This is a genomic window from Aquicoccus sp. SU-CL01552 (genome assembly GCF_040365005.1).
In the GTDB taxonomy this organism is placed as follows: Bacteria; Pseudomonadota; Alphaproteobacteria; order Rhodobacterales; family Rhodobacteraceae; genus Antarcticimicrobium.
The window spans coordinates 54,569-165,055 of sequence record NZ_BAABWV010000003.1 but is presented as its reverse complement, the minus strand read 5'-3'; the positions used below and the strand labels follow the sequence as shown (position 1 = coordinate 165,055).

Annotated in this window: 111 protein-coding genes (1 of these 111 running past the window's edge); 41 read left to right on the top strand and 70 right to left on the bottom strand. The window is 66.8% G+C overall.

Going from position 1 to position 110,487, the window contains the following annotated elements; all coding sequences use genetic code 11:
• The 10 genes from tssB to ABWV23_RS05010 form a co-directional block, all read left to right on the top strand.
• Positions 1–2,898, top strand: the 3' portion of a protein-coding gene (tssB, locus tag ABWV23_RS22390; protein ID WP_502901594.1) for a type VI secretion system contractile sheath small subunit. The gene continues 513 nt to the left of window position 1, outside the view; the window shows 2,898 of its 3,411 coding nt (coding positions 514–3,411); its start codon lies off the left edge, out of view; the stop codon is at positions 2,896–2,898.
• Positions 2,899–2,961: 63 nt separating this feature from the next.
• Positions 2,962–5,028 (top strand): type VI secretion system Vgr family protein, encoded by a 2,067-nt coding sequence (locus ABWV23_RS05050; RefSeq protein ID WP_353345592.1) that lies wholly within the window; start codon positions 2,962–2,964, stop codon positions 5,026–5,028.
• A gap of 11 nt (positions 5,029–5,039) precedes the next feature.
• Positions 5,040–5,633 (top strand): DUF6931 family protein, encoded by a 594-nt coding sequence (locus ABWV23_RS05045; protein WP_353345590.1) that lies wholly within the window; start codon positions 5,040–5,042, stop codon positions 5,631–5,633.
• 18 nt (positions 5,634–5,651) lie between these two features.
• The gene (locus tag ABWV23_RS05040) at positions 5,652–5,951 is read left to right on the top strand and encodes a PAAR domain-containing protein (RefSeq protein ID WP_353345588.1); all 300 of its coding nucleotides are present in this window, start codon (positions 5,652–5,654) and stop codon (positions 5,949–5,951) included.
• 7 nt (positions 5,952–5,958) lie between these two features.
• Positions 5,959–7,467 carry a type VI secretion system-associated FHA domain protein TagH gene (tagH, locus tag ABWV23_RS05035; protein WP_353345586.1) on the top strand — a complete coding sequence of 503 codons (1,509 nt, stop codon included), beginning with the start codon at positions 5,959–5,961 and terminating at the stop codon, positions 7,465–7,467.
• 64 nt (positions 7,468–7,531) lie between these two features.
• Entirely contained in the window at positions 7,532–8,872 is a 1,341-nt protein-coding gene (gene tssK, locus ABWV23_RS05030) for a type VI secretion system baseplate subunit TssK (protein WP_353345584.1), read from the top strand.
• A gap of 16 nt (positions 8,873–8,888) precedes the next feature.
• Positions 8,889–10,325 (top strand): type VI secretion system protein TssL, long form, encoded by a 1,437-nt coding sequence (gene tssL, locus ABWV23_RS05025; protein ID WP_353345581.1) that lies wholly within the window; start codon positions 8,889–8,891, stop codon positions 10,323–10,325.
• The gene (gene tssM, locus ABWV23_RS05020; RefSeq protein WP_353345579.1) at positions 10,322–13,900 is read left to right on the top strand and encodes a type VI secretion system membrane subunit TssM; all 3,579 of its coding nucleotides are present in this window, start codon (positions 10,322–10,324) and stop codon (positions 13,898–13,900) included. The genes tssL and tssM overlap by 4 nt, the downstream gene beginning before the upstream one ends.
• The gene (gene tagF, locus ABWV23_RS05015; protein ID WP_353345577.1) at positions 13,900–14,577 is read left to right on the top strand and encodes a type VI secretion system-associated protein TagF; all 678 of its coding nucleotides are present in this window, start codon (positions 13,900–13,902) and stop codon (positions 14,575–14,577) included. The genes tssM and tagF overlap by 1 nt, the downstream gene beginning before the upstream one ends.
• Entirely contained in the window at positions 14,574–15,296 is a 723-nt protein-coding gene (locus tag ABWV23_RS05010; protein ID WP_353345575.1) for a PP2C family protein-serine/threonine phosphatase, read from the top strand. Before tagF ends, ABWV23_RS05010 begins: the two co-directional genes overlap by 4 nt.
• A 42-nt stretch (positions 15,297–15,338) precedes the next feature.
• On the opposite strand, the gene ABWV23_RS05005 is transcribed toward ABWV23_RS05010, so the two are convergent.
• Together ABWV23_RS05005 and ABWV23_RS05000 are read right to left on the bottom strand one after the other, a co-directional pair.
• Entirely contained in the window at positions 15,339–17,492 is a 2,154-nt protein-coding gene (locus ABWV23_RS05005) for a serine/threonine-protein kinase (RefSeq protein ID WP_353345573.1), read from the bottom strand.
• Between the two features lie 30 nt (positions 17,493–17,522).
• Entirely contained in the window at positions 17,523–18,092 is a 570-nt protein-coding gene (locus ABWV23_RS05000) for an OmpA family protein (RefSeq protein ID WP_353345571.1), read from the bottom strand.
• A gap of 200 nt (positions 18,093–18,292) precedes the next feature.
• Here ABWV23_RS05000 and ABWV23_RS04995 point away from each other — a divergent pair, with 200 nt between their 5' ends.
• A complete protein-coding gene (locus ABWV23_RS04995; protein WP_353345569.1) occupies positions 18,293–19,129 on the top strand; it encodes a M15 family metallopeptidase in 837 nt (278 codons plus the stop codon).
• Between the two features lie 6 nt (positions 19,130–19,135).
• Here ABWV23_RS04995 and ABWV23_RS04990 read toward each other — a convergent pair whose 3' ends face one another.
• From ABWV23_RS04990 to ABWV23_RS04980, 3 genes are read right to left on the bottom strand one after another with little or no spacing between them, the layout of a single operon-like run.
• The gene (locus ABWV23_RS04990; RefSeq protein ID WP_353345567.1) at positions 19,136–19,792 is read right to left on the bottom strand and encodes a hypothetical protein; all 657 of its coding nucleotides are present in this window, start codon (positions 19,790–19,792) and stop codon (positions 19,136–19,138) included.
• Between the two features lie 4 nt (positions 19,793–19,796).
• Positions 19,797–20,573: a hypothetical protein gene (locus ABWV23_RS04985; protein WP_353345565.1), complete on the bottom strand. Its 777-nt coding sequence runs from the start codon at positions 20,571–20,573 to the stop codon at positions 19,797–19,799.
• A complete protein-coding gene (locus tag ABWV23_RS04980; RefSeq protein WP_353345563.1) occupies positions 20,570–22,072 on the bottom strand; it encodes a caspase family protein in 1,503 nt (500 codons plus the stop codon). Before ABWV23_RS04980 ends, ABWV23_RS04985 begins: the two co-directional genes overlap by 4 nt.
• A gap of 154 nt (positions 22,073–22,226) precedes the next feature.
• On the opposite strand from ABWV23_RS04980, the gene ABWV23_RS04975 reads away from it, so the two are divergent.
• Positions 22,227–23,006, top strand: coding sequence for a hydroxypyruvate isomerase family protein (locus ABWV23_RS04975; protein ID WP_353345561.1), 780 nt, complete (start codon positions 22,227–22,229; stop codon positions 23,004–23,006).
• On the opposite strand, the gene ABWV23_RS04970 is transcribed toward ABWV23_RS04975, so the two are convergent.
• From ABWV23_RS04970 to ABWV23_RS04960, 3 genes are all read right to left on the bottom strand, one after another.
• Positions 22,976–23,545, bottom strand: coding sequence for an NADPH-dependent FMN reductase (locus tag ABWV23_RS04970; RefSeq protein ID WP_353345559.1), 570 nt, complete (start codon positions 23,543–23,545; stop codon positions 22,976–22,978). The genes ABWV23_RS04975 and ABWV23_RS04970 overlap by 31 nt on opposite strands.
• Positions 23,545–26,355 carry a DNA polymerase I gene (gene polA / locus ABWV23_RS04965; protein ID WP_353345557.1) on the bottom strand — a complete coding sequence of 937 codons (2,811 nt, stop codon included), beginning with the start codon at positions 26,353–26,355 and terminating at the stop codon, positions 23,545–23,547. The genes ABWV23_RS04970 and polA overlap by 1 nt, the downstream gene beginning before the upstream one ends.
• 128 nt (positions 26,356–26,483) lie before the next feature.
• Complete coding sequence (locus tag ABWV23_RS04960) at positions 26,484–26,891, bottom strand: MerR family transcriptional regulator (protein ID WP_353345555.1); 408 nt, start codon at positions 26,889–26,891, stop codon at positions 26,484–26,486.
• 65 nt (positions 26,892–26,956) lie between these two features.
• On the opposite strand from ABWV23_RS04960, the gene ABWV23_RS04955 reads away from it, so the two are divergent.
• Positions 26,957–27,601, top strand: coding sequence for a cation efflux transmembrane domain-containing protein (locus tag ABWV23_RS04955; RefSeq protein WP_353345553.1), 645 nt, complete (start codon positions 26,957–26,959; stop codon positions 27,599–27,601).
• Positions 27,602–27,617: 16 nt separating this feature from the next.
• Here ABWV23_RS04955 and ABWV23_RS04950 read toward each other — a convergent pair whose 3' ends face one another.
• Positions 27,618–28,493 carry a LysR substrate-binding domain-containing protein gene (locus tag ABWV23_RS04950; protein WP_353345551.1) on the bottom strand — a complete coding sequence of 292 codons (876 nt, stop codon included), beginning with the start codon at positions 28,491–28,493 and terminating at the stop codon, positions 27,618–27,620.
• 99 nt (positions 28,494–28,592) lie between these two features.
• On the opposite strand from ABWV23_RS04950, the gene ABWV23_RS04945 reads away from it, so the two are divergent.
• Together ABWV23_RS04945 and ABWV23_RS04940 are read left to right on the top strand one after the other, a co-directional pair.
• Entirely contained in the window at positions 28,593–29,297 is a 705-nt protein-coding gene (locus tag ABWV23_RS04945) for an SDR family oxidoreductase (RefSeq protein ID WP_353345549.1), read from the top strand.
• The gene (locus ABWV23_RS04940; RefSeq protein ID WP_353345547.1) at positions 29,287–29,568 is read left to right on the top strand and encodes a DUF6552 family protein; all 282 of its coding nucleotides are present in this window, start codon (positions 29,287–29,289) and stop codon (positions 29,566–29,568) included. Before ABWV23_RS04945 ends, ABWV23_RS04940 begins: the two co-directional genes overlap by 11 nt.
• 88 nt (positions 29,569–29,656) lie before the next feature.
• Here ABWV23_RS04940 and ABWV23_RS04935 read toward each other — a convergent pair whose 3' ends face one another.
• On the bottom strand, positions 29,657–29,836 hold the full coding sequence (locus ABWV23_RS04935) for a zinc-finger domain-containing protein (protein ID WP_353345545.1): 180 nt from the start codon (positions 29,834–29,836) through the stop codon (positions 29,657–29,659).
• A gap of 325 nt (positions 29,837–30,161) precedes the next feature.
• Here ABWV23_RS04935 and ABWV23_RS04930 point away from each other — a divergent pair, with 325 nt between their 5' ends.
• The 4 genes from ABWV23_RS04930 to ABWV23_RS04915 all read left to right on the top strand — a co-directional run bounded on the left by ABWV23_RS04930 (position 30,162) and on the right by ABWV23_RS04915 (position 37,215).
• Complete coding sequence (locus ABWV23_RS04930) at positions 30,162–33,116, top strand: error-prone DNA polymerase (protein WP_353345543.1); 2,955 nt, start codon at positions 30,162–30,164, stop codon at positions 33,114–33,116.
• 95 nt (positions 33,117–33,211) lie between these two features.
• On the top strand, positions 33,212–34,729 hold the full coding sequence (gpmI, locus tag ABWV23_RS04925) for a 2,3-bisphosphoglycerate-independent phosphoglycerate mutase (RefSeq protein ID WP_353345541.1): 1,518 nt from the start codon (positions 33,212–33,214) through the stop codon (positions 34,727–34,729).
• Positions 34,726–35,871 (top strand): murein hydrolase activator EnvC family protein, encoded by a 1,146-nt coding sequence (locus ABWV23_RS04920; protein ID WP_502901593.1) that lies wholly within the window; start codon positions 34,726–34,728, stop codon positions 35,869–35,871. The genes gpmI and ABWV23_RS04920 overlap by 4 nt, the downstream gene beginning before the upstream one ends.
• A gap of 6 nt (positions 35,872–35,877) precedes the next feature.
• Positions 35,878–37,215, top strand: a complete 1,338-nt coding sequence (locus tag ABWV23_RS04915; RefSeq protein WP_353345539.1) for a S41 family peptidase — start codon at positions 35,878–35,880, stop codon at positions 37,213–37,215.
• Between the two features lie 78 nt (positions 37,216–37,293).
• Here the strand turns inward: ABWV23_RS04915 and ABWV23_RS04910 are convergent, their stop codons facing one another.
• The 4 genes from ABWV23_RS04910 to ilvD all read right to left on the bottom strand — a co-directional run bounded on the left by ABWV23_RS04910 (position 37,294) and on the right by ilvD (position 40,950).
• Entirely contained in the window at positions 37,294–37,671 is a 378-nt protein-coding gene (locus ABWV23_RS04910) for a hypothetical protein (protein ID WP_353345537.1), read from the bottom strand.
• A gap of 11 nt (positions 37,672–37,682) precedes the next feature.
• On the bottom strand, positions 37,683–38,444 hold the full coding sequence (locus ABWV23_RS04905; protein WP_353345535.1) for a DUF6478 family protein: 762 nt from the start codon (positions 38,442–38,444) through the stop codon (positions 37,683–37,685).
• A gap of 147 nt (positions 38,445–38,591) precedes the next feature.
• A complete protein-coding gene (locus tag ABWV23_RS04900) occupies positions 38,592–39,206 on the bottom strand; it encodes a hypothetical protein (RefSeq protein ID WP_353345533.1) in 615 nt (204 codons plus the stop codon).
• A complete protein-coding gene (ilvD, locus tag ABWV23_RS04895) occupies positions 39,187–40,950 on the bottom strand; it encodes a dihydroxy-acid dehydratase (RefSeq protein ID WP_353345531.1) in 1,764 nt (587 codons plus the stop codon). Before ilvD ends, ABWV23_RS04900 begins: the two co-directional genes overlap by 20 nt.
• A 197-nt stretch (positions 40,951–41,147) precedes the next feature.
• Here ilvD and ABWV23_RS04890 point away from each other — a divergent pair, with 197 nt between their 5' ends.
• The 4 genes from ABWV23_RS04890 (at position 41,148) to ABWV23_RS04875 (ending at position 47,494) form a co-directional block, all read left to right on the top strand.
• Entirely contained in the window at positions 41,148–44,261 is a 3,114-nt protein-coding gene (locus tag ABWV23_RS04890; protein WP_353345529.1) for an ABC transporter transmembrane domain-containing protein, read from the top strand.
• Complete coding sequence (locus tag ABWV23_RS04885) at positions 44,254–45,141, top strand: CPBP family intramembrane glutamic endopeptidase (RefSeq protein WP_353345527.1); 888 nt, start codon at positions 44,254–44,256, stop codon at positions 45,139–45,141. The genes ABWV23_RS04890 and ABWV23_RS04885 overlap by 8 nt, the downstream gene beginning before the upstream one ends.
• 63 nt (positions 45,142–45,204) lie before the next feature.
• The gene (gene accD, locus ABWV23_RS04880; protein WP_353345525.1) at positions 45,205–46,167 is read left to right on the top strand and encodes an acetyl-CoA carboxylase, carboxyltransferase subunit beta; all 963 of its coding nucleotides are present in this window, start codon (positions 45,205–45,207) and stop codon (positions 46,165–46,167) included.
• 43 nt (positions 46,168–46,210) lie between these two features.
• Positions 46,211–47,494: a bifunctional folylpolyglutamate synthase/dihydrofolate synthase gene (locus ABWV23_RS04875; protein ID WP_353345523.1), complete on the top strand. Its 1,284-nt coding sequence runs from the start codon at positions 46,211–46,213 to the stop codon at positions 47,492–47,494.
• Between the two features lie 5 nt (positions 47,495–47,499).
• On the opposite strand, the gene ABWV23_RS04870 is transcribed toward ABWV23_RS04875, so the two are convergent.
• Both ABWV23_RS04870 and zapE read right to left on the bottom strand, forming a co-directional pair.
• The gene (locus tag ABWV23_RS04870) at positions 47,500–48,405 is read right to left on the bottom strand and encodes a bestrophin family protein (RefSeq protein ID WP_353345521.1); all 906 of its coding nucleotides are present in this window, start codon (positions 48,403–48,405) and stop codon (positions 47,500–47,502) included.
• Positions 48,402–49,463, bottom strand: a complete 1,062-nt coding sequence (gene zapE, locus ABWV23_RS04865) for a cell division protein ZapE (RefSeq protein WP_353345519.1) — start codon at positions 49,461–49,463, stop codon at positions 48,402–48,404. The genes ABWV23_RS04870 and zapE overlap by 4 nt, the downstream gene beginning before the upstream one ends.
• A gap of 158 nt (positions 49,464–49,621) precedes the next feature.
• Here zapE and ABWV23_RS04860 point away from each other — a divergent pair, with 158 nt between their 5' ends.
• Entirely contained in the window at positions 49,622–50,860 is a 1,239-nt protein-coding gene (locus ABWV23_RS04860; RefSeq protein ID WP_353345517.1) for an MFS transporter, read from the top strand.
• A 20-nt stretch (positions 50,861–50,880) separates the two neighbouring features.
• On the opposite strand, the gene ABWV23_RS04855 is transcribed toward ABWV23_RS04860, so the two are convergent.
• From ABWV23_RS04855 to mbfA, 6 genes are all read right to left on the bottom strand, one after another.
• Positions 50,881–51,804, bottom strand: coding sequence for an ornithine cyclodeaminase family protein (locus ABWV23_RS04855; protein ID WP_353345515.1), 924 nt, complete (start codon positions 51,802–51,804; stop codon positions 50,881–50,883).
• Positions 51,801–52,424: an HAD family hydrolase gene (locus ABWV23_RS04850; RefSeq protein ID WP_353345513.1), complete on the bottom strand. Its 624-nt coding sequence runs from the start codon at positions 52,422–52,424 to the stop codon at positions 51,801–51,803. The genes ABWV23_RS04855 and ABWV23_RS04850 overlap by 4 nt, the downstream gene beginning before the upstream one ends.
• Before the next feature lie 67 nt (positions 52,425–52,491).
• Positions 52,492–52,950: a YaiI/YqxD family protein gene (locus tag ABWV23_RS04845; RefSeq protein WP_353345511.1), complete on the bottom strand. Its 459-nt coding sequence runs from the start codon at positions 52,948–52,950 to the stop codon at positions 52,492–52,494.
• A 4-nt stretch (positions 52,951–52,954) separates the two neighbouring features.
• Positions 52,955–53,785 carry an S-formylglutathione hydrolase gene (fghA, locus tag ABWV23_RS04840; RefSeq protein ID WP_353345509.1) on the bottom strand — a complete coding sequence of 277 codons (831 nt, stop codon included), beginning with the start codon at positions 53,783–53,785 and terminating at the stop codon, positions 52,955–52,957.
• A gap of 106 nt (positions 53,786–53,891) precedes the next feature.
• On the bottom strand, positions 53,892–54,821 hold the full coding sequence (locus tag ABWV23_RS04835; protein WP_353345507.1) for an AEC family transporter: 930 nt from the start codon (positions 54,819–54,821) through the stop codon (positions 53,892–53,894).
• Between the two features lie 40 nt (positions 54,822–54,861).
• Entirely contained in the window at positions 54,862–55,833 is a 972-nt protein-coding gene (gene mbfA, locus ABWV23_RS04830) for an iron exporter MbfA (RefSeq protein ID WP_353345505.1), read from the bottom strand.
• A gap of 133 nt (positions 55,834–55,966) precedes the next feature.
• On the opposite strand from mbfA, the gene ABWV23_RS04825 reads away from it, so the two are divergent.
• Positions 55,967–56,584 carry a TetR/AcrR family transcriptional regulator gene (locus tag ABWV23_RS04825; RefSeq protein ID WP_353345503.1) on the top strand — a complete coding sequence of 206 codons (618 nt, stop codon included), beginning with the start codon at positions 55,967–55,969 and terminating at the stop codon, positions 56,582–56,584.
• Positions 56,585–56,602: 18 nt separating this feature from the next.
• Here ABWV23_RS04825 and ABWV23_RS04820 read toward each other — a convergent pair whose 3' ends face one another.
• Genes ABWV23_RS04820 through ABWV23_RS04810 form a run of 3 tightly spaced genes read right to left on the bottom strand, consistent with a single transcriptional unit; the run spans position 56,603 to position 59,059 of the window.
• Positions 56,603–57,340 (bottom strand): NYN domain-containing protein, encoded by a 738-nt coding sequence (locus ABWV23_RS04820; RefSeq protein ID WP_353345501.1) that lies wholly within the window; start codon positions 57,338–57,340, stop codon positions 56,603–56,605.
• Positions 57,341–57,399: 59 nt separating this feature from the next.
• Positions 57,400–57,891 (bottom strand): GNAT family N-acetyltransferase, encoded by a 492-nt coding sequence (locus ABWV23_RS04815; RefSeq protein WP_353345499.1) that lies wholly within the window; start codon positions 57,889–57,891, stop codon positions 57,400–57,402.
• 37 nt (positions 57,892–57,928) lie between these two features.
• Positions 57,929–59,059, bottom strand: a complete 1,131-nt coding sequence (locus tag ABWV23_RS04810; protein ID WP_353345497.1) for an S-(hydroxymethyl)glutathione dehydrogenase/class III alcohol dehydrogenase — start codon at positions 59,057–59,059, stop codon at positions 57,929–57,931.
• 205 nt (positions 59,060–59,264) lie between these two features.
• On the opposite strand from ABWV23_RS04810, the gene ABWV23_RS04805 reads away from it, so the two are divergent.
• A complete protein-coding gene (locus ABWV23_RS04805; protein ID WP_353345822.1) occupies positions 59,265–60,920 on the top strand; it encodes a Y-family DNA polymerase in 1,656 nt (551 codons plus the stop codon).
• A 64-nt stretch (positions 60,921–60,984) separates the two neighbouring features.
• Positions 60,985–61,329, top strand: a complete 345-nt coding sequence (locus tag ABWV23_RS04800) for a DUF2794 domain-containing protein (RefSeq protein ID WP_353345495.1) — start codon at positions 60,985–60,987, stop codon at positions 61,327–61,329.
• A 19-nt stretch (positions 61,330–61,348) separates the two neighbouring features.
• Here ABWV23_RS04800 and ABWV23_RS04795 read toward each other — a convergent pair whose 3' ends face one another.
• From ABWV23_RS04795 to ABWV23_RS04785, 3 genes are all read right to left on the bottom strand, one after another.
• A complete protein-coding gene (locus ABWV23_RS04795; protein ID WP_353345493.1) occupies positions 61,349–62,206 on the bottom strand; it encodes a C40 family peptidase in 858 nt (285 codons plus the stop codon).
• The gene (locus tag ABWV23_RS04790) at positions 62,203–63,585 is read right to left on the bottom strand and encodes a leucyl aminopeptidase family protein (RefSeq protein ID WP_353345491.1); all 1,383 of its coding nucleotides are present in this window, start codon (positions 63,583–63,585) and stop codon (positions 62,203–62,205) included. The genes ABWV23_RS04795 and ABWV23_RS04790 overlap by 4 nt, the downstream gene beginning before the upstream one ends.
• A gap of 66 nt (positions 63,586–63,651) precedes the next feature.
• Positions 63,652–64,032, bottom strand: coding sequence for a hypothetical protein (locus tag ABWV23_RS04785; RefSeq protein WP_353345489.1), 381 nt, complete (start codon positions 64,030–64,032; stop codon positions 63,652–63,654).
• A gap of 153 nt (positions 64,033–64,185) precedes the next feature.
• Between ABWV23_RS04785 and ABWV23_RS04780 the strand changes: the two genes are divergently transcribed.
• Entirely contained in the window at positions 64,186–64,836 is a 651-nt protein-coding gene (locus ABWV23_RS04780; protein ID WP_353345487.1) for a carbonic anhydrase, read from the top strand.
• 15 nt (positions 64,837–64,851) lie between these two features.
• Here ABWV23_RS04780 and ABWV23_RS04775 read toward each other — a convergent pair whose 3' ends face one another.
• The 3 genes from ABWV23_RS04775 to ABWV23_RS04765 form a co-directional block, all read right to left on the bottom strand.
• A complete protein-coding gene (locus tag ABWV23_RS04775) occupies positions 64,852–66,477 on the bottom strand; it encodes a DUF4139 domain-containing protein (RefSeq protein WP_353345485.1) in 1,626 nt (541 codons plus the stop codon).
• 102 nt (positions 66,478–66,579) lie between these two features.
• Positions 66,580–67,602, bottom strand: coding sequence for an aspartate-semialdehyde dehydrogenase (locus tag ABWV23_RS04770; RefSeq protein WP_353345483.1), 1,023 nt, complete (start codon positions 67,600–67,602; stop codon positions 66,580–66,582).
• 79 nt (positions 67,603–67,681) lie between these two features.
• Entirely contained in the window at positions 67,682–68,851 is a 1,170-nt protein-coding gene (locus ABWV23_RS04765) for an MFS transporter (RefSeq protein WP_353345481.1), read from the bottom strand.
• 166 nt (positions 68,852–69,017) lie between these two features.
• Between ABWV23_RS04765 and ABWV23_RS04760 the strand changes: the two genes are divergently transcribed.
• Complete coding sequence (locus ABWV23_RS04760; RefSeq protein WP_353345479.1) at positions 69,018–70,163, top strand: DUF3095 domain-containing protein; 1,146 nt, start codon at positions 69,018–69,020, stop codon at positions 70,161–70,163.
• A 6-nt stretch (positions 70,164–70,169) separates the two neighbouring features.
• Here ABWV23_RS04760 and ABWV23_RS04755 read toward each other — a convergent pair whose 3' ends face one another.
• The 13 genes from ABWV23_RS04755 to ABWV23_RS04695 all read right to left on the bottom strand — a co-directional run bounded on the left by ABWV23_RS04755 (position 70,170) and on the right by ABWV23_RS04695 (position 82,554).
• Positions 70,170–71,240, bottom strand: a complete 1,071-nt coding sequence (locus ABWV23_RS04755) for a branched-chain amino acid ABC transporter permease (protein WP_353345477.1) — start codon at positions 71,238–71,240, stop codon at positions 70,170–70,172.
• 2 nt (positions 71,241–71,242) lie between these two features.
• On the bottom strand, positions 71,243–72,274 hold the full coding sequence (locus ABWV23_RS04750) for a branched-chain amino acid ABC transporter permease (protein WP_353345475.1): 1,032 nt from the start codon (positions 72,272–72,274) through the stop codon (positions 71,243–71,245).
• Positions 72,271–72,822 (bottom strand): hypothetical protein, encoded by a 552-nt coding sequence (locus ABWV23_RS04745; protein WP_353345473.1) that lies wholly within the window; start codon positions 72,820–72,822, stop codon positions 72,271–72,273. The genes ABWV23_RS04750 and ABWV23_RS04745 overlap by 4 nt, the downstream gene beginning before the upstream one ends.
• Before the next feature lie 59 nt (positions 72,823–72,881).
• On the bottom strand, positions 72,882–73,604 hold the full coding sequence (locus tag ABWV23_RS04740; protein ID WP_353345471.1) for an ABC transporter ATP-binding protein: 723 nt from the start codon (positions 73,602–73,604) through the stop codon (positions 72,882–72,884).
• Positions 73,597–74,361: an ABC transporter ATP-binding protein gene (locus ABWV23_RS04735; RefSeq protein ID WP_353345469.1), complete on the bottom strand. Its 765-nt coding sequence runs from the start codon at positions 74,359–74,361 to the stop codon at positions 73,597–73,599. Before ABWV23_RS04735 ends, ABWV23_RS04740 begins: the two co-directional genes overlap by 8 nt.
• Before the next feature lie 109 nt (positions 74,362–74,470).
• The gene (locus tag ABWV23_RS04730) at positions 74,471–75,622 is read right to left on the bottom strand and encodes a substrate-binding domain-containing protein (protein ID WP_502901600.1); all 1,152 of its coding nucleotides are present in this window, start codon (positions 75,620–75,622) and stop codon (positions 74,471–74,473) included.
• A 136-nt stretch (positions 75,623–75,758) separates the two neighbouring features.
• Positions 75,759–76,529: an HpcH/HpaI aldolase family protein gene (locus ABWV23_RS04725; protein ID WP_353345465.1), complete on the bottom strand. Its 771-nt coding sequence runs from the start codon at positions 76,527–76,529 to the stop codon at positions 75,759–75,761.
• Positions 76,530–76,538: 9 nt separating this feature from the next.
• Entirely contained in the window at positions 76,539–77,339 is an 801-nt protein-coding gene (hpaH, locus tag ABWV23_RS04720; RefSeq protein ID WP_353345463.1) for a 2-oxo-hept-4-ene-1,7-dioate hydratase, read from the bottom strand.
• Positions 77,336–78,196, bottom strand: a complete 861-nt coding sequence (locus ABWV23_RS04715; RefSeq protein WP_353345461.1) for a fumarylacetoacetate hydrolase family protein — start codon at positions 78,194–78,196, stop codon at positions 77,336–77,338. Before ABWV23_RS04715 ends, hpaH begins: the two co-directional genes overlap by 4 nt.
• The gene (locus ABWV23_RS04710) at positions 78,193–79,608 is read right to left on the bottom strand and encodes a pyridoxal phosphate-dependent decarboxylase family protein (RefSeq protein WP_353345459.1); all 1,416 of its coding nucleotides are present in this window, start codon (positions 79,606–79,608) and stop codon (positions 78,193–78,195) included. Before ABWV23_RS04710 ends, ABWV23_RS04715 begins: the two co-directional genes overlap by 4 nt.
• 145 nt (positions 79,609–79,753) lie before the next feature.
• Positions 79,754–80,608, bottom strand: a complete 855-nt coding sequence (gene hpaD / locus ABWV23_RS04705; RefSeq protein ID WP_353345457.1) for a 3,4-dihydroxyphenylacetate 2,3-dioxygenase — start codon at positions 80,606–80,608, stop codon at positions 79,754–79,756.
• Positions 80,609–80,651: 43 nt separating this feature from the next.
• Positions 80,652–82,163 carry a 5-carboxymethyl-2-hydroxymuconate semialdehyde dehydrogenase gene (hpaE, locus tag ABWV23_RS04700; protein ID WP_353345455.1) on the bottom strand — a complete coding sequence of 504 codons (1,512 nt, stop codon included), beginning with the start codon at positions 82,161–82,163 and terminating at the stop codon, positions 80,652–80,654.
• Between the two features lies 1 nt (position 82,164).
• A complete protein-coding gene (locus tag ABWV23_RS04695) occupies positions 82,165–82,554 on the bottom strand; it encodes a 5-carboxymethyl-2-hydroxymuconate isomerase (RefSeq protein WP_353345453.1) in 390 nt (129 codons plus the stop codon).
• A 114-nt stretch (positions 82,555–82,668) separates the two neighbouring features.
• Here ABWV23_RS04695 and hpaR point away from each other — a divergent pair, with 114 nt between their 5' ends.
• On the top strand, positions 82,669–83,118 hold the full coding sequence (hpaR, locus tag ABWV23_RS04690) for a homoprotocatechuate degradation operon regulator HpaR (RefSeq protein WP_353345451.1): 450 nt from the start codon (positions 82,669–82,671) through the stop codon (positions 83,116–83,118).
• A 15-nt stretch (positions 83,119–83,133) separates the two neighbouring features.
• On the opposite strand, the gene maiA is transcribed toward hpaR, so the two are convergent.
• The 5 genes from maiA to ABWV23_RS04665 form a co-directional block, all read right to left on the bottom strand.
• Complete coding sequence (gene maiA, locus ABWV23_RS04685; RefSeq protein WP_353345449.1) at positions 83,134–83,772, bottom strand: maleylacetoacetate isomerase; 639 nt, start codon at positions 83,770–83,772, stop codon at positions 83,134–83,136.
• 62 nt (positions 83,773–83,834) lie between these two features.
• Positions 83,835–84,377 carry a VOC family protein gene (locus tag ABWV23_RS04680; RefSeq protein ID WP_353345447.1) on the bottom strand — a complete coding sequence of 181 codons (543 nt, stop codon included), beginning with the start codon at positions 84,375–84,377 and terminating at the stop codon, positions 83,835–83,837.
• Positions 84,378–84,380: 3 nt separating this feature from the next.
• Positions 84,381–84,581, bottom strand: coding sequence for a DUF2783 domain-containing protein (locus tag ABWV23_RS04675; protein WP_353345445.1), 201 nt, complete (start codon positions 84,579–84,581; stop codon positions 84,381–84,383).
• 5 nt (positions 84,582–84,586) lie between these two features.
• Positions 84,587–86,197, bottom strand: coding sequence for an FAD-dependent oxidoreductase (locus ABWV23_RS04670; protein WP_353345443.1), 1,611 nt, complete (start codon positions 86,195–86,197; stop codon positions 84,587–84,589).
• A gap of 208 nt (positions 86,198–86,405) precedes the next feature.
• Positions 86,406–87,356: an MBL fold metallo-hydrolase gene (locus ABWV23_RS04665; RefSeq protein ID WP_353345441.1), complete on the bottom strand. Its 951-nt coding sequence runs from the start codon at positions 87,354–87,356 to the stop codon at positions 86,406–86,408.
• Positions 87,357–87,412: 56 nt separating this feature from the next.
• Between ABWV23_RS04665 and ABWV23_RS04660 the strand changes: the two genes are divergently transcribed.
• A complete protein-coding gene (locus ABWV23_RS04660; RefSeq protein ID WP_353345439.1) occupies positions 87,413–87,979 on the top strand; it encodes a DUF2585 family protein in 567 nt (188 codons plus the stop codon).
• 98 nt (positions 87,980–88,077) lie between these two features.
• On the opposite strand, the gene ABWV23_RS04655 is transcribed toward ABWV23_RS04660, so the two are convergent.
• The 3 genes from ABWV23_RS04655 to hmgA form a co-directional block, all read right to left on the bottom strand.
• Positions 88,078–88,428: a VOC family protein gene (locus ABWV23_RS04655; RefSeq protein ID WP_353345437.1), complete on the bottom strand. Its 351-nt coding sequence runs from the start codon at positions 88,426–88,428 to the stop codon at positions 88,078–88,080.
• Entirely contained in the window at positions 88,425–89,681 is a 1,257-nt protein-coding gene (gene fahA, locus ABWV23_RS04650) for a fumarylacetoacetase (protein ID WP_353345435.1), read from the bottom strand. Before fahA ends, ABWV23_RS04655 begins: the two co-directional genes overlap by 4 nt.
• A gap of 79 nt (positions 89,682–89,760) precedes the next feature.
• A complete protein-coding gene (gene hmgA, locus ABWV23_RS04645) occupies positions 89,761–91,116 on the bottom strand; it encodes a homogentisate 1,2-dioxygenase (protein ID WP_353345433.1) in 1,356 nt (451 codons plus the stop codon).
• Between the two features lie 59 nt (positions 91,117–91,175).
• Between hmgA and ABWV23_RS04640 the strand changes: the two genes are divergently transcribed.
• Positions 91,176–91,640 (top strand): MarR family winged helix-turn-helix transcriptional regulator, encoded by a 465-nt coding sequence (locus ABWV23_RS04640; RefSeq protein ID WP_502901592.1) that lies wholly within the window; start codon positions 91,176–91,178, stop codon positions 91,638–91,640.
• 57 nt (positions 91,641–91,697) lie between these two features.
• Positions 91,698–92,930, top strand: a complete 1,233-nt coding sequence (locus ABWV23_RS04635; RefSeq protein ID WP_353345431.1) for an adenylate/guanylate cyclase domain-containing protein — start codon at positions 91,698–91,700, stop codon at positions 92,928–92,930.
• 6 nt (positions 92,931–92,936) lie between these two features.
• Here the strand turns inward: ABWV23_RS04635 and ABWV23_RS04630 are convergent, their stop codons facing one another.
• The 16 genes from ABWV23_RS04630 to ABWV23_RS04555 all read right to left on the bottom strand — a co-directional run bounded on the left by ABWV23_RS04630 (position 92,937) and on the right by ABWV23_RS04555 (position 103,852).
• Positions 92,937–93,746: a division plane positioning ATPase MipZ gene (locus ABWV23_RS04630; RefSeq protein ID WP_353345429.1), complete on the bottom strand. Its 810-nt coding sequence runs from the start codon at positions 93,744–93,746 to the stop codon at positions 92,937–92,939.
• Between the two features lie 198 nt (positions 93,747–93,944).
• Positions 93,945–94,166, bottom strand: coding sequence for a 50S ribosomal protein L31 (gene rpmE / locus ABWV23_RS04625; RefSeq protein WP_353345427.1), 222 nt, complete (start codon positions 94,164–94,166; stop codon positions 93,945–93,947).
• 11 nt (positions 94,167–94,177) lie between these two features.
• A complete protein-coding gene (gene rplS, locus ABWV23_RS04620; protein ID WP_353345425.1) occupies positions 94,178–94,564 on the bottom strand; it encodes a 50S ribosomal protein L19 in 387 nt (128 codons plus the stop codon).
• Positions 94,565–94,827: 263 nt separating this feature from the next.
• Positions 94,828–95,646: a tRNA (guanosine(37)-N1)-methyltransferase TrmD gene (gene trmD / locus ABWV23_RS04615; RefSeq protein ID WP_353345423.1), complete on the bottom strand. Its 819-nt coding sequence runs from the start codon at positions 95,644–95,646 to the stop codon at positions 94,828–94,830.
• Positions 95,639–96,436 carry a hypothetical protein gene (locus ABWV23_RS04610; protein WP_353345421.1) on the bottom strand — a complete coding sequence of 266 codons (798 nt, stop codon included), beginning with the start codon at positions 96,434–96,436 and terminating at the stop codon, positions 95,639–95,641. The genes trmD and ABWV23_RS04610 overlap by 8 nt, the downstream gene beginning before the upstream one ends.
• Positions 96,436–97,215, bottom strand: a complete 780-nt coding sequence (locus ABWV23_RS04605; RefSeq protein WP_353345419.1) for a hypothetical protein — start codon at positions 97,213–97,215, stop codon at positions 96,436–96,438. Before ABWV23_RS04605 ends, ABWV23_RS04610 begins: the two co-directional genes overlap by 1 nt.
• A 43-nt stretch (positions 97,216–97,258) precedes the next feature.
• On the bottom strand, positions 97,259–97,777 hold the full coding sequence (gene rimM, locus ABWV23_RS04600; RefSeq protein WP_353345417.1) for a ribosome maturation factor RimM: 519 nt from the start codon (positions 97,775–97,777) through the stop codon (positions 97,259–97,261).
• Between the two features lie 6 nt (positions 97,778–97,783).
• The gene (gene bluB / locus ABWV23_RS04595; RefSeq protein WP_502901599.1) at positions 97,784–98,419 is read right to left on the bottom strand and encodes a 5,6-dimethylbenzimidazole synthase; all 636 of its coding nucleotides are present in this window, start codon (positions 98,417–98,419) and stop codon (positions 97,784–97,786) included.
• Between the two features lie 10 nt (positions 98,420–98,429).
• Complete coding sequence (rpsP, locus tag ABWV23_RS04590) at positions 98,430–98,804, bottom strand: 30S ribosomal protein S16 (RefSeq protein ID WP_353345413.1); 375 nt, start codon at positions 98,802–98,804, stop codon at positions 98,430–98,432.
• A gap of 71 nt (positions 98,805–98,875) precedes the next feature.
• Complete coding sequence (locus ABWV23_RS04585) at positions 98,876–99,172, bottom strand: chorismate mutase (RefSeq protein ID WP_353345411.1); 297 nt, start codon at positions 99,170–99,172, stop codon at positions 98,876–98,878.
• Positions 99,173–99,203: 31 nt separating this feature from the next.
• A complete protein-coding gene (locus ABWV23_RS04580; protein ID WP_353345409.1) occupies positions 99,204–99,806 on the bottom strand; it encodes a GNAT family N-acetyltransferase in 603 nt (200 codons plus the stop codon).
• On the bottom strand, positions 99,806–100,330 hold the full coding sequence (locus tag ABWV23_RS04575) for a GNAT family N-acetyltransferase (protein ID WP_353345407.1): 525 nt from the start codon (positions 100,328–100,330) through the stop codon (positions 99,806–99,808). The genes ABWV23_RS04580 and ABWV23_RS04575 overlap by 1 nt, the downstream gene beginning before the upstream one ends.
• Entirely contained in the window at positions 100,327–100,887 is a 561-nt protein-coding gene (locus ABWV23_RS04570) for a GNAT family N-acetyltransferase (protein ID WP_353345405.1), read from the bottom strand. Before ABWV23_RS04570 ends, ABWV23_RS04575 begins: the two co-directional genes overlap by 4 nt.
• Positions 100,884–101,432 carry a GNAT family N-acetyltransferase gene (locus tag ABWV23_RS04565; RefSeq protein ID WP_353345403.1) on the bottom strand — a complete coding sequence of 183 codons (549 nt, stop codon included), beginning with the start codon at positions 101,430–101,432 and terminating at the stop codon, positions 100,884–100,886. The genes ABWV23_RS04570 and ABWV23_RS04565 overlap by 4 nt, the downstream gene beginning before the upstream one ends.
• Complete coding sequence (gene ffh / locus ABWV23_RS04560) at positions 101,432–102,943, bottom strand: signal recognition particle protein (RefSeq protein ID WP_353345401.1); 1,512 nt, start codon at positions 102,941–102,943, stop codon at positions 101,432–101,434. Before ffh ends, ABWV23_RS04565 begins: the two co-directional genes overlap by 1 nt.
• A 318-nt stretch (positions 102,944–103,261) precedes the next feature.
• Positions 103,262–103,852 carry an FMN-dependent NADH-azoreductase gene (locus tag ABWV23_RS04555; RefSeq protein WP_353345399.1) on the bottom strand — a complete coding sequence of 197 codons (591 nt, stop codon included), beginning with the start codon at positions 103,850–103,852 and terminating at the stop codon, positions 103,262–103,264.
• A gap of 122 nt (positions 103,853–103,974) precedes the next feature.
• On the opposite strand from ABWV23_RS04555, the gene ABWV23_RS04550 reads away from it, so the two are divergent.
• Entirely contained in the window at positions 103,975–104,850 is an 876-nt protein-coding gene (locus ABWV23_RS04550) for a LysR family transcriptional regulator (protein ID WP_353345397.1), read from the top strand.
• Positions 104,847–105,761, top strand: coding sequence for a DMT family transporter (locus ABWV23_RS04545; protein WP_353345395.1), 915 nt, complete (start codon positions 104,847–104,849; stop codon positions 105,759–105,761). Before ABWV23_RS04550 ends, ABWV23_RS04545 begins: the two co-directional genes overlap by 4 nt.
• Before the next feature lie 44 nt (positions 105,762–105,805).
• Here the strand turns inward: ABWV23_RS04545 and ABWV23_RS04540 are convergent, their stop codons facing one another.
• On the bottom strand, positions 105,806–106,174 hold the full coding sequence (locus ABWV23_RS04540; protein ID WP_353345393.1) for an ArsR/SmtB family transcription factor: 369 nt from the start codon (positions 106,172–106,174) through the stop codon (positions 105,806–105,808).
• A gap of 232 nt (positions 106,175–106,406) precedes the next feature.
• On the opposite strand from ABWV23_RS04540, the gene ABWV23_RS04535 reads away from it, so the two are divergent.
• The 5 genes from ABWV23_RS04535 to ABWV23_RS04515 all read left to right on the top strand — a co-directional run bounded on the left by ABWV23_RS04535 (position 106,407) and on the right by ABWV23_RS04515 (position 109,003).
• Complete coding sequence (locus ABWV23_RS04535) at positions 106,407–106,739, top strand: AtpZ/AtpI family protein (protein WP_353345391.1); 333 nt, start codon at positions 106,407–106,409, stop codon at positions 106,737–106,739.
• Positions 106,740–106,741: 2 nt separating this feature from the next.
• Positions 106,742–107,512, top strand: a complete 771-nt coding sequence (locus ABWV23_RS04530; protein ID WP_353345389.1) for a F0F1 ATP synthase subunit A — start codon at positions 106,742–106,744, stop codon at positions 107,510–107,512.
• A gap of 52 nt (positions 107,513–107,564) precedes the next feature.
• Positions 107,565–107,789: a F0F1 ATP synthase subunit C gene (locus tag ABWV23_RS04525; protein ID WP_084351458.1), complete on the top strand. Its 225-nt coding sequence runs from the start codon at positions 107,565–107,567 to the stop codon at positions 107,787–107,789.
• A gap of 90 nt (positions 107,790–107,879) precedes the next feature.
• Complete coding sequence (locus ABWV23_RS04520; RefSeq protein ID WP_353345386.1) at positions 107,880–108,437, top strand: F0F1 ATP synthase subunit B'; 558 nt, start codon at positions 107,880–107,882, stop codon at positions 108,435–108,437.
• 5 nt (positions 108,438–108,442) lie between these two features.
• Positions 108,443–109,003 carry a F0F1 ATP synthase subunit B gene (locus tag ABWV23_RS04515; RefSeq protein ID WP_353345384.1) on the top strand — a complete coding sequence of 187 codons (561 nt, stop codon included), beginning with the start codon at positions 108,443–108,445 and terminating at the stop codon, positions 109,001–109,003.
• 89 nt (positions 109,004–109,092) lie between these two features.
• On the opposite strand, the gene ABWV23_RS04510 is transcribed toward ABWV23_RS04515, so the two are convergent.
• On the bottom strand, positions 109,093–109,878 hold the full coding sequence (locus tag ABWV23_RS04510; RefSeq protein WP_353345382.1) for a FadR/GntR family transcriptional regulator: 786 nt from the start codon (positions 109,876–109,878) through the stop codon (positions 109,093–109,095).
• Between the two features lie 169 nt (positions 109,879–110,047).
• Here ABWV23_RS04510 and ABWV23_RS04505 point away from each other — a divergent pair, with 169 nt between their 5' ends.
• Positions 110,048–110,482: a hypothetical protein gene (locus ABWV23_RS04505; RefSeq protein WP_353345380.1), complete on the top strand. Its 435-nt coding sequence runs from the start codon at positions 110,048–110,050 to the stop codon at positions 110,480–110,482.
• Positions 110,483–110,487: the final 5 nt, after the last annotated feature.

Here is a 110,487-nt window from a genome sequence, read left to right as displayed (position 1 = left end):
GATCACCTGCGCGGGCTTGCCCCGATCGAGGACGCTGCAAAGGACGAGGGGGCCTCGGTGCTCGACGCCCTGCGCGACGCCGCCCCGGAAGAGACCCCGCAAGAGGACACCGCCGGCGCCGTGCTCGACAGCTTGAAAGCCGAGGCGCCAGAAGCGCCGCCCCGCGCGGAGGACTCCTCCGATGTGCTCGACGCCCTGCGCGCGGCGCCCCCAGAGGATGCGGCCGAGGACGATGCCGCCACCGATGCGCTCGACAGCCTCAAGGCGGTGCAGCCCGATCCCGAACCGTCCGAGGACCAGAGCGGCGGCGTGCTGGACACCCTGCGCGACGCCACTCCCGAGGACACGGAGGAGAATGACGACAGCGCCGAGGTGCTGGCCAGCCTTCAGGCCGCGCCCGACGAGGGGACGAAAGACGAGGATCCCTCGGGCGCGGTCCTTGGCGCCTTGCGCGACGCGGCCCCGCAAGAGAGCGACGAAGAGGACAGCTCCACCGCCGCCCTCGACAGCCTCGCCGCGGTCAGGGCCCCGCAGGACGCGCCCGACACCACCGACGATCTGTTGGCCGACCTCGCTACCGCCGCGCCCGAGGAAGCGGCGGAGGCGGAGGATACCGACGACTTGCTCGCCGATCTCGCCGCCGCTGCGCCGGAGGAGGTGGCGGCGCTGGACGATACCGACGACCTGCTGGCCGACCTCGCTACCGCCGCGCCCGAGGAAGAGGCGGAGCTGGACGATACCGACGACCTGTTGGCCGACCTCGCTACCGCCGCGCCCGAGGAAGCGGCGGAGGCGGAGGATACCGACGACCTGCTCGCCGACCTCGCCAGCGCCGTGCCGGAGGAAGCGGCGGAGGTGGACGATACCGACGACCTGTTGGCCGACCTCGCTACCGCCGCGCCCGAGGAAGCGGCGGAGGCGGAAGATACCGACGATCTGCTCGCCGACCTCGCCAGCGCCGCACCGGAGGAAGCGGCGGAGGCGGATGACCTTGACGACATTCTGGGCGACCTGGGGCAAGAGGCGGGCGCCGCCCCTGACGAACCGGCCGCCGCCGCTGACACCGATCTTGACGATCTCCTCGGCGATCTGGGCGAAGACGCGGAGGAGGACAGCGAAACCGACGACCTCGACGACCTGCTGAGCGATCTCGGCGGTGACGATGCGACGGGCATCGCACCCGAAGCTGCGGCCACCCTGACCGGCGAACCCGAGTTCGCCTATGGCACGCTCGGGGCCGACCGCCCGTCGCCGGAGCGGCTCAACCGCAAACGGTTCCGCATCGCGATCCTGGGCGATTTCTCGGGGCGCGCCGCGCGCGGCTTGGTCGAGACCGGCGATGCGCTGGCCGCGCGCCGCGCCACCCTGCTCGACCCCGACACCGTCGAGGAGGTCATCGAGAGCTTTGCCACCGACCTGGTGCTGCCCATCGGCAAGGAGGGGGCCGGCGTCGCCCTCTCGCTCAAGGGGCTCGACAGCCTGCATCCGGACGAATTGTACGAAAACACCGATCTTTTCTCCGAACTGGTCGGATTGCGCCAGCAATTGCAAAATGGTGCCACTGCGGAAAACGCCGCCACCACCCTCAGGGCCTGGGCGGAAAAGCACGGCCAGAGGGTGCGACCGCCGAAAACCCGCTCGGGCGGCAGTGCCGTGCGGGCCGACCTGAAACTCAGCGCGTTCCAGACCCTCATCGGCGACACCCGCCCCAAACCGCCCGAGGCGAGCCCGGCGGGGGAATTGATCGCGCGGATCGTCGGCCCGCATATCCGCGCGCTGCCCGACCCGGACGCGGCGGCGATGACGGCGGCGGTGGACGCGGCGCTGTCGGATGCCATGCGGATGGTGCTGCACCACCCGGAGTTCCAGTCGCTCGAGGCGCAGTGGCGCACGCTCGACCTGATCGCGCGGACGGTTGAGGATGACGACACGCTCGACGTGGTGCTCTACGACATCTCGGCGGAAGAGATCGCCGCCGATCTGGCCACCCATGACGAGTTGTCGCAAAGCGGCCTTGCCCGCCTGCTCACCGAGGACCCGCTCGACGCGGAAAGCGGGCGCGGCGGCTATTCCGCGCTGATCGGGCTCTACACCTTCGAAGAGACCCCGCCGCATGCCGAGCTTCTGGGCCGGATCGGACGGGTCGCGGCGCATGTGGACGCGCCCTTTCTCGCCGCCATCGCACCCGGGTTCCTCGAGGTCGAGAAAAAGGACCGCCACCCGCTGGTGGCCAAGGCCTGGGACACCCTGCGCGCCATGCCCGAGGCCGGGCATCTGGGCCTGTTGACGCCGCGCTTCATGCTGCGCCGCCCCTATGGCGCCCGGACCGAGCCGATCTATGCGTTCGAGTTCGAGGAATTCACCATGGCCGAGGGGCTGTCGGGGCTGCTCTGGGCCAATCCGGCGGTGCTGGCGGCGATCCTGCTGGCGCAATCCTTTCGCAAGAACGGGCCGTCGATGGGGCTGGGCTCGGTGATGTCGCTGGGCGAGGTGCCCTATCACTATGTCACCGACCGATATGGCGACCAGGTGGTGCTGCCCTGCACCGAACGCAACCTGACCCAGTCGCGGGTGGAATTCGTGATGGCACGCGGGTTCATGCCGGTGGTCTCGATAAAAAGCCGCGATGAGGTTAGACTGGCCTCGTTCCAGTCGCTGGCCGGGGGCGACATCCTCGGGCCGTGGTCGGGCGTCGCCCCGCCGCAGCCCTCGCCGCCGAACCCCGCCCCGCCGCCCACCGCCGGGGGCGAGGCGGACAGCGATAGCGACGGAGACGGTGACGTCGATCTCGACGATCTGCTCTCGGGCTTCGGCGACGACACGGACGGCGACGGTGACGACGATGACGGCGGCGGCGATATCGAGGCCGATCTGGCCGCGCTGCTGGACGATTTATGATGAAGACTTTTGACCTGAAGGCAATTTCAACGCGCATCGCGCCCGGTCACGAAAGGACAGGCCATGGCGGAGAGTAAACCACATGAGGCGGCGGTCGTCTGGATGTCGGGGGGCTACAGCGCCACCGACATCCTGCTCAAGCGTGCCATCGTGCGCGAGCGTCTCAGCACGCTGACCGAAACCACGATCGAGTTCCAGTCAAAGAACAAGTCGCTGGATCTCAAGGGGTTCATCGGCAAGCCGATGCGGCTTCACCTGATCGACGAGGCGCAGGAGGAGCGGGAGTTCCAGGGGCTGTGCATCTCGGTCGAGAACCTCGGGTTCCGCGACGGCTATGGCCAGTACGTGGCCGAGGTCCGCCCCTGGGCCTGGCTGCTGACCCGCACCCGGAACTGCCGCATCTTCCAGGACATGACCGCGGTGGAGATCATCGAAGAGGTGTTCGGCGACCACGGGTTTTCCGATTTCCAGAAGCGGCTCAGCGACAGCTATGAAAAACGCGACTACTGCGTGCAGTACCGCGAGAGCGATCTCGACTTCATCAGCCGGCTGATGGAGGAGGAGGGGATCTATTACTACTTCGACAGCAACAAGGCGCCGTCGAGTTCGGAAAAGATGGTGCTGTGCGACGGGGTCAACGGCCATTCCCCGGTGCCGGGCGAGGCGACGCTGCGCTATCACGCCCGCGACAACACCGACCGCCGGCGCGGGGATCACATCGCCGAATGGGCCGAACAGGAAAGCCTGACGACCGGAAAGGTCACCCTGACCGATTACGATTTCCTGTCGCCGACCGCCGATCTCAAGGTGACCAACGCCATCAAGAAGGGCACCCACAGCCACGCGAATTACGAGATCTACGATTATCCCGGCCACTATCGCAAGGATACCGGGCTGGGCAACAAGCAGGCCCGCGTGCGGATGGAGGCCGAGGCGATCCGCCACAAGCTCTGGCGCGGCGCCGGCAGCGTGCGCACGCTGGCCACCGGATTCACCTTCAAGCTCAAGGACCACCCGGACAGCAAGGCCAACACGGATTACATCATCGCAGACGCGGTGCATTACCTGCAGGTCGATACCGATTTCAAGGAGGGGGACCTGCGCCACGATCTCAAGCCGCGCAACATGGATTTCCCCGAGGAGGTCTCGGGTGATGTCTATGCCTGCGTCTTCGGCGCGATCCCCAAGGCCGAACAGTTCCGCGCGCCGCTGACAACGCCCTGGCCCGGCATCCCCGGGATGCACACCGCCACCGTCGTCGGCAAGTCGGGAGAAGAGATCTGGACCGACGAACACGGTCGCATCAAGGTCCAGTTCCACTGGGACCGCGACGGCGAGAATGACGAAAAGGCAAGCTGCTGGGTCCGCGTCATGACGCCCTGGTCGGGCAAGGGCTGGGGCATGGTTGCGGTGCCGCGGATCGGACAGGAGGTGGTGATCCAGTTCGAAGAGGGCGACCCGGATCGCCCGATCTGCACCGGCATGCTCTACAACAAGGACACGATGCCCCCCTATGACTTCCCCGGCGACCAGACGCAGATGGGCATCAAGACCAACTCGTCCAAGGGCGGCGGCGGCTACAACGAGCTGATGTTCGAGGACAAGAAGGACAGCGAGCTGATGCGGGTCCAGGCGCAGAAGGACCACCAGATGCTGATCAAGAACAAGTCGGTGACAACCATCGGTCTGGACGAGATCGACGCCGGCGCGCATGACGGGGACGGCAGCGAAAGCAAGGTGGTCCGGAACAACATCACCGAGACCGTGAAAGAGGGCGATCACTTCTTCACGATCGAGACCGGCAGCCAGGAAATCCAGATCAAGACCGACAAAACCCAGACCATCGAGGGCAAGCACACCAAGACGATCACCGGGAATGACGCCACCACCGTCAAGTCGGGCGACATGACCACCGATGTGAAAGCGGGCAAGATCACCATGACCGCCGCGGTGGAGATCCTGCTCAAGGTCGGCGGCAGCTCGATCAAGATCACGCCCGCCGAAGTGACCATCAAATCGCCGATGATCAAGGTCCAGGCCGATGGCATGGCCGAGGTCAAAAGTCCGATGACAACCGTCAAGGGCGAGGGAATGCTCGTCCTCAAGGGCGGCCTGACAATGATCAACTAGGATCGACCGAAATGAGTGACAATTTCCAAGGGTTGGTCAAGGTACCGCGCGATCCGGTGGCAAAGCTGCTGTCGCGCTGCAACGTGATCCTCAAGACCCGGCTCGACGCGCCGGCCAGCGCCCCCGCCGAGGTGGTGCTGGCCGAGTTGCACGAGAAACGTGCGCTGGTCGACCTGCTGCGCCTGCTGGCGATCCTGCTGCCGCCGCGCGAACGGGTCTGGTGGGCCTGCATGGCGGCCCGCGACTACATCGGCCCACGGTCGGAGAACGACCCGCCCTCGCTGATCGCCGCCGAGGCCTGGGTCTACAACCCGTCCGAGGACAACCGCGAGGCCGCGCGCAGGTCCCTCGACCACGCCTATGTGGACGATGACACCGTGCATTGCGCCACCGCCGTGCTCTATGCCGACGGGACGCTGGGGCCGGGCGACCTGGCGCAATACCCCGCCCCCGCCGGCGCCTCCGAGGCCGCCGCCTTTGCCATGAATATGGTAGCACTGGGGGAATTGTCTGATAGGTTCGAAGAACATGGGTGGCTGCTGGTCGACCGCGCGCTCGACATCGGGCGGGGCGGTAACGGCCAGGTCCAGTTGGAAGAAGCATAGGCAGGGGGGACGCGCGACATGGGGACGCCACAAGCCAGACTGACCGACCTGCACCTGTGCAACGTGCCGGTGGTCTCGGTACCGCCGGCCCCGCCGGCGCCGATGCCGATCATGCCGCCCTGCCTGCCCACCGTGCTGGTCGGCAAGCTGCCCGCCGCGCGGGTGTCCGACATGCATGCCTCGGCCCCGCCGCACCCGATCGTCAAGGGCTCGATGACCGTGCTGATCGGCAAATTGCCGGCGGCGCGGCTGGGCGATCTGGGCGCCTGCGGCGGCGCCATCATGAAGGGCGAATTCACCGTGCTCACCGGAGGCTGACCGCGCCATGGCCGTCACGCTCACATTCCAGTCCTCGGGCACCGTTCCGGGCAACGCCCGCCCCATCCGGATGCAGGGCGGCAGCCTGACCGTGGGGCGCGGCCCGGCCAATGACCTGGTGCTGCCCGACCCCGACCGCATCCTGTCCAAGAACCATTTCGTGATCGAGGATCACAACGGCAACGTGATGGTGGTCGACCTGTCCACCAACGGCACCTTCCTGAACTATGCCAAGATCCCGCTGGGGCGCACGCCGACGCCACTCAACGACGGCGACGTGCTGTGCCTCGGCCCCTATGAGCTGGTGGTCCGGCTGGCCGCCGATCTGCCCGCCGACGATCCCATCGCCGCCCCCGCCGCGCAGGGGGTGGCCTCGCCCGGCGTGGCCGAGAACGCGCCTGATCCGCTGGGCCTGCTGGACGATGCCGGGCCGGGCGGCGATTTCCTCGATGATCTGCTGGGTGACAACACCGCCCCCACCGGCCCGTCGCAACTCAACCCGGTGGACCCCATCGACGAGCTGATGCCGCCGCTGGAGGACGACGATCCGTTCTTTGCCAAGCCGGACGACGGGCGCGGCGGCGCGGGTGCCAGCCTGCCCGCGCACAACCCCTCGGCGCAGGACAGCTTCACGCCGCAGGCGGCGGGTGGCGGCGCCGTGATCCCCGAGGATTGGGATGATGACCTGGTTGGCGGCGGTGGCGATGCCCCGGCCGCCCCCGCGCCCGATCAACTGCCCCCCGCGCCCGACCCCGCGCCGCATGTGCCGCCGATCCCGACACCGCAGGCCCCGCCCGAGGTGTCGCACCGGACCCCGCCCAACACCGCGCCCGATGTCGATACGCCCCCCGGTCCGGCGCCCGACCAGATCGCCGGTCAGGCCCCCGAACCGGCCCGCCGCGCCACCCCCGGCGCGGAGCAGGAAATCCTCGGCACCGACGCCGCGCGTGCCTTTCTCGAAGGGGTCGGCGCCGAAGACCTCGATCTCGACGATGCGCAGTTGGTCACCACCATGGGTCGCATGGGCCGGGTGATGAAGACCCTGGTCACCGGCCTGCGCGAGATCCTGATGACGCGCACCTCGATCAAGTCCGAGTTCCGGATCGAACAGACGATGATCAGCGCCGGCGGCAACAACCCGCTGAAATTCTCGATCAGCCCCGAACAGGCGATCGAGGCGATGGTTCGCCCGGCAAGCAAGGGCTACCTCGGCGCCGAGACCGCCGCCGAGCAGGCGCTCGACGACATCAAGGCGCATGAGATCGCCATGGTTACCGGCATGGAGGCCGCGCTCAAGGGCGTGCTGGCCCGGCTCGACCCCAAGGTCGTCGCCGACCGGATCGAGACCTCCGGCGCCATCGGCAGCCTGCTCAAGGGTCGCAAGGCCCGCTATTGGGAAGTTTACGAAAAGATCTACGCCGAGCTTTCGGACGAGGCGGAAAACGATTTTCACGACCTGTTCAGCCGCGAATTCGCGCGCGCCTACAAGACGCAGCTGGACAAGCTCAAGGATTAACGCCGGCCCGCCCGGCGACCAATGACAAGACGCCCCGCGAGGGTGGCAACAAGGAGGATGCCTTTTGTCCTGGGACAGCAAGGTACTTTGGACCGAAGGGTTGTTTCTGCAACCCCACCATTTCCAGCAGGCCGACCGCTATACCGAGGCGCTGGTCGCGGGTCTCGCCCGTCGGCTGCGCCCCTATGGCTGGGGGTTCAACACGCTCGAGATCGACCACGAGGCGCTGAAGATCGGGCAGTTCGCGCTCAAGTCCTGCGCCGGGCTCACCCAGGACGGCACCGTGTTCCGGGTGCCGATGGCCGACGATCATCCGCCCGCGCTCGAGGTGCCCGACACCATCAAGGACTGCATCGTTCACCTGACCGTGCCGCAACGCCGCCAGGGCGCCGCCGAGGTCGACCTGTCCGGCGCCGAGATGTCGGCCAGCCGGCTGCGCCCGGCCGAGCAGGAGGTGATCGACACCATGAGCACCGAGAAAAAGCCGGTGGTTCTGGGGGTCGGCAAGATGCGGCTGCAATTCGCGCTGGCGGTCGACGACCTGGCCGACCGGCTGGCGATCCCGGTGGCCCGCATCATCGAGGTGCGCCCGGACAAGGAAATCGTGCTCGACCAATCCTTCATCCCCGCCTGCACGGACATCCGCGCGGCGCTGCCGCTCGAAGGGTTCCTGCGCGAGTTGGAGGGGCTCTTGTCGCACCGGATGCAGGCGCTGGCGGGGCGCCTGTCCGAGGGCGGCGCCGCCCGTGGCGTGGCCGAGGTCTCGGATTTCCTGCTGCTGACCATCATCAACCGGATGTTGCCGCAGGTGCGCCACATGGGCACCATCGAGAACCTGCACCCCGAGGAGCTGTTCCGCACCTGCGCTGGGCTGGCGGGCGAACTGTCGGTGTTCATGACTTCCGAGAAACAGCCGCCCGCGTTTCCGCCCTATACCCACGACAACCTGACCACCTGTTTCACCCCGGTGATCCGCACCCTGCGGCAGTACCTGTCGTCGGTGCTGGAGCAGACCGCGATCCCGATCAAGCTCGAGGCGCGCAAATACGGCATCAGCGTCGGCGTCATCGCCGACCGCAAGCTGATCGGAAACGCCGGCTTCGTTCTGGCCGTCGATGCCGACATCCCCTCCGAGGACGTGCGCCGCCATTTCGCTGGACAGGCCAAGATCGGCCCGGTCGAGGAGATCCGGCAGCTGGTCAACTCGGCCCTGCCGGGGATCACCCTGCGGCCGCTGCCGGTAGCACCGCGCCAGATCCCCTATCATTCCGGCGTGGTCTATTTCGAACTCGATGCCGACAGCCCCTATTGGGGCAAGATGACCACCTCCGGCGGCATCGCCGTGCATGTCTCGGGCCAGTACCCGGGGCTCAAGATGGAGCTTTGGGCGATCCGCAACAGCTGAGCGATTGGGAAACACGATGGCCGACCATGACGATCCCTTTGCCGAACCGGACGACACCGACAAGACGGTGATCAAACCCAATCCCGGTGGCCGCCTGTCACAGCCGGCGCCCGCCGCACCTGTCGCGCCCGATCCGCTTGCGCCGCAACCCGCCGGTGGCGGGCAGGGCGGTGGACAGGCGGGCGGCGATGCCTTCGGCGTGCCGCAATCCTCCGGCCCCGCCGCCCCGGCGTCGGCCCCCCCGCGCGAGACCCGGCCGGTGCTGACCGGGATGAACCAGCTGATCGCCTGCGCCTCGACCCTGTTCGCGCTGATCAGCCGCATCCGCAACCGCGCCCAGCACATGGACCCGGACAAGCTGCGCCAGAGCGTGGTCGCCGAGGTGCGCGAATTCGAGAACCGCGCGCTGCAGGCCGGCATCGCCGCGCAAACCGTCAAGGTGGCGCGCTACGCGCTCTGTGCCACGCTGGACGACGTGGTGCTCAACACCCCCTGGGGCGGCCAGTCGAGCTGGGGCCTGCAATCCATGGTCGGCACCTTCCATCGCGAAACCGTCGGCGGCGACCGGTTCTATGACCTGCTGGCGCGGCTGGAAAAGGAACCCTCGGCCAATATCGACATGCTGGAGTTTCTCTACATGTGCCTGTCGCTGGGCTTCGAGGGGCGGCTGCGGGTGGAACAGGGCGGCTCGGACAAGCACCTGCGCATCCGTGGCGCGCTGGCCCGGATCATCCGCGCCCAGCGTGGCCCGTTCGAACGCGATGTCTCGCCCCATTGGGAGGGGGTCGAGAAACCGTTCAAACCGCTGTCGGCCTGGCGCGTGGTCTGGATCGCCGTTGCCGTGGTCGCGGCGCTGCTGACACTGCAATTCGCCGGGCTCAGCTGGGCGCTCTCGACCTCGACGGAACGGGTGCTGGGCCAGCTTTCGACCATCGAATCCGGCCCGGTCGCCACGCTGGAACGTCGCGCGCCGCCGCCACCTCCGGCGCCCTCGCCGCCCGCCTCCGAAGTGCAGCTGCAAAAGGTCACCGGGTTCCTGCAGGCCGAGATCGACGACGGCATCGTCGAGGTGTTCCGCAAGGGCAATACGCTGATCATCCGGATCAAGGGCTCTGGCATGTTCTCCTCGGGCTCGGACGTGCTGCAGGATCGCTTCGTGTCCCCGGTGAACCGGGTCGCCGAGGCGCTCAACGACGAACCCGGCCCGGTGATCGTGGCCGGCCATTCCGACAACGTGCCGATCCGTTCGTCGCGCTTTCCCTCGAACATGCATTTGTCGCTGGCACGCGCCAAATCGGTGATGGCCGGGATGGCCCGTGTGCTCAAGGATCCCGACCGGCTCAGTGCCGAGGGGCGCGCCGACAAGGAACCGATCGGGGATAACGCGACCAGGGAAGGCCGCGCGAAAAACCGGCGCATCGAGGTTCTTCTGGTCCAGGAGGAGGGGCAATGATCCTTCGCCGTTTCATCCTTCCGCTGTTCCGCTCGATCTATACCGTGCTGATCATCACCGCCGCCGTGCTCTCGGTCTGCATCTGGTATTTCGCGCCGCTGATTGGAACCGAGGGCTGGCGCCCGTTCGACAGCATCCTCGCCCGCGTGGTGACGCTGGCCTGTCTCTGGCTGTTCTTCCTGCTGATCATCGGCCTGGTCTTCTGGCGCCGCAGCCGCCGCGACAAGGAGATGACCGAAGAGATGGCCGAGGCCGTCGACACCTCCGACGACGCCGATATCACCTCCGAGGAGCTGGGCGAGCTGCGCGGCAAGTTCAAGACCGCGCTGGCCGAGCTGCGCAAGTCCAAGAACGGCCGCCGCCACCTGAACGAACTGCCGTGGTACGTGATGATCGGGCCCCCCGGCGCCGGCAAGACCACGGCGATCGTCAACTCCGGCCTGCAATTCCCGCTGGCCGAGAAGCTGGGAAAATCCGCCATCGGCGGCGTCGGCGGCACCCGCAACTGCGACTGGTGGTTCACCAACCAGGCGGTGCTGATCGACACCGCCGGGCGCTATACCACGCAGGAAAGCGACGCCGAGGCCGACAATGCCGCATGGCTGGGCTTTCTCGGCCTGCTGAAAAAGTACCGCAAGCGGCAGCCGGTCAACGGCGCCATGATCGCCATCAGCCTCAGCGACCTGTCGCTGCAGGACGAGATGACCCAGAAGAACCACGCCCGCGCCGTGCGTATGCGCCTGAACGAGCTGCGCGAGCGTCTGGGCGTGCGTTTCCCGGTCTACGTGCTGTTCACCAAGGCCGACCTGATCGCCGGCTTCTCCGAGTATTTCGACAACCTCGGCAAGGAGGACCGCGAACAGGTCTGGGGCTTCACCCTGCCGCTGGAAAAGGGAAAGGGCGAGGCCTCGCCCATCGCCGGCTTCGACGAGGAATTCGGCGCGCTGCTGGGCCGGCTCAACGGGCAACTGCTGGAACGGCTGCAAACCGAGACCGATCACCAGCGCCGCGCGCTGGTCGCCGGGTTCCCGGCGCAGGTCGCCTCCATGCGCCGGGTTGCACGCGAATTTCTCAACGAGGTGTTCCAGGACAATCGGTACGAGAAGCGCCACATGCTGCGCGGGATCTATTTTACCTCGGGCACGCAGGAGGGCACACCGATCGACCGGCTGATGCTGGGCATGGCCCAGACCTTCGGCATCGGCCGCCAGGCCATCGGCAGCGGCAGCGGCAGCGGGCGGTCGTTCTTCCTGACCCGGCTGTTCGAGGGGGTGATCTTTCCCGAGGCCGGGCTGGTCTCGGCCGATGACAAGGTCGAGCGCCGCTATCGCTGGACCCGCCGCGCCGCCATCGCCGCCACCGTGCTGATCGCGCTGGCCACCGGCGGACTCTGGCTGCGCTCGTATCTCGGCAATACCGATCTGATCGCGCAGGCCGCCGAACAGGTCGACGCCTATCAGCAGGCCGCCGACACCCTGCCGCCCAGCCCGGTGGGCGATACCGATCTGCCCCCCGTGGTCATCGCGCTGAACCAGTTGCGCGACATGCCCGGCAACCCGGTGCTCACCGATCCCACGCCGGCCCGCGAATTGCGCTATGGCCTCTACCAGGGCGAGGTGATCGGCACCCAGGCCGCGCAGACCTATCGCGCCGGGCTCAACCGCCGATTCCTGCCGCGGCTGCTGCTGCGGCTGGAGGAGCAGATCACCGGCAACATGAACAACCCCGACCTTCTGTACGAAGCGCTCAAGATCTACCTGATGCTGGGGCTGCAGGGGCCGATGAACGCCGACCTGGTGCGCGACTGGATGACGGTCGATTGGGAGATCGCCTATCCCGGCGTCCAGCGAAAAGAGCTGCGCGCGGATCTGTCTGGCCACCTCGACGCGCTGCTGTCGCAGCCGATGGAGGAAATCGCCCTGAACGGCCCGCTGGTCGAACGGGTGCAGGGCATCCTGACCGAAATGCCGCTGGCGCAACGGGTCTACAACGGCATCATCAACAGCACCAAGGCGACCGCGCTGCCGAAGTGGCGCATCACCGAGATCGGCGGCCCGGCGGTGGCGCGGGTGCTGGTGCGCTCCTCGGGCAAGCCGCTCAACGACGGCATCCCTGGCATCTTCACCTATGACGGGTTCAACAATGTCTTTCTGCCCGAGGCGGTCAGCGTCGCCGAACGGGTCCAGAACGAAAGCTGGGTGCTTGGCCCCCGGGGCGAGGCGACCCAGACCGAGGCCGCGCTGCTGGCGCTCAGCCGCGATGTGCTCGATCTCTACTACAACGATTTCATCACCCGCTATGACCAGCTTCTGGCGGATATCGACATCATCCCGATGGAATCGCTCAGCCACGCGGTCGAGGTCACCAACGTGCTCTCCGGGCCGACCTCTCCCATCGTCAACATCCTCACCGAGGTCGGCAAGGAAACCCGCCTGACCGAGGACCGCGCGGCGCTGAACACCGAGTCGCTCAGCCAGGGCGCCGGCGCCGTCGCGGCGATCGAGGCGCGCTCCAGCCTCTCGATCCAGGGCCAGATCCTGATGGAGGCACTGCTCAACACCACCACCGGCGGCGACGGCACCCCGCCGAAACCGCCCGGCGCCTATGTCGAAGAGCGGTTCGACTGGCTGCACCGGCTGGTCGACCGCCCCGAGGGGCAGCCCTCGCAGCTCGACCAGATGATGGACGTGCTGACCCAAGTCTACCAGGAGCTCAACAAGATGTCGTTCAGCGGCGTCAGCTCCGGCGGCAGCGAGGGCGGCGAGGCGATCCTGCGGTTCCAGCAGGCGGCCAGCAGGATCGAGGGGCCGGTGCCACGCTGGGCCACCCAGATCGCCAACGGCTCCTCCGGGATCGCCGCCGACGGCACCCGCGCCTCGATGAACGCGCGCTGGCAGGCCAGCGTGCTGCCGTTCTGCAAGCAGGCGCTGGCCAACCGCTACCCGTTCAACCCGCGCGCCCGGGCCGATGTCGGGGTGCAGGACTTTGCCAAGCTCTTCGCGCCCGGTGGGCTGATCGACACCTTCTTCAACGAGAACCTGGTGAAATTCGTCGACACCCGCTCGCGCCCCTGGACGTGGAAACGGGTCAACGATGTCGATCTCGGCATCTCCAATTCGGTGCTGCAACAGTTCCACTATGCCTCGCAGATCCGCGAGGCCTTCTTTGCCGGCGGGCCACAGCCGCAGATCCAGTTCCAGATCACGCCTTACGGGCTCAGCGACAAGGCGCGCTCGGTCCTGCTCGAGGTGCACGGCCAGCAGATCGGCTTCAAGCAACGCGGCGGGCTGCCGACCCCGGTGGCGGTGACCTGGCCCGGCACCGTCGGGCTGGCCCGGGTCAGCTTCGAGCCGGCCCGGCGCAACACCGAAAGCGTGCTCTCGCGCGACGGGCCCTGGGCCTGGTTCCGGCTGCTCGACGCCGCCGAGATCCGCTCGCTCAACGTCGCCGACCGCAAGCGGGTGAACTTCATCGTGGGCGCGCGGCTGGCGATCTTCGATCTCCAGGTCAGCTCGGTGATCAACCCCTTTGCGCTGCCGGCGCTGACCAAGTTCAGCTGCCCCGAGTCGCTCTGATGGCGGGGTTCGGCGCCTTCGGAAAGATGCCCGCCGTCGGCGATTTCTTCCGGGTCTCGGCGCCGCCCGGCTTCGTTTCGGCCTGGGATCCCTGGCTGCAGGGGGCGATGCTGGCGGGACAGGCGGCGCTGGGCGCGGAGTGGGACGGCCACTACATGACCGCGCCGATCTGGCGCTTTGCACTGGCCCCCGGTCTGGCCGGACGCAGCAAGGTGATGGGCGTGTTGATGCCCTCGGTCGATCGGGTCGGGCGGCGCTTTCCGCTCACGCTGATGGCGGCGCTCGACACGCCGGGACCGGCCCCGCTCGACCATTTCCGCGAAACGGCGCTGTTCGCACGGCTGGAAGAGGTGGCGCTCTCGGCGCTCGACGACGCCGCCACGCGCGACCGGCTGGAGGCTGACCTGGCCGCGATCCCGGCACCTGAAATGCGGGCCACCGCGCCGCTGCGCCGCGCCGGCGGTTGCCTGGTGCTGACCCAGTCGGGCCAGGACACCCTGCCGGGGGACCTGGCGGCGGGTCTTCTGGCCGGGCAATACGCCACCCCCAGCCTGTGGAGCGCCGATATCGCGGGCGCCCCCCGCATGATGGTCTGCGACGGGCTGCCGAACGACGTCATTGCGCGGGGGCTGTTCGACCTCAACGCGCCGATCTGGAGCGAGGCCCGCCCGATATGACCGATCTGCATCCCTACCGCTATTCCGCCCAGACCCACGTGGGGCTGAAACGCAAGATCAACGAGGACGCGGTACTGGCGCTGCCGGATCACAATATCTGGGTGGTCGCCGACGGCATGGGCGGGCACGAGGCCGGCGATTTCGCCAGCCGCCTGATCGCCGATGCCATCGCGACGATCCCCGTCGGCCTGGACCCCACCGCCCGGATGCACGCCCTGCGCGACGCGATCCAGGGCGCCCACCGCGCCATCCGTGCCGAGGCCGAGGCGCGCGGACGCGGCGTGATCGGCGCCACTGTCGCCGCACTGATGATGGCCAACGGTCATTTCGTCGGCCTCTGGGCCGGTGACAGCCGCATCTACCGGCTGCGCGCCGGGCAGATCGAGATGCTGACCACCGATCACTCCGCCGTGGCCGAACTGGTGCTGGCCGGGCAGATGACCTGGGACGAGGCCGAACAGCATCCGCAATCCAACGCCATCACCCGCGCCGTCGGCGTCGGCGAGGTGCTGGAGCTTGACAAGATCCGCGGACGGCTGGCCACCGGCGACCGCTTCCTGATCTGTTCCGACGGGCTGACCAAATACGCCACCCAGGGGCTGCTGCAACGGCTGCTCGCCCGCGCCCCGCTGGAGACGGTCGGCGACGAGCTGATGCAGGTGGCGCTGACCGGCGGCGGCGCCGACAATATCTCGGTGATCGTGGTGGACGTGCTGTAACCGGTGCCAGGTGAACAAAGCGAAGGGCAGCGCCCACTTTGCTCAGGGTTTCGCCGCCGTCACCAGTATCCGGCTGTCCAGTGACAGGATCGCGCCGTCGTTGCCCTGCGCATGGGCCTGCAAGGCCTCGGCATAGCCGACCGCCGATTCCGAGGTCGGTCGCAGCCCGTCGAACAGCGGCGCGCTGGAATGCAGCACCACCACCTTGCTCTTGCCCAGCGTGCTGTCGTCCACCTTGAAGGCCAGCCCGCCGCTCTCGGCCGCCTCGGCCAGGCTGAACGCCACCCGCACCGCGACCGGCCCATCGGCCCCGTCGCGCAGCGCCGCCACCGCGTTGTCCGGCCGGTTGATATTGGGCAGAAGGTGAAACACGTTGCCCGACACGTCCAGGATCGACACCGTCAGGAACCCGTCGGTCACATCCTCCGGCAGGGTCACGTCGATCACCGGGTTTTCGCCGACGAAAAACCGCCCCGAGGGGTTGGGCGCACCGGTTTCGCCCACGTGAAAACCCACGCCGATGCCGTTTGCGGGCGCGCGCGGCAGGTGGCTCTCGATCAGGCAGAGCGTGGGGTTCAGCACCTCGACGTCCAGCACCAGCTTGCGATCGCCCGCCCGTGCCCGCAGCGCGTCGAACAGGGTCACCCGCGTCGCGGTCCCGGCCACCCGCCCGGTCACCGTCACCGGCGTTTCGGGGCCATAGCCGGTGGCGGGCGGATCGGCCAGCGTCAGCGCGCCGCAATCGGCCTGCGCGGCCAGGATCGGGCGCAGCGCCTCGGCCGGCAGGAACATCTCGCGGAACGCGATCTCCACCGTTCCCTCCAGCGCGCCGGGCAGCTGGCCGTCGAATTGTTCCGCCAGCCGCTCCTGCACGGCGCGGTCGGTGGTGGTCCCGCTCAGCTTGCCACGGTTGCCCTTGACCGACAGCCGCCACTCCTCCAGCGCGTCCAGTGGTTGCAGCGTCGCCAGCACGTCCGCGCCCCAACTCTCGGCGATGGCGCCACTGGCCAGCGTCAATTCCGCCGCGCCGCTGGCGATCTCGCTCAGCGCATCGCGCACCTCCTCCGAGGGGGCGTTGCCCACCATCTCGACCGTGCCACCGGTCTTTTGTGCCACCAGCACATATGGCTCGGCCACCGGATAGGCGGGGCCAAGCAGCCCGTCGAACAGCCCGGCGACATAGCCGCCCGCGCCGCCCCCGACCAGGATCAGCGCCAGCACCGCCGCGATCAGCCCGCCGCGCGATTTCCCCGGTTCAGGCGCCGGTGCGGCCTTGCTTTCCGGCACCCCCTGCGGGCGTGGCGCCTGCACCGCCGGCGCGATCACCGTGGCCTCGTCATCCGCCGTGTCGCCCGCTGCAGCCCCTCCGGGTTCCGGCGCGTCGAGAAACGCCAGCACCTCCGCCGCGCTCTGCATCCGCCGCTCCGGGTCCGGGTCGCACATCCGGTCGATCAGCGTCTTCAGCGGCTCCGGCACGCCCTCGGTGTCCAGCCGCTCGCCCTTGCGCTGCAACACCTCCATCGGCGATTTGCCCAGCTTAGGCGCCGCGCCCCGGAAATTCGCCAGGAGCAGCGCCCCAAGCGAATAGACGTCCGAACGCGCATCGGTCTTTCCGCTCAGCTGCTCCGGCGCGGCATAGGCATATTTGCCCGCGAACTCGTTGCCGACGATGGTCTGCGCGCCCGGGTTGGTATCCTTGGCGATGCCGAAATCAATGATCACCGCCTCGGCCGGATCGCCGCCGCGCAGAATGATGTTGTCCGGGCTCAGGTCGCGGTGCACGATGCCGCGCGCATGCGCCGCCTGCAGGCCGCTCGCCACCCGGCGGCACACGGTCAACAGGTCCCCGGCTGCCATCGGCCCCTGTTTCAGCTTGCGATCAAGGCCCGGCCCCTCGACGTAGTCCATCAACAGATAGACATGCCCGTCCTCGGTCCGGTGGTTCTCGGAATAGCGCACCACCGCGTCATGGCGGATCTCGCGGATCTCCTCCTCGCGGGTCAGCAGGGTCAGGTAATCCTCGTTGCCCGAGAACTCCGACTTCAACATCTTCAGCGCCACCAGCCGCCCGGAAATCTCGCTGCGCGCCTTGTACACGTCCGAGGTGCCGCCACGCCCAAGGATCGCCTCGATCCGATAGGTGTTGTTGACCAGATCGCCGGGCTGAAAGGTGTCTCCGGGGCGCGACTCGGTCATCGCGTCACCCCTGGGGCCGCCCCGGCATGCCTAGCCCAGGGCCTGGAATTCGACACGGCGGTTCACGTCGGCGCGCGGATCGGCGTTGTCATAGGGGGCCTTCTCGCCCATGCCGATCGCCTTCAGCCGGGTCTCCGCGATGCCGCATTCGCCGACCAGGTGGCGCTTGACCTCCTGCGCGCGCAGCAGCGACAGCCGCTCGTTATAGGCTGCCCCGCCCGCGCTGTCGGTATGGCCGATGATCTGGAACACCGCCACGTCGACCGACTGCATCACCTGGCACAGCGTGGCCAGCTTGGGTTTCTGGTCCTCGCGCAGCGCGGCGCTGTCGAAATCGAAGGAGATCTGGATGTTGACCTGGTCGGCCTTGTCCACCGCCGCGTAATCGGCCGGGGCCTCCATCGCCGGGGCCACCGAGGTGCCGCTGTCGCTGCCGGCCTGCTGGCCCGACGGCACGATCACCAGCCCGCGGGTCTTCTGTTTCTTGAACGCCTCGGCGATCTCCTCGGCGGTCATGTCGGATTGCGCGCTGGCCGGCGCGGGACCCAGGGCCAGGGCGGCGGAAATGGCAATAAAGCAAAGCGTGGCGAGTCGGACCATGTCCTGTCCCCCCTGTGAAAAAATGAATGAAGACGCCCTGAATCCTATACCACGCCCCCGGTTCCGGCAAAGCTTTTTCAGTTCCGGCGCGGGTCCGGCGCAGGCCCGGCGCCGAGCGGCCGAAACCCGGCAGGGGGCGCATTGCCCCTTTACTCGAATCCCCGGAACGGGCTCAAATGGGCAGGAGTGGAGGAGGGTCCATGCTGCGTTTCGTACCAGCCCTGATAATCGCCATCGCCCTGCTGCTGGTTCCTGTGATCTGGGTCGGGCTGGATCACCTCTTGGCCGAGGACGACAATGGCGGGGGCGGCGGCATCGATTCCGGCGCGCGGATCGAGATCGAGATGCTGCGCCAGCAGGTCGAAAGCCTGACCGCCCGCCTCGACGGGATGGAGGGCACGCTGAACCGCGTCGAATCCGGCCAGGGCATGGCGCTGCAACCGGACCCCGAGGACCAGACCTTTCGCCAGTCCGGCCCCAACGACATCCTCGACGCCTATGCGCAGGTCGTCTTCATCGCCAACCGGCGCAACGTCAATCGCGGGCTCACGGTGATGTCCTCGCGCTACCTGGTCAGCAAGCTGGGTCGCCCGCGCGAGGATCTCACCGACAAGTGCCAGTCGATCACCAACAAGCGGCTAGCCGATCTGCTGGTGCTGGAAAAGGTCGGCCCGATCCGGGTCAAGATGCTGAAACCGGCCGCCGAGTCCCTGCGCACCGTGTTCGAGAAGATCAAACGCGCCGATCCCGACCTCTACTCCAAGATCAACACCTCCGGGTCGCTCTGTACCCGGCTGGTGCGCGGCTCCGCGACCTCGGTCTCGAACCACAGCTACGGCATGGCGCTGGACCTCAACATCGACGGTCACCTCGACAACCTCGCAGACGGCAAGACCCAGCTCGGCCTTACCATCCTGGCCGATTTCTTCCGCGCCGAGGGCTGGATCTGGGGCGCCGGCTTCGGGCGCGAGGACAGCATGCACTTCGAGATCAGCAAGGAAAAGTTCGACGAGTGGTTCGACTCCGGCCTGATCTGAGCCGCCCTAAAGGGACCGCAGCAGCACCTTGTTCGATCCCACCGCCGCGGCGATGCGCTGGAACTGCGCGCCCCGCACCGACGGATCCTCTGCCGAACGCAGCAACCGCGTCTCCGCCTCGCTGATCACCGCCAGCGCCTGCGCCACCGCCGCCTGTTGCCGGGCTGGCTCCACCGGCACCAGCCGCCGGTTTGTGGTGGTCACCGCGCCGCCCTTGTCCCGAGTGCGGAACCGGGTCGGGCGCTGCGCCGCAGCGCGGTTGGTGCGTGCCACCTCGTTCAGCCCGCGCGCGGTCTCGTCCAGCACCGCGCGCACCTGCGCATAGCCGCGCTGGCCCGCCATGCCCCGGCTGACATCGTCGATCCGCTCGGCGAGACAGTCGATCACGTATTCGCCCTTGCCGTCCCGTTGCAGCCAGCCGCAATAGCGCGTCGCCTGCTGCAGCGCCGCCACGATCTGCGAGGTCGCCGCCGCGCTGGTCTTCGGCGTGGCCTTGCGGCCCGCTGGTGCGGCGCCATAGCCATAGGGCACGAAGGTGGGCGAGGATCCCACCGCATCGCCGCCCGCCAGATGCAGCGGGGACTTGTCCCCGAACGGGTCCGTGACCCCGCCGGTCAGGGCAAGCGCTGCGGCGGCGGTCAGGGCGGGCAGGGACAGGCTCATGGGGTCAACTCCGGAACAGGTTGGGTCGGAAAAAACTGAAGGTGATCGAGAAACGCCGGCTTCCCAACCGGTCGGTGGCATCGTTGATCTCGGCGCTCACCGTCATGCCCGGCGCGCCGTCGAATCGCCAGGCCGCGCCCAGGTCCATGGTCTCGCCGGTCCAGGCCGCCGAGACCCCGAGATTGCGGGTCAGCCCGATCCCGGCCCCGGCAAAGACGCCCGGATCGGTGCTGCCGTTGCGCAGGTGGCTGCCATAGCCGACCGTGACCATCAGCGGAAACAGGTCGTTGCCCGCCGACAGGTCGGTGAACCAGGTGCCCATGATCCGCCCCCGCTGTGGCACCGTGCTGGCATCACCCCACCGCGCCAGCCCCTCGACCTGCGCCGCCAGGTAAAGCGGCGAGTCGCCCGGCACGACCAGCCGGGCGAGCTTGGCCTCGAAATACCCCGAATCGCCGAAATTGCTCGACAGCGAGGTGATGTTGGCGGTGACTTGCAGCCCCACCGCCCGCTCCGCATCGCCCAGCCCCGCGCCCAGCGACATCGACCCGTCCCAATCGTTGCCGGTGCCGCCCCGCTTCGAAGTCAGCCCGAGCGAGGCAAACCCCAGCCCGTGCGGCGCCACCGTGGCCGAGGGGATCGACAGCAGCGTCAGGTTCTTGGCCGCCTGCGGCGCCGGCGGCAGCGATCCGATGCCCACCGCCTCCTGCGCCCGTGCTCCCGGCACCGCCAGCCCGGCGGCAACCGCCAGCCCCGCCAGCAGGGCGCGCGCCCGGCTCATTCCTCGATCCCGTAGGCGCGGCGGATGCCGCGCTGCGTGCCGGGGCCGAAATCGCCGTCGATGGCACCGGTATAAAAGGCATGTTGTTTCAGCTTGGCCTGAAGGGCCCGCCGGGTCGCATCCTTGAACATGGTGGGTCTCTCACTCAAAAGTTGCAGTACATCTGAACTGCCCGACCGCAGCGCCTCGTAAAGGTAATGCGCCGCATCCTCCGGTCCCTTCTGCGGGATCAGCCCGTCGTCGATCAGCGCGGCGAAATTGAACTGCGCCTGCGGATGGCGCAGGTCGGCGGCGCGCTCGAAGAACCGCAGCGCCTTTTTCGGATCGGCCGGCAGTCCCAGCCCACCCTGGTAATGCAGGAACCCAAGGTCGTTGATCGCGTCGGCGTAATCCTGCGCCGCCGCCTCGCGGTACAGCGCCAGCGCGCGCGGCTCGTCGCGTTCCACGCCGGTGCCGCGCTCATAGAGCTTGGCCAGTTCGAACTGCGCCTCGGGCGATCCCGCCTCGGCCGCGCGGGTCAGGAAATCCACCGCCGCCGCCGGGTCGAACCGCCCCTCGTTCGGGTTCAGCCGGATATAGGCCAGCCCCAGCATCGAGCGGGTGTCGCCCAGCTCGGCCAGTGCCAGGAGCTGTTCCTCCTGGTCTGGCTTGATCGCCGCCCAGGCGTCGATCGCGCTGGGCGCCGCCGAGGGGTCCTGTCCCGCGCCTGGCCCGGCAAGATAGAACGGCACCCCGGTGAGCGAGCCATAGGTATGCGGCTCCTGCAGGTTGCCGGTCTCGCTCAGGACCATGTCGCGCACCTGCCGGAACATCAGGCTGATCTCCAGCCCCGGCTGCACCATCTTGCTCATCAGCGCGCGGGCAAAGGGGCTGTTGTCGCCGCGCCCGTCCAGCGCCACCTGGCCGTCACGCGCCGCAAAGGCCACCAGCGTGCCGCGATCCGGGTCCGCCGGGGCCAGCCCGCCACCGCCGCGCGTGGTCTCGCTGGTCGTGGTGGTCGCGACCGCCTGCGTGCTCTGGCTCAGGTCGATGGCATCGCCCAGCGGGTTGTCGCGGCAACTGTCGAGGATCACGATGCGCATCTTGCGCGCCCGCTCCACCGCCGCCAGCATCTGCTTCAACGACACCGACTGCCGCTGCACGTCGAGGTTGCTGGACACCTGCGCATCGACCGGGATCATGAAATTCTCGCCCTGCACCTCGACCCCGTGCCCGGCGAAATAGATCAGCGCCAGGTCGGCGGTTTCCGAGCGAAAGGCGAAATCCTGCAACAGCTGCCGCATCTCCTCGCCGGTGGTGTCCAGCGACAGGGTCACGTCAAAGCCGATGTCCTCCAGCGTGCGGGCCATGTCGCTGGCATCGTTGCGGGTGTTGTCCAGCGCCGGAACCGTCTGATAGGCCCCCAGCCCGAGGATCAGCGCCACCCGGTCCCCCGCCGCCCAGGCCGCCGGGGCCAGCAGGCACATCGCCCAGATCACGACAACGCGCAGCGCTCGCATGGCAATTCCAGTCCTGAAAAACCTGATTCAAATCCTCTTTCAACCTTACCCTACGTCAGTGAAAAAGAAAGAAGGGAATCCCGCGACCGACCTCCCCTTGCCAGCCCCGGCGCCAAACCGGATAGTCGGCCCGCCCGCAGACCGGAGCCTGCCCATGCCGCGCCTTGCCGCCAATATCTCGCTGCTCTTCACCGAACTGCCGTTCATGGCGCGTTTCGCCGCCGCCGCCCGCGCCGGGTTCGACGGGGTCGAGATCCTCTTTCCCTATGATCACGCCGCCCGGGACATCCGCGCCGCGCTGGACGCCCACGGGCTGGCGCTGGCCCTGATCAACGCGCCGCCGCCGGGCCCCGATGCCGCCTTTCCCGCCCTGCCGGGGGGAGAGGTCGCCTTTCGCGCCACCATGGAACATGTGTTGCAACGCGCCGCGATCCTGCGGCCCGGCGCGATTCACGTGATGGCGGGATACACCGACGATCCGCGCGCCGAAGACACCCTGATCGCCAACCTGCAATGGCTCACCGACCGGGCGCCGGATCAACCCTTCACCATCGAGCCGCTGAACCCCGCCGATCAGCCCGGCTACGTGATGAACGATTACGATCTGGCTGCGCGGGTGCTGGCTCGGGTCGCGCGTCCCAACCTCGGCCTGCAATACGACAGTTACCACGCCCATCGGATTCACGGCGATGCGATCACCACCTGGCGCCGCCATGCGCCGCTGGTGCGCCATGTCCAGCTTGGCGCGCCGCCGGACCGCAGCGAACCGCGGTTGGACGTCGGCCCTGTCGATTTCCCCGCTCTGTTCGCACAGATCGAGGCCAGCGGCTACGACGGCTGGATCAGCGCGGAATACACCCCCGGCACCGCGAGGACCGAGGACAGCCTAGGGTGGATGCAGAGTTACGGCGTCTCCGGCCCGGCCCGGCAATAACCGGCGAACCCGTCGAGAAACCCCAGCACCTCGTCCCGATACGGCCCCGCGCCAACGGCCTCGATGATCGCCTCTGGCGTCATCTTCATCAGCGGCAACCGCAGGAAGATATCCGGCGCGAACCGTTCGGTGACGGTCGACAGCACCAGCCGCAAGGCCGCCAGCATGTCGTCGCCCCGGTGCGAGGCATGCATCAGGGCCACCGGCTTGCCGATGATATGCTCGCCCGAAACCAGCCAGTCGATCGCGTTCTTCAGCCCGCCGGGGATCGCGTGCACATATTCCGGGCTGGACAGGATCAGCCCGTCGGCCCGCGTGATCGCCTCCATGAACGCCTGAACCGGGGCGGGCGGTGGCCCCTCCTCAAGGTCCGGCGAAAACACCGGCAGGCCGCCGACCCGGTCAAAGACCGTGATCTCGATCCCCGGCGGCGCGACCTCGGCCACCGCCCGCAGCATCGCGGTATTGGTCGAAGCGCGGCGCGCGCTGCCCGATATCGCCAGCAGTCTCAGGGCGGAGCCACCTGTCCGCCCGCCCATCAATGCGCCTCGGCCCAGTTCGCGCCCTTGCCCGCATCCACCGTCAGCTTCACGTCCAGATGCACCACCGGATCGGCGGCCCCCTCCATCACCTCGCGGGCGCGCGCGGCCACCGTGTCGGCGGCATCCTCGTCGACCTCGAAGATCAGTTCGTCATGCACCTGCAACAGCATCTTGGCCGGCAGATCCTCGATCGCCTTTGGCATCCGGATCATCGCCCGCCGGATCACGTCCGCCGCTGTGCCCTGGATCGGCGCGTTGATCGCCGCGCGATAGGCAAAGCTGGCGCGCGGCCCCTTGGCGTTGATCTCGGGCGTGTGGATCTTGCGCCCGAACAGGGTGCGCACGAACCCGTGTTCCTTGGCGAACGCCTTGGTCTCGTCCATGTAGGTCCGGATGCCGGGGAACCGCTCGAAATAGCGGTCGATGAACCCCTGCGCCTCACCACGCGGAATCCGCAGGTTGCGCGCCAGCCCGAAACCGGAAATCCCGTAGATCACCCCGAAATTGATCGCCTTGGCCTGCCGCCGGATCTCCGGCGTCATCTCCTCCAGCGGCACGTTGAACATCTCGGATGCGGTCGCCGCGTGAATGTCCTGCCCCTCGGCAAAGGCCGCCTTCATCCCCGGCAGATCGGCGATATGCGCCAGGATCCGCAGTTCGATCTGGCTATAGTCGAGGCTGAGCAGAACCTTGCCCTCGTCGGCGACGAAGGCCTCGCGGATGCGCCGCCCCTCTTCGCTGCGCACCGGGATGTTCTGCAGGTTCGGATCGGTCGAGGCCAGCCGCCCGGTCGCCGCTCCGGAAATGATGTAACTGGTATGAACCCGCCCGGTGTCGGGGTTGATGTGATCTTGCAGGGCGTCGGTATAGGTCGATTTCAGCTTGCTCAATTGCCGCCAGTCCAGAACCCGCGCCGGCAGGTCATGCCCCTCGGCGGCCAGGTCCTCCAGCACGTCGGCGCCGGTGGCATAGGCCCCGGTCTTGCCGCGCTTGCCGCCCTCCAGCGACATCTTGTCGAACAGGATCTCGCCCAGCTGCTTGGGGCTGCCGACGTTGAAGGTTTCGCCCGCCAACTCGTGGATCTCGGCCTCCAGCCCGGCCATCTTCTGGGCAAAGGCGTTCGACATCCGGCTCAGAACGTCGCGGTCCACCTTGATGCCGGTCATCTCCATCTCGGCCAGAACCGGCACCAGCGGGCGCTCCATCGTCTCGTAAACCGTGGTCACCTGTTCGCGGTGCAACTGCGGCTTGAACGTCTCCCACAGGCGCCAGGTGATATCGGCATCTTCGGCGGCGTAAGCGGTGGCATCCTCGATCGGCACCCGGTCGAATGTGATCGCCGATTTGCCCGACCCCAGCAGAGGCTTGATCGGGATCGGCTGATGCCCGAGGTAGCGGTCGCTCAGCGTGTCCATCCCGTGCCCGTGCAGCCCCGCGTGCATCGCGTAAGACAACAACATGGTGTCGTCGATCGGCGCCACGTTGACGCCGTAGCGGGCAAAGATCTTGGCGTCATATTTCATGTTCTGCCCGATCTTGAGGATCGCGGGATCCTCCAGCACCGGCCGCAACAGGTCCAACGCCTGCTCCAGCCTGATCTGCCCCTCGGCCAGGTCGTCCGAGCCGAACAGGTCGTCGCCGCGCCCCGCCGCCTTGTGGGTCAGCGGGATGTAACAGGCCTTGCCCGCCCCCGTGCTCAGCGAGATGCCGACCAGGTCGACCACCATCTCGTCCAGCCCGGTGGTCTCGGTATCCACCGCCACCACGCCCCGGTCGCGGATCGCGGCGATCCAGGCCACCAGCGCCGCCGGATCACGCACGCATTCATAGGCGGCGGTATCGAAGGGCACCGCTTCCGGCGCCGCGTCGCCCTCGTCCCCCGGCATCGCGGCGGGTTTCTCCACGATCACCGGCGGCTCGACGCCCAGCTTGTCGGCGATGCGCTTGGTCAGGGTACGAAACTCCATCTCGGCCAGGAACGGCAACAGCACCTCCGGGTCCGGGTCGCGCACCTCCAGGTCGTCCAGCGTGAAGTCCAGCGGCGTGTTCTCATCCAGCTGCACCAGCTTCTTGCTCAGCTCGATCTGCTCGCGCTTCTCGATCAGGGTCTGGCGCCGCTTGGGCTGCTTGATCTCCTCGGCGCGGTCCAGCAGCGTCTCCAGGTCGCCGTATTCGTTGATCAACAGCGCCGCGGTCTTGATCCCGATCCCCGGCGCGCCGGGCACGTTGTCGACACTGTCGCCCGCCAGCGCCTGCACATCCACCACCCGCTCCGGGTAGACACCGAATTTCTCCCGCACCCCGTCGCGGTCGATGCGCCGGTTCTTCATCGCGTCCAGCATCTCGACACCGCCGCCGACCAGCTGCATCAGGTCCTTGTCGGAACTGATGATGGTCACCCGTCCGCCGGCCGCGCGCGCCTGCACCGCCAGCGTCGCGATGATGTCGTCGGCCTCGTAATTCTCCATCTCCTTGCAGGCGATGTTGAAGGCCTCGGTCGCCTTGCGCGTCAGCGGCATCTGCGGCCGCAGCGCCTCGGGCATCTCCTCGCGGTTGGCCTTGTACAGGTCGTACATGTCGTTGCGAAAGGTGTGGCTGCCCTTGTCGAAGATCACCGCCACATGGGTCGGCGCATCCGGCCCGCTGGCATCCTCGACGTATTTCTGCAGCATGTTGCAAAAGCCAGAGACAGCGCCGATCGGCAGCCCGTCGGATTTCCGCGTCAACGGCGGCAGCGCGTGGAACGCGCGAAAGATGAAGGCCGATCCGTCGATCAGGTGCAGATGGCAGCCCTTGCCGAATGTCATGACGCTCGTCCCCCTTGCCGGTGATGCCCGCCCGTAATGCCATGGGTGCCGCACGGGGGCCAGTGGCAATGGCGGTCACGGCACGCCCTGTCTTCCCCGCGAAGGCAGGGGCCGCCCCACCCACGTCACTACCCCGGCGTCATCGCCTCGAGGATGCGGCAGTTCGAAATGGTGCCGCCACCACTGCACCGCGCCGAGATGCGCCGCAACTCGTCGGCCAGCGCCTGCAGATCGGCGATCTTGCGCTCGACCTCCGCCAGGTGAACCGCGGTGATCTCGTCCACCTCGGCGCAGGGCTGCCCGGTTTCCGACGACAGCAGCAGAAGCTCGCGGATCTGCTCAAGGGAAAACCCCAGGTCGCGACAGCGCCGGATGAACCGCAACCGCTGCAACGCCGCGCCGTCATAGCTGCGATAGTTGCCGGCGCTGCGGGCGGGCGCGGGCAGCAGGCCGATCTTCTCGTAATACCGGATGGTGACGACCTTGGTGCCGGTCGCCCGGGCCAGGTCGCCGATCTTCAGATCCTCGGATTTCATCGCTTGACCCTATAGTGACTATAGACCCTAGGTAGGGCAAAACGACCCAGAAGACGAGGCCGCCCATGCCCTGCTGTTCCAGCGATACCTGCTCCTCCAACGCCGCCGCGACCGGGCGCTACCGCGCCGTGCTCTGGATCGTGCTGGGCATCAACGCCACCATGTTCCTGGTCGAGATCGTCGCCGGCCTCGCCGCCGGCTCGGCGGCCCTCCAGGCCGATGCGCTCGATTTCTTCGCCGACGCGGCGAATTACGGAATCAGCCTCTTCGTCCTGGGGATGAGCCTGCGGTGGCGGGCCGGCGCCGCGCTGGTCAAGGGCGCCTCGATGGGGCTGTTCGGGATCTGGGTCATCGGCAGCGTCATCTGGCACGCGCTGCACGGCACGGTGCCGGGCTGGCACACCATGGGGATCGTCGGCATGGTGGCACTGGCGGCCAACGCTGCCTGCCTCGCGCTGCTCTACGCCTGGCGCGACGGCGATGCGAACATGCGCTCGGTCTGGATCTGCTCGCGCAACGACGTGGTCGCCAACCTCGCGGTTCTGGCCGCCGCGCTGGGCGTCTTCGGCACCGGCACCGGCTGGCCCGACATCATCGTCGCGGCGGTGATGGCCGGGCTGGCGATCCAGGGGGCGGCCACCATCCTGCGCCAGGCGATGGAGGAACTCCGCCAGGACCGCGACGACAACGCGGTGCCGATCCTGCGCTGAGGGGCTCTCCCCGAGATCAGCGCGCCGCCCCCGTCACCGACAGCAGCCAGTCCGCGACCCGGTCCGCCTCGCGGCTCCGCTTTCCCTTCAACGCCAGCAGGTAAAAACTCTTCTGGTCGATCAACCGCGCCGCGCTGACCTGGACCAGGTGGCCGGCGGCGATGTCGCGCTCGGCCAGGAACCGGCCGACCAGCGCAACCCCCTGTCCCGAGATCGCTGCATCGATCGCCAGCGCGGTCTGGCTCAGCCGCAGCCCCCGCGTTCCCCCATCCCGCACCCCGAGCCGGGCCAGGAACGCGGGCCAGCCATCATGGGCATCGTGCAGCTTGGGCATCCGCGCCAGCACCTCGGGCGCCAGCGGCAGGGACCGCCCCTCCACCAGCGACGGCGCCGCCACCGCGACAAGCTCATGCGCGAACAGCAGCCGCGCCTCGACGGCGGCACCGAACGGCGGCGCGCCCTGCCGGATGGCCAGGTCGACCCCGTCACCGTGAAAGCTCGACACCCGCTCGGTCGCCAGGATGCGCAGGTCGATGTCGGGATGGCACTCCGAAAAGGCGGGCAGGTTCGGGATCAGCCACTTGGCGGCAAAGGTCGGGGTGACACTGATCAGCACCTGTCCCGGCTCCGGCCGCAGGCTGCGGGTGGCGTCGCGCAACTCGGCAAAGGCGGCGGCCACCCGCCCATGAAAGCTGCGCCCGGCGGCGGTAAACGCCACCCCCTTCGGCAACCGCTCGAACAGCGGCACCGCCATGTGGTCTTCCAGCAGGCGCACCTGCTGGGCCACTGCCCCCTGCGTCACGCCCAACTCCTCCGCCGCGATGCGGAAATTCAGGTGGCGACCGGCGGCGTCAAAGGCGCGCAGCGCGTTGAGGGGCGGAAGCGAACTCATAAGGCAATAGTATTTCTACAGTTACAGGAAATCAATTCTGGCGCGAAAGGCCGCTATTTTTCTGATATGTAATGCCACAAACACAGATTGGAGATCAGGATGACTGTAGAAAAAGTTGCACTCGTGACGGCAGGCGGCAGCGGCATGGGCGCCGATGCGGCGCGCCGGCTGGCCGCCGACGGCTTCAAGGTCGGCGTGCTCTCCTCCTCCGGCAAGGGCGAGGCGCTGGGCGCCGAGCTTGGCGGCTTCGGCGTGACCGGTTCGAACCTTTCGCCCGACGATCTCGCCGCCCTCGTCGAGGGCGCACAACAGCGCTGGGGGCGGGTCGATGTCCTAGTCAACTCGGCCGGGCACGGCCCCAAGGGCCCGGTGCTGGAAATCCCGGACGAGGATTGGCACCAGGGCATGGAGGTCTACCTGATGAACGTGATCCGCCCGACCCGGCTGGTGACGCCGATCATGCAGGCCCAGGGCGGCGGCGCGATCATCAACATCTCGACCTTCGCGGCCTTCGAACCCGACCCGCTGTTTCCCACCTCCGGCGTGTTCCGGGCCGGCCTGGCGGCCTTTGCCAAGCTCTTCGCCGACAAGTATGCCGCCGACAACATCCGCATGAACAACGTGCTGCCGGGCTTCATCGACAGCCTGCCCGAGACCGAGGACCGCAAGGCGCGGATTCCGCTTGGCCGCTATGGCCACGCGGGCGAGGTCTCCTCGCTGATCTCCTGGCTGGCCTCGGACGAGGGCGGCTACATGACCGCGCAGAACCTGCGCATCGACGGCGGGCTGACCCGTGCCGTCTGAGACCGCCGCCGCAAGCGCCGTCGTCGCGCCCGCGCCAAGGGCCGCACCCGTCACCAGCCGCGCCGCCTTCGCGCTCAAATGGGGCGCCTCGGTGATCCAGATCATGGGCTACACCGCGACTGCCGCCGGCTGGACGCCCTGGAACATCTACCTGTTCCTGGTCGGCCTGCTGGGCTGGTTCACGGTCGGCGTGCTGTGGAACGACAAGGCGATCATGCTGATCCACATCGTCGCGCTCGGCGCCATGCTGGCCGGGATGAGCAGCGGCTGAGCATCGCCCCGGCTTCTTCTCTTCTACAAATACTCGAAAACCCGCCCGCCCCCACGGGGCGCGCGGCCGGCTGCTCCGGGCGTCCGGCTCAGACCTTGCCTTCGAAATCCTTGTGGATGTACTTGCAATCGCAATAGGGGCATTCGACCCAGCCCAGGTCCTCGGGGATCTGCAGCCAGACGCGCGGATGGCCCAGCGGCCCTTCGCCGCCGTCGCAGGCGATTCGATAGCTGTCGACGATCTTGGTTTCCGGCGCCTCGATGGTCATGGCTGTGCGGCTCCCTCTTGATGCCGTGGCGGGTTTGGATCGGCTGCGTTTATGGGCCAAGCCCGGGGCGGGGGCAAGGGCCGGCGCGCATCGGCCACCCTGCCGGGGTGCGGTTAACGCCGCATTGCGGCACCGCGCGTTGCCGCGCCGGGCGGGGCTGGGTAACGCAAAGCGTACAAAATCGCCCGAAAATCCCCCGAAACGGGCAAATCGGGCGCCTGGCGCGGCGCTCGGATCGTACGAAACCGCGCTCGAATTCCCCGATCCGGGTTGGCACTTGGGGACTCCAAGAAAGAACAAAAGGTGAATATACTCCCGACTCGCCATGTACGCCGAATTGTCGATCACCTCCAATTTCACCTTCCTCACCGGGGCCTCCCACCCCGAGGAGTACATGGCCCGCGCCGCCGAGCTGGGCCTGCCCGCCATCGCCATCGCCGACGAGAACTCGGTCGCCGGCATCGTCCGTGCCCACAGTGCCGCGCGCGACATCGCCCGCCAGGTGGCCGAGCGGCGGGCTTGGGACGCGGCCCATTCCCCCATCGGTCCGCCGCGCCCCGACCACGTCCCGCCGCCGCCGGCCTTCCCGGTCTATCTTGTGCCACGGCTGATCCCGGCGGCGCGGCTGGTCTTTTCCGACGCCCCCCCGGTCACCGCCCTGCCCGAGAGCCGCGCCGGTTGGTCCAACCTCTGCCGGCTGATTTCCAGGGGGCGGCTCCGGGCGGAAAAGGGCGGTTGCGAGCTGTCCCTGTGCGACCTTCTGGACTTCTCCGAGGGGCTGCATCTTTTGCTGCATCCATTTGAAAGACATGGAGAAAGTGACGAGGGTCGGCCGGGGGATGTGACCGGATGGACCCGGTTACTGCCCCGGCTCGGCGCCCCTTTCCGGGGCCGGATGCACCTGCTGCTTTCCCCGCGCTACGACGGCCGCGACGGCCCCCGCTTCGATGCCCTGGCCCGCGCGGCCTCGGCGCTGGACCTGCCGACGCTGGCCAGTGCCACGCCGCTGTTTCACCACGGTCGCCGCCGCCGTCTGGCCGATGTGCTGAGCGCCATTCGCCTGCGCCGCCGGGTCGAGCAACTGGGCCATGCCGCGCTGGCCAACGGCGAACGCCGGCTGCGCTCCGAGGGCGAGATGCGCCGCCTCTTCGCCGGGCACGAGGGGGCCGTTGATCGCGCCCACGCGCTGAGCGAGCGGCTCACCTTCTCGCTCGACGAACTGCGTTACGAGTACCCCAGCGAGGCCGAGGACGGCGAACCCCCGCGCCAGCGCCTCGACCGCCTCGCCCGCGAGGGCCTCGTCTGGCGCTATCCCGCCGGCGCGCCGGAGCGGGTGCGCAAGCTGCTCGAACACGAGCTGACCCTGATCGCCAAGCTGCGGTACGAGCCCTATTTCCTGACCGTGCGCGACATTGTCGCCTTTGCCAGATCCCGCAACATCTTGTGCCAGGGGCGCGGATCTGCGGCAAATTCTGTGGTGTGCTATTGCCTTGGCATCACCTCGGTCTCGCCCGAGATCGGCACCATGGTGTTCGAGCGCTTCGTCTCCGAGGCGCGCGACGAGCCGCCCGACATCGACGTCGATTTCGAGCACGAGCGCCGCGAGGAGGTGATCCAGTGGATCTATCAGCGCTACGGTCGTCACCGCGCGGGCCTGTGTGCCACGGTGATCCATTACCGGGGCAAGCGCGCCATCCGCGAGGTCGGCCGCGCCATGGGGCTCAGCGAGGATACCGTCGCCGCGCTTGCCTCGCAGCTTTGGGGCTGGGGGTCGCCCCGGGGCATGGAGGAGGCCCGGCTGCGCGAGATCGGCCTTGACCCCGCCGACCGCCGGTTGCGCCAGACCCTCGCGTTGGTCCACGAGATCGAGGGGTTCCCCCGCCACCTGTCGCAACATGTGGGTGGTTTCATCATCACCGAGGGGCGGCTCGACGAGCTGGTGCCGATCGAGAACGCCACCATGGAGGGACGCACGGTGATCTGCTGGGACAAGGACGACATTGACGCGCTGGGCATCCTCAAGGTCGACGTGCTGAGCCTTGGCATGCTCACCTGCATTCGCAAGGCGTTCGATCTCATGCGCCAGCATCACGGCGCGGAGTATACGCTGGCCACCCTGCCGCCCGAGGATCCCAGGGTTTACGACATGCTGTGCCGGGCCGATTCCGTGGGCGTGTTCCAGGTCGAGAGCCGGGCGCAGATGAATTTCCTGCCCCGGATGAAACCGCGCAACTTCTACGACCTGGTGATCGAGGTGGCGATCATCCGTCCCGGTCCGATCCAGGGCGACATGGTGCACCCCTATATCCGCCGTCGCAACGGCGAGGAGCAGGTCACATTTCCCTCCGACGCGCTGGGTGAGGTGCTGGGCAAGACGTTGGGCGTGCCCTTGTTCCAGGAACAGGCGATGCAGATCGCCATCGTCGGCGCGGGGTTCACGCCGGAACAGGCCGACCGGCTGCGGCGCTCGCTCGCCACCTTCAAGAAACACGGAAACGTCAGCGAATTCAGGGGCCTGTTCCTGCGCGGGATGGCCGGGAACGGCTATGACCGCGATTTTGCCGAGCGGTGTTTCTCGCAGATCGAGGGCTTCGGCAGCTATGGGTTTCCCGAAAGCCACGCGGCCAGCTTCGCGCTGCTGGTCTATGCCAGCGCCTGGATCAAGTGCCATCATCCGGGGTTGTTCGCCTGCGCGCTGCTGAACGCGCAGCCGATGGGGTTCTATGCCCCGGCCCAGATCGTGCGCGACGCCCGCGCCCACGGGGTCGAGGTGCGCCCGGTCTGCGTCAACGCCAGCTACTGGGACAACGTGATGGAGCCCGACGGGCGCGGCGGCCTGGCGCTGCGGCTGGGGTTCCGCCAGATCAAGGGGGTGGTCGAGGAGGACGCCGCCTGGCTGACCGCGTCGCGCGGCAACGGCTATCACGAGGTGGCCGACCTGTGGCGCCGCGCCGGGCTGGGGCCGGGGGTGCTGGCCCGGCTGGCCGAGGCCGATGCCTTTGCCGGCTGCGGGCTGAGCCGGCGCGCGGCGCTCTGGGCGGCCAAGGCGGTGGCCGCCGACCGGCCGTTGCCGCTGTTTGCCCAGGACCTGGGCGGCGAGGTGATCGAGGAACCGGCGGCGCATCTGCCGCAGATGACGCTGGGCGAGCAGGTGGTCGAGGACTACGTGGCCCTGCGCCTGAGCCTGCGGGCGCATCCGGTCGCCCTGCTGCGTCACCGGTTGACGCCCGGCATGGGATCCGGTGCGCCCGGCGGCAGGCCGCCGGAAACGAGTATTTGAAAAGAGAAGAAGCAGGGCGCGGCATCGAAACCGGTTCACCCTGCCGCGCCCAGGCGTTAGAAGGCGCGGACAGACATTCACTTCGGAGCCCGCCCATGACCGCCCCCAAACCCGTGATACTGTGCATTCTCGACGGCTGGGGCCTGTCGGAAGAGACCGAGGCCAACGCGCCGCTGCTGGCGCAGACACCGAATTTCGACGCCATCATGGACAAGGGGCCGCACGCCCGGTTGATCACCCACGGGCCGGACGTGGGCCTGCCTAGCGGGCAGATGGGCAATTCCGAGGTGGGGCACACCAATATCGGCGCCGGCCGGGTGGTGGCGATGGACCTGGGCCAGATCGACCTGGCGATCGAGGATGGCTCGTTCTTCGAGAATTCCGCGTTGCTGGATTTCATCGCCCGGCTGAAGGACACAGGCGGCACCGCGCACCTGATGGGGTTGGTCTCGGACGGCGGTGTGCACGGGCACCTGAACCATATCGCGGCGGCGGCGCGGACCATCGCCGCCGCGGGCGTGCCGGTGGCGCTGCATGCGGTGACCGACGGGCGCGACGTGGCGCCCAAATCCGCCTTCGAGTACATGCGCGAGCTTGAGGAGCACCTGCCGGATGCTGCCCGTGTCGTGACCGTGACCGGCCGCTATTTCGCCATGGACCGGGACAACCGCTGGGGCCGGGTCTCGGAGGCCTATGCGGCGATGGTCCGGGGCGAGGGGCAGACGGCGAGCAGCGCCAAGGGCGCGGTCGATCACGCCTATGAGCAGGGCGAGACGGACGAGTTCATCACCGCCACGGTGATCGGCGATTACGCCGGCATGCGCGATGGCGACGGGGTCTTTTGCCTGAACTTCCGCGCCGACCGCGCGCGCGAGATCCTGCGCGCCATCGGCGAGCCGGGGTTCGATGCCTTCGACACCGGGACGCGGCCCAGGCTGGCCGGGCTGCTGGGGATGGTGGAATATTCCGACGCGCACAACGCCTATATGACGACGGTTTTCCCGTCGCGCGAGATCGTCAACACGCTGGGGGCCTGGGTGGCCAAGCAGGGGCTGCGGCAGTTCCGCCTGGCCGAGACCGAGAAATACCCCCATGTCACCTTTTTCCTCAACGGCGGCAAGGAAGTCCCGGAGGAGGGCGAGGACCGCTACATGGCGCAATCGCCCGACGTGGCGACCTATGACCTGCAGCCCGAGATGTCCGCCGAAGAGGTGACCGACAAGCTGGTCGAAGCGATCGGCGCGGGGTACGATCTGATCGTGGTGAATTATGCGAACCCAGACATGGTCGGTCATACCGGCGACCTGAAGGCGGCGATCCGGGCCTGCGAGACGGTGGATCGCGGGCTGGGACGCGTGATCGCGGCGCTTGAGGACGCGGGCGGCGCGATGATCGTGACCGCCGATCACGGCAATTGCGAACAGATGGTCGATCCCGAGACCGGCGGGCCGCATACCGCGCATACGCTGAACCCGGTGCCGGTGGCGCTGGTCGGCGGGCCGGAGGGGGCCGCGCTGCGCGACGGGCGGCTGTCGGACCTGGCGCCGACGGTGCTGGAGCTGATGGAACTGCCGAAACCGGCCGAGATGACAGGGGAAAGCCTGATCAAATGAGCCTGCGCCGCGCCCTTGCCATGATCGCGACCGGCGCCGCCCTCTGGGCCGGCGCGGCGGCGGGGCAGGGTGATCCGGCGGCGGCGGCGCGGGCGGCGGCGGTGCAGTTGGAACAGGCGGCGATGGGGTTGCAGCAGGCCGAGGGTGCGCGTGACCGGGTCCATGCCCTGACCGACACCGTGCGGGCCTATGAGGCCGGGCTGGCGGCCATGCGCGACGGGCTGCGCCGCGCGGCCACGCGTGAGGGGCAGCTGATCCAGAGGCTGCAGGCACGCGAGGGCGAGATTGCCCGGCTGATGGGGGTCCTCCTGACCATCGAGACCTCGCCGCCGCCGGTGCGGATGCTGCACCCGCAGGGGCCGCTGGGCAGCGCGCGCTCGGGCATGATCCTGGCCGAGGTGACACCGGCATTGAACACGCGGGCCGAGCGGCTGCGCCATGACCTCGAAGAGGTCCAGACGCTGCGGCTGCTTCAGCAAAGCGCGGCCAAGACACTGGAAGAGGGGCTGGCCGGGGTGCAGGAGGCGCGCACGGCGTTGAGCCAGGCGCTGGCCGACCGGACCGATCTTCCGCGCCGCTTTACCGAGGACCCGGTGCGTACCGCGATCCTGATCTCCTCGACCGAGACGCTTGACGGGTTCGCCAGCGGGTTGTCGGAGATCGCCGCCGGAGAGATCGCCGAGAGCCGCGCCGATATCGGCACGCTCAAGGGGCAGATCCCGCTGCCGGTTCAGGGTATCGTGCTGCACCGCGCGGGCGAGGCCGACGCGGCCGGGGTGACGCGCGCGGGGCTGGTGGTGGCGGCGCGGCCGCGGGCGCTGGTCACCTCGCCCACACCGGCGACGATTCGCTATCGCGGGCCGCTGCTGGACCTGGGCAACGTCATGATCCTCGAGCCGCAGCCCGACACGCTGTTCGTGCTGTCCGGGCTGGCCGAGGTCTATGGCGAGGCGGGGCAGGTGATCCCGGCGGGCACGCCGGTGGGGCTGATGGGCGGTGCGGTTCCGGAAATCGGAGCGATTTTGTCACTAAGCGGTGATGGCACTGGAACTGAGCGTTCGGAAACGCTCTATATAGAAGTAAGAGAGGGCGGCAGCCCGGTGGACCCGGAGACGTGGTTCCGAACCGATAAGGATGGGTAAACAGGCATGAAGAAATTCGTGATGGCCGCGATCGGCGGCACGCTGGCAGGATTCGTCGCCACGACGCAGATCGCCGGGCCGTTGCTGGCGCAGGAGAGCGCGCGCAACACCAACGTCTACGAGCAGCTTGATCTGTTCGGCGACATTTTCGAGCGTATCCGGTCGCAATACGTCGAGGAGGTCGACGAGTCCGAGCTGATCGAGGCGGCGATCGACGGCATGCTGTCCTCGCTCGATCCGCATTCCAGCTATCTCTCGCCCGAGGATGCCGAGGCGATGCGGGTGCAGACCCGTGGTGAGTTTGGCGGGCTGGGCATCGAGGTCACCCAGGAAGAGGGCTTCGTCAAGGTGGTCTCGCCGATCGACGGCACCCCCGCCGACGAGGCCGGGATCGAGGCCGGCGATTTCATCACCCACGTGGACGGCGAAAGCGTGCTGGGGCTGACGCTGGATGCGGCGGTGGAACTGATGCGCGGTCCGGTGGGCAGCGAGATCGTCATCACCGTGGTGCGCGAGGGCGAGGACGAGCCCTTTGACGTGTCGATCATCCGCGACACCATCAAGCTGACGGCGGTGCGCGCCCGGACCGAGGGCGATACCGTGGTTCTGCGGGTGACCACCTTCAATGACCAGACAACGCCGAACCTTGAGGCCGGGCTGGCCGAGCAGGTCGAGGCGGCCGGCGGCATCGACAACGTCAACGGCATCGTCCTGGACCTGCGCAACAACCCCGGCGGGTTGCTGACCCAGGCGATCAAGGTGTCCGACTCCTTCCTTGAAAAGGGCGAGATCGTCTCGACCCGGGGCCGCGACCCCGAGGATGGCGAGCGGTTCAACGCGACCCCCGGAGACCTGGCGCAGGGCAAGCCGATGGTGGTGCTGATCAATGGCGGCTCGGCGTCGGCGTCCGAAATCGTGGCGGGCGCGCTGCAGGATCATCGCCGCGCCATCGTCGTGGGGACCAAGAGCTTTGGCAAGGGATCGGTGCAGACGGTGATGCCGCTGCGTGGCGACGGCGCGATGCGCCTGACCACCGCGCGTTATTACACCCCGTCGGGGCGGTCGATCCAGGCGCTGGGCGTGTCCCCCGACATCGTGGTGGCGCAGCCGCGCCGCCAGCCCACGGCCGAGGAAGAGGACACGCCGACGCGGCCGCGTTCGCGCTCGGAGGCGGATCTTCGCGGACGGTTGTCCAACGACAGCCTGACCGAGGACGAGATTCGCCAGATCGAGGCGGACCGCGCCAAGGCCGAGGCCGCAGCGCGCCTGCGCGAAGAGGATTACCAGCTGGCCTATGCCATCGACATTCTCAAGGGGCTGACCGCCCTGGGTGGCGAGGAGTAACGCCCCCACCGATCAGCAACGCGAAAGGGCCACGCATCTGCGTGGCCCTTGTCGTTTCGGCACCGGGGAACCGGGCGGCTACATGGTTTCCAGGCAATGGCGGCGAAAGGCGCGTTTGAGCATGTCCAACTCGGCGCGCAGGAGTTCGACCTCGGCGCGCAGGTCGTCCGAGATCGCCTCGCCCGCGATCAGCGCGAAATCCCCCAGCTTGGTACCGCTGGCGCCATCGAGGATCAGAAAGCTGTGAACGCCATCAGAGACCGCGTGCTCCGGGATCGTCACCGCAAGGTCCCAGGCGCCGGGGTCTGCGGCCTCGGTCAACTCGACCGTCTCGACCGGCTGGTCGAGGTAGGTGACGCGGATGTCGGGTTTTGGGCTGCCCGCGGGGGCACCGGTCAGCCGGCCCTCCCAGCGGCGGTTGCGCAGGCGGATCTTGGTCAGGGTCAGGTCGCTCATCTCAGGGCCTCCTAGAGCGCGGCGCGCCGCCGCCTGGAAAAGGTCAGGTCGCGCAGGATCACCTGGTTCATCTCTGGCGCCTCGAAGATCAGGTCGAGCCAGATTTTCTCGATCCGGTTCTCGTCCATGCGGGAATAGGCAAGGTCGAACTCCACCATGACCTCTTCCTCGTTCAACGGCAGTTCCCGCACGATCTGTTCGGTGTTGGGGCCGTTCTTGATGTTGAGGCGGGCGAAAATCTCCAACGGTTTCTCGACCTCGATGATCGTGCTGACGCGCAGGATATGCTCGCGCGTCAGACCGTGCCGGGCCGAGTCCGGCAGGTCGACGACCAGCGACAGGAACGAACCGTCAAACCGGAACACGTCCATCCGCAGACCATAGGCGGCAAGGTCCGCCTCGCGGGTGTTGCGTAACTGGCGCAGGGTCAGTTCGGAAAAGCGGCAATCGTGGAACAGCGTGACCTCGTCGCCCAGCTTCGACTTGGTGGGAACCGAACTCAGCCCCGGCGTGGGAAGCGGTCCGCGCCACAGCTCGGGGCGCCAGGCCCAGTCGGTGCCGTGCGGCCTGGGAAAGTTCGAGGTGCCGACCTGCGGCAGCGCCAGGCGCCCGTCGGCGACATGGATCAGCCGGTCGAGATGGGTGCGCAACTGGCGCGCCTGGTTGCGCTGAACTCGCAGGTCGGACAGGCCGGTGTCCTCGGCCGCCTTTGCCGCGCGTCGCCATCGGCGCATCGCGCGCCCGTGTAACAGCCGATCCAGAATACTGCCCATATGCCGTTCCGTCGCTCGCCTTTCAGGCGAAATTGCCTTGATTGCGGTCAGCTTAGCGAAAGCCGGTCAGTCAAACAAACCGCCAATCAACTTCAGCGGTGAAAATCCTGTCTGTTCATCGTCCTGCGGCTCTGGCGCGGCGGCTGCCTACTGCATATTGGGCGCGGTGCCTTCGGGCGGGCGGGTGCTGGCGCTGCGGGTCCGTTCCGCCAGGTCGGCCAGAAGATCCGCCCCGGCCCTGTTGTCGCCTGCCCCGGCGCCCGGTGCATAGAGGGCAAGCGCGACCAACTGGCCATTGAGCGCGAAGGCGCTGCGCCAATGCTGGGTCGCCGCCGCCCCGACCGTTCCGCCGGGCGTATCCAGCCGCACGAGCGGCAGGTCGCCGGCCATCCCGGTTTCGATCACCTGAGCCGGCGCGGCGGCACGGGCCACATCGTCCAGGCTGGGTGGCGGGAGGTCCGCCGCCCTTTGCGGGGCGGTGGCCACGGTCATAAGGGCCAGCCGCCGACCGGAAAAGAAACCGCGCAATCCCAAGGTGTCGCAGCGCGCCAAGAGCGCGAAATCCCCGCGCGGCGCGCGGCGCAGGGCCTGTTGGTCGATGCAATAGCCCGGTGGCGCCGCGACCGTGACGGCCCCGCCGGCAAGCTCGGCGCGGGTGGCCTGGTCGAACGGGGTGCTGAACGGCAAACTGCCGCCGTCGCACCCCGCCAGAACCGTCAGACCAAGCGCCGCCAGGACCCCCTTAGAGGTCCATGTAGTCATGTTTCTCGGCCTTGCCGCCGGGATGGGTCACCGCGCCCATGTAGGTCGGGCCGACCAGCTTGGCGTATTTCCACAGCGCGCCCGAGGCATAGATGGTCTCGCGCGGTCCGCTCCATTCGGCCTTGCGCTTGGCCAGGTCCTCGTCGCTCAGGTCGACGCTGATTTCGCCGGTGACCGCGTCGATGGTGATCACGTCGCCGTCCTTGAGCAGGGCGATCGGCCCGCCCTGTGCGGCCTCGGGGCCGACATGGCCGACGCAGAACCCGCGGGTCGCACCGGAGAACCGGCCGTCGGTGATCAGCGCCACCTTCTTGCCCATGCCCTGACCGGAGAGCGCGGCGGTGGTGGCCAGCATCTCGCGCATGCCGGGGCCGCCGGCGGGGCCCTCGTTGCGGATGACGATCACCTCGCCCTCCTTGTAGCTGCGCTGCTTGACCGCCTCGAAGGCGTCCTCTTCGCATTCAAACACGCGCGCCGGGCCGACGAACCGCTGGTGCTGGCTGGGGATGCCGGCAACCTTGACGATGGCGCCCTCGGGCGCGAGGTTGCCCTTGAGGCCCACCACGCCGCCGGTCTTGGTCAGCGGATTGTCGATGGGATAGATCACCTGGCCATCGGCCTCGCGCTCGATCAGGTCCAGTTCCTCGCCGATGGAGCGGCCCGACGCGGTGACGCAATCCTCGTGGATCAGGCCGGCCTTGCGCAGTTCCTTCATCACCACCGGGATGCCGCCGGCGTCGTACAGGTCCTTGGCGACGTATTGGCCGCCCGGCTTGAGGTCGACGAAATAAGGGGTTTCGCGGAAGATGTCGCAGACGTCGTCGAGGTAGAAATCAATCCCGGCCTCATGGGCGATGGCCGGCAGGTGCAGCCCGGCGTTGGTCGAACCACCGGTGCAGGCCACCACGCGGGCGGCGTTCTCCAGCGATTGGCGGGTGACGATGTCGCGGGCGCGGATGTTCTTTTCGAGCAGGTTCATCACCGCGTGACCCGAGGCTTCGCCGTATTGGTCGCGGCTCTCGTAGGGGGCCGGCATGCCCGAGGAGTTCAGCAACGCCAGGCCGATCGCCTCGGAGACGCAGGCCATGGTGTTGGCGGTGAACTGGCCGCCGCAGGCGCCGGCGCTGGGGCAGGCCACGCGTTCCAGCATGGCCAGCGCCTTGTCCGACATGGTGCCGTTCTGGTTGCGGCCCACCGCCTCGAACATGTCCTGTACGGTCAGGTCGCGGGTGCGGAAATCCTCGGGGATCTCGTCGACCTGCGGTGCCTTGCCCGGCAGGATCGAGCCGCCGTAGATGAAAACCGAGGGCACGTTCAGCCGCACCATCGCCATCATCATGCCGGGCAGCGACTTGTCACAGCCGGCCAGCCCGACCAGCGCGTCGTAACAGTGGCCGCGCATGGTCAGTTCGACGGTATCGGCGATTGCCTCGCGCGAGGCCAGCGAACTGCGCATCCCCTCGTGGCCCATGGCGATGCCGTCGGTCACGGTGATGGTGGTGAACTCGCGCGGGCTGCCGTGGGCCTCTTTCACGCCGCCCTTGACCGCCTGTGCCTGCCGGCTCAGCGCGATGTTGCAGGGCGCTGCCTCGTTCCAGCAGGTGGCGACCCCGACAAAGGGCTGGTGAATCTCGTCGTCGGTCATGCCCATCGCGTAATAATACGAACGGTGCGGCGCGCGCTCCGGCCCTTCGGTCACGTGACGGCTGGGCAGTTTGGATTTGTCGAACTGGCGCTTGAGCATGTCTGGCCTCCAAAAGAATGTTTCCTTGGCAATATCCCTGCGCCCGGGTTGAAACAAGGGTCAACCGCCCGCCCGCGACGCCGCGTGCGGTTTGTCAGCGCCTTGTAATCCCGCAGGGCAGTGCTTACCGTCGGAAAGCCCGTGACGCCGGAGCCTTTTCTGCGGCGGGTATTGGCGAGTCGGGCAAGGGCCGGATGATGGAACCCACGCTGTTTTCGTTCATCTGGAAACACTCAAAGCGGCAGCAGCTCTGGCTGCTGGTGCTGACGCTGGTGTCCTTCCCGTTTCTCTATGCCTCGCTGGAATTGCCCAAGAGGATCATCAACGATGCCATCGGTGCGGCGGGCCAGCAGACCGCGATCTACGGAATCGAGCTGACGCAGGTGCAATTCCTGCTGGTCCTGTGCGTCGCGTTTTTCCTGGCGGTGCTGATCGGCGGGTTGATGAAGATGCACATCAACACCCGCAAGGGGGTGCTGTCCGAGCGGATGCTGCGGCGGCTGCGGTATCAGCTGATCCACCGCATGTTGCGCTTTCCCAAGCCCTATTTTCGCACCACCAGCCAGGGCGAACTGGTGTCGATGATCACCTCCGAGGCCGAGCCAATGGGCGGCCTGATGGGCGATGCGATCGCCCAGCCGGTGTTCCAGTTCGGCCAGATGATGACCATCGTGTCGTTCCTGTTCATGCAAAGTGTCTGGTTCGGGCTGGCCTCGGTGGCGTTGATCCCGTTGCAGGCCTGGCTGATCCCGATGATCCAGCGCCAGATCAACCTGCTGAACAAGGACCGTATCGGCGAGTTGCGCCACCTTGCGACCGAGATCGGCGAGAGCGCGGCGGGCATCAGCGACCTGCGCGCCAACGGTGGCTGGCGCTATCGGCTTGCGATGATCACCGACCGGCTGGGGCGCCTGTTCGAGATCCGGTTCCGGATCTACCAGAAAAAGTTCTTCATGAAGTTCCTCAACAACATGATCGGGCATCTGACGCCCTTCATGTTCTATTCGGTCGGGGGGTACCTGGCGATCCAGGGCGACATCACCGTGGGTGCCCTGGTGGCGGCCTTGTCGGCCTACAAGGATCTGTCGAGCCCGTGGAAGGAGCTTCTGACCTATTACAACCAGGTGCAGGACATGTCGTTGCGCTGGGACGTGGTGACCGAGCGTTTCGCGCCGCGCGACATGATCCCGGAAGAGCTGTTCGACGGCGAACCTGACAGCCTGCCGCACCTGTTCGGGGCGATCGAGTTGCACGACGTCACCGTGCGCGACCAGGACGGCAATACCATCCTGGAGGACATCAACCTGACCATCCCGCCGCGCAGCCGCGTCGCGATCCAGAGCGACAAGGCGATCGAGCGGACCGCGCTGGCCGAACTTTTGGTGCGCGAAACGCTGCCGGCGCAGGGCCACGTGGTGCTGTCGGGCCATCCACTGGAGCAACTGCACCAGGCGGTGATCGCGGCGCGTATCGGCTATGCCAATTCGCGGCCCTACCTGTTCGACGGCACTCTGGGCGACAACCTGCTGATGCCGCTCAAGATGCGTCCGCGTGATACCGAACAGCTTGCCGTGGCCCATGACGCGCGGGCCCTGGAGACCGCACGGGCGGGCAACAGCACCGATCCGCTGACGGCCGACTGGGTCGATCCCGCGATCGCCGGTCTCTCGGACGGGGCCGAGGTCCGCGACTGGTGGTTCCAGCTGATCGAGGCGATGGGGATCGACGAGATGATGTTCCGCCGCACCCTGCGGTCCCGGTTCGTGACCGAGCAGCACGCCGGCCTGGCGCGCGAGATCGTCGCCCTGCGTCCGGAGGTCCGCGAAAAGCTGCGCGAACGGGGGCTGGAGGATGCCTATTTCACCCTGGACCCCGAGCGGTTCAACCCGGCGCTGCCGCTTGCCGGCAACCTGCTGTTCGCCACCCCGGTGCACGATATCCAGCCCGAGGCCCTGGCGCGCGAGCATCGCTTCCTGCAGATGCTGCAGGACGAGGGCATCGCCGACGATGTCATCTCGGTCTCGATGGGGGTAATCGACACGCTGAACCGGACCTTCGGCACGGATGGTACCGACCATCCGCTGTTCTTGCGCCTGGGGCTGGACAAGGAGCTTTACCTGCGTGTGTCCGATATCGCCGGGCGCGCGACACGGCGCGGCAAGGCGGCGCTGTCGCAGGAAGACCGGGCGATGCTGCTGATCGTGCCCTTCATGCTGACCGCGGAACAGATCGGCCCGGATTTCCCCGACAAGTACAAAAGACGGATCCTGTCGATCCGGCGCAACCGGGGCGCAGAGCTGCGCCGCAACCTGGCCGACATGTTCGAGCCGATCGGCCCCGATTCCTATGTTCCGCGCCTGACGGTCCTGGAAAACGCCATCTACGGGCGGGTGTCGATCATGGCCGGCGCCAAGGCCGACGAGATCGAGAACGTCGTGGCCGAGGTGCTCGAGGCCCATGGGTTGCGTCACCGCGCGGCGGCGATCCTTTACGATCTGCGGGCCGGGCTTGGCGGCACCAACCTGCCGACCGTGTTCCAGGAGCGCGCCGGCTTCAGTCGGGCCGGGATCAAGCGCCCCGATATCCTGATCATGGACAACATCCTGGCCAGCCATAACGCGGACAGCCGACTCAACACGCGGACCCGCCTGCGCGAACTCCTGCCCGATACCACCATGCTGTTTCTCGAGGACCGGTTCGACAACCCGGATGCCTATGACATGTATGTCGAGATCCGCGACGGTCGGATCGACGGCACCGCCCTGTCGGAGTCGAAAGAGGGGGAGGGGACCGATGACCTTGGCCGCAAGCTGGCGATCCTGTCACGCAACGATCTGTTCGGGCGGCTCAGCCTGCGCAACCGCCGCCTCCTGGCGTTCTCTGCGCAATGGTACGAAGTGGCGCCCGGTCAGGTTGTCTTTTCTCATGACCGGCCCGCCGACGCGGTCTACCTGTGCCTCGAGGGGCAGGCCGAACTGCGCTGGCCCGCGGGTGATGCCAGCACGCCGCCGGTGTCCTTCGTGTTGCCGGGGCGGCTGATCGGAGACCTGGCCGTGATCACGCGCGACAAACGCTTTCTCGATCTGGTGGCGGTGGAACCGACGCGGTTTCTTCGCATCGGTGCCGAGGAGTTTCGCGCGGTGATCGAAAACGATGCCTCGGTGGCGCTGGCGCTGCTCGAGGCGGTGGCTGGGCACCTGGCCGGCGCGACCGAGTTGTTGCAGGCGGCGCAGGTCAACCTCTCCGAGGCCGTGCTGAAAAAGAACCTGCCGATTTCCCTGGATACGCTGAACGAGTATTTCGATGACTGATCGCCCCTATGCCGCGCATGAGATCCTGGTTGCCCCGGCCCGCCCGGGCCGCGCGCTGTGGCGCCTGTTCGCCGGCCTGGCGATGGTAGCGGTGATCGTTCTCGGGCTGAACGCGGTGTTGCAGGCGTTTGTTTTCTCGGTCGCGCCGATCGGATGGGCGGCGGACCTGGCGACCGGGCACCGGCCGGGGTCGATGCTGATCCTGCTGGGTAGTTTCGGCTTTGTCATCGTCGGCGTCTTTGCGGCGGCGCATCTTGTTCAGCGCCGCGCGCCGCTGGGGCTGATCGGGCCACCGGGGCGGGCGGTTATCCAGTTCTGGCGGGTGTTGCGCCTGTTGTTGCTGTTCGGGTTGGTGCTGTTCGCCCTGCCGCCCTACGACATGGGCGCGCCGCTTCTTCCCAATCTCGCGTTCGGGCGTTGGCTGATGCTGCTGCCGCTGGCGCTGGTCGCGATCCTGATCCAGGTCAGCGCCGAGGAGATCCTGTTCCGGGGGTACCTGCAGCAGGCGCTGGCAGCGCGGATCCCGCACCCGGCGGCCTGGTTGTTGCTGCCCTCGATCCTGTTCGCGCTGGGCCATTTCGTGCCCGCCGAGGCCGGCCCCAATGCCGGGTTGATCGCGATCTGGGCCGGCTGTTTCGGTATCCTGATGGCCGATCTCACCGCCCGGGCGGGCACGCTGGGCCCGGCGATCGCGGTGCATTTCTTCAACAATGTCGTGGCGCTGCTGATCTTTTCGGTTCCCGAGAGCCTGAATGGCCTGTCACTCTTCATCCTGCCGTTCTCCTCCGATGACACCGGCCCGATGCGGGCCTGGCTGGCAGTCGACTTCGCGCTGATGGTGCTGACATGGCTTGTCGCGCGGATTGCCATCAGGCGTTGATTGCAATTGTCCGCGCCCCGGCTTATCTGACGCAGCGTGCACGCTCCTGCGAGAGGCCTCGACATGAACTGGATCACAAATTACGTCCGCCCCCGGATCAACTCGATCTTTTCGCGCCGGGATGTGCCGGAGAATCTCTGGCAGAAATGCGATGAATGCGGAACCATGCTGTTCCATCGCGAGTTGAGCGATAACCTGAATGTCTGCACCAACTGCGGGCATCACATGGCGATCACCCCGCGGGCGCGCTTCGAGGCGCTGTTCGACGGCGGCGTGTTCTCCGAGGTGGAGGTTCCCGAACCGGTCGCCGACCCGCTGCATTTCCGCGATCAGAAGAAATATCCCGACCGGATGCGCGCGGCGCAGAAAAAGACCGGCGAAAAAGAGGCGATGCTGGTCGCCACTGGCGAAATGGGGCGCACCCCCATCGTGGCCGCGGCGCAGGATTTCTCCTTCATGGGGGGATCGATGGGCATGTACGTGGGCAATGCCATCGTCGCCGCGGCCGAACAGGCGGTAAAGTTGAAACGCCCGCTGATCCTGTTCTCGTCCGCCGGCGGCGCCCGCATGCAGGAGGGGATCCTGTCGCTGATGCAGATGCCGCGCACCACGGTGGCGGTGCAGATGCTCAAGGAGGCCGGGCTGCCCTATATCGTGGTGCTGACCCATCCCACGACCGGTGGCGTCACCGCCTCTTACGCGATGCTGGGCGACGTGCAGATCGCCGAACCCAACGCGCTGATCTGCTTTGCCGGGCCGCGGGTGATCGAACAGACCATCCGTGAAAAGCTGCCCGAGGGGTTCCAGCGTGCCGAGTATCTGCTGGATCACGGCATGCTGGACCGGGTGACCAAACGCACCGAGATGCGCGACGAGCTGATCACCATCACCCGCATGCTGATGGGCCTGGCACCGGCGATTCGCGGCGATCTTCCCGCGCCCGAGGCGGTCAGCAGCGAAGCCGATACCGGCCCCGAAACCGGCCCCGCCGACCCGAAACCGGATGCGGACGAAACTGAAAGCTGAGACGCCCGCGCCCCGCTCTGACGCAGCAGACAGGCAGGCCAGAATGCAGACCCAGACCCCGGCGGCGTCGGATGTCATCCTTGACAGGATGATGGCGCTGCACCCCAAGATCATCGACCTGACACTGGACCGGGTCTGGCGCCTGCTGGCGGCGCTTGACAACCCGCAGGACCGGCTGCCGCCGGTGATCCATATCGCCGGCACCAACGGCAAGGGCTCGACCCAGGCGATGATCCGTGCCGGGCTGGAGGGGGCCGGCCTGACGGCGCATGCCTATACCTCGCCGCACCTGGCGCGGTTCCACGAGCGGATCCGGGTGGCGGGAAAGCTGATCTCCGAGCCGGAGCTGAGCGCGGTACTGGATGAATGCTATGCCGCCAATGGCGGCGAGAGCATCACCTATTTCGAGATCACCACCTGCGCCGCGCTGCTGGCCTTTGCCCGCACGCCGGCCGATTACACCCTGTTGGAGGTGGGCCTTGGCGGGCGGCTCGACGCGACCAACGTGATCGAGACCCCGGCGCTGACGATCCTCACGCCGGTGTCGATCGACCATGAGCAGTTCCTCGGTGACACGCTGGGCAAGATTGCCTTTGAGAAGGCCGGGATCCTCAAGCGCGGCGTGCCCTGCGTGGTCGGCCCGCAGCCCGACGAGGCGCTTGAGGTGATCGAGGCACAGGCTGCCCGCTTGGGTGCACCGCTGATCGCTTATGGCCAGCATTGGCATGTTTACGAGGAACGCGGGCGGCTGATCTATCAGGACGAGCGCGGGTTGCTCGACCTGCCGCTGCCGAGCCTGCCCGGCGCGCACCAGATACAGAACGCCGGTGCAGCTTTGGCGGCGTTGCGACACCTGGGCCAGGGCGAGACCGCCTGCGAGTCCGCCATGACGCGCGTCGAATGGCCGGCCCGGATGCAGCGGTTGAAGACCGGCCCGCTTTGCGAGGCGACGCCGCAGGCCGAGCTTTGGTTGGACGGCGGCCACAACGCGGCGGCGGGCGCCGCGCTGGGCGCGCACCTGGCCGGGTTGGCGCCCCGCCCCACGCATCTGGTCTGCGGCATGCTCAATACCAAGGACGTGACCGGCTATTTGCGCCCGCTGGCGGCGCAGGCCCAAAGCCTCACCGCCGTCTCGATCCCCGGCGAGGCCAATACGCTCTCCGCCGAGGAAACCGCGTCGGCGGCGCGGGCGGTGGGACTGCCGGCCGAAACCGCCGACAGCGTTCTGGCGGCGGTGCAACACATCGTGCAATCCGATCCGCACGCCCGCATCCTGATCTGCGGCTCGCTCTACCTCGCGGGCGGCGTGCTGCGCGAGAACGGGTAGCGCCCTCAGGTCAGCACGAAGTCGACCGGTTCCAGTGGTGGCGGCGCCTCGCGCTCCAGCGCGTGGCAGACCGAGATTTCCATCACGCGGCACAGCGCGCTCAGCGGCATGCAGTTCTCCAGCCGGCCAAAGGGATGCTCCAGCTCATGTGTCACTTCGGCCAGTCCGAAGAACACATAGGCCACCATCGCCATCAGCACCGGTTCGAACCAGCCGGCGTTCCCGACAAGGGCAAACGGCAGCAAGAGGCAGTAGAGATAGGTCGTCCGCCAGATCAACAGGGAATAGACAAAGGGCAGCGGGGTGGTGAGCAGCCGCTCGTTCCCGGCCTGTGCGGCGGCGAAACGGGCCAACCGTTCGGTCAGGGCGCGCCGGCCGAACCCGTCGATGCGCTCGGCCTCGGCCATCTCGCGCAACCGCTCGGCTATGGCGCGCAGCGCCGCGTTCGGCCCGTTGCCGTGACGCAAGAGCGGCGCGGCCGCCTCGGCCCCGACCCAATCGGTGACCACTCTGGTCACGTCATCGCCGCGCAACTGGCCCCGATGCAGGTGGTGAAAGGCCAGGATATGGGTGAGGATATAGGCCCGGTCCGCCTCGGATGCACCGAACACGGTCAACTCCTGCGACAGGCTGCGGACATCCGCGACCATCCCACCCCAGATCTTGCGCGCCTCCCACCAGCGGTCATAGGCGACGTTGTTCCGGAACCCCAGGAACAGCGAAAGCGAGATGCCGAACACCCCCATCGCAGCCACCGGCAAGCCCGGTACGCCAAACAGGAACCGGTCCACGAGCAGAACCGCCAGTGACCACAGCGCGGCCCCGATGATCTGGGGGAGAACCCGTGGCACGACCGCGCCCTGCAGCACCAGAAAAAGCCGCAGCGTATGGGGCGGGTCGCGCAGAATCACGCGGTGCCCCAGTCCTTGTCCTGCATTTCGCGCAGCCGGCTGGCGGTGCGCTCGAATTCGAACACGCCCTCGCCCTCAAGGTAGAGCATTTCCGGCTCCGCGGCGGCAGAGCAGACCAGCCGTACCTTGGCCTCGTAGAGCGCGTCGATCAGGGTGACGAAGCGTTTGGCCTCGTTGAAGTTGCTGCGCGACAGGCTCGGGATATCCTCGAGGATCAGCACCCGCACCGCCTCGGCGATGGCCAGGTAATCGGCCGGGCCAAGATAGTGGCCGCACAGGTCATAGAAACTCGCCCGCGCGATGCCGTTGCGATATTCCGGAAGCGCCACGCGGCGACCCTTGACCTCCAGCACCAGCTCGGTCCCGGGGCCGCCCGCCAGATCGGTCCAGACCGCGCGGATCGCGTCGCGTGCCTCGGGGCCGATCGGGGTGAAATAGACCTGTGTGCCCTCCAGCCGGTTCTGGCGATAGTCGTTGGGGCTGGCCAGTTCGCGGACCTCCATGCGCTGCTTGATCAGCTGGATGAAGGGCAGGAACAGCTGCCGGTTCAGCCCGTTCTTGTACAGCTCGTCCGGCACCCGGTTCGAGGTGGTCACCACCACCACGCCGGCGTCGAACAGGGCCTCGAACAGGCGTCCCACGATCATCGCGTCGGTGATGTCGGTGATCTGCATCTCGTCAAAGGCCAGCACCCGCACGGATTTGATCACGTCCTCTGCCGCCGGGGCCAGCGCGTCCTCGATGCCGTTCTTGCGCGCCTGGTGCATGGCCTCGTGGATTTCCTGCATGAAGGCGTGGAAATGCACCCGGCGCACTGCGGTCCCGTCCAGCGCCTCGACGAAAAGATCCATCAGCATCGACTTGCCGCGCCCGACCCCACCCCAGAGGTACAGCCCTTTGGGCGGCGGCGGGGCCTTGCGGAACAGCTTGCGCTTGACAGGTTGCGCGACGGCGGCGCGGATGCGTTCCAGCTCGGGCAGGGCGGCCTCTTGCGCGGGGTCGTGGTGCAGCGCGCCTTGCGCGATCCGGGCGTTGTAAAGGGCAATCAAATCGGACATGGGCGCAGCCATACCGCGCGGTGACGGGGTTGAAAAGCATGGCCCGGGCGGCCAAGGGCGATATATCAGCATTTCTGACGCAACATCGGACAAATCCTGATTTGATCCATCGACCCAGTGGCGTAACCTCGCCGCGTTACCCTGAACGGAGCCTGCCTATGACCCGCCCTGCCGCCTCGCTGACCCCTGTGCTGATCGTCGGCTGTATCATCATCATGGTCAGCTTTGCGATCCGCGCTTCTTTCGGGGTGTTCCAGCTCCCCGTGGCCGGGGAATTCGGCTGGGCCCGGTCCGAATTCTCGATGGCGATCGCGATCCAGAACCTGGCCTGGGGCATCGGCCAGCCGATTTTTGGCGCCATCGCCGAAAAGATCGGCGACCGCAGGGCGATCGTGATGGGGGCGCTGACCTATGCGGCGGGCATGGTTCTGACCGCCTGGTCAACCACCCCGATGGAGATGCAGCTATATGCCTGGCTGGTAGGCTTCGGCATCGCCGGCACCGGCTTTGGCGTGATCCTCGCGGTGGTCGGGCGGGCCGCCTCGGACGAGAAACGCTCGATGGCGCTGGCGATCACCACCGCGGCGGGCAGCCTTGGCCAGATGGTCGGCGCACCGGTGGCCGAATGGCTGATGAGCTTCCTGAGCTGGCAGAGCACCTTCCTCGTCTTCGCGGTGGCGATCCTGGCGCTGGTGCTGACCCTGCCGCTGATGCGCGTGCCGACCCCCGCCAGCCGGACGGAGCTGGAGGACTCGCTGGGCACGATCCTGGTCAAGGCGTTCCGCGATCCCTCTTATACGCTGATCTTCCTCGGTTTTTTCAGTTGCGGCTATCAACTTGCCTTCATCACCGCGCATTTCCCCGCCTTCGTGACCGAGATGTGCGGCCCGATCCAGCCCGGCAGCCTGTTGCACGGGATCGGCATCACCACCACCTCGGCGCTGGGGGCGGTGTCCATCGCGCTGATCGGGGCGGCCAATATCGGCGGTACGCTGATGGCCGGATGGGCGGGCAGGTTCTATTCCCGGAAATACCTGCTGGCGGGCATCTATGCCGGCCGCACGGTGATCGCCGCCGCCTTCATCCTGGCGCCGATCACCCCGGCCTCGGTGCTGGTGTTCTCGGTGGCGATGGGGGCGCTGTGGCTGGCGACCGTGCCGCTGACCAGCGGGCTGGTCGCCCATATCTACGGGCTGCGCTACATGGGCACGCTTTATGGCATCGTGTTCCTGAGCCACCAGATCGGCGGCTTCCTGGGGGTCTGGCTGGGTGGTCGGATGTACGACGCCTTCGGCGATTACACCGTCGTGTGGTGGATCGGTGTCGGCGTCGGCGCCTTCAGCGCCATCGTCCACCTGCCGGTGCGCGAGCGCCCGCTGGGCGCCCGGCTGGCCTAGATCACGGGGACGGGGGCGCCTTACTGCGCCGCCGTCCAGCGATCGAGGATGTAACGGCTGGTCATCAGGTCCAGATGGGCGCCGCCACCGTTCTTGAACAGGGTGATCTCCTCGGTCCCGCCCTGTGCAAAGGCGTCGAGCTGGTAGAAATCGGCAAGGATGTCGGCCTCGGTGATCACGCCCCGGTCCAGCGGGATCTGGATCTCGCCGATATGGCCGATGGTGGTGTCGCGGCTGTCGACATAGATCTTCGCCCGTTGCAGCGCGATGTCGTCGGCCTCGCGCATGTCGGGGCGATAGGCGCCGATCAGGTTGATATGCTGGCCCGGGTGCAGCCAGTCGCCCTTGATCAGCGGCTCCGAGGACATGGTGGCGCTGACCACGATATCGGCCTGCCGCACCGCCGCCTCCAAGTCAGGGGCGACATCGACGCTGCCGATCTCCTGCGCCAGCGCCTCGGCCTTGGCCACGGTGCGGTTCCACAGGGCGATCTTCGCCTTGGGAAAGGCCTCGGCGAAGGCCTCGCAGAGCGAGCGGCCCACGGTGCCGGCGCCGGCGATCACGATCCGCGCGCTGTCGGGGCGGGCCAGCCGGCGGGCGGCCAGCAGGCTGTCGCCGGCGGTCTTCCACTTGGTCACCAGGTGGAAATCCACCAGCGCCTCCAGCGTGCCGTCGAGGTCGGAATAGAGGCTCACCCCGCCGTTGACCATGGGCACCCCGTGTTCGGGGTTGCGCGGAAACACGGTGGCGGTCTTGACCAGGCTGCCCAACCCGTCGATCCAGGCGGCGCGGTTCAGCAGCGTATCGGGATCGCGGTAGAGAAAGGTATCGGCGATCTCGGCGCGGGGCAGGTCATGACCGTCGGCCAGCGCGTCGGTCAGGTCCAGCCAATCGAGCAGCTTTTCGCCCGCGTCGAAGGGAATGATGGGAATGGTCGTGCTCATTTCGCGTCCTCCTTGGTCAGCAGCCCGGCCTCGACCAGCCGGTCGGCCCAGCCCTGCGGGCCGGTGAACAGATGGGTTTGCCAGCCCCGGCTGGCGGCCATGTCGATATTGTCGGGCCGGTCGTCGGTAAAGATCAGCGCCGCGGGGTCGATGCCGCAATCGGCCTCGACCATCTCGTAGATGCGCGGCTCGGGCTTGATCGTCTTCATGTGGCCCGAGACATAGGCGCGGTCGAACTCGGACAGGAAGGGGTAATGCGGCGCGGCGATGTCGTCGAAGGTCTGCACGCCGAAATTGGTCAGCGCAAAGACAGGGATGCCCTTGGCCCGGAGCGCACGCAACAGGCGGACCGAATGCGGGATCTCGGGCGCGGCCATCTCCAGCCAGCGGTCATGCCACATGCGGATCTCGTCGCGCCATTCCGGATAGCGATCGGCGGTGGCATGGACGACCTCGGTGAAATTCCCGCCGCGATCCACCTCGTCGTTCATCCCGTGCAGGTCGACGGTGGCGAACATGGCGCGACGCCGCGCCTCGCCGATCTCGGCGTCGTAGAACCGTTCCGGCTGCCACTCGATAAGGACGTTGCCGATGTCGAAGATCACGGCCTGTGGTTGCATCTTTCGGTCCCTTCCCACCCGGAAAATTCGAATTTTCCGGGCAAATTTCTTCGAAGAAATTTGCGGCCTAGGGCTGTCGCCCGGCCGCCCTGATCTCCCGTTCCAGCGCGTCCAGAAAACGGGAGCGATCTGCCTTTGTAAAGCCGCGGCCGCTGCCGCCGGCGCCCAGCGGGTTGGCGGCGCGCAGGTCTGCCATCAGATCGCGCATCGCCAGTTGCTGGCCGATGTTGGCCTTGGTGAAGGCCTCGCCGTTGTGGCGCAGCACGCGGGCGCCGGCCTCGACGCATTTCGCCGCCAGCGGGATATCCCCGGTCACCACCACGTCGCCCGGCCCGCAGCGCTCGGCGATCCACTTGTCGGCCTCGTCCGCGCCCTCGGCGACGATCACGGTTTCCACCAGCGGGTTGGGCGAGGGGCGCAGCCCCCCGTTGGACACCACGTACATCCGCAACCCGTGCCGGGTGGCGACGCGCTCGGCCTCGGCTTTCACCGGGCAGGCATCGGCATCGATATAGAGCGCGCCCATCGTCTCAGCGCCAGAGCGCGTCGGCGTGAAAGGCGACGTGATCCTCCATGAAGGAGGAGACGAAGAAATAGCTGTGGTCATAGCCCTTCTGCATGCGGAAACTGGCCGGTTGGCGCCGCTCGGCGATGGCCTGGGCCAGGGCCTCGGGTTTCAGCAGGTCGAGGAACTGGTCGCTCGCGCCCTGGTCGATCAGGACCGGCCCGTCGAAGCCGCCCGCGCGCATCATCAGGGTGGCGTCGTGGCGCGCCCAGGCTGCCTCGTCCTCGCCGAGATAGGCGGCAAGCTGCTTGCGGCCCCAGTCGCTGGCGGTCGGGTTGGCGATCGGCGCGAAGGCCGAGACCGAGCGGTAGCGCCCCGGCAGGTTCATCGCCAACGTCAGCGCGCCGTGCCCGCCCATGGAGTGCCCGGTGATCGCCTGCCGCTCCGGGTCGATGGCGAAACCGGCGTCGATCACCCGGGGCAGTTCCTCGGCGATGTAATCCCACATGCGAAAATGCGGTGCCCAGGGGGCCTGGGTCGCGTTGACGTAGAACCCGGCCCCCTGGCCCAGGTCATAGGCCTCATCATCGGCCACGCCGGCGCCGCGCGGGCTGGTGTCGGGAAACACCAGCGCGATGCCATGCTCGGCCGCCCAGGCCTGGGCGCCGGCCTTGGTCATGGCGTTTTCATGGGTGCAGGTCAGCCCCGAGAGGTACCACAGGACCGGGACCGGTCCGTCCTCTGCCCCTTCCGGCAGGAACAAGCCGAAGGTCATATCGCATTGGCAGACATCCGAGGCGTGCCTGTACACGCCTTGCACGCCGCCGAAGGCGGCATTTTCAGACAGGGTTTCCATGATCGTGCACTCCCGTTGCGGTTTGTGACTGGCTACCGGCTCGGCGCGGCAGGGTAAAGGGCGGGCGCCTCCGGCGGGAGTATTTGGAAAAGAGAAGAAGGGGCGGTCAGGGCGCCGAGACCCAGGCGATCACCATCGGCACGGTCAGGATGCTGGCCACGGTCGAGAACAGGATCGCCGCCGAGGCCCGGTGCGGCGCCACCCCGTAATGCTGCGCCAGCATGTAGACATTGCCGGCCACCGGCAGGGCCGCCGCGGCGATCACGACGCTGGCCGAGAACCGGTCGATCGGGAACAGAACCAGCACCGCCAGCGCCACGAAGGCCGGGTGCAGCACCAGTTTCGACGCCGACAGCCAGCCGGCGACCTGTACCCGCTCGGCGGATTTGCCGGCCAGCGAGGCGCCGATGGCAAACAGCGCGCCGGGGGTGGCAGCGCCGCCGAGAATGGTCAGGAACTGGTTCATCGGGTCCGGCACCGGCAGCGACAGCGCCGACCACGTCATGCCGAGCACGATCGACACGATCATCGGATTGCGCAGCAGTCCGAGCCCCATCAGCCGCAGCGTCGAGAGTTTGAGCCGCCCGTCGCGCCCGCCGTTGATCAGCATCACGATCAGCGAGGAGAACACCACCAGGTCGGTCGTCAGCACCAGCATCACCGGCCCGATTGCCGCCTCGCCGAACAGCAGCGATAGCATCGGCAGGCCGAGGAAGCCCACGTTCCCGATCACTGCGCATTGCGCCTCGATCGAGGCGGTGGGCACGTCGAGCCCGCGCAGGAAGGCGACCGCCGTGGCGATGCCATAGACAACGGCGGTTCCGCAAAGATAGCCCAGAACGAGCCTGCCGTTGAATACCTCGGACAGGGGCAGGTTCGCCGCGAAGCGGAAGATCATCGCCGACAGCGCGAAGAAGAATACGAACTTGGTCAGATAGGCGGTCGCCTCTTCGCTGAAGAACCGGCTGCGCCCGGCCCAGTAGCCAAGGCCGATGATGGCGAAAAAGGGCAGGGTTCTGAGGAAGATGTCGATCATGGCCTATCGGTAGCGGCTGGCGCGGGGGGCCGCAAGCCGGCTAGCCGCTGCCGATGATGATGCCCGCCGCCAGCACCAGCGCGCCGCCGAAGACGACCTGGAACGCCGCGCGCAGGAACGGGGTGTCCATGTATTTCTTCTGAATCCAGGCGATCGCCCAAAGCTCGAAGAACACGATGACCCAGGCGATCGAGGTCGCGGTCCAGAAATGCGGGATCAGGTAGGGCAGCGCGTGGCCCAGCCCGCCGAGGGTGGTCATCACCCCCGAGGACAGCCCGCGCTTGAACGGCGAGCCGCGCCCGGAAAGCTGCCCGTCATCCGAGGCCGCCTCGGTAAAGCCCATCGAGATGCCCGCCCCGACCGAGGCCGCAAGCCCGACGAGAAAGGTGGTCATCGTGTCCTGGGTGGCAAAGGCGGTGGCAAAGATCGGCGCCAGCGTCGAAACCGATCCGTCCATCAGCCCGGCCAGCCCCGGCTGCACCCAGGTCAGAACGAACTGGCGGTGAGAGGCGAGGTCTTCGTCGTGGCGGCTTGCCTCGTCCAGATGTTCGTCGGCAAGGTTTTCGGCCAGCGATTCATGCTTGGCCTCGGCGGCAGCCAGATCGCCTAGCAGTGCGCGGGTCGAGGCATCGGTGCAATTGGCGGCGGCATTCACGTAAAAGCGTTCGGCCTGCCGCTCCATCGCGACGGCTTCTTCGCGGATTCGTTCGATCCCGAGGTTTTCCACCAGCCAGACAGGGCGGCGATTGTAATAGCCGGCCACATGTTCGCGCCGGATCAGCGGGATGGTCTCGCCGAACCGTTCGGCATGGGCGGCGATCAGCCGTCTGCGGTGTTCGTCCTCTTCCTCGGCCATCCCGTCGAACATCCTGGCGGTGGCCGGGAATTCCCCGCGCAGCCGTTCGGCATAACCGCGATAGATCCGCGCGTCGTCCTCTTCCGACGAGATCGCCAGGGCGAGGATTTCCTGTTCGGTCAGGTCGCGGAACCGCTTGCGCGCGAAAAACTGCATGATCGGGCCTCTTTTTTAGACTTGTTCCAAGTATTCTGGTGCGACGATGTCTGCAAGCTCCTCAATTTGAGGATTTGCTGTAACTGAACCGATCAGTTTATAGTAGAGTTTGGGGAGGCCATCGGAGGGGTGCATGGGAGAAATGTCGGAAATCGTCAGGACCGGTCGCAAGTTCGATCAGGTTCTGGAGGGCGCGCGCAAGGTATTCATGGCCGACGGGTTCGAGGGGGCCAGCGTCGATGACATCGCCCGGGTCGCCGGGGTCTCGAAGGCCACGCTTTACAGTTATTTCCCGGACAAGCGCCTGTTGTTCATGGAGGTGGCCGGGACCGAATGCGGGGTGATGGCGGATCAGATGCTGGCGCGGATCGACGATACCCGCCCCGCGCGCGAGGTTCTGACCGCCGCCGCCCGCCATGTCATCCGGTTCACGCTGTCGCGGTTGGCCCAGCAGGTGTTCCGCCTCAGCGTCGCCGAGCGAGAGCGTTTTCCGGAACTGGGGCGGGCTTATTACGCCGGCGGCCCGGTGCGGGTGCGTGAACGGATCGGCGCTTACCTGTCCTGCGCGGCGGCACGCGGCGAGCTGGCCATCGACGATATCCCGATGGCCGCAGAGCAGTTTTCCGAACTGTGCAAGGTCAAGCTCTGGCCGCGCGCGGTGTTCGGCATCCAGTCCAAGTTCTCGGAGCAGGAGATCGACGAGGTGGTGCAACAGGCCGTCGACATGTTCCTGGCCCGCTACGGCGCCTGACGGGACGGCGGGCCGTGGTCAGTCGACCCGCCGCACGAACAACTGGTTGCCGTCGCCGACCTTGGTCTCGAAGCGCTTGAGTTCCTTGACCAGGTCGCTCAGCTTTTTCTTGCCATAGCTGCGGGTATCGAAATCGGGGTTGGCGGCGGTGATGAACTGGCCGATCTGGCCCAGGGAATACCACTCGTCCTCCTGGTCGATGGCATCCATGGCGCGGATCACCAGCTTGGCCGGATCCTCCAGCTCGGCAGGGGCCTCGCTGATTTCCACCGGTTTCGTCGGGGCCTTGGCCTTGGGTTTCTGCGGCTCCTGCATCAGGTTCTCGACGTAGATGAACCGTTTGCAGGCCTTGACGAAGGCCGCCGGCGTCTTGCGCATGCCCATGCCATAGACGTCCAGCCCCTGTTCGCGGATTCGGCTGGCCAGCCGGGTGAAATCGCTGTCCGACGAGATCAGCACGAAACCGTCGAACCGGCCCGAGTGCAGGATGTCCATCGCGTCGATCACCAGGGCGATGTCGCTGGCGTTCTTGCCGGTGGTATTGGCGAATTGCTGATGCGGGATGATCGCCAGTGCCGCGATCTTGTCCTTGGACCAGCCCTGCGGCGCGCCGCCGGAGAAATCGCCGTAGATGCGCCGGATGCTGGCCTCTCCGAAGGAGGCGATCTCCTCGAAGATGGCCTCGGCGTATTTAGCCGAGATGTTGTCGGCGTCGATCAGCACCGCGAGCAGCGGTGTATTCGGTTTTTCAGCCATAGGCGAAACTCCCCAATTCGGGATTGAAATTGTACGATCCGGCGCGCTGGTGCAATGGCTCAGAGCGGGCGGAACATCACCAGCGCGTCGACATAGCCCTGCGACGGGTGACGATAGGCACCGGGCAGGCGACCGACGATGTCGAACCCGGCACGTTGCCAGATGTCGATGGCCCGGGTGTTGGTCGAGATCACGAAATTGTACTGCATGGCGCGGAACCCGGCCTCGCGTGCGCGGTCGAACGAGTCGGCCAGCATGGTCCGCGCGATCCCCTTGCCCTGCGCCGCGCGCGCGGTGACATAGCCGCAGTTGCAGACATGATCGCCCCCGCCCATGGCGTTGGGCTTCAGGTAATAGGTGCCCAACGGTGCGCCCTCGGCCTCGGCCAGCAGGACGGTGTTGGCGGGCGCGAACCAATAGGCCAGCGCCGCCGCACGCGTCATGTCGCGCGGCAGCGCATAGGTGTCGCCGCCCCGGATCACCGGCTCCAGCATCTCCCAGATCGCGTCGTCATCGGCCCGCGTGGCGGGCCGGATGGTCATGTCGTTCATTGCTCGTCTTCCCGCAATCGGTCGGTGCGATCCCGCCTCAGTATTCCACCACCGCGCGGATCGACTTGCCCTCGTGCATGAGGTCAAAGCCCTTGTTGATCTCGTCGAGGCTCAGCTTGTGGGTGATCATCGGGTCGATCTCGATCTTGCCATCCATGTACCAGTCGACGAACTTCGGCACGTCGGTGCGCCCCTTGGCGCCGCCGAATGCGGTGCCTTTCCAGACCCGGCCGGTGACCAGCTGGAACGGACGGGTGGAGATCTCGGCCCCCGAGGGTGCCACGCCGATCACCACCGACACGCCCCAGCCGCGGTGCGAGCATTCCAGCGCGTCGCGCATCACCTGCACGTTGCCGGTGGCATCGAACGAGTAATCGACGCCGCCGATCTGGTCTTTCTCGGTCTTGGTCAGCTCGACGATCTCCTGCACCACCGGGCGCTGCGCCTTCATCGGGTTGATGAAATGGGTCATGCCGAATTTCTTCGCCATCACCGCCTTGTCGTCGTTCAGGTCGACCCCGATGATCATGTCGCAGCCGGCCATGCGCAGGCCCTGGATCACGTTGAGCCCGATGCCGCCAAGGCCGAAGACCGCCGCCGTCGAGCCGATCTCGACCCCGGCTGTATTGATCACCGCGCCGATGCCGGTGGTGACGCCGCAGCCGATGTAGCAGATCTTGTCGAACGGCGCGTCCTCGCGCACCTTGGCCAGCGCGATCTCGGGCATCACCGTGTGATTGGCGAAGGTCGAGCAGCCCATGTAGTGATAGATCGGCGTGCCATCCAGCATCGAGAACCGGGTGGTGCCATCGGGCATCAGCCCCTGGCCCTGGGTGTTGCGGATCGCGGTGCACAGGTTGGTCTTGCCCGAGAGGCAGGACGCGCATTCGCGGCATTCCGGCGTGTAAAGCGGGATCACGTGATCGCCGGGCTTGAGCGTGGTGACACCCTCGCCCACCTCGAGCACGACGCCGGCGCCCTCGTGGCCGAGGATGGCGGGAAAGATCCCCTCGGGGTCGGCGCCGGAGCGGGTGAACTCATCGGTGTGGCAGATGCCGGTCGCCTTGATCTCCACCAGGACCTCGCCCGCCTTCGGGCCGTCCAGGTTCACTTCCATGATTTCAAGCGGTTTTCCGGCCTCGAGGGCCACGGCGGCACGGGTGCGCATGATCAGATACCTCCTAAGGATTCGCCCGGAACCTGCGGCAAAGCCGGGCCGGTTTCAATGCTCATTCAACGCGATGGCCCTGCTATCTGCGCTGACGATTTCGACGGTTTCGGCCCGGACAGCGCCAAAGGATGCGGCTCGACTCCCGCAAGGGGAGGATTATATTACGAACAAATGAAGAACATTTGTGGTGTCCGCCCAGATCATGCCGAAACGCCGACTTCTCTCGCTGTGGTTTCCCCGCCTTGCCGCCGAGCGGGCGCTGCGCCTGGCGCGCGGGGTGTTGGAGGGGCCGCTGGCGGTGGTCGAGGAGCGCGCCAACATGCAGGTTGTCGCGGCGCTGGACGCAGCGGGCGAGGCGGCCGGGCTGCGGGTGGGACAGCCGTTGCGCGATGCCCATGCGATCTGCGCTGGGTTGGCGACCCGCCCCCGTGATCCGGCGGGCGAGGCGGCGTTCCTGGCGGCGTTGCGGCGCTGGGCCGGCAAGTTCAGCCCCTGGGTGGCCGAGGAGGCGCCGGACGGGCTGATGCTGGATCTGACCGGCTGCGCGCATCTATTCGGCGGCGAGGCGGCGCTGCTGGCACAGGCCGAGGCCGATTGCGCCGCGATGGGCCTGAGCCTGCGGGCGGGGCTGGCCGATACGCCGGGGGCGGCCCGGGCGCTGGCGCGGTTCGCTGGGCAGGTCGCCGGGTCGGGGCGCTCGGGCGATGCCATCGACCAGGAAGCGCGGGCCACCCGGTCCCGCGCTGGCAAGCGACGGCACTGGACCCGGGGCGGGGTCGCCCCCACCCCGGCGACGACGGCGGGTGCGGCGCCCCGGATCGCGGGGCCGGGCAAGACCTATGGCGCGCTGGCGCCGCTGCCGGTGGCGGCGCTGCGGCTTGATCCCGACACGGTGGCGCAGCTGAACCGGCTGGGGTTGCGGCGGATCGGTGACCTGCTGGGCCAGCCGCGCGCCGGGCTGGCGCGGCGGTTCGGCAAGGGGCTGGTGCATCGGCTTGACCAGGTCATGGGGAGCGCGCCCGAGCCAGTCTCGCCCGCGCGCCCGGAGCGGAGGTTTGCCGTGCGGTTGACCCTGCCCGAGCCGATCGGGCTCAAGGCGGATCTGCTGGCCGGGATCGACCGGATGCTGCCCCGGCTCTGTGCCGGGCTGGAGGCGGCGGGGCAGGGGGCGCGGCAGCTCCGGCTCGAGGCGCACCGCACCGACCGCGCCGCCGAGGCGATCACCGTGGGGTTGGCCCGCCCGGGCCATGACCCGGCGCGCATCCGCCCGCTTCTGGAGCTGAAGCTCGACGTGATCGACGCCGGTTTCGGCATCGACATGCTGCGGCTGGAGGTCACCCAGGCCGAGCCGGTGCATGCCCGCACCGCCGCCGGCCACCTGCAAGCGGGCGAGGCGGTGCGGGCGCGGTTGGAGGGCGGCGCGGCGCTGGACGATCTGCTGGGGCGTCTGGGCGCACGGGTGGGGATGGAGGCGATCACCCGCCGCCACCCGGCCGCCAGCCATATCCCCGAGAAAACCGCGCAGGTGCTGGCCGCCGCCTGGTCCGAACCGGCGGGCACCTGGCCCGCGCCCCCGGCGCCGCGCCCGTTGCTGTTGTGGCCGCCCGAGCCGGTGATAGCCCCCGATATGCCCGAGCTGCCCGCCGGGTTCCGCTGGCGCGGGCGCGACCGGGTGCCGGCCACGGCCGCCGGGCCCGAACGCATCGCGCCGGAGTGGTGGCTGGACGATCCGGCCTGGCGCAGCGGTGTGCGCGATTACTGGGCGGTCACCACGCGGCACGGCGACCGGTTGTGGCTGTTCTATGCCCATGGCGCGGCGCTGTCCTCGGGGTGGTTCTGCCACGGGCGGTTCGCCTGAGCTTTCGCAGGGCACGGGGCGGCGAAAGGCTTGATTTAGTGGAAAGACCGCGTACCTTGTTTCCATGAACATGCAGACGCCCAGCGGGTATCCCCACGGCTCCGCCCCGGCCCAGGTCGCCTTTGACCGCCGGGAACTCTCTGTCATCCTGTCGCTATACGGGCGCATGGTCGCTGCCGGCGAATGGCGCGACTATGGCATTTCCTGCCTGCGGGACATGGCGGTGTTCTCGGTGTTTCGCCGCACCGCCGAACATCCGCTCTACCGGATCGAAAAGCGTCCCAGGCTGCGCGGCCGGCAGGGGCAATACGCGGTGGTCGGCATGGACGGGCAGATCCTCAAGCGCGGCCATGACCTGAAAACCGTGCTGCGGGTGCTGGAGCGAAAGTTGATCCGCGTGGTGGAATAGGCCGTGGAACAGGCGGGCGTTACAGCCGCTTGTGCGCCGTCACCGGCCCGTCACCCTGTTCCGCGATCCGCGCGATGGTCTCGGTGATCCCCTCGTGGGCCACCGCCATGTGATGGGCGTTGGCGTGGATCAGGGTTTCACCATCCACAACCAGCGCCACATGCCCGACCCAGAACAACAGATCGCCCCGTTGCGGCGCGGTCCCCTCGGGCAGGGATTGGCCCAGCTCCTGCTCCTGCTGGTCGCTGTCGCCGGGGCAGGGGATGCCGCAGGCGAGGCAGGCCGCCTGCACCAGCCCGGAACAGTCGATGCCGAAGGCAGAGTTTCCGCCCCAGAGGTACGGCGTGCCAAGGAACAACTCGGCGACCGCCACCGGGTCGGCCTCGGGTTGATCGACCGGCGCCAAGTGCGCCGAGGGCAACCAAAGCGGGCGCGGGCCGTCTTCGCCCAGGGTGGCGATCCGGGTCCATGCGCCCTGCGTTCCGGTCGCGGTGACCCGTGCCCCCTGCGACAGCCAGAGCACCTCGTCCCGCGTCTTCAACTCCGGCAGGGCCTTGGCATAGCTGTGGCGGGCGTGCACGCGATGGGTCGGGGCGGGTGCATCGGGCCAGAGCGCGGCGGCCTCGACCCAGCCCACATGACCGTCGCGCGCGGCAAAGCCAAAGGCCATCGGTCCGCGCCAGTCAAGCGCGGTGAACCCTTCGCCGAAGACCAGTTCGCGGTCGCGCGCGCCGCCCTCGGCGCTGGCAAAGATGGTTGCGCGCGGGACGGCGGCCAGGCAGGGGGTGCCGGCGGTGAAGCGCGCGGCCTCGACCTGTCCGCGCAGGCTGTCATGGGCGACGCGCCCGTTGAAGCGGAGGCGGCGACGGTCGGTCACAGCTTCAGCATCGCGGGCAGGGCCTCGAGCAACGCGCGCGCGCCCTGTCCGAATCCACCCTTGGTCCGGCCCGGTGCCGCCGCCGCACTCCAGGCGTAGATGTCGAAATGGACATAGCGCGAGGCTTCCACGAACCGGCGCAGGAACAGCGCGGCGGTGATCGCCCCGGCCATGCCGCCGCCGGGGGCATTGTCCAGGTCGGCGATGCCCGGCTCGATATCCAGCTCGTAGGGGGCATGGAAGGGCAACCGCCAGACCGGGTCGGCGGCCTTGGCCGCTGCCTCGGCCAGTGCCCCGGCCACCTGTTCGTCATCGGTGAAGAAGGGCGCGATATCGCCCCCGACAGCCACCCGCGCCGCGCCGGTCAGTGTCGCCATCGACACGATCAGGTTGGGGTTGTCCTCGTCCGCCAGCGCCAGCGCATCGGCCAGCACCAGCCGCCCCTCGGCATCGGTGTTGTTGATCTCGACCGTCAACCCCTTGCGCGAGGTCAGGATATCGCCGGGCCGAAACGCATTGCCGGCGACCGCGTTCTCGACTGCCGGGATCAGCACCCGAAGCTGAACCGGCAGATCCAGCGCCATGATCATCCGGGCCAGCCCCAGCACCGTGGCCGCGCCGCCCATGTCCTTTTTCATCAGGGCCATGCTGCGCGGCGGCTTGATGTCCAGCCCGCCGGTGTCGAAACACACGCCCTTGCCCACCAGCGTGAGCTTGGGGCCGGTCTTGCCCCAGTGCATGTCGATCAGCCGGGGGGCGCGGTCCGAGGCGCGGCCGACCGTGTGGATCATGGGAAAGTTCCGCTTCAGCAGGTCGTCGCCCTGCACGGTGTCGAGGGTCGCGCCATGGGCCTTGGCCAGGTCACGGGCGGCCGCCTCCAGTTCGGCGGGCCCCATGTCCGAGGCGGGGGTGTTGATCAAATCGCGGATCAGCCATTCCGAGGCCGCCATCGCCTCGATCCGGGTTGCGTCTACCCCTTCCGGGGCGACCAGCGCGCGCGCGGTGCCGCCTTGGCCGCGGTAACGGTCGAAGCCATAGCCATCAATCAGCCAGCCGAACGCCTCGGTCGCGAGCGCGGTGCCCTCGAGGCCCGAGGCGATGCGGTAGGTGCCTGCCGGCAGGGCCTGCGCCGCGGCGGCCAGCATGAAGCGGCGTCGCGCCCGTTGAGCGGCGTCGCCATAGCCCGCCAGCGCCATGACCGGGGCGCCATCGGCGCCGGGCACCACCAGCGCCTGGGCGCGCGCGCCGGTAAACCCGTTGACCTCGACCCAGCGCCGCACGGTGTCGTCCTGGGTCTTCAACCAGCTCTCAAGCGCGGTCTGGTCGATAACATGCAGGGGGACGGCGGGGCTGTCGGGCGCGGCAAAGGTGGGGGTCATTCGGTATCTCGCGTTATGGTCGGGATTGGGGCACCCTAGCCGCCCCGTCGGCGGCTGCAAGCCCCGTCAGACCATCATGCGCTGCATCTGCCGAACCGCGCGCAACGAACTGTCGCCGACACGTTGCAACCTGAACAGCGTCGCCGTCAGCGCCACCGCGTCCTGCCCCGCCGCCGTCAGGGTCACATGGCGTGCGACCCTGGTGAATTCCGTCATTCCGGCCTGTTCGGCAATCGGGATCAGCGAGCGCGCGCATTTGCACAGCGCAAAGGTGTCACCGACCTCCCACAGCCTGTGACAGCGGGCGATTCGGGCCGAGAGTTCCCGGCTTGCCCGCCCGATCACCCTGTCGGCCCCTGCCGCGCCCAACTGTTGATAGAGCGTGCCCAGACGCACCTGATCAATTTGAACCGTCTCGTCACGTACGAGCGGGAAAACCACCCCCATCGCGCCCTCCAATGCCGTCGCCCACCTGTCCCACGCAGGGAGTCTCGCGGCGACAGGTTTTCAAAAGGTTTCGAAGGACAGCGCAGAATGTCTCGAATTTGCCGTGAATTCGGACTATCTGGAAGCTCGATGTAACCAAGAAAGGGATTGCGCATGCAGTTCGCAAAACCATTGCCGAGCTATCTGGTCCAACGGTATCAGGGATGGAAGGCGACGGCCTATGCGGAGAACCGAAGCTGGTACCGCCGGCTTGCGACCGAGGGGCAGCGCCCCCGCGCCATGGTGATCTCCTGCTGCGACAGCCGGGTGCATGTGACCTCGATCTTCGGTGCCGACCAGGGCGAGTTCTTCATTCACCGCAACATCGCCAATCTGGTGCCGCCCTATGAGCCCGACGGCGATCACCACGGCACCTCGGCGACCATCGAATACGCGGTCACCGTGCTGAAGGTGTCGCACCTGATGGTTCTGGGTCACTCCCAATGCGGCGGGGTGCAGGGCTGCATCGACATGTGCAAGGGCCACGCGCCGGAACTGGAAGAGAAGGAAAGCTTCGTCGGGCGCTGGATGGACATCCTGCGTCCGAAATTCGATCTCGTGGCCGACATCAGCGACGAGGGCGAGCAGGCCCGCGCCTTCGAGCGGCAGTCGGTGCTGGCCTCGCTTGCCAATCTGATGACCTTCCCCTTCGTGTCCGAGGCGGTCGACAATGGCGCGCTAAGCCTGCACGGGCTGTGGACCGATATCGGCGAGGGCGGACTGGAGTACTACGACCCCAAGTCCGGCAACTTCGTAAAGGTCTGAGCCGGTACGCCCGGCTCAGCGCAGGACAAAGCCCTCGGGCCAGTTCAGCCGCGTCTCCAGCCGCAGGGTCTTTTCTGCCCCAGCGGCAAGCGGGAACTGCCATTCCAGCACGCCGCGCTGACCGTCGACATCGGTGATTTCGGGCGGCGGCGTCGCGGTCCAGTCGATGCGCAGATCCTCCTGCTCGGAATAGGGGACGCGGTCTCGCAGCCTGACCTGCCAGTCGGTGTTGGTCAGGTTGGCGATCTCGAATTCGCGCGCCTCGGTCATCTCGTTCGATTTGTTCAACACGCCCCGGTCACCCTCGTTGCGGTCGCGCAGGGTGGACGTCAGCCGCAGCCCCTCGATCGGACCGAAAAAGAGCTCGGTCTCCTCGCCTGCCGCGATCAGGGGCATCCGACCGATGCCGGTGAACTGCCCGTCGAGATAGAGATGCATCCGTTCTGACGGCAACAGGACCTCGGACGTGTCGTTGGTGAAACCGGCGGCGACAAACGCGGTCTCGTCATAGCGCGGTGCGGCACGGGCAAAGACCTGCGGCTCCAGCGCGACATCGCCCAGCGGGATGCGTACCGCCTCGGTGCCCGGCGCCAGGGTGACCGGCGGGGCATAGTCATAGGTCACGCTGATCCCGTCCAGCGCCGCGCCGAGCGCCGCCGCCTCCTCATAGACGACCGGGGCCTCGACCATCGGGGCGGATGCCGCGCCGGCCAAATTGTCGCGCTGCATCGCCTTGGGCTCGGGGCGGGGGATGATCCGGCGCCGCCACGGGACCACCTCCGAGGGGGCAGAGCGCGCGGCCGGGTCCACCGTCGACAGCCGCAGTGCCACGTCGCGCCAGGTCTCGCCGCTGTCCTGCACGACCCAGGCCACGCGGGTGAGCGTCAGGCGCGGGGTGTCGCCCCGGGTCAGGCGCGCCTCGTATCCCGGTTGCCACATGGCGTCGGGGGTCAGGTAGGTGACGGTAATTATCCCTTCGGTCGCGGTTTCGGCGCTGACGGCTAGGGTCAGTTCGATTGGCTCGGCCACATCCGGTACCAGCGCGTCCAGCGCCTGTTTCGCCCGCGAAAGATCTTCGGTCATCTCCTCGAGCGGATCGTCCAGCGCCCGGGCGGCCTGCTGCGCCTGCAGTGCCGCCGTCTTGGCGGCCAAGGTTTCCTCGGCGACCATCGTTGAGATCTCGCGCAGGCTGATCACGTCCTGCCCGGCGATGGAGTCGCGTTCACCCAGACCGGCGAGAAAGGCCAGCTTCGCCTCTGCCGCGGCAATGCCCAGCAGATGTTCGGCGCGCGTGTCCTCCAGATCCCGGATCGCGCGGTCGATGCGGGCAACCTCGGCGCGGGCGGCCTCGACCTCGGCGCTTTCTGCGGTGTCGCGCGGCGGCAGGTTCTCGCCACGCGCCGACAGGGTTTCCAGAACCGCCCCCTCGACCGAGAACCGCAATTCATCCAGCGGCACGCCCGGATCGGCGCCGCGCAGGATCAGCCGGTGCCGGCCCTGCGGGATGGAAAAGGGAACCCGGCGTTCCACCGTCGCGCCGGTGGGATGCATCGTGACATGGGTGACCGGGGCATCCAGAACAAACTGGTCGGCCAGTCCGACCGTGGGCAGCATCGCCGCGATAAAAATGAATCTACGCATGAAAACACCTTTGAGAATCCTCTCGCAAGGGTGCGCGCGACGGCCGAAAAGAACAAGGGCGCCCGCAAAGGCGCCCTTGCCCGAAGTCCATTGCGGCCGGGGTCAGCCCTTTTTCAGAACCTCACGCCCCAGCAGCTCGGCGATCTGCACCGCGTTCAACGCGGCGCCCTTGCGCAGGTTGTCGCTGACGCACCACAGGTTCAGACCGTTGTCGATGGTGCTGTCCTGGCGGATGCGGCTGATGAAGGTGGCGAAATCGCCGACGCATTCGACCGGGGTGACGTATCCGCCGTCTTCGCGCTTGTCGATCACCATGACCCCGGGGGCCTCGCGCAGGATGTCGCGCGCCTCGTCCTCGTCGAGGTGATCCTCGAACTCGATGTTGATCGCCTCGGCATGGCCGACAAAGACCGGCACGCGCACGCAGGTCGCGGTCAGCTTGATCGCTGGGTCGACGATCTTCTTGGTCTCGGCGACCATCTTCCATTCTTCCTTGGTCGAGCCGTCATCCATGAAGACGTCGATATGCGGAATCACGTTGAAGGCGATCTGCTTGGTGAATTTCTTCGCCACCATATCCGAGGTCGGGTTGTAGACCGCCTTGGTCTGGTCCCAAAGCTCGTCCATCCCCTCCTTGCCGGCACCGGAGACCGACTGATAGGTCGACACCACGACGCGCTTGATCTTGGCGCGGTCATGCAGAGGTTTCAGCGCCACGACCATCTGCGCGGTCGAGCAGTTGGGGTTGGCGATGATGTTCTTCTTGCCATAGCCGTGAACCGCCTGCGGGTTCACCTCGGGCACGATCAGCGGAACCTCCGCGTCGTAGCGGTAGAGCGAGCTGTTGTCGATCACCACGCAGCCGGCCTTGGCGGCCTTGGGCGCGTATTTCTTGGTCGCGTCCGAGCCGATCGCGAACAGCGCCATGTCCCATCCGGTGAAATCGAAGGTGTCCAGATCCTGGGTTTTGAGGGTGGTGTCGCCAAAACTCACCTCGGTGCCCAGCGACCGGCGGCTCGCCACGGCGGCGACTTCATCGACCGGAAACTGGCGCTCGGCCAGGATGTTCAGCATTTCGCGGCCCACGTTACCCGTGGCACCCGCGACGACGACGCGATAACCCATATGATCCTCTCTTGCGTTGCGGCCGGTCATGTGACCGGCTGCGGTGTCATATAGGCTTTGGCACAAGGAAAAAAGGGGGTCAGTCCAGGCTGTCCCGGCTGAACAGGTAAACGAGGGTGCCGATCAGCAGGGTGAGCGCGAGGAAACCGAAGATCACCGTATAGGGCGCGCTGGGGTCCCCGTTGGCCAGCGTGGTGTGTAGCCGGCCGGTGATGAACTGCATCAGGCCGACCCCGCCGATGACGAACAGGTTCAACAGTGTCACGCCGCGCCCGACCAGATGCGCCGGGATGAAGGCACGTCCATGGGCGATGATCACCGGGAAATAGGCGCCCAGAAACCCGATCACCGCCAGCAGCGCGACCGACAGCACCGGGTTGGTGTCGATCGCCACGAGCAGCCAGACCAGCGCCACGATCGACCCCAGCGAGCCTCCGGCCACCACCCATTTACGTGTTCCCAGCAGCCGGTCCAGCGGGCCATAACACAGCGTGCCGGCGATCATTGCCGCCCCCATGACCAAGCTCGCCTGCCCGATCTGCACCGTGCTCAGGCCGAACACATCGGCCAGGTAGGGGCCGATCCACAACCCGCGCATGGTGGCCGCAGGCGCATAGTTGACCAGCATCAACGGCAGGATCAGCCAGATCACCGGCATTTTCAGGATATCCAGCACCGATCCCTTGACCGCGCTTTCCACCCGCTCCGGATCGCGGACCGAGGCAAAGATCCCGGCCGCCACCAGCGCCGAGAGCATGGCCAGCCCGCCCAGCGTGCCGCGCCAGCCGATCAGCTCGGCCGCCAGCGCGGTGGGGTAGGAGGCGACGAGGTTCCCGGCCGAGCCGACCCCCAGCATCACCGCCCCCAGGGTGGCGAACCGGGCCGGCGGGTATTCCCGCGCAAAGATATAGTAGGACCCCATCAATGCCGGTGAGCAGCCGATCCCGATCAGGAACATGGCTATGGAGATATGCGCCGGGCTGCTGGCCAGCGCAAACACCGCGGCGCCGCCGCCACCGCCCAACAGCAACAGAACCGAGGTGGTGCGCCGTGGTCCGACCCGGTCCAGCGCCCAGCCCACCGGGATCTGCATTGCCGCGAAGGACAGGAACCACAGGCCCGAAGCCGTGGCCAGCGCCTCTGGGGCGGCGCCCAGGTCCTGCGCCAGAACCTCGCTCAGCACGGCGAGGAAGGCTCGGAAAAATTGACTCAGAACATAGGCCAGACAAAGCCAGATCAATCCCGCCATGACGCGTGCCGTCCTCTCCCCCGTTTCTCCCGTTGGTTGCGTCGCATGTTCGCAGGCGGCACACAAGTGCGTGTCGCGGTGTAACCTGGAATGGACGGCCCCCCGGGTGTGCCCTACCTCAAGCTGGCCCGGGACGGGATGCGGGCGCCGATGACAGGGGAATGCGGTGGGAACGAGTGACGACGGGTTTTACGACCGGCTGCCGCGGCAGGCGGATTTCGCCAGGCTGGTGGACCAGGACGGGTTTGCGGCCGTGCCGGATGATTGGCTGGTGGGCACCGCCGACATCGTCGATTCGACGGCCGAGATCGCCGACGGGCGGTACAAGGCGGTGAACATGGCCGGTGCCGCCGTGATCTCTGCGGTGCTGAACGCGATGTCGGATCGGTCTCTGGCCTTCGTGTTTGGTGGCGACGGTGCCTCCTTCGCCATTGCGCCGCAGGACGCACCGCTTGCGCGCAAGGCCCTGGCGGCAGTGCGGCGCTGGGCCGAGGCCGATCTGGGGATGTCGATGCGCGCCGCGCTGGTGCCGGTTGCCGATATCCGCGATGCCGGGCACGATCTGCGCGTGGCGCGCTTTGCCGCCTCGCAGGGGGTGGATTACGCGATGTTTGCCGGCGGCGGCATGGCCTGGGCCGAGGTGCGGATGAAGGCCGGCGATTACGCCGTGCCGCCCGCACCCGAAGGCACGCTGCCCGACCTGTCCGGCCTGTCCTGCCGCTGGTCGAACCTGCGCGCGCGCAATGGCCTGATCCTGTCGCTGGTGGTCCAGCCCGCGCCGGGGGCCGATCCGGCCGGTTTCGTCGGCGCGGCCCGCAAGGTGGTCGAGATTGCCGGCCATCTCAGCCGCGGTGGTCACCCGGTGCCCGAGGCGGGGCCGGGAATCCGCTATCCGCCGCCGGGCCTGGCGCTGGAAGCGCAGGCGTCGCACGGCCAGACCCCGGTCCTGCGTCGCAAGCTGGCGCTGCTGGCGGAGAACCTGATCGCCTGGGTCCTGTTCCGCACCGGGCTGCGTGTGGGCGGCTTCGACCCGTCCGCCTATGCCGCGCGGGTCAGTGCCAATGCGGATTTCCGCAAGTTCGACGACGGGCTGAAGATGACGCTGGATTGCGACGCGGCCACGCGCGACCGGATCGCCGCGGTTTTGGAGGCGGCGGAACAGGCCGGCGCGATCCGCTATGGCCTGCACGAACAGGACGAGGCACTGGTCACCTGCTATGTCCCCTCGGTCCACCAGGACAGCCACGTGCATTTCGTCGATGGCGCCGCCGGCGGCTATACCCGCGCGGCGGCGCATCTCAAATCGCGCTGAGCCGGTCTATTTCCCGCTGCGCAGACGCCCGACCACGCCGGTGGGAAAGAAATAGACGCTGAGGATGAACAGCACCCCCAGCCACAGCAGCCAGCGATCCGCGCTCAGCAGCTCGGGCAGCACCGGCACCCCCTCGACCAGCCCCGAGGCCGCGCCCATCAGGGCCTGGAGATAGTTCTGCGCCAGCACGAACAGCGTGGCCCCGATCACCGCGCCGTACATGGTGCCCATGCCGCCGATCACCACCATCAGCAGGATGTCGATCATCAACTCCATCGACAGGGTGGTCTCGGGCCCCACGTAACGCAGCCAGACCGCATAGAGCGATCCCGCCAGCGCCGCGACCGCCGCCGAAAGGCAGGTGGCGGCGACCCGGTAGTAGACCACGCGATAGCCGATTGCCTCGGCGCGGAAATCGTTCTCGCGGATCGCCACAAGCACCCGGCCGAACGGCGAATTCACCACCCGCAGCAACATCAGGAACAGCACCAGCGCGCCGGTGAAGACAAAGTAATAGGCCAGCAGCTTGCCGTTCAACCGGACCCCGAACAGCTTGCCGTCAAAGACCTCCTTGCCAAACTTGAAGGCCGGGCCAAGCTCGCGCGGCAGCTTGAAGGTCAGCCCGTCCTCGCCCCCGGTCAGCCCCGACATCTGGCTGACCAGCACCGCCACGGCCGAGGCCACCGCCAGCGTGATCATCGCAAAGAAGATCGCCCGCACCCGCAGCGAAAACAGCCCGATCAGCAGCGCCAGCAGCGCCGCCATCACCGCTCCGGCGCCGGCGCCGACGAAAATCGGGCCGAATCCGCGCCCCAGGTGGGTCAGCGCCAGCGCCACGCCATAGGCGCCGATGCCGAAGAACATGGTATGGGCGAAACTGACGATGCCGCCGTAGCCCAAGAGCAGATCGTAACTCGCCACCAGCAGGATGAAGACACAGATGCGCGCGGCAGTGTCCACCGTGCGCACGCCGGGAAACAGGAACGGCGCCAGCGCCAGGCAGATCAGGATCGCGGCCAGGATCAGCGCCAGGATGCGGCTGCGCGGCATGTCGCCAGACAGGAGGGAACGCAACATGCTCATTTCGCCTTTACCACCGGTATCATGCCCATCGGGCGCCACATCAGGATTGCCACCATAAGGGCGATGTTGGAAATCAGCGCCGCCTTGGGCTCCAGGAAGGCGACGTAGTTCTGCAACAGCCCGACCAGCAGCGCGCCGATGAAACAGCCCTCGACGCTGCCCAGCCCGCCGATGATCACCACGATGAAGATCAGGATCATCGCCTGGTTGCCCATGTGGGCGGTGATGACCTCCTGGTAGAGGCCCCACATGACGCCGCCCAGCCCGGCCAGCGCCGATCCCGCGATGAAGACGCCGACGAACACCCGCCGCAACCGGTATCCCAGCGCCTGCACCATCTCGCCGTTCTGAACCCCGGCGCGCACGATCAACCCGATCCGCGTGCGCCGCAGGACAAAGCGCATGGCGAGGAAAACGACCAGCCCGACCACCACCGCGACCAGCCGGTATTTTTCCAGCGCGGCCCCGGCAAAGGTGATCGCGCCCTTCAGGCTTTCGGGCCGGGCGATATAGATCTCTTCGGGTCCCCACAGCACGATGATCAGCTGCTCGACCACGATCAGCCCGCCCATGGTGACCAGGATCTGCTTCAGATGATGGCCATAGACCGGCATCACGATCACCTTTTCAAAGGCCCAGCCCATCGCGCCGGTGGCCGCCACCGCGCCGAGCACCGCCAGCATCATCGCCACCAGGTTCAGCCCGAGGCTGGGCGCGCCGGTCATCTGGCCCAGCATCAGCAGGACGGTGACACCGACAAAGGCCCCGACCGAGACAAAGGCGCCGTGCCCGAAGTTGATCACGTCCATCAACCCGAACACCAGCGTCAGCCCCGAGGCCATGATGAAGATCATCATCCCCATCGCCAGCCCCGAGACGGTCAGCGTCAGCCAGCTCGAGGTTTCGGGGATCGCCAGCGCCCCCAGCAGTATCAGCGCCGGCACCAGCAGCATCGGCATCCAGGGCGCCAGCCGCTGGGCCAGGCTCAGCTCCGCCATCTTCGGCGCGTGTTTCGGGGCGGCCGTCATGCTTCACCCCCGCCGTCGATCAGTTTGATATCGAGTACGTCAGCAAGTGTTGTGGCGAGGTCTGGCTTGATCCGCCAAGTTCCTGATGCGTCGTTATAGTCGGCGAGGATCGCGGAAAAGAACCTTTCGTCCCTTCGCTCGGACGGCGGCGCTCGCCAAAGGAGATCTTCCCGCGCGTGACAAGCCTTGCCAAAATGCGCATGCCATGTTTGTCCTTCCCACCCGAGCCTTCGGGAAAGCTGGTGCGAGGTTTCGTTCGGATGTCGAAGAAGAAGGCCTATCACCGCTGTCTCGGTGCTGGATGCGGGGCGACGAAGGAACGCTTTGCGCAAGCGTTCTTCGCGAGTGGTTTGGTCAATTGCATCGTATGCACCCTCGCCGGCGGGTAGATCGTCTGCTTCCAAGGCGCTCTCAACCAATTGGGCGGCGGTCATTTTTTCTGGCTCGCCAGATTTCACCCAAGCTGCAATGTTCTGTCGAAGCCGTTTTCGCGACGCTTCCGACATCGCGGGAATTGCGGCGATCGTGCCGCTTACATCAATTGCCATAACTGCCCCTTGCTTCTTCTCTTTTCAAATACTCGAACCCGACATCTGCCGCGCCCACCTCAATGGGCTTCAAGGCTCAGCCCCATCAGGCGCTCCTGCAACGCGGCATCGCCGGCCAGTTTCGTCATCGTGCCCGACCAGATCATCCGCCCGTCGTCCATCACGTTGGCGGTGTCCCCCAGCGCCCGGGCGACCGCGAAATTCTGTTCGACCAGCAGGATCGAGGCGCCCTCTGCCTTCAACTCCTTCAGCGCGCGCGCCATGGTCGAGACGATGGCCGGCGCCAGCCCCTTGGTCGGCTCGTCGATGAGATAGAGCTTGCGCTCCTCGATCATCGCCCGCGCGATCGAGAGCATCTGTTTCTGTCCGCCTGACAGGTTCCCCGCCTCGGATTTCCAAAAGGTCTTGAGCGGCGGAAAGGCGGAAAACACCCAGTCCAGCCGGGCGCTGTCGATCGGACCCGAGGCGGCGGCGAGCACCATGTTCTCCTCGACCGTCAGGTCGGAAAAGATGCCCATGTCCTCGGGCACGAAGCCGACGCCGGCGCGGGCGATGGCGGGGGTCGGCATCGCGGTGATGTCCTCGCCGTCGAACATCACCCGGCCCTTGTGGGCGCGCCAGTGGCCGATGATGGTGCGCAGCGTGGTGGTCTTGCCCACCCCGTTGCGGCCCAGCAGCATGGTCACCTGTCCGCGCGGCACCTCCAGCTCCACCCCCTGCAGGATGTGGTATTGCGCGATGTTGGTACAGACCCCCTCGAGGCGCAGGATCGGGTCAGACATCTTCCAGCTCCTTGCCCATGTAGGCTTCCTGCACCACGTCCGAGGCCATCACCTCGGCCGGGGGGCCGTCGGCGGCCAGTTCGCCGTTGTGCAGCACGATGATGCGGTCGGCGAGGGTGCGGATCACGTCCATCTTGTGCTCGACCAGCAGGATGGTGCGGTCGCTCTGCGCCTTCAGGTCGGCGATCAGGTCCAGCACCACGGGCGCCTCGTCCACGCTCATCCCGGCGGTGGGTTCGTCGAACATGTAGACCGCCGGGTCGAGCGCGATCAGCAGCGCCACCTCCAGCTTGCGCTGGTTGCCGTGCGACAGTTCCGACACCACCTGCCCGGCCAGGTCGGCCAGCCGCACCCGCTCCAGCACCGCTTGCGCGGCCTCGGTCAACTCGGTGTGTTTGCTGGCCATCGACCACAGGTTGAAGCCCTGCCCGGAGTGCGACTGCACCACCAGGCGGACGTTTTCCAGAACCGTCAGGTCGGGAAACAGGTTGGTCAGCTGGAACGCGCGGCCGATCCCGGCCTTGGTCCGCTGCGAGGCCGACATCCCGGCAAGGTCGCGCCCGCGCAGGAACACCTTGCCGCCGGTGGCGGGGATCTGGCCCGAGATCAGGTTGAAATAGGTGGTCTTGCCGGCGCCGTTGGGGCCGACGATGGCGGTCAGCTCTCCGGCCTGAAAGGCGCAGCTCACCGCATCCACCGCGACATGGCCGCCAAAGCGCACGGTCAGGTCCTGGGTTCTGAGTATGGGGTCGGTCATCTGTCCTGTCCTTCCCGGTCCCGCAGTGACGCGGGCGGGGACGGTATCCGGTGGGATCGGACCGGGGCGGATCGGTCAGCCGACCCGCCCCGGCCTTGAGGAAAAAAGGTTACTGGTTACGAACAGGGATCGGCAGGTCGTCGATGCCAAGCTCACGCACCAGCTCGGGGATCGCCCATTCCACGTCCGGGTCGACCCTGATCTTGAAGTGGTACATGGATTGCATCGCCTGGTGATCCTCGGGACGGAAGCGCATGGTGCCCTTGGGCGTTTCCCACTCCATGCCTTCCATCGCCGCGATCAGGTCCTCGGTATCGGTGCCGCCGGCCTTCTTGATCGCCTCGACCACGGCGATGCCCGCCGCCATGCCGCCGGCGGTAAAGAAGTCGGGCGGCGTGCCGAAGCGGTCCATATGCTCCTTCACCAGCCAGTCGTTCACCGGGTTCTTGGGGATGTCGTAGTAGTAATAGGTCGCCCCCTCCATGCCATCGAACTCTTTCCAGCCCTTCAACGCCGCCAGGATGTTGCCGCCGCTGGCGATCTCGATGCCGAACCGGCCCGGGTCCATCGCGTTGACCTTGCTCATCGGGTTGCCGCCGCCGGCCCAGATGACGAACAGCTTCTTCTTGCCGTCCAGATCCTTCATCGCGTTGAAGATGCGCTCCGCCGCGGCGGTAAAGTCGGTGGTGTCAGTGGGCACGTATTCCTCGTGCGCGACATCGGTTCCGGTGCCCTCCAGCGCGTCCTTGAAGGCGGCGATGCCGTCACGACCAAAGGCGTAATCCTGCGCCAGCGTCGCGATATGCACGTTCTCGCCGGCCAGCGCGATGGCGTTCGACACCGCGTCCTGGGACGAGTTGCGTCCGGTGCGGAAGATATAGCGGTTCCAGTTGGCCCCGGTGATGGAGTCGGCAACCGCCGGTTCGACCAGCAGGATCTTTTCGTATTCCTCGGCCACCGGCAGCATCGCCAGCGCCACGCCGGAACTGACCGGCCCGACGGCCAGGTCGACCTCGTCGTCGCCATAGGCCTCTTCCAGCAGCGCGCGGCCGTTCTCCGGCTTCAGCTGGGTGTCCTTTTCAAGCACGACGATCTTTTCGCCGTCGATCTCCATGGTGCCGCCGGTGGCGTACTCCAGCCCCATCATCAGCCCGTCGTGGGACTGTTTCGCATAGGCCTCATAGGGGCCGGTCTTGCCATAGACATGGGCGATCTTGATGTCAGCGGTAGCAGCGGTGGCCAGCGCAAGCGCCGACACCATGCCCGCAACGAAAATGCGTGTCACGATTCTCTCTCCCTGGTAAGCGCCACGGATGGCGCCTGAAACTCCCGTGACGATACGCTAGCCTTGCAAACTCGCTTCGGTCAATTGCGTGTAAATACGCACGTCGCGATTTTCAGGCGGTTTTCCAACGCTCTGACAGCGCCCGCGCGGTCCGGGCAAGCAGCAGGACGTCGATGCCGACGGCCAGGAATTGCGCCCCCATGTCGTGATAGGTCTGCGTCGCCTCCTCGGTCACGCCAAGGATGCCGGGCGCCTTTCCTGCTGCCTTGATCCGGGCGATGGCATCGGCGATCGCGGCGCGGACCTCGGGCGCGGCGCTGTCGCCCTGAAATCCCATGTCGGTCGACAGGTCCGCCGGCCCGATAAAGACACCGTCCACCCCCTCGACGGCGAGGATGTCGTCCAGCGCGGCCAGACCGGCGCGGCTTTCCACCTGCACCAGCAGGCAGATCTCCGCGTCGGCGGTGGGGATGTAATCGGGGATCGAGCCGAACATCGTGGCCCGCCCGCCCATGGCGCCAACACCCCGGGTGCCCTCGGGAGGATAGGTGCAGGCGCGCACCAGTTCCCGCGCCTGATCTCCGCTTTCCACCATCGGCACCAGCACGGTCTGCGCGCCGACATCCAGCACCTGCTTGATCATCCATGTCTCGCCGATCGGCACCCGGACCACCGGGTGGCTGGGGCTGGCCGCCAGGGCGAGCAACTGGTCGCGGATTGAGCGGATGTCGTTCGGCGCGTGTTCACCGTCGATCACCAGCCAGTCGAACCCGGCGGTGCCCATGATCTCGGCGGCCTGGCCATCGGCAAAGCTCATCCAGCAGCCGATCTGTTTTTCACCTGCGGCGAGGGCGTGTTTGAAGGGGTTTGTGGGGACGGGCATGTGAACCTCTCAGTCGAAAGTGATGTGGACCGAGCCGAACGGCCCGAAATCGGCGGTAAAACGTGATCCGGCCGGCGCCTCGACCGGGCGGATGAAAGACCCGGACAGGACGATATCGCCCGCCTCGATCTGCTGACCATAATCCGCCATGCGGCGCGCAAGCCAGAGCACCGATGTCACCGGGTCGTTCAGCACCCCGGCGCCCAGCCCGGTTTCCTCGACAACGCCGTCGCGGCTGACGATGGCGCCGGTCCAGCGCAGATCCACCGCGTCAGGCGCGTGGCGCTCGGCCCCCAGCACGACACCGGCGTTGGCGGCGTTGTCGCTGATGGTGTCGGTGATCACGCGGGCCTTGCCGGTCTCTGGATCGACGCGCAGCACGCGGGTATCGAGGATTTCCAGCGACGGCGCGACATGGTCGGTCGCCGCCAGCACATCCGCGCGTGTGCAGTCGGCGCCGGCCAGTGGTGCCTTCATCACGAAGGCGATCTCGGCCTCGACACGGGGTTGGATGAACCGCCCTGCGGGCACTGTGGCCCCGTTCTCAAACGCCATATCGTCCAGCAGCACGCCGCTGTCGGGCGTGTCTATCTTCAGCGCGTCCTGCATCGCCCGGCTGGTCAAGCCGATTTTCCAGCCGATCTTGCGCCGCCCCGCCGCCAGCTTGCGTGCGATCAGCCGGGCTTGCACCGCATAGGCATCGTCCAGCGTCATGCCGGGATAGGTCAGCGACAGCAGCCCGCATTGCCGGCCGGTCTGTTCCGCCTGGAACAGCACTTCGGCCGCCTCGTCATGTTGTGCGGGCGTCATGCCTCGTCCTCGACCGTGTTGACCAGCTTGCCGATCCCCTCGGCCTCGACCTCGATCACGTCGCCGGGGCGCAGGAACCGCGGCGGATCGAACCGCGCACCCGCGCCGGTGGGGGTACCGGTCACGATGATGTCGCCCGGCACCAGCGTGGTGAAGGTCGAGATATATTCGATCTGCCGCCGGATCGGGAACAGCATCCGCCCGGTGCGGTCGTCTTGGCGCAGCTCTCCGTTCACCTTGGTGGTCAGCCGCACGTCGTCCAGTTGCGCGGGCGAGGTGAAGGGCACCAGCCACGGCCCCATCGCGCCGGAGCTGTCCCAGTTCTTGCCCTGGGTGACGTTGAACTTGGCGTGCCGCACCCAGTCGCGCAGCGTGCCCTCGTTGCACAGGGTGATGGCGGCAATGTGGTCATAGGCGTCGGCCTGCGAAATCCGCCGCCCGCCCTTGCCGATCACCACGGCGATCTCGCCCTCGTAATCCAGCTGCGGCGTTTCCGGCGGGCGGATCAGTGGGCACCCGTGGCCGGTAAAGCTGCGCGCAAAGCGGATGAACAGCGACATGTTGGGTGGCGCGTCCTGCCCGTCCTTGTATTCGGCATTGCGGTCGGGAAAGTTGACGCCGACGCAGATGATCTTTTCCGGGGTCGCGATCGGGATCTGATACTCGAAACTGCCGGTCGGATGCGTCACCGGCTTGTCCTGTGCGGCCACTGCCAGGTCGTAAAGCGCCCCGGCCTCGATCACCGCGCGCAGGTCGGGCCATTCCTTGAACGCGGGTGACAAGGCAATCATCCCGCCCTCGGCCACCGCGCCATAGAAAATTTCACCATCGGCGGTATAGGTTGCGAACTTGCTCATCTGTCCAGCCCTTCAGCGATTTCGGTAATCACGTCATAGGCCATCATCACATCCTCCTCGGTGGTCTCGAATTGGCCGGCTTGGAACCGGATCACCATCGCGTCATTCACCCTTGTCTGGGTGAGATAGATGCGTCCGTCATCGTTGATCGCGTTGACCAGCCGCAGGTTCAGATCGTCAAGGTCCGCGACGCCCTCCGGCGCATAGCGGAACAGGAACAGAGACCACATCGGCGCGGTGACGATCTCGAAATCCGGGTGGGCCGCCAACCGGTCATGCAGTTGCACCGACCATTTCACATGGTTCCTGATCCGCTCCCGCAGCCCCTCCAGCCCGTAGGCGCGGATCAGGAACCACAGTTTCAGCGCGCGGAACCGTCGGCCCAGCGGGATCGACCATTCGGAGTAGTTGACGATCCCTTCGGCGCCGTGGGTTTTCAGGAACTCGGGGCTGATCGCGAGGGTTCGTACAAGATCGTCGGGATTTCGTACGAAATGGGCCGAACAGTCGAACTGCGCCCCCAGCCATTTGTGCGGGTTGAAGACGATGCTGTCGGCGCCCTCGACCCCGGTCCAATAGTGACGGAACTCCGGGCAGATCATCGCGCTGCCGGCCCAGGCGGCATCCACATGGGTGTAAAGCCCGTATTTCCGCGCAATCGCCAAGCAATCGGCAATCGGGTCGGTCGCCCCGGTGCCGGTGCCGCCGACGCACAGGATCACGCCCGCCGGCTTCAGCCCGGCCTCGAGATCCGCCTTGATCGCCGCCTCCAGCGCGGCGGGGTCCATCCCGCGCCAGTCGCCCTTGGTCGGGACGCGCACAAGGTTGTCCTGCCCGATACCCGAGATCCAGATCGCCCGGTCGATCGAGGTATGCACCTCAGCGCTGGCATAGACCCGCAGAGGCACCTGCCCCGGCAGGCCCTGTTGATTGCCGGTCCAGTTCAACGCCTTTTCCCGCATGGTCAGCACCGCCGCCAGTGTGGCGGAGGAGGCGCTGTCCTGGATCACCCCGGCGAACCCCTGCGGCAGGCCGAGCGACTGGCGCAGCCAGTCCATCATGCGGGTTTCCATCTCGGTTGCCGCCGGAGAGGTCTGCCACAGCATGCATTGCGGGGCGATGGCGGAGACGAGGAATTCCGCCAGCACCGAGGGCGCCGAGGCATTGGAGTTGAAATAGGCAAAGAAACGCGGATGTTGCCAATGGGTGATGCCCGGCATCACGATCTCTTCGAAATCGCGGAACACCTGTTCCATGTCCTCGGGCGTTTCCGGCGGCGCGGCGGGCAGCGCGTTCAGCACCTCGCCCGGCTTGGTCTTTGCCCGCACCGGACGCTCGCCCACGGTCAGGTGATACTCCTGCGCCCAATCGGCCACGCGGCGGCCCCATCCGGCGAATTCAGTCCATTTCATCAGTCGCTCCAATCACCGCGCCGCCGATCCGTGCGGGCGCGGCCCAGTGTTATGAATCCCCGGCTCTGGGTGCAATGATCCGCCGTGCCTTGTCTTGCGGCGTACCGACCGCTCACCAAAACACCGGATGCCGCCGAAAGGGGTGTCATTGAACCGGAAAGATCACGTTGGTCTGGCCGGTGCCGGAAGAGGGGAAATAGGGCGTCACCACCTCGCATTTCGCGGTGTAGTCATCCCAGCCCAAAGCACCGTAGAGCATGGCGGTGTCATGCATCGCCCCCTCGCCGCAGCAGTGTTGCGCGTATTCGGGCAGCATCTTGAGAAAGGTGGCGTGATCGCCGTTCTTCCACATCTCCAGCACGTGCAGGTCCATCTGCCGGTTGAACTCGGAACTGATGGTGAAGGTGCCGTTGTTGGCGGCGTAATCCTTGTTCGGCCAGATCTTGTGCGACAGGCTGCCCGAGGCCACCAGTAACACCTTGCTGTCGCTTTCCTCGACCGCCTTGCGGATCGCGGCGCCGACAAGACGGCTTTCCTGGTGGTCGTGCACGGTGCACCAGGCCGCGACCGAGACCACCTTCATCTCGTGCTCGCGGGCCATGAAGCGCATCGGAACCAGCGTGCCGTATTCCAGGTGCAGGCTGTCGAGGTGATGCGACAGCGTATGCGCGCCTATATCACTGGCCGCCTTGGCGATCGCGTCGCCGAGGTCCGGGTTGCCCTGGTAGTCATAGGGAAGGTTCTGGATGAACTGCGGAAACTCGTTCGAGGTGAACAGCCCCTCGAACCGCGCATTGGCGTTGATGTGAAAGCCCGCGTTGATCACCCAGTGGGTGTCGCAGATCACCACCGTATCCGCCCCCAGCGCCTTGGCGCGGCGGGCGATCTCGGCATGGCCGTCGATGGCCGGCTGGCGCTTGCCCTCGACCGGGCCGGGCTGTTCCGACATCAGCATGGTCGGAACATGGGTCATCTTTGCGGCGAGAACGATCTCTCCCATGGGTGTCTCCTCCTTGAAACGCGTGGGTGTTCGGGACGCCGGATCATGCGCCCAGACGGGGTATCCTGTGCTGCCCGAGGGCAAAGCCGACGTGCTTTTGCTCCATGTAGAATTCGAACGACCAGTCGCCGCCGTCGCGGCCGATGCCGCTGGCCTTGACCCCGCCAAAGGGGGTGGGCAGGTGCCGCACGTTTTCCGAGTTCACCCAGATCATGCCCGCCTCGAGCCGATCGGTAAAGCGCAGCGCACGGGTCAGGTCGTTGGTCCAGACATAGCCGGTCAGCCCGTATTGGGTGTCATTGGCGATGTGCAGCGCCTCATCCTCGGTGGTAAAGCGGATCGAGGTCAGCACCGGGCCAAAGATCTCCTCCTGCGCGATGGTCATGTCGTTGGTGGCCCCGGTGAACAGGGTGGGGCGCACAAACCAGCCCTGGTCGCCGACCCGTTCGCCGCCGGCGGCCACGGTGGCGCCATCGGTTTTCGCGATGTCGAAGTAAGAGGTGACCTTGTCGAAATGCACCTTGTGGATCAGCGGGCCGACCTCGGTCTCCGGGTCCAGCGGATGGCCGACGCGGATGTTGTTGACGCGCTCGGCCAGCTTTGCCTCGAACGCGTCGGCGATGGTGTCCTGCACCAGCAACCGCGAGGACGAGGTGCAGCGTTCGCCGTTGAGCGAATAGATCATGAAGATCGCGGCATCGAGCGCGCGGTCCAAATCGGCATCGTCGAATACCACCACCGGGTTCTTGCCGCCCAGTTCGAAATGCACCCGCTTCAGAGTGTCGGCGCCCTGTTTCATGATCATCGAGCCGGTTTTGGATTCGCCGACAAAGGCGATGGCCTTGATCGCCGGGTGTTCGGTCAGCGCGCGGCCGGCGTCTTCTCCGAACCCGTTGACCAGGTTCCAGACCCCATCGGGCAGACCGGCCTCATGGGCGATCTCGGCGAGGATGCGCGCGGTCAGCGGGCTGAACTCGGCCGGTTTGTGCACCACGGTGCAACCGGCGGCGAGCGCCGGGGCAATCTTCCACGTCGACAGCATGAAGGGGGTGTTCCACGGGGTGATCACCCCCACCGGGCCCAGCGGCACGCGGGTGGTGACGTTCATCAGCGTGGGCGAGCGCAGGTTCTGCCCGTCGCGGGCGCTGCTCACCTTGTCGGCGAAGAAGCGGAAGTTGGCCGCGCCGCGCAGCGCCGCCTTGGACATGAAGCGCAGCGCCTGCCCGGTGTCCCAGCATTCGCACAGGGCGATTTCCTCGGCGCGGGCCTCGATCCCCTCGGCGATGCGGATCAGGATGGCCTTGCGCTCGGCCGCCGGCATGTCGCGCCACGCGGGAAAGGCCTGCGCCGCGGCCCGGGCGGCGGCGTCGATATCCTCGGCCCCGCCGCGCGCCACCGGGCAGATCAGGCTTTCGTCGACGGGCGAGGTGGTGTCGAACACCGCGCCGGAGACCGCCGGGCGGCTTTCGCCCGCGATCAGGTTCTGGATGCCACCCTCGCGGAAACGGGCGAGGTAGTCGTTGAGTTTCTCGATGTTCTCGGTCAGCGCGGTCATGTCAGGTCGCCTTTTTCAGGTGGTCGCGGATGGTGCCGGTTTTCGGAGCCAGCTCGGGGTCGATGTCGCGCATCTCCAGCGACAGGGCGAGCGAGCGGACCGCCATCACCGGCGCGAGGAAGCTTTCGGCGGCGGCAAAGATATGCGCGGTCGCAGCCTTTCGGGTGGGCAGGTCGCGCCCCCCGCGCAGCCGGACCGAGATGTCGATATAGCCATGGTCCGGGTCGCCATCGGCGATCGAGACGTGATCGGCCCGCATCGCCCGCACCCGGACCCCCGGCATCGGCAGCGCGCCGGTCCCGATGGCGGCGCGGCGCAAGGCGTCACAGAAGCCGGCCATGTCGACCCAGTCCTCGACGTTCGGCGAATAATCGACCATCACATGCGCCATCGCGTGTCTCCTCTCTCTTTAGTATTTAACATGTTCACTAAAATGGGGCCGCTGTCAACCCGGATGACACGATGACCGATTGCGCTGGGCGACGCGGCGCGGCAAAGATGGTCCATGTCCAGAGGATTGCCATCCACCTCCCGCTCCTTGCCGATCGCGCTGTTGCGCGCGCGCGAACAGGTCATGGGACCGATCCGCGCGATGCTGGCCGATGTCGGGATCACCGAACAGCAATGGCGGGTGTTGCGCGTGCTTGACGAGGGCGGCGCGATGGAGCCGACGCGGATCGCCGACATGGCCTGTCTGCTGTTGCCCAGCCTGACCCGAATCCTGCAGAAGCTGGAGGAAAAGGGCCTGATCCTGCGCCGCAGAGACGAGGACGACAGGCGCAAGCAGGTGGTCCAGATCAGCGCCGAAGGGCAGAAGGTGATCGCCGCCAATCTCGAGGCCAGTGTCGTGCTGATGGACAGCCTGCGGGCGCGGTTGGGCGCGGCGCGCTACGAGCTGCTTCTCGATCTTCTGAACGAGGTGCATGAAACCGGCACCGGCCCCTCGCGGGACTAAGGCGCCGGGACGTCGTCAGGCGGGTCTGGTCCGGTCCGGGTGGGCGGCGGCGAAGGCCGGGTGTTCTGCGCAGGCGGCCTCGACCGCGAGCAGTCTCGGCAGGTCGGACACCTCCACCTCCCAGCGGCGGGCGTTGTACATTTGCGGGATCAGGCAGATGTCGGCGAGGCCCGGTTCATCGCCGCAGCAAAAGGGCGACTGATCGAAGGCGGCCAGCATGGTTTCCACCGCCTGCAGGCCGGGGCGGATGAAGCGTTTCATCCAGTCCTCGCGCACGCCGGCGCGGTTGTCGGTGATCTCGGCGGCATAGGCGACCACCTGAAGGTTGCAGACCGGGTGGATGTCCACCGCGATCGCATGGGCCAAGGCCATCTGCGCCGCGCGCCGGGCGGGGTTCTCGGGCAGAAGGCCCATGTCGCGGGTGCGGTCGAGATAGTCGAGCATCGCCAGCGATTGGGTCAGCCGCAGACCGTCGATCTCCAGCACCGGCACCAGCCCCTGCGGGTGGCGCGCGATGTGCTCGGGCGCCTTGTGCTCCTTGGCGACCAGGTCGATCGGAACCGAGGTATAGGCGATGCCGGCCAAGTTCAGCGCGATCCGCATCCGGTAGCTGGCCGAAGAGCGCCAGTAATCATAGAGCACAGCCTCGCGCATGCCCGTTCTCCCGTGTTGGTTGGTGGCCCGGCAGGGGGTTGCGCCCTTGCCGGGGTGTTGTCTCAGACGTCGCTCAGCTCTTTCGCGTGCATCCAATCGGCATGCTTGGGGGCCTTCCTGGTCTTTGACCATTCCTCCAGCATGTCCCATTTCACCGCGTCCAGCTTTTTCAGCATCGCGTCTTCTTCCGGGTCCGGGCAGGCCAGTTCGACACGGTGGCCCGAGGGATCGAAGAAATAGATCGAGTGGAAGATCGAGTGATCCGTCACCCCCAGAACCTCGACGCCATTGGCCTCGAGATGCTCCTTGAACGCAATCAGCTCGTCGCGGTCCTTTACCTTGAAGGCGATGTGCTGCACCCATTCGGGGGTGTTGGGATCGCGGCCCATCTCGGGCTTGGTCGGCAGTTCGAAAAACGCCAGCACGTTGCCGTCGCCCGCATCAAGAAAGACATGCATGTAGGGGTCGGGGTCGTGCGTGGAGGGCACGTGATCCTCGGCAATCGCCAGCACGAAGTCCATGTTCAGCATCTTGCCATACCACTCGACGGTTTCCTTGGCGTCCTTGCAGCGGTAGGCGACGTGGTGAATTTTCTCGATCTTCATCGGTTACTCCTCCTTTTCGAGCCTGGCGGCGCGCAGGGCCTGGCACAGCACGTCCCGGTCGCCGATGTGATTGGCCAGGATCAGCACCAGCCGCGCGTTCAGCGCGTTGCTGTCGGCGGTTTCCAGCCCCTCGTGCGTGGCGAGAAGGTCGGCATAGAAATCGTCGGCGCCGTCGATGTTCGGGGTCAGGATCAGGTCGGACATGGGTGTCACTCCTTGCCGGTGGCGCGGCGGATGGCGGCGCGGAACAGGGTTTCGTCAAAGCTGGCACGGCGGGCGGCCACGTGTTGATCCGGGCGGATCAGGTAGACCGCCGAGGGGGCATCGCCCAGGTACCGTTCCTTCAGCGCAAGCGTCGGGTCGTCTTTGACCGAGAGCGCCAGCCGCGTGACCTCGATCCCGTCCTCCTCGATCAGGTCGGGGGCCTCGGCGTCGATGGTCAGCAGGGTGAACCGGTCGCCCAGCCTGGGCAACAGGAAACCCTCGCCCAGCGGCGCATCGGGGCAGGGCGAGCCGGGACGGGTCCGCTCCGGCCCGTCCAGCGCGTCGGCCGAGTTGAGCGGCGAGCCGTCATAGGTGCAGGGCACCGAGAGGCGACCGGAGTTCACCAGCGGGCGCGCGAATTCGTAATGCTCGCTCAGGTCCAGAACCGCGTCGCGCAGCATCCGCGACATGTCCGATTTCGGCGTGATGAAGTCAGTCGAGCGGGTGGAGTTGAGGATGTTCTCCTCGGCGCCATGCACCCGTTCGTGATCGTAGCTGTCCAGCAGGCTTTCGGGGGCCTTGCCCTCGATCACCAGTTTGAGCTTCCAGATCAGGTTGTCGGTGTCCTGCACGCCGGAGTTGGCACCGCGCGCACCGAACGGGCTGACCTGGTGGGCGGCATCGCCGGCAAAGATCACCCGGTCGTGGCGGAACTGCTCCATCCGGCGGCACTGGAAGGTATAGATGCTGACCCACTCCAGTTCGAACTCTACCTCGTCGCCCAGCATCGCCTTGAGGCGCGGGATCACGTTCTCGGGGCGCTTCTCGCGCTCCTTGTCGATGTCCCAGCCCAGTTGCAGGTCGATGCGCCAGACGCCGTCCGGCTGCTTGTGCAACAGCGCCGACTGGCCCCGGTTGAACGGCGGGTCGAACCAGAACCAGCGTTCGGTCGGGAAATCGGCCTCCATGATCACGTCGGCGATCAGGAAGTTGTCCTCAAACACCCGGCCGACGAAATCCTTGCCCAGCATCGCCCGCATCGGCGACCCGGCGCCGTCACAGGCGATCACCCAGTCGGCCTCGATGTTGTAGCTGCCCTCGGGGGTGTCGATTTCCAGCGTCACGTGATCGGGGTGAGTGCCCACCGCCGAGACCTTGTTGCGGCCGCGGATCTCGATCGGGGCGCCCTCGGCCTGCAACTCGCGGACCCGGCTCACTAAAAAATCCTCGAAATAGTACTGTTGCAGGTTGATGAAGGCCGGACGCTGGTGGCCCTCTTCGGGCAGCAGGTTGAAGTCATAGACCTTGCGATCATCGAAAAAGACCTTGCCCCGGTTCCAGACGACGCCCTTGTCGACCATCGGCTGGCCGGCGCCCAGTCGGTCGAGGATTTCCAGCGGCCGCTTGGCGAAACAGATTGCGCGCGAGCCGAAGCTCACCTTGTCGTTCTCGTCGAGGATCACCACCTCGATGCCCTGCTGGGCAAGGTCGATGGCCGCCGCCAGGCCGACGGGGCCGGCACCGACCACGATGACCTGGTGCCGCACCGGGACGGAGGCATCCTCGTCCGGGTGGCGGGCATAGGGGTAGAGCGGCGTTTCGAAGATCTTGTTCATGGGTTTTCTCCCAGTTTGCGCGCCGGGCGCACCTCCTCCTTGTCCCGGCGCGGTTGCGCCGGGAGTCCTTGTCATCCTCTCATCGTCCGATCCGGGGCGACACGATCTGGATCAAACGCGCCCCGGGTTGGCCTGCGAGGCCGGGCTTTGCCGGGGTTCCGCCCGTTCGCGGCTCAATCGCTCCACTGGAGCGATTGCCAGACGACGCTCACCCTTGAAGCTGTTCCCACATTTCCAGGTCGCGCTGGGCGGTCCAGATCCGCGGGGTCTCGATGCCGCGGGCCTCGTCAAAGGCGCGGGCGACGTTGAAGGGCAGGCAATGCTCGTAGATCGCGTACTCGGCGAATTTCGGATCGCATTCGGCGCGCACCGCGTCCCAGGCCTCTTTCAGAGAGCCGCCGCGCGCCGCCACCTTGGCTGCCGGGCGATAGGTGCTTTCGACGAAATCGCGGGTGTTCTCGATCGCCGCGTTGACCATCTCGGGCCCGACCAGCGCATCGCCCCGGCCCGGTGCGATGGCATCGACGTCGAACCATTTGATCGCGTCCAGCGTGTCACCCCAGTCGGCGAAATGGCCGTCACCGCAGTAGCAGGCCGAGTGATACTCGACGATATCGCCGGTGAACATCACGTTCTGGTCGGGCACGTGGATCACCGCATCGCCGGCGGTATGGGCGCGGCCGAGGTGCATGATGTCGACCCGGCGCTTGCCCAGGTAGACGGTCATCGAATCGCTGAAGGTGGTGGTCGGGTAGGTCAGGCCGGGGATGCTCTCATGCCCCTCGAACAGGCGCGGGAAACGTTGGAATTCGCTGTCCCAGTCCTCTTGCCCCCGTTCCACCACCATGCCGCGCGCGGCATCCGACATGATGATCTGCTGCGCGCCGAAGGCGCTGGCGCCCAGCACCCGAACCGCGTGGTAATGGGTCAGCGCCACGTGGGTGATCGGCTTGTCGGTGACCGAGCGGACGCATTCGATCACCTTGTTGGCCAGCCGCGGGGTGGCCTGCGCCTCGACGATCATCACGCTGTCGTCACCGATGATGACGCCGGAGTTCGGATCGCCCTCGGCGGTGAAGGCATAGAGCCCGTCACCCACCTCGGTGAAGCTGATTTTCTTCTCGGTCATGTCGCCTTGCGACGCGAATGCCTTGGCCATGGTCTTTCCTTTTCTTTTCAATGGACGACGCCGGGGCGTCGTGCTTGTCTCGCGCCATGATCCGATCGCGGCGCGCGTTTCCTTCCGTTCTGGTCGTGGCCCTTCTGCTGGCCACGGTCCTGATCCTTTGGGCAATGGGGCGGGCGCTGATCTGTCCCTGCGGCGCGGTCGCCCTGTGGCACGGCCCCGGCGATCCCGGTCCGAGCAGCCAGTCGCTGCTGGACTGGTATACCCCGAGCCACCTGATGCACGGCATCCTGTTCTTCGCCGCCCTCTGGTGGGGCGCCCGCGCCATGCCGCTGCGCTGGCGGCTGGTGATCGCCATGGCGGTCGAATGCACTTGGGAGATCGTCGAGAATACCCCCTGGGTGATCGAACGATATCGCAGTGCGACCGTCTCGGTCGATTACAACGGCGATGCGGTGATCAATTCCACCGTCGATATTCTGGCCATGCTGCTGGGCTTTGCCTTGGCCCGGCGGCTGCCGATCTGGGCCAGCGTGGCGATCGTGGTGGGGTTCGAGGTGCTGACCCTCGCGCTGATCCGCGACGGGCTGACGCTGAACATGCTGATGCTGCTCTGCCCACTGCAATCCGTGCTGGACTGGCAGGCGGGTGTCTGAGGTGGCGGCAAGGCCCGGGCCGTCGCCGTGTCCCCGCCCGGTCATGGGGGCTTTGCCCCCAAACCCCCAGGATATTTCCGGTAAGAGGAAAAGCCGGGTCATCCGAGGAACTCCAGGCGATTGCCGAACGGGTCCTCGGTGAAGAAGCGTTTGCGCCCGGGGATGGTCGCGTCCCAGGTGATGGCGTGTCCCCCTTCGGAAAGGCGGCTGGCCAGCCCCTCGATCTCGTCCACGCGGAAGCCGGGATGTGCCTTTTTCGCGGGCGAGAACCGCTCCTCGACACCAAGGTGCAACTCGGCGCCGTCCAGCCTGAACCAGCAGCCACCGCGCTGGCGCAGCGTCCGGGGTTTCTCGAGCTCGGCAAGGCCGACAAGATCGCCCCAGAACGCGCGGCAGGCCGCCTCGCCCTCTCTCGGGATCGCGAGCTGTATGTGGTCCAGCCCGATCATCGCGCGAAAGGATCGTCCCGCGCCGGCAGCACCTTGCCCACACAATCGCCGAAACCGATGGTATAGCCGTCGCCCTTGGCCGCGCCCTTGAGCGTCAGGGTGTCGTTATCCGCGATGAAGGTCCGGGTCTCGCCGCTGTCCAGCTCGATCGGCTCCTTGCCGCCCCAGCTCAGTTCCAGAAGCGAGCCGCGCTGGTGTTTCTCTGTGCCGGAGATGGTGCCGGAACCCAGCAGGTCGCCTGCGTTCATCGGGCAACCGCTGGTGCTGTGATGCGCCAGTTGCTGGGCGGCGGAATAGTACATTTCCTTGTAGTTGGTCTGCGCGAGCGTGGTTTCAGCCTTGCCCTCGGGGGCCAGCGTCACCTCCAGCTCGATGTCATAGAGCATCGGGCCGCAGTCCTTGAGGTGATCCAGCAGTTCGACCTCGCGCGCCGGCGTATCGGTGCGGAACGGCTCCAGCGCCGGCTTGGTCACGATCCAGGGGCTGATGGTGGTGGCGGTCGCCTTGGCCTGGAACGGCCCCAGCGGCTGGTATTCCCAGGCCTGGATGTCGCGTGCCGACCAGTCGTTCAGCAGCACGTAGCCGAAGATGTGATCATCGGCCTCCTGCACGGTGATCGGCCCGTCCGAGGGGGTGCCGACGATGGCGCCCATCTCAAGCTCGATGTCGAAACGGCGCGAGGGCAGGAAGGCGGGCTTGTCATGATCGGGCGATTTGAGCTGCCCCCAGGGGCGGCGCACTTCGGTGCCGGATACCACCACGGACGACGCCCGGCCATTATAGCCGATCGGGATATGCAGCCAGTTCGGCGGCAGCGCGTTTTCCGCCCCCCGGAACATGGTGCCGACGTTGACGGCATGATTCTTGCCCGCATAGAAATCGGTGTATTCCGAGACCGCGAAGGGCATGTGCAGTTCGGCCCCGGCCATCGGCACCAGCAGTGGCTCGACCGTGGCGCGCTCTTCCGCGCCCTCGGACAGCAGCGCGATCAGCCGGTCGCGCAGGGCGGCCCAGACGGCGGGGCCTTCTTCCATCAGCGGGTTCCAGAACGGCAGGTCGAACAGCGGCATGTCGTCCAGCGTGATCAGGCCCTCGGCCTCGGCGGCGGTCACGTCGAGGATCTTGTCGCCGATGGCCACGCCGCAGCGCGGATCGTCTTCTTCGATCGAGAACACGCCATAGGGCAGGTTGTTCAGGGGAAAGGGGCAGTCGGGCGCATTGGCGCTCTCCACCCAGCTTTTCATCAGGGGCATTTCAGTTTCCTTGTCGGTCGAGGTGTTGGATTGAGCCCACCCTACGCCGTGGCGCGGGGAGGGGGAAACCCGTCAGGCCTCACTTGGTTCCGGGCGTGCCGTCGAACTTTTTTTCGATATCGCTCCAGCAGTCGATGTAATCGTCCTGCAGCGGTGCCTCTTGCGCGGCAAAGGCGGTCAGGTGCTGCGGAAAGCGGGTCTCGAACATGAAGGACATGGTGTTCTCCAGCTTTTCCGGCCCGAGGTTGGAGTTCGACGCCCCCTCGAAGGCGGTCTTGTCCGGCCCGTGCGGCAGCATCATGTTGTGCAGGCTCATCCCGCCGGGCACGAACCCCTGCGGCTTGGCGTCATACTGGCCATGGATGTTGCCCATCAGCTCGGACATGATGTTCTTGTGGTACCACGGCGGGCGGAAGGTGTTCTCGGCCACCATCCAGCGGTCGCGGAACAGCACGAAGTCGATGTTGGCGGTGCCCGGCACGCCCGAGGGGGCGGTCAGAACGGTAAAGATCGACGGGTCGGGATGGTCGAACAGGATCGCGCCGACCGGGCAATAGGTGCGCAGGTCGTATTTGTAGGGCGCGTAATTTCCGTGCCAGGCCACCACGTCCAACGGCGACTGGGCGATCTTCGTCTGATGGAACTGGCCGCACCACTTGATGGTCAGGGTCGATGGGGTCTCGCGGTCCTCGAAGGCGGCCACAGGGGCCTTGAAGTCGCGCGGGTTGGCCATGGCGTTGGCGCCGATCGGGCCGCGCGCCGGCAGCTCGAACTTCTGGCCGTAATTCTCGCAGACGAAACCGCGCGCCGGTCCCTCCAGCACCTCGACGCGATAGACCAGCCCGCGCGGCAGGATGGCGATCTCTTTCGGCTCCAGGTCGATGATGCCCAGCTCGGTCGCAAAGCGCAGACGGCCCTCCTGCGGCACCACCAGCAGTTCGGAATCGGCCGAGTAGAAATATTCGTCCACCATCGAGGCGGTGATCAGGTAGACATGGCTGGCCATGCCCACCTGGGTGTTCACGTCGCCGGCGGTGGTCATGGTGCGCATGCCGGTCAGCCAGGTCTGTTTTTCGTCCGTATAGGGAACCGGATCCCAGCGGTACTGGCCCAGGCTGATCACGTCGGGGTCCACGTTGGGTGCGGATTTCCAGTGCGGCAGGTCGATCTTTTCGTAGCGGGCCGAATGCTTGACGCTGGGACGGATGCGATAGGTCCAGGTCCGCTCCGGCGGGTTGGCGGTAAAGGCGGTGCCGGAGAGCTGTTCGCCGTAAAGACCATAGTTGCACTTCTGCGGGCTGTTCATGCCCTGGGGCAGGGCGCCGGGCAGGGCCTCGGTCTCGAAGTCGTTGCCAAAGCCGGGCATGTAGCCCTCGGTGGTGCCGGTGGGCGAAGCAGCCTGCACCAAGCTGTGGGGGTCCATCGGACGGTTCATCGCGCGCTCCTCCTAAATCCTGCTTGCTGCGTAATAGTTGATTTTGTAACTAACAATACATGATGACGGAAAAATCGCCAAATCCCGAAACCGGGGAGGACAGCTTTGACCTGGCCGATTTCCTGCCGTTCCTGCTCAACCAGGCGGCCGAGGAAAGCTCTCTGGCGTTTCAGAACGTGTACAAGAACCGCTATGGCATGCTGCGCACCGAATGGCGGGTGCTGTTTCACCTCGGGATGTACGGGCGGTTGACCGCAAAGGAGATCGGGACGCGTGCCAGGATGCACAAGACCAAGGTCAGCCGCGCGGTCCAGCGGCTGGCCGATCGCCGGTTCCTGACCCGGACAAGGGATGCGCGCGACCGCCGGTCGGAGCATTTGGAATTGACGCCGGCGGGCGAGGCGGCGTATCGCGACCTTCGCGGAGTCGCACGGGACTATGATGCCAAGCTGGCGCGCCATTTCACCAGCGGTGAGGTGGCGTTGTTGCGGTCCATGCTCCGGCAGTTGGCCGGCATCCGCTAGATCGAGAAATACCGCGTCTTATGTTATTGAAACTCTTGTCTCTCGTGGAGCCTTTGCATGTCCCGTTCCCGCCATCCTGCCGCGCCTGACCTGTCGGATTGGCTGTTGTCGCGTGGCATCGACGGAACCGCGCGCGAGGAACTGCTGTCCGGGTATTGCGGCAAGCTCACGGAGATCGGCGTGCCGCTCTATCGTCTGCACGTGGCGCAGCGGGCCCTGCACCCGCGTTTTGGCGGGATCGCCTTCGAATGGCTGCGCGGGGAAAGCGGCGTGTCGCAGCAACGCTTTGCCCACCAGACCACGCCGCGCCGGGAATGGCTGCAAAGCCCGCTTTATGAGATCATTCACTCCGGCAAGACGGAGCTGCGCGAGCGCATGCCCGACCCGGGGCATCACAGCCGGTATCCCTTGCTCAACGAGCTGCGCGAACGCGGTGCGACCGATTATTTCGCCACCGGCCTGACGTTCGAGAAACCGGCCGAGAACGCGGATTTCGATCCCGCCTATACGCCCGAGGGCATGCTCGCCTCTTGGACCAGCGATCACCCGGACGGGTTCTCGGACAGCGATCTGTGCCTGATTCGGGGCACCCTGCCGCACTTGGGGCTGGCGTTGAAATCGACGTCGAACCGGCGGATCGCGCGGGATCTGCTGGGCGCCTACCTGGGCCATGACGCCGGCAGGCGGGTGCTGTCGGGCGAAATCCAGCGCGGCTCGCTCCAGCGGATCGACGCGGTGATCTTCTATTTCGACCTCAGCGGCTTTACCAGCCTGGCCGAGCGCATCCCGGTTCCCGACCTGATCACCATGCTCAACGCTTATCTCGGGGTGGTGGTCGACACGATCCACGCGCGCGGCGGTCATGTCCTGAAGTTCATGGGCGACGGGTTGCTGGCGATGTTCGACCAGCCGGAGCAGGCGGTCGCGGCCGGGGCCGCGCTGGACACGGTGGCCGACCTGACCGAGCGGATCGAGGCACTCAACCGGGATCGCGTGGCGCAGGCGCTGCCGGTCACTGGCTTCACCATGGCGCTGCACGCGGGCGAGATTTTTTACGGCAATATCGGGTCGGAAACCCGGCTGGATTTCACCGTGATCGGCCCGGCGGTGAATCTGACCGCGCGCCTGTCCGAGATGCACCGCAGCCTCGGGCAGAACGTGATCCTGTCCGAGGCGATCCGCAAGGCCGCGCCGGGCGGACCGCATGATCTGGTGTCGCTGGGGCGCTACATGCTGCGCGGGGTGTCCCAGCCGCAGGAGCTGTTCACCGTCTATACCCCGGTGGCCTGAAACTGCCTAGAACTTGACGTTGACGTCGGGCAGGTTCAGCGCCTTCATCATGTCGCGCAATTCCTGTCGCGCCGCGATGTTCGAGATGTTGAGCTGGCGCACGCCGACATCGCGCAGGTCCAGCAGGGTCAGCCCGCGCGGAAACAGCTCGCGGAAGATCACGCGCTCGGAAAAGCCGGGGGCGATGCGGAACCCGATGCGCTTGGACAGCATCTTGACCGCGCGCTCCATCTTTTCCTTGTTCACCATCCGCTGGGTGCCGACGCGGTTGCGAATGACCACCCAGTCGATCGGCTTCAGCCCGGCCTGTGCCCGCAACTGGCGGGCATTCCACACCATCTCGGAATAGACCGAGGGGCCGAGGATCTTTTCCCCGGTGGGATCGGTGTGCGCCAACAGGTCGAAATCGATGAAACTGTCGTTCAGCGGCGTGATCAGCGTATCGGCCAGCGAATGCGCCACCTGGCTCAGCCGGGTGTGCGAACCGGGGCAATCAATCAGGATGAAATCATTGTCCGCCTCCAGCCCCGAGATCGCCGCCGACAGCCGGTGGTCATAGACGTTCTCGCCGGGATTCAGCGTGGCCGGGTCGATCTCCGGCAGCTCGTGCAGCCGCACCTGAGGCAGGTCCACGTCGTGTTCCTTGATGAATGCGGCGCGGTTCTCCACGTAGCGTCCCAGTGACCGCTGGCGCAGGTCCAGATCCAGCGCTGCCACCTTGTGGCCCAGCCGGGCAAGTGCGCTTGCCACATGCATCGAGACGGTGGATTTGCCCGCACCGCCCTTTTCGTTTCCGACCACAATGATATGCGCCATATTCTCGTCTCCGGCCCTTGTTAGGCTCTGTTTTCCCGTTCGGCATACTATATCTTGGGGCGGTTGCAAGAAAAACCCCTAGCTTGCGCGCAAGTGGTTTCACAAGTCGATGTGATTGCCACGCCACCCGCGCATGGGGCTGAAACGAAAAACGCCGCCCCGAGGGGGCGGCGTTCCGAAACCATCGAGGAGGTCGGCTCAGAAGCCGAGGCCCTCGTATTTCTTCTTGAACTTCGACACGCGGCCGCCCGTGTCCATCAGGCGCGAGGAGCCACCGGTCCAGGCCGGGTGCACCGAGGGGTCGATGTCCAGTGCCAGCTGGTCGCCTTCGGCGCCCCAGGTGGATTTCATCTGCACCACGGTACCGTCGGTCAGCTTGACGTCGATCAGGTGATATTCGGGGTGAATGCCGTTTTTCATCGCTCCGCTCCTTACGCCTCGGCGCCAGCCGATTTGGGTTTGTAGTTCGACACTTCCGCGATCCGGGCCGATTTGCCGCGACGCGAGCGCAGATAGTACAGTTTGGCGCGGCGAACGCGGCCGCGGCGGACAACGGTGATGCTGTCGATGTTGGTCGAGTAAAGCGGGAACACACGTTCCACGCCTTCGCCGAAGGAAATCTTGCGCACGGTGAACGAACCGGCGATGCCAGCGCCGTTCTTGCGGCTGATGCAGACACCTTCATAGTTCTGCACGCGGGTGCGCGACCCTTCGGTCACCTTGAAGCCGACACGGATCGTGTCACCGGCCTTGAAGTCGGGGATGTCTTTCCCCAGGGCGGAAATCTGTTCCGCCTCCAGCTGTGCGATCAGGTCCATCGCATCTACTCCTGATTTGCTCGCGGTTGATCCACGAAGATTTGCGCGCCCTAAGAGCTCTTGGTCTTCACCGGGTCCGCTGTCCCGACAAATCGGGGGCGCCCGCCAGAGATCAGGTCGTCCGTTCCTTGCATCGCGGGGAATGCTTGGTGCGTTTGGCCGAAGAAAGCCTGCTGCACCCGGAATTCAGCAATACCCGACGAATCCCAAGCCGCCATTGCGGGTCGGGATCTGCGCGCGTTTACGGGATAAACGGGGGCGGATCAACCCTGATCGTCGCCCTTGCCGGCCAGATAGCTGCTCCAGAGGTCCGGTCGACGCTCCTGCGTCAGGCGCTCGGCCATCTGCTGGCGCCAGTCCGCGATGCGTCCGTGGTGGCCCGACATCAGAACCTCGGGGATCGGGCGATCCTTCCACGCGGCGGGCCGGGTATATTGCGGATGTTCCAGCAATCCGGAGGAAAAGCTTTCCTCCTCGGTCGAGGCCTGGTTGCCCAGCACGCCGGGCAACAGCCGCACGGTGGCGTCGATCAGGGCCTGCGCCGCGATCTCGCCGCCGGTCATCACGAAATCGCCCAGCGAGACCTCCTGCACGCCGTATTCCTCCAGCACCCGCTCATCGACGCCCTCGAACCGCCCGCAGATCAGCGTAACGCCATCGGCGCGGGCCAGGTTGCGCATCAGCGGCTGGTCCATCCGCCGCCCGCGCGGGCTGAGATAGATCAGAGGCCAGTTGGGCGCGGTGCCCTCCATTGCCTGTTCGATCGCCGGCCCCAGGACGTCGGCGCGCAACACCATACCGGCGCCGCCGCCGGCGGGGGTGTCGTCGACGTTGCGGTGTTTGCCGATCCCGAACTGCCGCAGGTCCAGCGTTTCCAGCTGCCACAACCCCTCCTGCAGGGCCTTGCCGGTCAGGCTTTCGCCCAGCACGCCGGGAAAGGCCGTGGGAAACAGCGTGATCACCTTGGCCTTCCACACCCCGAAAAGGTCGGGGGTCTGGGTGATCAGCTCGCGCGGCTTCAGGGTCGGGCGAATGGTCTTGCGGCCCAGTGAACGGGCCGGGGTTTCGGGGCTGTCAGTCATGCGGCGTCTCCTGCGCGGCGTCCAGGATCGCCCGTTTGGCGGCCTGGCGTGCGTCGCGGTCGCTGTATGCGCGGTTGGCGGCCAGAAGCGCAAGCAGAACGCTGTCGTCCCGGCGCGTGTTGGCGGGGGGAACCGGCGCCAGGTCGCTTTGAACTTCGGCGGGGATGCCGCAAAGATCCAGCAGGGGCGCGGCCGGGCCAAGCGGGTGCGCGGCGCAATCTTCCAGCCGTCGGCGGTGCACCGTCCCGGGCACGGCTACTGCCACCGCATCTGCCGCCGTGGTCAGGTCGGCACCGGGGCGGGTGGTCCTTGCGAAATCCTCCCAGTCCCGGGTCATGGACGAGGCCTTTACATGTTCCCAATAGGCGCTGTGCAGCCAGGGTTCGCGGTCGCGCAGGGTCAGGTAGAAACGGATCGGCGTGCCGGGGTGCATCTCGCCCGCGATGCGTGCCATTTCCCCCGCCAGCACCGGCGCGGCGGAATAGTCGGGAATGCCCGCGCGCCCCGGCAGGTGGCCCGAAAGCTCCTCGGCGGAGAGGCAGAGCACCCGCCGGGGCATTTGCCCCACGCGCTCCAGCAGGGCGCGGAACCTGTGCGCGAACTTGTCCAGCGTGAACGGATCGCGCCAGGTGGAATAGCCGCGCGCGGCGTGGATCAGATCCTTCATCTCGCCCTTCAGCACGATCCGCATCTGCCCCTTCAGCGCCGGGCGGTTGTGTTTCAGCACCTGTTGCAGGGTCGAGGTTCCGGTCTTGTGAAAGCCGGGATGGATCACGATGGCCCGTGGCATCAGGCGTGCTCCGCGATCAGCGCGCGCTTGGCCTCGCGCAGCGCGGCGTCGTCCAGATCGCTGCGGTTCAGCGCCAGCAATCCCCTGGCGCAATCGGCGGGCAGCGCCGGATTGGCAGGCGGCTGCGGCTCCAACCCGTCGCGCAGCCCCTCGGGAAGCTCAAGCAGGTCGAGCAGCGGATCGAGCGGCCCCAGCGCGCGGGTGCGGCTTTGCTCCAGCGCGCAGTGATGCACCGGGAGGGGCGCCAGAGCCGCCGCGATGCCCGCGGCCACTGCGGCGAGGTCGGCAGCGCCGCGAAACCGGTCGTAAAACGCCTTTTCGCTCAGCGTCAGGCGCGACGCGCGCAGGTGCTGGGTATAGGCGCTGGCCAGCCAGTCCTCGGCCCCACGGGTGGAGAAATAGAACACCGGCGCCGCCTTCGGCTGCACGGCGGCCAGCGTTTCGGAAACCGTCCGCATCAGCGGTGCGGTCGCGGCATAGGTTTCCACGCCATCCCGCCCTGGCATGTGGCCGCACAGATCCTCGGCCGAAATCACCACCGGGCGCGGATCATCGCCGTCCCATCCCTCCATCACCTGTGCCAACTCGTAGCCGAACAGCGCGAGGTCGATGGGATCGCCGCCCGCCGACCAGGCCTGCGCCGCCTTGCCCGCCGGGGCCATGCGCGCGCGGGGCACCAACCGCAGATGCGGCGCCAGGGTATCGCGGTTGCGATAAAGCGCCTGCTGCACCGTCGTGGTCCCGGTCTTGTGGAACCCGGCATGCAGGAGCACGCGCATTACCGGCGGCCGGTGGGAGGGCAAGGGGCGCGGCGGACGGGCATCAGAACAGCCCCTCGGGCGGATCGGCGATGATGCGCCCGGCCTCGAGGTCGACGGTCGGCACGGCCTCCTGCGTGAAGGGCAGCAGCACGGTCGTCTTCAGCCCCGGTCCGGCGATCTCGAGCAGGTCGCTGGCGCCGTGGTTCTGCACCGACCGGACCCGGCCCAGCACGGTGCCGCCGGTGTCGACCACCTCCAGCCCGATCAGGTCGGCGTGATAGAACTCGTCATCGGGCAGCGCCGGCAGCCTGTCGCGGGGGGCATAGAGGCGCACCCCCTTCAGGGCATCGGCGGCCTCCTTGCTGTCGACGCCGCCAAGGCGCGCGGTCAGCCCGTTCTTGATCCGCCCGGTGATCCCCACCGTGTAGCTCTGCGCGCCGTCCTCGGTGCTGAGCGGGGCATAGACCTCGATATCCTCGGGCTCGGCGCAAAAGCTTTTCAGCCGCACCTCGCCACGCACGCCATAGGCGCCGGCGATGGCGCCGACACAGACCAGGTCTTCAGCAGGTGAATTCGTCATGGGGCCTCAGCGGATTTCGATGGGCAGGGCGGCGCGGCGGCGCTCCCATCCGTTTTGTTCCAGTTCCGGGGTTTCTGATACAGCTTCCGGGTGACCAAGGCAAAAATATCCGATCAGTTGCCAGCCGTCCGGCACCTTCAGGTCGCGGTTCAGCCGCGCCGGGTCCAGGACCGAGACCCAGCCCAGCCCCAGCCCCTCGGCCCGCAGGCGCAGCCAGAACAGGGCGATGGCACAGGCCACCGAATAGCGGCGCATCTCGGGCATGGTGCCGGCGCCCAGCCCGTGACCCTGTTCGGTGTCGTCGTCGCAGTAGATCGCCAGTTGCACCGGCGCCTCCTGCATGCCGGAGAGCTTCAGTTGACTGTACAGAAGGGCCCGCTCGCCGGAATAGCCGGCCAGCGCGTCGCTGTTGCTGTCCTGGAAATTCTTCAGGGCGGCATCGCGGGCGGCATCGGTCTCGATGCGCAGGATGCGCCAGGGTTGGCTCAGCCCCACCGAGGGGGCCAGGCCGAAGGCGGAGAGGCAGCGCGTCAGCGCCGCCTCGTCCACCGGGTCGGTGCGAAACCGGCGCACGTCGCGCCGGAGTCGCATCAGCAGGTCGAGCTGGCTGCGAAACTCAGAGGAAAACGCCGTGTCCCGCAGGGTCACGCTCTCAGTCCTCGGCCGGGGCCTCGGCGGCTTCGGTTGCTTCGGCGGCCTTGGCAGCCTTCTCCTCGGCGCGTTCCTTGGCCTTGGTGCCCGGCTCGCCCTTCTTGGGGTTGCTGCGCTCTTTCTTCTCAAGGACGCCGGCGGCCTCCAGCATGCGGGCGACACGGTCGGTCGGCTGGGCGCCCTTGTCGAGCCATGCCTTGACGGCGTCGATGTCCATCTTCACGCGCTCTTCGCTGTCTTTCGGCAGCAGCGGGTTGTAGGTGCCCAGCTTTTCGATGAAGCGGCCGTCGCGCGGCATGCGGCTGTCGGAGGCCACGATGCGGTAGAAGGGACGCTTTTTCGAGCCGCCGCGGGCCAGTCGGATTTTCATTGCCATGGTGATTTCTCCTTTGATGGCGTTGACCGGGAAAGCCCCGGTTATTTCTGGTGTCTAGTGATCCAGGAGGGTCATTCCTGGTGTTTCTTGTGGTGGCGGATCACTTCCTCGATGATGAAGTTGAGGAACGCCTTGGCGAACTCAGGATCCAGGTCGGCCTGTTTCGCCAGGTCTTCGAGCCGTTCGATCTGTGCCGCCTCGCGGGCCGGATCGGACGGGGGAAGGTCGTGTTCGGCTTTCAGTTTCCCGACAGCCTGTGTGTGCTTGAACCGCTCGCCCAGGGTATAGACGAGGATCGCGTCGAGCCGGTCGATGCTCTCGCGATGTTCCATCAGCAGGGCGGCGGCGCGGGTCGCGTCGTCGGTCATGGTGCGGTGTCCTTCTGCGGGGGGCTGGATGTCAGTCAATGGCCCAGCCCTTCGGTTTGAACATCGGGTCGGCGTAATGGCCGATCTCCATCTCGATCCCATGCGCCAGCTGGCTGCCGTCCAGCTGCGCCGGCGCCGGGTGGCGATAGACCGCGTCGCTGCCGTCGATGCTGGCCGCGTCGGGATCCTTGACCGCGCCCAGCCGCTCGGCGAGCCGGATCGAATCCAGGTTCTTGGGGTCGATGTAGCTCACCGCGGTGGTCCAGCCCTTTTCGGCATAGAGATAGCGGCGCACCGCATCGGTGGCCTCCAGCGCGTAGCCCTTGCCGCCCTTGTCGGGCCAGATCACCCAAGCGATCTCGGCCTCGGGCCATTGCGCCGGTTTCCAGCCGCCGGCCATGCCATAGGTCTCGTCACTGGCCTTGTCGTGGATCATCCACATGCCATAGCCGCGAATCTGCCAATGGCCGATCTCGGCAGCATAGAGCATCCAGCTTTCATAGGGGTTCAGCGGCCCGCCCATGAAACGCGCGCGATAGCTGGTGAAGGTGGCCTTGAAGTTGGGGTAATCCTCGGCCTCGGGGCCGCGCAGGACCAGCCGCCGGGTTTCCAGCACGGGGATGGTTTGGGGCATCAGGCGGCCTCCGTCACGGGATGGCGGTAGATAAAGCAGGGCCGGCCCAGCAACTCGCTTTCCCTCTCGAACACGGCGCCCAGCCGCTCTGCCAGAGCGATGGAGCGGACGTTTTCCGGGGCGATATGAGATATGACACGCTCGAGGCCGAAATGCTCCGCCCCGTAGGCGCGGGCGGCTTGTGCCGCCTCGAAGGCAATGCCCTTGCCTTCGGCATTGCCATAGACGTGCCAGCCCAGTTCCGGTTCCGGCCAGCCGTCGTGGCAAATGAATCCGGTCTTGCCGAGAGTAGAGCCGGTGGCCTTGTCTTCGATGAGCCAGAACCCGTAGCCCCGCAGAACCCAATGCGCGATACCGGTGCAGAAACCCTGCCAGGCCTGCCAGCGGTCGCTGGGACCGCCGACGAATTTGGAACGCTCGGAGGTTGCGAATTCAAGATGCGCCTCGAAATCGTCCTCGCGCGGGCCGCGCAGCACCAGCCGCTCGGTCTCGATCACCGGGATGGGCAGGGCAAAGCCGGTCATGCCGCGCCCTCCTGCTCTTGCGCCTTGGCCAGCGCCTCGGGCGAGGGGTGGCGATAGGCCATCTCCGTATCCCCGGTGACATTGGTGAAGTCACGCTCGTATCGGGCGCCCAGCCGTTCGGCCAGCGCGACCGAGCGCGCGTTGCCCGGCAGGATGTTGCTGGTCAGCGTGGTGAACCCCATCGGGCCGTAGGTATGATCGCGCGCGGCCTGCGCGGCCTCAAAGGCATAGCCCCTGCCTTCGCTGCCCTCGAACATCACCCAGCCCAGCTCCGGCTCGGGCCAGCCCTCGGGGTTCCACAGGCCGACGATGCCGATGATCTGGCCGTCCTCGCGGGTTTCCACCGTCCAGAACCCGTAGCCGTTCAGCGCCCAATGACCGATGTTGCCGGCGAACCAGCGCCAGGCCTCGTTGCGGCTTTTCGGCCCGCCAAAGCCCCAGCTGCGATCACCGTCGGCAAAAAACGCCGCGACCGCCTCGAAATCACGCGCTTCCGGCCCGCGCAGGATCAGGCGGCCGGTCTCCACGATGGGAATATCGAGGCAAAGCGCGCTCACGCGTAGGCCTCCATCCCGCCATCGGCGAGATCTCCCGGCGCCGGGTGGCGCCAGACCTGCATGAACCCGTGCCGCTCATGGGTGAAATCGCCCTCGTGCCGCGCACCCAGCCGCCCGGCGACGCGGGCCGAGCCCACGTTGGCCGGTTTCACCAGGCTGATCACGGTCTGCCATCCCAGCACGTCATAGGCGTAGGAACGCGCGGCGCGTCCCGCCTCGGTGGCATATCCCTTGCCTTCGTGTCCGTTGAACAGGTCCCAGCCGATTTCCGGCTCGGGCCAGCCCTCGGGGTCGAACAGGCCGACCATGCCGACGGCGGTGTCATCGCCCTTTTCGGTCACGGTCCAGCGGCCGAACCCCTTGAGCGTCCAGTGGCCGATCTCCATCGCCAGCATGCGCCAGCTGCCTTCGGCATTCAGCGGACCGCCGACGAAATTGGCGCGCGGGCTGGCGTAGAACGCGGCGAAGGGGACGAAATCCTGCGGACCCGGAGCGCGCAGGATCAGACGTTCGGTCTCAAGCGTGGGGATGGCGACGGCAGTCATCACTTCTTCTTTCCGAATCCGCTCAGCCCCGGCGGCAGCGCGGCGCCGCCCAGACCGGGCAGCCCGCCGGGCATCTTGCCACCTGCGCCCATCTGGCGCGCGGCGGCTTCCAGCGCCTTGGGGTCCATGCCGGCGGCCATGTCCTCGGGGCTTGGGCCGCCCTTGCCGAACATGCCCTTCATGGCCTGTTTCAGCATGCCGCCTTTGCCCATCTTGCCCATCTTCTTCATCATGTCGCCCATCTGGCGGTGCATCTTCAGAAGCTTGTTGAGATCGCTCACATCCATCCCCGCGCCCTTGGCGATCCGCTTCTTGCGGCTGGCCTGCAACAGCTTGGGGTTGGCCCGTTCCTTTTTCGTCATCGACTGGATCAGGGCGATCTGACGGCGGATGATCTTGTCGTCGAAACCGGCCTCTTCGACCTGTTTGGCCATCTTGCCCATGCCGGGCATCATCGACATCATGCCCTCCATGCCGCCCATCTTGAGCATCTGTTCCAGCTGCATCTTCAGGTCGTTCATGTTGAACTGACCCTTGACCATGCGGCGCATCATCTTCTCGGCCTGCTCGGCCTCGATGGTTTCCTGCGCCTTCTCGACCAGCGCGACGATGTCGCCCATGCCAAGGATACGGCCGGCGATCCGGTCGGGCTCGAAGGTCTCCAGCGCGTCCATCTTCTCGCCGAGGCCGACAAAGCGGATCGGCTTGCCGGTGACCGCGCGCATCGACAGCGCCGCGCCGCCGCGTCCGTCGCCGTCCATCCGGGTCAGCACCACGCCGGTGACGCCGATCTTGTCGTCGAACTCGGTCGCGACGTTGACCGCGTCCTGACCGGTCAGCCCGTCGACCACCAGCAGCGTCTCGCGCGGGTTGGCGACATCGCGCACGTCGGCGGCCTGCTGGATCAGTTCCTCGTCGATATGCAGCCGGCCGGCGGTGTCGAGCATGTAGACGTCATAGCCACCCAGCGCGGCCTGGGTCTTGGCGCGCTTGGCGATGGCGACCGGATCCTCGCCCTTGACGATCGGCAGGGTATCGACGCCGATCTGCTTGCCGAGAATGGCCAGCTGCTCCATCGCCGCCGGGCGGTTGGTGTCGAGCGAGGCCATCAACACCCGCTTGCCCTCGCGCTCGGTCAGCCGCTTGGCCAGCTTGGCGGTGGTCGTCGTCTTGCCCGAACCCTGAAGGCCGACCATCAGGATTGGCGCCGGCGGGTTGTCGATCTTGAGCGCGCCGGGGTCGTCCTCACCGCGCAGCACGTCGACCAGCGCGTCATGGACGATCTTGACCACCTGCTGACCCGGCGTGACCGATTTGGTCACCGCCTGGCCGGTGGCCTGTTCCTGCACCGCCTTGACGAAATCGCGCGCCACCGGCAGCGACACGTCCGCCTCGAGCAGCGCAACGCGCACCTCGCGCAGGGCGGTCTTGACGTCCTCGTCGGACAGCGCGCCCTGCTTGGTCAGCCGGTCAAAGACGCCGGAGAGGCGTTCGGATAGATTTTCAAACATGGGCCAGCAGGCTCCTTCTCCGGTTGTCATATGTCGCCCCAAAGATAGGAGCGGGTGGGTCAGTTCTCAAACACCCCCGGCGGGCGAGGGCAAATTCCCAAACAGTTGTGCCCCCACGGGCGAAACTCGCTGGTGGGGGGCGATCCCTGCTGGGCGGGACCGGAAGACACAGTGCTCCCGGATGGTTGCGACGCGGTTACGGGGTTTGCCGGCCGGAGTCAAGTTTTGCGGGGCCAAACGAAAACGGCGCGCCCGGAAAAGGGCACGCCGCTGTCGGACAGCAGAGCGGTGGCGAAAGAGTCGCCCGACGGACCGGGCTCAGGCGGCCAGCGCGTCGACCTGGGCCTCGGCCGCCTTCAGCGTCGCTTCGGCGTCGAAGACCATCTGGTCGGCATGGACGAATTGCACGTCTGTGATGCCCAGAAAACCCAGCATGTGGCGCACCCAGCCCGAGGCAAAATCGACCTCGGAGCCGAACCGGGTTCCGTCCGAGGTAAAGGCGACGATGGCGCGCTTGCCTTTCAGCAGGCCTTCGGGGCCGGTTTCGGTGTATTGAAAGGTCTCGCCCTTGCGGGCCAGGTGGTCGAGCCAGGCCTTGAGCTGGCCGGGAACGCCGAAGTTATAGACCGGCAGACCGATCAGCAGGATGTCGGCGGCGCGCACCTCGGCCAGCAGCGCATCGGAATAGGCGGCGATCTCGGCCTGTGCGGCGCTGCGGCTTTCGGCAGGGGTGAAGACGGCGGCGATCCAGTTGCCGTCGATGGCCGGCACGCCGGAGGACAGGTCGCGGGTCACCACATCGGCATCGGGGTGGGCGGTGGTCAGTTTATCCTCGGCGCGGTCCAGCAGCTTGTGCGAAACCGAGGCCGCGCCTTTGATCGAGCTGTCGATCCTGAGAATATGGGTCATTTCAGAAACTCCGGTCGGGTGGTGGTTGTTGGTTGTGGCAGAGAGATATATCTTGCATCACCGAACGCAATTACCCAGAAAGCAGGCCATCTGTGAGCTGGCGCACATATTGGGAGAGGCCTATGGACAACTGGGACGAGATCCGCACCGCATTTCAGGTCGCCCGCATGGGCACGGTCAGCGGCGCGGCCGAGGTGCTGGGCGTGCACCATGCCACCGTCATCCGCCATATCGACGCGATCGAGGGGCGGCTGGGCGTCAAGCTGTTCCAGCGCCACGCCCGCGGCTACACCCCCACCGAGGCGGGCCAGGACCTGTTGCGCGTGGCACAGGCGACCGAGGATCAGTTCAACCAGCTCTCCGGCCGGCTCAAGGGGCAGGGCGACGAGGTAAAGGGCGAACTGGTCGTGACCTCCCTGGCGTCGCTGTCGCCCTTGCTGGTGCCGGCGCTGGCCGAGTTCCAGGCGAGCCATCCCGGCCTGATCGTGCGCTTCCTGACCGGCGAGCGGCTGTTCCGCCTGGAATATGGCGAGGCACATGTGGCGATCCGCGCCGGCTCGGCCCCGGACCAGCCCGACAACGTGGTGCAACGCTTCGCGGAGCTGCCGATAGCGATGTATGCTTCCAAGGGCTATATCGCCGAACATGGCCGCCCCGAGGTCGGGGATTTCGCCCGGCACCATTTCGTCGGCGCGGATGATCCCGACAGCCGCGCCCCCTATGCCAAGTGGCTGCAGGCCCATGTCCCGCCAGAGGCGGTCACCTTTCGCTGCAACAGCGGCGAGGCGACCCATGAGGCGATCCTCGCCGGCGCCGGCATCGGCTTCATGGCGGTGTGGGAGGCGGCGCGCCACCCGGGCCTGGTCCAGGTGATGCCGCCGCAGGACGACTGGACGGGCGCGCTCTGGCTGGTCACCCACGTGGACCTGCACCGGACCAACAAGGTGCAGAGTTTCCTGCGCCATCTCAAGGAACGGTCGCAGGAGTGGTGCAAATGAGCGATGCAAGGTCCGCGACCCGCGCCGGGCTCAGCCCGCGGGCGCAGGGGCACCTGGCGATGCTGGCCTTCTCGGCGCTGGTGGCGGGGTCCTTCTCGCTCGGCACGCAGGTCGCGAACGAGATCGCTCCGGCGGCCCTCAACGCGGCGCGGTTTGCCATCGCGGCGGTGGTGATCGGCATCATCGCGGCGGCCACCGGCAAGGTCAGCCGCGCCGCCTTCGCCGCGCCCTGGCGGTACCTGGTTCTCGGCGGGCTCTTCGCCGCCTATTTCGTGCTGATGTTCGAGGGGTTGAAGACGGCCCGGGCGGTCAGCGCCTCGGCGGTCTTTACGCTGACCCCGATCCTCTCGGCGCTGTTCGGCTACTGGCTGCTCCGGCAGGTCACCACTCGCCGCATGGCCGCCGCGTTGGCGGTGGGGGCGGGCGGTGCGCTCTGGGTGATCTTCGACGGCGACTGGCAAACGGCCAAGGCGTTTCACATCGGCAAGGGCGAGGTGATCTATTTCGTCGGCTGCATCGCCCACGCGGCCTATACGCCCATGGTCCGGCGGCTGAACCGGGGCGAACCGGCGGTGATGTTCACTTTCGGCATGTTGCTGGCGGGCTTCGTAGTGCTGGTCCTGTTCGGCTGGACCGACATCCGCGCGACGCAATGGGGGGCGCTGCCGCCGATCGTCTGGGTCGGGCTGTTCTACCTGGCGATCTTTGCCAGCGCGGCCACCTTTGTCCTGTTGCAATTCGCCACGCTGCGGCTGCCCTCGGCCAAGGTGATGGCCTACACCTATCTCACCCCGTCCTGGGTGATCCTGTGGGAAATCGCCCAGGGCCACGGCGCGCCCAACGGGCTGGTGCTGGTGGGCATCGCGATGACGGTGGTGGCGTTGATCCTGCTGCTGGAACAGGACGCCTGACATGACCGAACAGGATATCCGCCTGACTGTCTCGCTGGGCGCCCTCAGCCGGCCGGATCTGAGGATCCGCTTTCGGGCGTATGATCGGCTGGCGGGCTGAGCTCGGCCTCGAGGAACCGCTCGAAAGCGTCGAGGTTGACCGGCTCGAACTGGCCGAACCCCTGCATCCAGACACTGGCGGCGCGCAGCGCGTCCGGCTCCAGCTTGCACCATTTCACCCGCCCGCGCCGTTCCTGGCTGATCAGCCCGGCGCGGCTGAGGATGACCAGGTGCTTGGACACCGCCGCCAGCGACATCTCGAAGGGCTCGGCCACGTCCGTCACCGCCATGTCATCTTCCAGCAGCATCGACAGGATCGCCCGCCGGGTCGGGTCGGCGAGGGCGGCGAATACCATGTCGAGAGGATCTGTCATGCGCAGCCCCTAGCGCCGGGGCGCGGCGATCGTCAACCGTTTGGTTGAATATGCCTTTCGCGCCATTCTGGGGCCGGGGGCCGTCGCCCGGCACCGCCGTCGCCCCTTCTTCTCTTTAAAAATACTCACTATAACAAAGCCTTAGGCATTTCCTGTCGTCGCCATTCTAGGAATTGACTCTGCGCCCCCGCCCGCTTAGCACCTTGCTTGGAAAAGCGTGGGGTAGACGCCGGTGAGTGATGACGACCAAAAGCAGCGCCTGGCGCAGCTGGAGGCGCGGATCGCGGCGGCGAAAGAGGCGCAGGCGCCCAAGCCCCGTGCGGATGAGCATTATTCACAGGCACAGCATGCCTGGCGGATGGTGGTCGAACTTGTTGCCGGTCTCGGGATCGGCTTTGGCATCGGATACGGGCTGGACAGCCTGTTCGGGACGATCCCGATCTTCCTGGTGCTGTTTACATTGCTGGGCCTTGCCGCGGGGGTGAAGACGATGCTTCGCAGCGCGCAGGAGATCCAGGAGCAGAAATTGGCCGATGAGGCCGAGCGAGACGACGAGAGGGACTGAACGTGGCAACCGAAGCGCATGGTGCAGAACACGCCGCCGAAAGCGGCGGCCTGGTATTCCACCCGATGGATCAGTTCATCGTGAAGCCGCTGTTCGGGGGTGACACGCTGGCTTGGTACACGCCGACCAACGCGGCGCTGTGGATGGGGCTTTCGGTCGTTGCGATCATCGTCCTGCTGGTCATGGGCTCGTCGCGCCGCGCCGTGGTGCCGACGCGGATGCAGTCGGTGGCCGAGATGGCCTATGGCTTCATTCACAAGATGGTCGTGGATATCTGCGGCAAGGAGGGGGTCAAGTTCTTCCCCTACGTGATGACGCTGTTCATGTTCATCGTCTCCGCCAACTTCCTCGGCCTGCTGCCGCTGTCGTTCTCCACCACCTCGCATTTCGCCGTCACCGTGGTGCTGGCCCTGCTGGTGTTCCTGAGCGTGACCATCCTTGGCTTCGTCAAGAACGGCGCCGGTTTCCTCGGCCTGTTCTGGGTCTCGAGCGCGCCGCTGCCGCTGCGCCCGATCCTGGCGATCATCGAATTGATCTCGTACTTCGTGCGCCCCGTCAGCCACTCCATTCGTCTGGCCGGCAACCTGATGGCGGGACACGCCGTGATCAAGGTGTTCGCGGGCTTTGCCGCGCTGACCGTCGTCAGCCCGGTCTCGGTTCTGGCGATCACTGCCATGTACGGTCTGGAGGTCCTGGTGGCCTTCATCCAGGCCTATGTCTTTACCATTCTGACCTGCGTGTACCTCAAGGATGCGCTGCATCCGTCGCACTAAGGTCCGACCCTCACCTACATATCAAAACTTCCAATCGTAAGGAGATATCATCATGGAAGGCGATCTCGCACACATCGGCGCAGGCCTCGCAGCAATCGGTTCCGGCGCAGCCGCAATCGGGGTTGGCAATGTTGCCGGCAACTTCCTGTCGGGCGCTCTGCGCAACCCGTCGGCCGCCGCCGGTCAGACCGCGACCCTGTTCATCGGTATCGCGTTTGCAGAAGCACTGGGCATCTTCTCGTTCCTGGTCGCCCTTCTGCTGATGTTCGCCGTCTAAGCGCCTTCGGAACACCTGATCCTTACGGTCGGGCGGCGCGGGGATGACCCGGCGCTGCCCGATGTAGGCTAAGTTCCCAAGGAGAACGACATGGCAACAGAGACACAAGACGCAGGTCACGCCGCGGCAGAGATGGCGCATGGCGCCGCCGATGGCGGCGCGGGCATGCCGCAGCTGGATTTCTCGACCTTTCCGAACCAGATTTTCTGGCTGGTTGTCACGCTTGTCGTGATCTACCTCGTCCTGTCGCGGGTCGCGCTGCCGCGCATCGGCGGCATTCTGGCCGAACGCGCCGGGACCATCACCAACGATCTGGCCGCGGCCGAAGATCTGAAACAAAAGGCCGCCGAGGCCGAGGACGCCTATAACAAGGCGCTTGCCGAGGCCCGGACCGAAGCACAACGCATCTCCGCCGAGGCGCGTGCCGAGATCCAGGCCGGCCTGGACGACGCCATCGCCAAGGCCGACGCCGAGATTGCCGCCAAGGCCGCCGAGTCGGAAAAGGCCATCGCCGAGATCCGTGCCGGCGCGCTGGAGAGCATCGAGGTCGTGGCCAAGGACACCGCCGCCGAGATCGTTTCGGCGATGGGCTTCAAAGCGGACGAGGCCGCCGTTTCCGGCGCCGTCGCCGACCGGATGAAAGGGTAAGACAGATGCGCAATTTGACCGCCCTGATCCTGAGCCTCGGCTTCGCCAGCCCCGCGCTGGCGGCCTCCGGCCCGTTCTTCTCGCTGCACAACACCAACTTTGTTGTGCTCATCGCCTTCATCGTCTTTGTCGGGGTCCTGTTCTACTTCAAGGTCCCGGGGATGATCGGCGGGGCGCTGGATACCCGCGCTGCCGGGATCAAGTCCGAACTGGACGAGGCCCGCGCCCTGCGCGAGGAGGCTCAGACGCTGCTGGCCTCCTACGAGCGCAAGCAGAAGGAAGTGCAGGAGCAAGCCGGACGGATCGTGGCCCAAGCCAAGGCCGACGCGGACACCGCTGCGGAACAGGCCAAGGCTGACCTGGAGAAATCCATCGCCCGCCGCCTGGCCGCCGCCGAGGACCAGATCGCCTCGGCTCAGACCGCCGCCGTCAAGGAGGTGCGCGATCAGGCCGTGACCATCGCTGTGGCCGCCGCGAATTCGGTCATTGCCAAGCAGATGACCGCCGCCGACGGCAACAAGCTGATCGACGCCGCCATCTCGGAGGTGGAGGCCAAGCTGCACTGACCTTTGGGATCACGCACTTGCAGACATGAAAACCCGGCCCTTGGGCCGGGTTTTTCTTTTGTCGAACCGGCGCTCTTTCGATTTGGAGATCAGCCGCGACTCCTGTCGCGCCCGGTTTCCCGGGACAGCCGTTGCCGGGCGATCGCCTCGTTGCGTTCGGCGCGCCTCTGGTCCTCTAGCGCACCCTGGACATAGTCCAGGTGCGCCTCGACCGCCGCGCGGGCACCGGCCGGGTCGCGGGCCTGCAAGGCGGTGTTGATCGCCCGGTGCTGGTCCAGCAACGCCGCGCGCGAGGTACGCTGCTTGAACATCACCTGCCGATTATAGAACACCCCCTGCCGCAGCAGGTCGTACATCGACCGCATCATGTGCAGCATCACCACGTTGTGGCTGGCGTCGATGATGGCCGAGTGGAACTGCGCGTCCAGCCGCGCCTCTTCTTCGACGTTGTTGGGCCGGTTCTGCGCCGCCTCCATCCGTGCGAAAATCGCTTGGATCACCTTCAGGTCGCTATCCGATCCCAGCCGCGCCGCGCGCTCGGCGGCCAGCCCCTCCATGTCGCGCCGAAACGAGAGGTAATCGAACACCGCCTCGTCATGGGCACCGAACAGCCGGATCAGCGCCGGCGAAAAGGCCGAGCCAAGCACGTCGGCCACGTAGATGCCGGAGCCGGCCCGCGTGGTCAGCAGCCCGTCCTGCTGCAACTCGGCCACCGCCTCGCGCAGCGACGGGCGCGACACCCCGAGCCGGTCGGCCAGGTCGCGCTCGGCCGGGAGCCGCTCGCCCGGGCGCAGGATGCCCCGGAGGATCAGCTTCTCGATCTGGCGGACGACCGAGGTTGACAGTTTTTCAGGCTGGACCTTTTGAAAGGGCATGGTGACTTCCGATTGACCAAGACGGGTTATAGGCCCGCACCGGGTTTGCCTCAACCGCATTCGCCGACGGGCAGACGCGCCCGGGAGGGGGCCGGCACGCGACAAGGGACATGACCGCAAACGGATTGGCCGCAAGATTGCGTTAACCAGCCCGCGCCAGACTGCCCCGATGCGGTTCCTGTCTATGCTTTCCCTTGTCCTCCTCATCGGCTGCAACGCGCCCAGCGGGTATTTTCGCGCCAGTCCGGTCACCCGCATCGCGGTGAACGGCAGCGTTTTCGAGGTCCGCGCCCGTGCCACCTTGGCCGAGGCGGTTCGGGTCAATCCGCAATATGCCCCGCGCCTCGGCCCGATCCGCGCCCGCGCCGGTATCGCGATGGCCTTGGTGACGGGGTGCTCAGTCACTCGGATCCTGGGCGATCAGGCGCAGATCCTCGGCCGGTTGGACTGCCCGACACGGCGCGCGCGCCCTCTGCCCGTGCGGGAGGCCTGCCGCCGTATCTACAGGGGCGGAACCGGCATCGCGCGGTATCGCTGCGCCGGGGTGGGGCCGGTGGACGAACCGGCAAAACCCCGCCCAGAATCGTCAATATATTGGGGATAACCCCG

Bases quoted from the DNA above. Each gene is read 5' to 3' on its own strand.
- ABWV23_RS04730 (WP_502901600.1), bottom strand. From the start codon at position 75,622: ATGGTGTCGGCGCTTGCGCTGGCCACCGCTGCTACCGCTGACATCAAG.
- ABWV23_RS04970 (WP_353345559.1), bottom strand. From the start codon at position 23,545: ATGGGCGGGCGGACAGGTGGCTCCGCCCTGAGACTGCTGGCGATATCG.
- ABWV23_RS04790 (WP_353345491.1), bottom strand. From the start codon at position 63,585: ATGACCCCCACCTTTGCCGCGCCCGACAGCCCCGCCGTCCCCCTGCAT.
- rimM (WP_353345417.1), bottom strand. From the start codon at position 97,777: ATGACGAATTCACCTGCTGAAGACCTGGTCTGTGTCGGCGCCATCGCC.
- ABWV23_RS04520 (WP_353345386.1), top strand. From the start codon at position 107,880: ATGGCAACAGAGACACAAGACGCAGGTCACGCCGCGGCAGAGATGGCG.
- ABWV23_RS04680 (WP_353345447.1), bottom strand. From the start codon at position 84,377: ATGAAGATCGAGAAAATTCACCACGTCGCCTACCGCTGCAAGGACGCC.
- accD (WP_353345525.1), top strand. From the start codon at position 45,205: ATGAACTGGATCACAAATTACGTCCGCCCCCGGATCAACTCGATCTTT.
- ABWV23_RS04995 (WP_353345569.1), top strand. From the start codon at position 18,293: ATGCTGCGTTTCGTACCAGCCCTGATAATCGCCATCGCCCTGCTGCTG.
- ABWV23_RS04675 (WP_353345445.1), bottom strand. From the start codon at position 84,581: ATGTCCGACCTGATCCTGACCCCGAACATCGACGGCGCCGACGATTTC.
- ABWV23_RS05045 (WP_353345590.1), top strand. From the start codon at position 5,040: ATGAGTGACAATTTCCAAGGGTTGGTCAAGGTACCGCGCGATCCGGTG.
- ffh (WP_353345401.1), bottom strand. From the start codon at position 102,943: ATGTTTGAAAATCTATCCGAACGCCTCTCCGGCGTCTTTGACCGGCTG.
- ABWV23_RS04835 (WP_353345507.1), bottom strand. From the start codon at position 54,821: ATGATCGACATCTTCCTCAGAACCCTGCCCTTTTTCGCCATCATCGGC.
- ABWV23_RS04875 (WP_353345523.1), top strand. From the start codon at position 46,211: ATGCAGACCCAGACCCCGGCGGCGTCGGATGTCATCCTTGACAGGATG.
- ABWV23_RS04610 (WP_353345421.1), bottom strand. From the start codon at position 96,436: ATGCCACGGGCCATCGTGATCCATCCCGGCTTTCACAAGACCGGAACC.
- zapE (WP_353345519.1), bottom strand. From the start codon at position 49,463: ATGTCCGATTTGATTGCCCTTTACAACGCCCGGATCGCGCAAGGCGCG.
- tssM (WP_353345579.1), top strand. From the start codon at position 10,322: ATGATCCTTCGCCGTTTCATCCTTCCGCTGTTCCGCTCGATCTATACC.
- ABWV23_RS04505 (WP_353345380.1), top strand. From the start codon at position 110,048: ATGCGGTTCCTGTCTATGCTTTCCCTTGTCCTCCTCATCGGCTGCAAC.
- ABWV23_RS04850 (WP_353345513.1), bottom strand. From the start codon at position 52,424: ATGCAACCACAGGCCGTGATCTTCGACATCGGCAACGTCCTTATCGAG.
- ABWV23_RS04915 (WP_353345539.1), top strand. From the start codon at position 35,878: ATGAAGAAATTCGTGATGGCCGCGATCGGCGGCACGCTGGCAGGATTC.
- ABWV23_RS04575 (WP_353345407.1), bottom strand. From the start codon at position 100,330: ATGACCGGCTTTGCCCTGCCCATCCCGGTGATCGAGACCGAGCGGCTG.
- ABWV23_RS04785 (WP_353345489.1), bottom strand. From the start codon at position 64,032: ATGGGGGTGGTTTTCCCGCTCGTACGTGACGAGACGGTTCAAATTGAT.
- tssL (WP_353345581.1), top strand. From the start codon at position 8,889: ATGGCCGACCATGACGATCCCTTTGCCGAACCGGACGACACCGACAAG.
- ABWV23_RS04660 (WP_353345439.1), top strand. From the start codon at position 87,413: ATGATCCGATCGCGGCGCGCGTTTCCTTCCGTTCTGGTCGTGGCCCTT.
- ABWV23_RS04910 (WP_353345537.1), bottom strand. From the start codon at position 37,671: ATGAGCGACCTGACCCTGACCAAGATCCGCCTGCGCAACCGCCGCTGG.
- ABWV23_RS04885 (WP_353345527.1), top strand. From the start codon at position 44,254: ATGACTGATCGCCCCTATGCCGCGCATGAGATCCTGGTTGCCCCGGCC.
- ABWV23_RS05000 (WP_353345571.1), bottom strand. From the start codon at position 18,092: ATGGTCCGACTCGCCACGCTTTGCTTTATTGCCATTTCCGCCGCCCTG.
- ABWV23_RS04860 (WP_353345517.1), top strand. From the start codon at position 49,622: ATGACCCGCCCTGCCGCCTCGCTGACCCCTGTGCTGATCGTCGGCTGT.
- ABWV23_RS04565 (WP_353345403.1), bottom strand. From the start codon at position 101,432: ATGACTGCCGTCGCCATCCCCACGCTTGAGACCGAACGTCTGATCCTG.
- ABWV23_RS04580 (WP_353345409.1), bottom strand. From the start codon at position 99,806: ATGCCCCAAACCATCCCCGTGCTGGAAACCCGGCGGCTGGTCCTGCGC.
- maiA (WP_353345449.1), bottom strand. From the start codon at position 83,772: ATGCGCGAGGCTGTGCTCTATGATTACTGGCGCTCTTCGGCCAGCTAC.
- ABWV23_RS04710 (WP_353345459.1), bottom strand. From the start codon at position 79,608: ATGAAATGGACTGAATTCGCCGGATGGGGCCGCCGCGTGGCCGATTGG.
- hpaE (WP_353345455.1), bottom strand. From the start codon at position 82,163: ATGACCGCGCTGACCGAGAACATCGAGAAACTCAACGACTACCTCGCC.
- gpmI (WP_353345541.1), top strand. From the start codon at position 33,212: ATGACCGCCCCCAAACCCGTGATACTGTGCATTCTCGACGGCTGGGGC.
- ABWV23_RS04935 (WP_353345545.1), bottom strand. From the start codon at position 29,836: ATGACCATCGAGGCGCCGGAAACCAAGATCGTCGACAGCTATCGAATC.
- ABWV23_RS04750 (WP_353345475.1), bottom strand. From the start codon at position 72,274: ATGACGGCCGCCCCGAAACACGCGCCGAAGATGGCGGAGCTGAGCCTG.
- ABWV23_RS04980 (WP_353345563.1), bottom strand. From the start codon at position 22,072: ATGCGAGCGCTGCGCGTTGTCGTGATCTGGGCGATGTGCCTGCTGGCC.
- ABWV23_RS04745 (WP_353345473.1), bottom strand. From the start codon at position 72,822: ATGGCAATTGATGTAAGCGGCACGATCGCCGCAATTCCCGCGATGTCG.
- ABWV23_RS04715 (WP_353345461.1), bottom strand. From the start codon at position 78,196: ATGAGCAAGTTCGCAACCTATACCGCCGATGGTGAAATTTTCTATGGC.
- ABWV23_RS04855 (WP_353345515.1), bottom strand. From the start codon at position 51,804: ATGAGCACGACCATTCCCATCATTCCCTTCGACGCGGGCGAAAAGCTG.
- ABWV23_RS04525 (WP_084351458.1), top strand. From the start codon at position 107,565: ATGGAAGGCGATCTCGCACACATCGGCGCAGGCCTCGCAGCAATCGGT.
- ABWV23_RS04555 (WP_353345399.1), bottom strand. From the start codon at position 103,852: ATGACCCATATTCTCAGGATCGACAGCTCGATCAAAGGCGCGGCCTCG.
- ABWV23_RS04725 (WP_353345465.1), bottom strand. From the start codon at position 76,529: ATGCCCGTCCCCACAAACCCCTTCAAACACGCCCTCGCCGCAGGTGAA.
- ABWV23_RS04735 (WP_353345469.1), bottom strand. From the start codon at position 74,361: ATGACCGACCCCATACTCAGAACCCAGGACCTGACCGTGCGCTTTGGC.
- ABWV23_RS04755 (WP_353345477.1), bottom strand. From the start codon at position 71,240: ATGTTGCGTTCCCTCCTGTCTGGCGACATGCCGCGCAGCCGCATCCTG.
- ABWV23_RS04515 (WP_353345384.1), top strand. From the start codon at position 108,443: ATGCGCAATTTGACCGCCCTGATCCTGAGCCTCGGCTTCGCCAGCCCC.
- ABWV23_RS05005 (WP_353345573.1), bottom strand. From the start codon at position 17,492: ATGACCGAGTCGCGCCCCGGAGACACCTTTCAGCCCGGCGATCTGGTC.
- fghA (WP_353345509.1), bottom strand. From the start codon at position 53,785: ATGGAAACCCTGTCTGAAAATGCCGCCTTCGGCGGCGTGCAAGGCGTG.
- ABWV23_RS04990 (WP_353345567.1), bottom strand. From the start codon at position 19,792: ATGAGCCTGTCCCTGCCCGCCCTGACCGCCGCCGCAGCGCTTGCCCTG.
- ilvD (WP_353345531.1), bottom strand. From the start codon at position 40,950: ATGCTCAAGCGCCAGTTCGACAAATCCAAACTGCCCAGCCGTCACGTG.
- hpaD (WP_353345457.1), bottom strand. From the start codon at position 80,608: ATGGGAGAGATCGTTCTCGCCGCAAAGATGACCCATGTTCCGACCATG.
- ABWV23_RS04800 (WP_353345495.1), top strand. From the start codon at position 60,985: ATGAACATGCAGACGCCCAGCGGGTATCCCCACGGCTCCGCCCCGGCC.
- trmD (WP_353345423.1), bottom strand. From the start codon at position 95,646: ATGACTGACAGCCCCGAAACCCCGGCCCGTTCACTGGGCCGCAAGACC.
- ABWV23_RS04950 (WP_353345551.1), bottom strand. From the start codon at position 28,493: ATGAGTTCGCTTCCGCCCCTCAACGCGCTGCGCGCCTTTGACGCCGCC.
- ABWV23_RS04930 (WP_353345543.1), top strand. From the start codon at position 30,162: ATGTACGCCGAATTGTCGATCACCTCCAATTTCACCTTCCTCACCGGG.
- ABWV23_RS04635 (WP_353345431.1), top strand. From the start codon at position 91,698: ATGTCCCGTTCCCGCCATCCTGCCGCGCCTGACCTGTCGGATTGGCTG.
- ABWV23_RS04630 (WP_353345429.1), bottom strand. From the start codon at position 93,746: ATGGCGCATATCATTGTGGTCGGAAACGAAAAGGGCGGTGCGGGCAAA.
- rpsP (WP_353345413.1), bottom strand. From the start codon at position 98,804: ATGGCAATGAAAATCCGACTGGCCCGCGGCGGCTCGAAAAAGCGTCCC.
- ABWV23_RS04805 (WP_353345822.1), top strand. From the start codon at position 59,265: ATGCCGAAACGCCGACTTCTCTCGCTGTGGTTTCCCCGCCTTGCCGCC.
- ABWV23_RS04665 (WP_353345441.1), bottom strand. From the start codon at position 87,356: ATGGCCAAGGCATTCGCGTCGCAAGGCGACATGACCGAGAAGAAAATC.
- ABWV23_RS04585 (WP_353345411.1), bottom strand. From the start codon at position 99,172: ATGACCGACGACGCGACCCGCGCCGCCGCCCTGCTGATGGAACATCGC.
- ABWV23_RS04810 (WP_353345497.1), bottom strand. From the start codon at position 59,059: ATGCGCACCCGTGCCGCCGTGGCCCTCGAGGCCGGAAAACCGCTTGAA.
- ABWV23_RS05050 (WP_353345592.1), top strand. From the start codon at position 2,962: ATGGCGGAGAGTAAACCACATGAGGCGGCGGTCGTCTGGATGTCGGGG.
- ABWV23_RS04550 (WP_353345397.1), top strand. From the start codon at position 103,975: ATGGACAACTGGGACGAGATCCGCACCGCATTTCAGGTCGCCCGCATG.
- tagH (WP_353345586.1), top strand. From the start codon at position 5,959: ATGGCCGTCACGCTCACATTCCAGTCCTCGGGCACCGTTCCGGGCAAC.
- ABWV23_RS04775 (WP_353345485.1), bottom strand. From the start codon at position 66,477: ATGCGTAGATTCATTTTTATCGCGGCGATGCTGCCCACGGTCGGACTG.
- ABWV23_RS04545 (WP_353345395.1), top strand. From the start codon at position 104,847: ATGAGCGATGCAAGGTCCGCGACCCGCGCCGGGCTCAGCCCGCGGGCG.
- ABWV23_RS04670 (WP_353345443.1), bottom strand. From the start codon at position 86,197: ATGAACAAGATCTTCGAAACGCCGCTCTACCCCTATGCCCGCCACCCG.
- ABWV23_RS04740 (WP_353345471.1), bottom strand. From the start codon at position 73,604: ATGTCTGACCCGATCCTGCGCCTCGAGGGGGTCTGTACCAACATCGCG.
- ABWV23_RS05040 (WP_353345588.1), top strand. From the start codon at position 5,652: ATGGGGACGCCACAAGCCAGACTGACCGACCTGCACCTGTGCAACGTG.
- ABWV23_RS04640 (WP_502901592.1), top strand. From the start codon at position 91,176: ATGATGACGGAAAAATCGCCAAATCCCGAAACCGGGGAGGACAGCTTT.
- hmgA (WP_353345433.1), bottom strand. From the start codon at position 91,116: ATGAACCGTCCGATGGACCCCCACAGCTTGGTGCAGGCTGCTTCGCCC.
- ABWV23_RS04605 (WP_353345419.1), bottom strand. From the start codon at position 97,215: ATGCGCGTGCTCCTGCATGCCGGGTTCCACAAGACCGGGACCACGACG.
- tagF (WP_353345577.1), top strand. From the start codon at position 13,900: ATGGCGGGGTTCGGCGCCTTCGGAAAGATGCCCGCCGTCGGCGATTTC.
- hpaR (WP_353345451.1), top strand. From the start codon at position 82,669: ATGTCCAGAGGATTGCCATCCACCTCCCGCTCCTTGCCGATCGCGCTG.
- polA (WP_353345557.1), bottom strand. From the start codon at position 26,355: ATGACATTCGGCAAGGGCTGCCATCTGCACCTGATCGACGGATCGGCC.
- ABWV23_RS04945 (WP_353345549.1), top strand. From the start codon at position 28,593: ATGACTGTAGAAAAAGTTGCACTCGTGACGGCAGGCGGCAGCGGCATG.
- ABWV23_RS04780 (WP_353345487.1), top strand. From the start codon at position 64,186: ATGCAGTTCGCAAAACCATTGCCGAGCTATCTGGTCCAACGGTATCAG.
- ABWV23_RS05010 (WP_353345575.1), top strand. From the start codon at position 14,574: ATGACCGATCTGCATCCCTACCGCTATTCCGCCCAGACCCACGTGGGG.
- ABWV23_RS04900 (WP_353345533.1), bottom strand. From the start codon at position 39,206: ATGACTACATGGACCTCTAAGGGGGTCCTGGCGGCGCTTGGTCTGACG.
- ABWV23_RS04920 (WP_502901593.1), top strand. From the start codon at position 34,726: ATGAGCCTGCGCCGCGCCCTTGCCATGATCGCGACCGGCGCCGCCCTC.
- ABWV23_RS04820 (WP_353345501.1), bottom strand. From the start codon at position 57,340: ATGGCTGAAAAACCGAATACACCGCTGCTCGCGGTGCTGATCGACGCC.
- ABWV23_RS04510 (WP_353345382.1), bottom strand. From the start codon at position 109,878: ATGCCCTTTCAAAAGGTCCAGCCTGAAAAACTGTCAACCTCGGTCGTC.
- ABWV23_RS04770 (WP_353345483.1), bottom strand. From the start codon at position 67,602: ATGGGTTATCGCGTCGTCGTCGCGGGTGCCACGGGTAACGTGGGCCGC.
- hpaH (WP_353345463.1), bottom strand. From the start codon at position 77,339: ATGACGCCCGCACAACATGACGAGGCGGCCGAAGTGCTGTTCCAGGCG.
- ABWV23_RS04985 (WP_353345565.1), bottom strand. From the start codon at position 20,573: ATGAGCCGGGCGCGCGCCCTGCTGGCGGGGCTGGCGGTTGCCGCCGGG.
- ABWV23_RS04765 (WP_353345481.1), bottom strand. From the start codon at position 68,851: ATGGCGGGATTGATCTGGCTTTGTCTGGCCTATGTTCTGAGTCAATTT.
- ABWV23_RS04825 (WP_353345503.1), top strand. From the start codon at position 55,967: ATGGGAGAAATGTCGGAAATCGTCAGGACCGGTCGCAAGTTCGATCAG.
- fahA (WP_353345435.1), bottom strand. From the start codon at position 89,681: ATGCCCCTGATGAAAAGCTGGGTGGAGAGCGCCAATGCGCCCGACTGC.
- ABWV23_RS04815 (WP_353345499.1), bottom strand. From the start codon at position 57,891: ATGAACGACATGACCATCCGGCCCGCCACGCGGGCCGATGACGACGCG.
- ABWV23_RS04905 (WP_353345535.1), bottom strand. From the start codon at position 38,444: ATGGGCAGTATTCTGGATCGGCTGTTACACGGGCGCGCGATGCGCCGA.
- ABWV23_RS04540 (WP_353345393.1), bottom strand. From the start codon at position 106,174: ATGACAGATCCTCTCGACATGGTATTCGCCGCCCTCGCCGACCCGACC.
- rpmE (WP_353345427.1), bottom strand. From the start codon at position 94,166: ATGAAAAACGGCATTCACCCCGAATATCACCTGATCGACGTCAAGCTG.
- mbfA (WP_353345505.1), bottom strand. From the start codon at position 55,833: ATGCAGTTTTTCGCGCGCAAGCGGTTCCGCGACCTGACCGAACAGGAA.
- ABWV23_RS04960 (WP_353345555.1), bottom strand. From the start codon at position 26,891: ATGAAATCCGAGGATCTGAAGATCGGCGACCTGGCCCGGGCGACCGGC.
- ABWV23_RS04655 (WP_353345437.1), bottom strand. From the start codon at position 88,428: ATGATCGGGCTGGACCACATACAGCTCGCGATCCCGAGAGAGGGCGAG.
- ABWV23_RS04975 (WP_353345561.1), top strand. From the start codon at position 22,227: ATGCCGCGCCTTGCCGCCAATATCTCGCTGCTCTTCACCGAACTGCCG.
- ABWV23_RS04955 (WP_353345553.1), top strand. From the start codon at position 26,957: ATGCCCTGCTGTTCCAGCGATACCTGCTCCTCCAACGCCGCCGCGACC.
- ABWV23_RS04845 (WP_353345511.1), bottom strand. From the start codon at position 52,950: ATGGGCGCGCTCTATATCGATGCCGATGCCTGCCCGGTGAAAGCCGAG.
- ABWV23_RS04890 (WP_353345529.1), top strand. From the start codon at position 41,148: ATGGAACCCACGCTGTTTTCGTTCATCTGGAAACACTCAAAGCGGCAG.
- rplS (WP_353345425.1), bottom strand. From the start codon at position 94,564: ATGGACCTGATCGCACAGCTGGAGGCGGAACAGATTTCCGCCCTGGGG.
- ABWV23_RS04695 (WP_353345453.1), bottom strand. From the start codon at position 82,554: ATGGCGCATGTGATGGTCGATTATTCGCCGAACGTCGAGGACTGGGTC.